This window comes from Bryocella sp. (assembly GCF_058498515.1).
The window spans coordinates 230,687-346,029 of the sequence record NZ_JBMHYI010000070.1 but is presented as its reverse complement, the minus strand read 5'-3'; the positions used below and the strand labels follow the sequence as shown (position 1 = coordinate 346,029).

90 protein-coding genes and 2 tRNA genes (2 of these 92 running past the window's edge) are annotated in these 115,343 nt (G+C 60.8%); 31 read left to right on the top strand and 61 right to left on the bottom strand.

Annotation, left to right across the window (positions count from 1 at the left end; translation table 11 throughout):
* Positions 1 to 486, top strand: the 3' portion of a protein-coding gene (locus AC5E6W_RS21630) for a sensor histidine kinase (protein ID WP_491754420.1). 2,664 nt of this gene lie to the left of the window's left edge; the window shows 486 of its 3,150 coding nt (coding positions 2,665-3,150); its start codon lies off the left edge, out of view; it ends in the stop codon at positions 484 to 486.
* Here the strand turns inward: AC5E6W_RS21630 and AC5E6W_RS21625 are convergent.
* Both AC5E6W_RS21625 and AC5E6W_RS21620 read right to left on the bottom strand, forming a co-directional pair.
* On the bottom strand, positions 477 to 974 hold the full coding sequence (locus tag AC5E6W_RS21625) for a DUF4126 family protein (protein WP_491754419.1): 498 nt from the start codon (positions 972 to 974) through the stop codon (positions 477 to 479). The two genes, AC5E6W_RS21630 and AC5E6W_RS21625, sit on opposite strands and share 10 nt — an antisense overlap.
* Before the next feature lie 86 nt (positions 975 to 1,060).
* Entirely contained in the window at positions 1,061 to 1,990 is a 930-nt protein-coding gene (locus AC5E6W_RS21620) for an NADP-dependent oxidoreductase (protein WP_491754418.1), read from the bottom strand.
* Positions 1,991 to 2,255: 265 nt separating this feature from the next.
* Between AC5E6W_RS21620 and AC5E6W_RS21615 the strand changes: the two genes are divergently transcribed.
* The 6 genes from AC5E6W_RS21615 (at position 2,256) to AC5E6W_RS21590 (ending at position 10,657) form a co-directional block, all read left to right on the top strand.
* A complete protein-coding gene (locus AC5E6W_RS21615; protein WP_491754417.1) occupies positions 2,256 to 2,723 on the top strand; it encodes a DUF4126 family protein in 468 nt (155 codons plus the stop codon).
* Positions 2,720 to 4,111, top strand: coding sequence for an FAD-containing oxidoreductase (locus AC5E6W_RS21610; protein WP_491754416.1), 1,392 nt, complete (start codon positions 2,720 to 2,722; stop codon positions 4,109 to 4,111). Before AC5E6W_RS21615 ends, AC5E6W_RS21610 begins: the two co-directional genes overlap by 4 nt.
* Before the next feature lie 288 nt (positions 4,112 to 4,399).
* Positions 4,400 to 6,505: a putative bifunctional diguanylate cyclase/phosphodiesterase gene (locus AC5E6W_RS21605; RefSeq protein WP_491754428.1), complete on the top strand. Its 2,106-nt coding sequence runs from the start codon at positions 4,400 to 4,402 to the stop codon at positions 6,503 to 6,505.
* 89 nt (positions 6,506 to 6,594) lie between these two features.
* A complete protein-coding gene (locus AC5E6W_RS21600; RefSeq protein WP_491754415.1) occupies positions 6,595 to 8,526 on the top strand; it encodes a TonB-dependent receptor plug domain-containing protein in 1,932 nt (643 codons plus the stop codon).
* A complete protein-coding gene (locus AC5E6W_RS21595; RefSeq protein ID WP_491754414.1) occupies positions 8,526 to 9,098 on the top strand; it encodes a YfiR family protein in 573 nt (190 codons plus the stop codon). Before AC5E6W_RS21600 ends, AC5E6W_RS21595 begins: the two co-directional genes overlap by 1 nt.
* Positions 9,095 to 10,657 (top strand): ATP-binding protein, encoded by a 1,563-nt coding sequence (locus AC5E6W_RS21590; protein WP_491754413.1) that lies wholly within the window; start codon positions 9,095 to 9,097, stop codon positions 10,655 to 10,657. Before AC5E6W_RS21595 ends, AC5E6W_RS21590 begins: the two co-directional genes overlap by 4 nt.
* A gap of 33 nt (positions 10,658 to 10,690) precedes the next feature.
* Here the strand turns inward: AC5E6W_RS21590 and AC5E6W_RS21585 are convergent, their stop codons facing one another.
* The 14 genes from AC5E6W_RS21585 to AC5E6W_RS21520 form a co-directional block, all read right to left on the bottom strand.
* Positions 10,691 to 11,767, bottom strand: coding sequence for a protein-glutamate methylesterase/protein-glutamine glutaminase (locus AC5E6W_RS21585; RefSeq protein ID WP_491754412.1), 1,077 nt, complete (start codon positions 11,765 to 11,767; stop codon positions 10,691 to 10,693).
* 1 nt (position 11,768) lies between these two features.
* A complete protein-coding gene (locus tag AC5E6W_RS21580; RefSeq protein ID WP_491754411.1) occupies positions 11,769 to 12,269 on the bottom strand; it encodes a chemotaxis protein CheD in 501 nt (166 codons plus the stop codon).
* Positions 12,269 to 13,108 (bottom strand): CheR family methyltransferase, encoded by an 840-nt coding sequence (locus AC5E6W_RS21575; RefSeq protein ID WP_491754410.1) that lies wholly within the window; start codon positions 13,106 to 13,108, stop codon positions 12,269 to 12,271. Before AC5E6W_RS21575 ends, AC5E6W_RS21580 begins: the two co-directional genes overlap by 1 nt.
* A gap of 11 nt (positions 13,109 to 13,119) precedes the next feature.
* Positions 13,120 to 13,623: a chemotaxis protein CheW gene (locus tag AC5E6W_RS21570; protein ID WP_491754409.1), complete on the bottom strand. Its 504-nt coding sequence runs from the start codon at positions 13,621 to 13,623 to the stop codon at positions 13,120 to 13,122.
* Between the two features lie 70 nt (positions 13,624 to 13,693).
* Positions 13,694 to 15,883, bottom strand: coding sequence for a HAMP domain-containing methyl-accepting chemotaxis protein (locus AC5E6W_RS21565; RefSeq protein WP_491754408.1), 2,190 nt, complete (start codon positions 15,881 to 15,883; stop codon positions 13,694 to 13,696).
* Between the two features lie 121 nt (positions 15,884 to 16,004).
* Positions 16,005 to 17,921 carry a methyl-accepting chemotaxis protein gene (locus AC5E6W_RS21560; protein ID WP_491754407.1) on the bottom strand — a complete coding sequence of 639 codons (1,917 nt, stop codon included), beginning with the start codon at positions 17,919 to 17,921 and terminating at the stop codon, positions 16,005 to 16,007.
* A 68-nt stretch (positions 17,922 to 17,989) separates the two neighbouring features.
* The gene (locus AC5E6W_RS21555) at positions 17,990 to 20,191 is read right to left on the bottom strand and encodes a chemotaxis protein CheA (protein ID WP_491754406.1); all 2,202 of its coding nucleotides are present in this window, start codon (positions 20,189 to 20,191) and stop codon (positions 17,990 to 17,992) included.
* Positions 20,188 to 20,484, bottom strand: coding sequence for an STAS domain-containing protein (locus AC5E6W_RS21550; protein WP_491754405.1), 297 nt, complete (start codon positions 20,482 to 20,484; stop codon positions 20,188 to 20,190). The genes AC5E6W_RS21555 and AC5E6W_RS21550 overlap by 4 nt, the downstream gene beginning before the upstream one ends.
* Before the next feature lie 149 nt (positions 20,485 to 20,633).
* The gene (locus AC5E6W_RS21545; protein ID WP_491754404.1) at positions 20,634 to 20,996 is read right to left on the bottom strand and encodes a response regulator; all 363 of its coding nucleotides are present in this window, start codon (positions 20,994 to 20,996) and stop codon (positions 20,634 to 20,636) included.
* A gap of 43 nt (positions 20,997 to 21,039) precedes the next feature.
* Positions 21,040 to 22,731 (bottom strand): hypothetical protein, encoded by a 1,692-nt coding sequence (locus AC5E6W_RS21540; protein WP_491754403.1) that lies wholly within the window; start codon positions 22,729 to 22,731, stop codon positions 21,040 to 21,042.
* Between the two features lie 475 nt (positions 22,732 to 23,206).
* Positions 23,207 to 24,754: a galactarate dehydratase gene (gene garD / locus AC5E6W_RS21535; protein WP_491754402.1), complete on the bottom strand. Its 1,548-nt coding sequence runs from the start codon at positions 24,752 to 24,754 to the stop codon at positions 23,207 to 23,209.
* Positions 24,751 to 26,103 carry an MFS transporter gene (locus AC5E6W_RS21530; RefSeq protein ID WP_491754401.1) on the bottom strand — a complete coding sequence of 451 codons (1,353 nt, stop codon included), beginning with the start codon at positions 26,101 to 26,103 and terminating at the stop codon, positions 24,751 to 24,753. Before AC5E6W_RS21530 ends, garD begins: the two co-directional genes overlap by 4 nt.
* Entirely contained in the window at positions 26,103 to 27,017 is a 915-nt protein-coding gene (kdgD, locus tag AC5E6W_RS21525) for a 5-dehydro-4-deoxyglucarate dehydratase (RefSeq protein WP_491754400.1), read from the bottom strand. The genes AC5E6W_RS21530 and kdgD overlap by 1 nt, the downstream gene beginning before the upstream one ends.
* 173 nt (positions 27,018 to 27,190) lie before the next feature.
* Positions 27,191 to 29,797: a M14 family metallopeptidase gene (locus AC5E6W_RS21520; protein WP_491754399.1), complete on the bottom strand. Its 2,607-nt coding sequence runs from the start codon at positions 29,795 to 29,797 to the stop codon at positions 27,191 to 27,193.
* A 344-nt stretch (positions 29,798 to 30,141) separates the two neighbouring features.
* Here AC5E6W_RS21520 and AC5E6W_RS21515 point away from each other — a divergent pair, with 344 nt between their 5' ends.
* The gene (locus tag AC5E6W_RS21515) at positions 30,142 to 32,445 is read left to right on the top strand and encodes a PAS domain-containing protein (protein ID WP_491754398.1); all 2,304 of its coding nucleotides are present in this window, start codon (positions 30,142 to 30,144) and stop codon (positions 32,443 to 32,445) included.
* A 184-nt stretch (positions 32,446 to 32,629) separates the two neighbouring features.
* Here the strand turns inward: AC5E6W_RS21515 and AC5E6W_RS21510 are convergent, their stop codons facing one another.
* The 9 genes from AC5E6W_RS21510 to AC5E6W_RS21470 all read right to left on the bottom strand — a co-directional run bounded on the left by AC5E6W_RS21510 (position 32,630) and on the right by AC5E6W_RS21470 (position 42,286).
* Positions 32,630 to 32,848 carry a hypothetical protein gene (locus AC5E6W_RS21510; protein ID WP_491754397.1) on the bottom strand — a complete coding sequence of 73 codons (219 nt, stop codon included), beginning with the start codon at positions 32,846 to 32,848 and terminating at the stop codon, positions 32,630 to 32,632.
* 349 nt (positions 32,849 to 33,197) lie between these two features.
* Complete coding sequence (locus AC5E6W_RS21505; RefSeq protein WP_491754396.1) at positions 33,198 to 35,537, bottom strand: patatin-like phospholipase family protein; 2,340 nt, start codon at positions 35,535 to 35,537, stop codon at positions 33,198 to 33,200.
* A 79-nt stretch (positions 35,538 to 35,616) separates the two neighbouring features.
* Positions 35,617 to 36,108, bottom strand: a complete 492-nt coding sequence (locus AC5E6W_RS21500) for a hypothetical protein (protein ID WP_491754395.1) — start codon at positions 36,106 to 36,108, stop codon at positions 35,617 to 35,619.
* Positions 36,109 to 36,121: 13 nt separating this feature from the next.
* Positions 36,122 to 37,387, bottom strand: coding sequence for a TolC family protein (locus AC5E6W_RS21495; RefSeq protein WP_491754394.1), 1,266 nt, complete (start codon positions 37,385 to 37,387; stop codon positions 36,122 to 36,124).
* A gap of 134 nt (positions 37,388 to 37,521) precedes the next feature.
* Entirely contained in the window at positions 37,522 to 39,111 is a 1,590-nt protein-coding gene (locus tag AC5E6W_RS21490; RefSeq protein WP_491754393.1) for an MFS transporter, read from the bottom strand.
* A gap of 17 nt (positions 39,112 to 39,128) precedes the next feature.
* Positions 39,129 to 40,259, bottom strand: coding sequence for an HlyD family secretion protein (locus AC5E6W_RS21485; RefSeq protein ID WP_491754392.1), 1,131 nt, complete (start codon positions 40,257 to 40,259; stop codon positions 39,129 to 39,131).
* Positions 40,252 to 41,328: a VTT domain-containing protein gene (locus tag AC5E6W_RS21480; RefSeq protein WP_491754391.1), complete on the bottom strand. Its 1,077-nt coding sequence runs from the start codon at positions 41,326 to 41,328 to the stop codon at positions 40,252 to 40,254. Before AC5E6W_RS21480 ends, AC5E6W_RS21485 begins: the two co-directional genes overlap by 8 nt.
* Positions 41,329 to 41,423: 95 nt before the next feature.
* Positions 41,424 to 41,858 (bottom strand): universal stress protein, encoded by a 435-nt coding sequence (locus AC5E6W_RS21475; RefSeq protein WP_491754390.1) that lies wholly within the window; start codon positions 41,856 to 41,858, stop codon positions 41,424 to 41,426.
* Between the two features lie 23 nt (positions 41,859 to 41,881).
* On the bottom strand, positions 41,882 to 42,286 hold the full coding sequence (locus tag AC5E6W_RS21470) for a hypothetical protein (protein ID WP_491754389.1): 405 nt from the start codon (positions 42,284 to 42,286) through the stop codon (positions 41,882 to 41,884).
* Between the two features lie 238 nt (positions 42,287 to 42,524).
* Between AC5E6W_RS21470 and AC5E6W_RS21465 the strand changes: the two genes are divergently transcribed.
* From AC5E6W_RS21465 to AC5E6W_RS21450, 4 genes are all read left to right on the top strand, one after another.
* A complete protein-coding gene (locus AC5E6W_RS21465; protein ID WP_491754388.1) occupies positions 42,525 to 44,372 on the top strand; it encodes a hypothetical protein in 1,848 nt (615 codons plus the stop codon).
* Positions 44,373 to 44,463: 91 nt separating this feature from the next.
* Positions 44,464 to 45,870: a glucose-6-phosphate dehydrogenase gene (gene zwf, locus AC5E6W_RS21460; RefSeq protein WP_491754387.1), complete on the top strand. Its 1,407-nt coding sequence runs from the start codon at positions 44,464 to 44,466 to the stop codon at positions 45,868 to 45,870.
* An 84-nt stretch (positions 45,871 to 45,954) separates the two neighbouring features.
* Positions 45,955 to 46,941, top strand: coding sequence for a phosphogluconate dehydrogenase (NAD(+)-dependent, decarboxylating) (gene gnd / locus AC5E6W_RS21455; RefSeq protein ID WP_491754386.1), 987 nt, complete (start codon positions 45,955 to 45,957; stop codon positions 46,939 to 46,941).
* 60 nt (positions 46,942 to 47,001) lie between these two features.
* Complete coding sequence (locus AC5E6W_RS21450; RefSeq protein WP_491754385.1) at positions 47,002 to 47,670, top strand: ROK family protein; 669 nt, start codon at positions 47,002 to 47,004, stop codon at positions 47,668 to 47,670.
* A 20-nt stretch (positions 47,671 to 47,690) separates the two neighbouring features.
* On the opposite strand, the gene AC5E6W_RS21445 is transcribed toward AC5E6W_RS21450, so the two are convergent.
* The 16 genes from AC5E6W_RS21445 to AC5E6W_RS21370 all read right to left on the bottom strand — a co-directional run bounded on the left by AC5E6W_RS21445 (position 47,691) and on the right by AC5E6W_RS21370 (position 75,778).
* Complete coding sequence (locus tag AC5E6W_RS21445) at positions 47,691 to 47,921, bottom strand: ArsR/SmtB family transcription factor (protein WP_491754384.1); 231 nt, start codon at positions 47,919 to 47,921, stop codon at positions 47,691 to 47,693.
* Between the two features lie 624 nt (positions 47,922 to 48,545).
* A complete protein-coding gene (locus AC5E6W_RS21440; protein ID WP_491754383.1) occupies positions 48,546 to 50,261 on the bottom strand; it encodes an NHL repeat-containing protein in 1,716 nt (571 codons plus the stop codon).
* Positions 50,262 to 50,423: 162 nt separating this feature from the next.
* Positions 50,424 to 52,091 (bottom strand): exosortase J, encoded by a 1,668-nt coding sequence (gene xrtJ, locus AC5E6W_RS21435; protein ID WP_491754382.1) that lies wholly within the window; start codon positions 52,089 to 52,091, stop codon positions 50,424 to 50,426.
* 98 nt (positions 52,092 to 52,189) lie between these two features.
* Entirely contained in the window at positions 52,190 to 53,266 is a 1,077-nt protein-coding gene (locus tag AC5E6W_RS21430; protein WP_491754381.1) for an alpha/beta hydrolase family protein, read from the bottom strand.
* Positions 53,267 to 53,440: 174 nt separating this feature from the next.
* Positions 53,441 to 54,004 carry a carbohydrate binding domain-containing protein gene (locus AC5E6W_RS21425; protein WP_491754380.1) on the bottom strand — a complete coding sequence of 188 codons (564 nt, stop codon included), beginning with the start codon at positions 54,002 to 54,004 and terminating at the stop codon, positions 53,441 to 53,443.
* 103 nt (positions 54,005 to 54,107) lie between these two features.
* A complete protein-coding gene (locus tag AC5E6W_RS21420; protein ID WP_491754379.1) occupies positions 54,108 to 55,955 on the bottom strand; it encodes a hypothetical protein in 1,848 nt (615 codons plus the stop codon).
* Positions 55,956 to 56,701: 746 nt separating this feature from the next.
* Complete coding sequence (locus AC5E6W_RS21415; protein ID WP_491754378.1) at positions 56,702 to 56,872, bottom strand: PExPT-CTERM protein; 171 nt, start codon at positions 56,870 to 56,872, stop codon at positions 56,702 to 56,704.
* Positions 56,873 to 56,924: 52 nt separating this feature from the next.
* Complete coding sequence (locus AC5E6W_RS21410) at positions 56,925 to 59,342, bottom strand: hypothetical protein (RefSeq protein WP_491754377.1); 2,418 nt, start codon at positions 59,340 to 59,342, stop codon at positions 56,925 to 56,927.
* A 416-nt stretch (positions 59,343 to 59,758) separates the two neighbouring features.
* Entirely contained in the window at positions 59,759 to 60,745 is a 987-nt protein-coding gene (locus AC5E6W_RS21405) for a hypothetical protein (RefSeq protein WP_491754376.1), read from the bottom strand.
* Positions 60,746 to 61,243: 498 nt separating this feature from the next.
* Positions 61,244 to 65,311, bottom strand: a complete 4,068-nt coding sequence (locus tag AC5E6W_RS21400) for a carboxypeptidase-like regulatory domain-containing protein (protein WP_491754375.1) — start codon at positions 65,309 to 65,311, stop codon at positions 61,244 to 61,246.
* 75 nt (positions 65,312 to 65,386) lie between these two features.
* On the bottom strand, positions 65,387 to 67,222 hold the full coding sequence (locus AC5E6W_RS21395) for a hypothetical protein (RefSeq protein ID WP_491754374.1): 1,836 nt from the start codon (positions 67,220 to 67,222) through the stop codon (positions 65,387 to 65,389).
* 140 nt (positions 67,223 to 67,362) lie between these two features.
* Entirely contained in the window at positions 67,363 to 68,145 is a 783-nt protein-coding gene (locus tag AC5E6W_RS21390; protein WP_491754373.1) for a hypothetical protein, read from the bottom strand.
* 138 nt (positions 68,146 to 68,283) lie between these two features.
* Positions 68,284 to 72,021, bottom strand: a complete 3,738-nt coding sequence (locus tag AC5E6W_RS21385; RefSeq protein ID WP_491754372.1) for a hypothetical protein — start codon at positions 72,019 to 72,021, stop codon at positions 68,284 to 68,286.
* 274 nt (positions 72,022 to 72,295) lie between these two features.
* Positions 72,296 to 74,062 (bottom strand): hypothetical protein, encoded by a 1,767-nt coding sequence (locus AC5E6W_RS21380; RefSeq protein WP_491754371.1) that lies wholly within the window; start codon positions 74,060 to 74,062, stop codon positions 72,296 to 72,298.
* Positions 74,063 to 74,067: 5 nt separating this feature from the next.
* Positions 74,068 to 74,754, bottom strand: coding sequence for an RNA polymerase sigma factor (locus tag AC5E6W_RS21375; RefSeq protein WP_491754370.1), 687 nt, complete (start codon positions 74,752 to 74,754; stop codon positions 74,068 to 74,070).
* Between the two features lie 937 nt (positions 74,755 to 75,691).
* Positions 75,692 to 75,778 (bottom strand) — tRNA-Leu (locus AC5E6W_RS21370).
* Positions 75,779 to 76,149: 371 nt separating this feature from the next.
* Here AC5E6W_RS21370 and AC5E6W_RS21365 point away from each other — a divergent pair.
* Positions 76,150 to 76,974 (top strand): hypothetical protein, encoded by an 825-nt coding sequence (locus tag AC5E6W_RS21365; RefSeq protein WP_491754369.1) that lies wholly within the window; start codon positions 76,150 to 76,152, stop codon positions 76,972 to 76,974.
* Between the two features lie 24 nt (positions 76,975 to 76,998).
* Here the strand turns inward: AC5E6W_RS21365 and pssA are convergent, their stop codons facing one another.
* From pssA to tsaB, 4 genes are all read right to left on the bottom strand, one after another.
* The gene (gene pssA / locus AC5E6W_RS21360; protein ID WP_491754368.1) at positions 76,999 to 77,823 is read right to left on the bottom strand and encodes a CDP-diacylglycerol--serine O-phosphatidyltransferase; all 825 of its coding nucleotides are present in this window, start codon (positions 77,821 to 77,823) and stop codon (positions 76,999 to 77,001) included.
* Positions 77,823 to 78,473 carry a phosphatidylserine decarboxylase family protein gene (locus AC5E6W_RS21355; protein WP_491754367.1) on the bottom strand — a complete coding sequence of 217 codons (651 nt, stop codon included), beginning with the start codon at positions 78,471 to 78,473 and terminating at the stop codon, positions 77,823 to 77,825. The genes pssA and AC5E6W_RS21355 overlap by 1 nt, the downstream gene beginning before the upstream one ends.
* Before the next feature lie 64 nt (positions 78,474 to 78,537).
* Entirely contained in the window at positions 78,538 to 79,020 is a 483-nt protein-coding gene (locus AC5E6W_RS21350) for a GNAT family N-acetyltransferase (RefSeq protein ID WP_491754366.1), read from the bottom strand.
* On the bottom strand, positions 79,017 to 79,685 hold the full coding sequence (tsaB, locus tag AC5E6W_RS21345; protein WP_491754365.1) for a tRNA (adenosine(37)-N6)-threonylcarbamoyltransferase complex dimerization subunit type 1 TsaB: 669 nt from the start codon (positions 79,683 to 79,685) through the stop codon (positions 79,017 to 79,019). The genes AC5E6W_RS21350 and tsaB overlap by 4 nt, the downstream gene beginning before the upstream one ends.
* A 139-nt stretch (positions 79,686 to 79,824) precedes the next feature.
* On the opposite strand from tsaB, the gene AC5E6W_RS21340 reads away from it, so the two are divergent.
* On the top strand, positions 79,825 to 81,408 hold the full coding sequence (locus AC5E6W_RS21340) for a hypothetical protein (RefSeq protein WP_491754364.1): 1,584 nt from the start codon (positions 79,825 to 79,827) through the stop codon (positions 81,406 to 81,408).
* 196 nt (positions 81,409 to 81,604) lie between these two features.
* On the opposite strand, the gene lon is transcribed toward AC5E6W_RS21340, so the two are convergent.
* Positions 81,605 to 84,052 carry an endopeptidase La gene (gene lon / locus AC5E6W_RS21335; RefSeq protein WP_491754363.1) on the bottom strand — a complete coding sequence of 816 codons (2,448 nt, stop codon included), beginning with the start codon at positions 84,050 to 84,052 and terminating at the stop codon, positions 81,605 to 81,607.
* 353 nt (positions 84,053 to 84,405) lie between these two features.
* Between lon and AC5E6W_RS21330 the strand changes: the two genes are divergently transcribed.
* The 4 genes from AC5E6W_RS21330 to AC5E6W_RS21315 all read left to right on the top strand — a co-directional run bounded on the left by AC5E6W_RS21330 (position 84,406) and on the right by AC5E6W_RS21315 (position 87,951).
* Positions 84,406 to 84,490, top strand: a tRNA-Leu gene (locus AC5E6W_RS21330).
* A gap of 98 nt (positions 84,491 to 84,588) precedes the next feature.
* Positions 84,589 to 84,912 carry a DUF3467 domain-containing protein gene (locus tag AC5E6W_RS21325; RefSeq protein ID WP_491754362.1) on the top strand — a complete coding sequence of 108 codons (324 nt, stop codon included), beginning with the start codon at positions 84,589 to 84,591 and terminating at the stop codon, positions 84,910 to 84,912.
* Between the two features lie 144 nt (positions 84,913 to 85,056).
* On the top strand, positions 85,057 to 86,709 hold the full coding sequence (locus tag AC5E6W_RS21320; protein WP_491754361.1) for a glycosyltransferase family 39 protein: 1,653 nt from the start codon (positions 85,057 to 85,059) through the stop codon (positions 86,707 to 86,709).
* A gap of 21 nt (positions 86,710 to 86,730) precedes the next feature.
* The gene (locus tag AC5E6W_RS21315) at positions 86,731 to 87,951 is read left to right on the top strand and encodes a WD40/YVTN/BNR-like repeat-containing protein (protein ID WP_491754360.1); all 1,221 of its coding nucleotides are present in this window, start codon (positions 86,731 to 86,733) and stop codon (positions 87,949 to 87,951) included.
* Positions 87,952 to 87,985: 34 nt separating this feature from the next.
* Here the strand turns inward: AC5E6W_RS21315 and AC5E6W_RS21310 are convergent, their stop codons facing one another.
* Positions 87,986 to 88,489, bottom strand: a complete 504-nt coding sequence (locus AC5E6W_RS21310) for a GNAT family N-acetyltransferase (RefSeq protein WP_491754359.1) — start codon at positions 88,487 to 88,489, stop codon at positions 87,986 to 87,988.
* On the opposite strand from AC5E6W_RS21310, the gene AC5E6W_RS21305 reads away from it, so the two are divergent.
* Positions 88,490 to 88,735: a hypothetical protein gene (locus tag AC5E6W_RS21305; protein WP_491754358.1), complete on the top strand. Its 246-nt coding sequence runs from the start codon at positions 88,490 to 88,492 to the stop codon at positions 88,733 to 88,735.
* Positions 88,736 to 88,747: 12 nt separating this feature from the next.
* Here the strand turns inward: AC5E6W_RS21305 and mqnE are convergent, their stop codons facing one another.
* The 9 genes from mqnE to AC5E6W_RS21260 form a co-directional block, all read right to left on the bottom strand.
* Complete coding sequence (mqnE, locus tag AC5E6W_RS21300) at positions 88,748 to 89,899, bottom strand: aminofutalosine synthase MqnE (protein ID WP_491754357.1); 1,152 nt, start codon at positions 89,897 to 89,899, stop codon at positions 88,748 to 88,750.
* A gap of 47 nt (positions 89,900 to 89,946) precedes the next feature.
* On the bottom strand, positions 89,947 to 91,995 hold the full coding sequence (locus tag AC5E6W_RS21295) for a WD40/YVTN/BNR-like repeat-containing protein (RefSeq protein WP_491754356.1): 2,049 nt from the start codon (positions 91,993 to 91,995) through the stop codon (positions 89,947 to 89,949).
* Between the two features lie 315 nt (positions 91,996 to 92,310).
* The gene (locus AC5E6W_RS21290) at positions 92,311 to 93,957 is read right to left on the bottom strand and encodes an OmpA family protein (RefSeq protein WP_491754355.1); all 1,647 of its coding nucleotides are present in this window, start codon (positions 93,955 to 93,957) and stop codon (positions 92,311 to 92,313) included.
* A gap of 253 nt (positions 93,958 to 94,210) precedes the next feature.
* On the bottom strand, positions 94,211 to 94,819 hold the full coding sequence (locus AC5E6W_RS21285) for an NADH-quinone oxidoreductase subunit B (protein ID WP_491754354.1): 609 nt from the start codon (positions 94,817 to 94,819) through the stop codon (positions 94,211 to 94,213).
* Positions 94,820 to 94,943: 124 nt separating this feature from the next.
* Positions 94,944 to 95,636 (bottom strand): hypothetical protein, encoded by a 693-nt coding sequence (locus AC5E6W_RS21280; RefSeq protein WP_491754353.1) that lies wholly within the window; start codon positions 95,634 to 95,636, stop codon positions 94,944 to 94,946.
* Between the two features lie 55 nt (positions 95,637 to 95,691).
* Positions 95,692 to 98,319: a [protein-PII] uridylyltransferase family protein gene (locus AC5E6W_RS21275; RefSeq protein WP_491754352.1), complete on the bottom strand. Its 2,628-nt coding sequence runs from the start codon at positions 98,317 to 98,319 to the stop codon at positions 95,692 to 95,694.
* 189 nt (positions 98,320 to 98,508) lie between these two features.
* Positions 98,509 to 98,847, bottom strand: coding sequence for a P-II family nitrogen regulator (locus AC5E6W_RS21270; protein WP_491754351.1), 339 nt, complete (start codon positions 98,845 to 98,847; stop codon positions 98,509 to 98,511).
* A gap of 51 nt (positions 98,848 to 98,898) precedes the next feature.
* Positions 98,899 to 100,284 (bottom strand): ammonium transporter, encoded by a 1,386-nt coding sequence (locus AC5E6W_RS21265; RefSeq protein ID WP_491754350.1) that lies wholly within the window; start codon positions 100,282 to 100,284, stop codon positions 98,899 to 98,901.
* Between the two features lie 190 nt (positions 100,285 to 100,474).
* Positions 100,475 to 101,152: a TetR/AcrR family transcriptional regulator gene (locus AC5E6W_RS21260; RefSeq protein ID WP_491754349.1), complete on the bottom strand. Its 678-nt coding sequence runs from the start codon at positions 101,150 to 101,152 to the stop codon at positions 100,475 to 100,477.
* A gap of 118 nt (positions 101,153 to 101,270) precedes the next feature.
* On the opposite strand from AC5E6W_RS21260, the gene AC5E6W_RS21255 reads away from it, so the two are divergent.
* The 6 genes from AC5E6W_RS21255 to AC5E6W_RS21230 all read left to right on the top strand — a co-directional run bounded on the left by AC5E6W_RS21255 (position 101,271) and on the right by AC5E6W_RS21230 (position 105,401).
* Positions 101,271 to 101,651: a DUF4267 domain-containing protein gene (locus AC5E6W_RS21255; RefSeq protein WP_491754348.1), complete on the top strand. Its 381-nt coding sequence runs from the start codon at positions 101,271 to 101,273 to the stop codon at positions 101,649 to 101,651.
* Between the two features lie 52 nt (positions 101,652 to 101,703).
* Entirely contained in the window at positions 101,704 to 102,111 is a 408-nt protein-coding gene (locus tag AC5E6W_RS21250; RefSeq protein WP_491754347.1) for a cupin domain-containing protein, read from the top strand.
* A gap of 207 nt (positions 102,112 to 102,318) precedes the next feature.
* Positions 102,319 to 103,194: an N-acetylneuraminate synthase family protein gene (locus AC5E6W_RS21245; protein ID WP_491754346.1), complete on the top strand. Its 876-nt coding sequence runs from the start codon at positions 102,319 to 102,321 to the stop codon at positions 103,192 to 103,194.
* Between the two features lie 266 nt (positions 103,195 to 103,460).
* A complete protein-coding gene (locus AC5E6W_RS21240) occupies positions 103,461 to 104,030 on the top strand; it encodes a KdsC family phosphatase (RefSeq protein WP_491754345.1) in 570 nt (189 codons plus the stop codon).
* 63 nt (positions 104,031 to 104,093) lie between these two features.
* Complete coding sequence (locus AC5E6W_RS21235; RefSeq protein ID WP_491754344.1) at positions 104,094 to 104,762, top strand: peroxiredoxin-like family protein; 669 nt, start codon at positions 104,094 to 104,096, stop codon at positions 104,760 to 104,762.
* 63 nt (positions 104,763 to 104,825) lie between these two features.
* A complete protein-coding gene (locus AC5E6W_RS21230; RefSeq protein ID WP_491754343.1) occupies positions 104,826 to 105,401 on the top strand; it encodes a hypothetical protein in 576 nt (191 codons plus the stop codon).
* Positions 105,402 to 105,533: 132 nt separating this feature from the next.
* On the opposite strand, the gene AC5E6W_RS21225 is transcribed toward AC5E6W_RS21230, so the two are convergent.
* Positions 105,534 to 106,388, bottom strand: a complete 855-nt coding sequence (locus tag AC5E6W_RS21225; RefSeq protein WP_491754342.1) for a hypothetical protein — start codon at positions 106,386 to 106,388, stop codon at positions 105,534 to 105,536.
* Between the two features lie 104 nt (positions 106,389 to 106,492).
* On the opposite strand from AC5E6W_RS21225, the gene AC5E6W_RS21220 reads away from it, so the two are divergent.
* Positions 106,493 to 107,554 carry an NAD(P)/FAD-dependent oxidoreductase gene (locus AC5E6W_RS21220; RefSeq protein WP_491754341.1) on the top strand — a complete coding sequence of 354 codons (1,062 nt, stop codon included), beginning with the start codon at positions 106,493 to 106,495 and terminating at the stop codon, positions 107,552 to 107,554.
* Between the two features lie 106 nt (positions 107,555 to 107,660).
* A complete protein-coding gene (locus tag AC5E6W_RS21215; protein ID WP_491754340.1) occupies positions 107,661 to 108,833 on the top strand; it encodes a citrate synthase in 1,173 nt (390 codons plus the stop codon).
* A gap of 8 nt (positions 108,834 to 108,841) precedes the next feature.
* On the opposite strand, the gene AC5E6W_RS21210 is transcribed toward AC5E6W_RS21215, so the two are convergent.
* Together AC5E6W_RS21210 and AC5E6W_RS21205 are read right to left on the bottom strand one after the other, a co-directional pair.
* A complete protein-coding gene (locus AC5E6W_RS21210) occupies positions 108,842 to 109,354 on the bottom strand; it encodes a hypothetical protein (RefSeq protein WP_491754339.1) in 513 nt (170 codons plus the stop codon).
* Between the two features lie 52 nt (positions 109,355 to 109,406).
* On the bottom strand, positions 109,407 to 110,018 hold the full coding sequence (locus AC5E6W_RS21205) for an outer membrane beta-barrel protein (RefSeq protein WP_491754338.1): 612 nt from the start codon (positions 110,016 to 110,018) through the stop codon (positions 109,407 to 109,409).
* A 174-nt stretch (positions 110,019 to 110,192) separates the two neighbouring features.
* On the opposite strand from AC5E6W_RS21205, the gene AC5E6W_RS21200 reads away from it, so the two are divergent.
* From AC5E6W_RS21200 to AC5E6W_RS21190, 3 genes are all read left to right on the top strand, one after another.
* On the top strand, positions 110,193 to 111,563 hold the full coding sequence (locus AC5E6W_RS21200) for a DUF1015 domain-containing protein (RefSeq protein ID WP_491754337.1): 1,371 nt from the start codon (positions 110,193 to 110,195) through the stop codon (positions 111,561 to 111,563).
* An 8-nt stretch (positions 111,564 to 111,571) separates the two neighbouring features.
* Entirely contained in the window at positions 111,572 to 112,756 is a 1,185-nt protein-coding gene (locus AC5E6W_RS21195) for a cysteine desulfurase family protein (RefSeq protein WP_491754336.1), read from the top strand.
* A 75-nt stretch (positions 112,757 to 112,831) separates the two neighbouring features.
* Positions 112,832 to 113,341: an SET domain-containing protein gene (locus tag AC5E6W_RS21190; protein WP_491754335.1), complete on the top strand. Its 510-nt coding sequence runs from the start codon at positions 112,832 to 112,834 to the stop codon at positions 113,339 to 113,341.
* A 360-nt stretch (positions 113,342 to 113,701) separates the two neighbouring features.
* Here AC5E6W_RS21190 and AC5E6W_RS21185 read toward each other — a convergent pair whose 3' ends face one another.
* Both AC5E6W_RS21185 and AC5E6W_RS21180 read right to left on the bottom strand, forming a co-directional pair.
* Positions 113,702 to 113,866 (bottom strand): hypothetical protein, encoded by a 165-nt coding sequence (locus AC5E6W_RS21185; protein WP_491754334.1) that lies wholly within the window; start codon positions 113,864 to 113,866, stop codon positions 113,702 to 113,704.
* 158 nt (positions 113,867 to 114,024) lie between these two features.
* A complete protein-coding gene (locus AC5E6W_RS21180; RefSeq protein ID WP_491754333.1) occupies positions 114,025 to 114,981 on the bottom strand; it encodes a DUF1684 domain-containing protein in 957 nt (318 codons plus the stop codon).
* 283 nt (positions 114,982 to 115,264) lie between these two features.
* Here AC5E6W_RS21180 and dnaX point away from each other — a divergent pair, with 283 nt between their 5' ends.
* On the top strand, positions 115,265 to 115,343 hold the beginning of the coding sequence (gene dnaX, locus AC5E6W_RS21175) for a DNA polymerase III subunit gamma/tau (RefSeq protein ID WP_491754332.1). 1,955 nt of this gene lie beyond the right edge of the window; the window shows 79 of its 2,034 coding nt (coding positions 1-79); it begins with the start codon at positions 115,265 to 115,267; the stop codon falls past the right edge of the window.

The window sequence follows — 115,343 nt, the reverse complement described above, 5'->3', positions numbered from 1 at the left end:
GAGCCCCGGACCATGCAGGCGATCGCCCAGGAGGAACTCGCCTACCTTGGCCGCGAGGCGCTCAACAACGCCTTTCGGCACGGCGGCGCGACCCGCATCGAGGTCTGGCTCTACTACAAGCCCGAGCGCTTCCGCATGATCATCTCCGACAACGGTCGGGGCATTCCCGATTCCGTCATGCGCCACGGTGCACGCGAGGGCCACTGGGGACTGACTGGCATGCGCGAACGGGCGCGCAAGATCGGTGCCAACTTCCACCTCCACACCCGGCCCGACACGGGAACGCTGGTGGATGTGAAGCTGGATGCTGCACTCGTCTATGAGTCCCACGCCCGGAGCCTGCATCGTCCGTGGCTGGCGCCGTGGATCGCGCTGTGGGGATACGTCGTGAAGCTGGCGTCGATGGGATCGTCCCACACAGATACCGCGACGCCTCGCGCCGACGAAGAAGTTCTCTCAAGCCGGAGCCGGCCGGTTCAGCGATAGCAGATCTGGCTCAGGATGGCCAAGCCGCCGAAGACGGCGACCGCATCCTCCAGAAACGCAATCGGCATATCGCCATCGAGGGCGCGGGAAAGCGTCCGCCGCAGGGCCGAACCGGCAAATGTGCCAATCGTGGCCCCGATGGCCCCGGCTGCCATTGACCACCAGGGAAGGCTGTTCGGCATGGACAGAGCCGCCCCGCAGAAGAGCCCTACGACCAGGCGTAGCGCAAACTGCAGCCGCGACCGCCGGCAGCGCGTCGAGGCGAGTTTGTCGCGCACCAGTTCGGCGACCGCCATCACCGTCAGGGTGATGGAAAGCCACCACGAACCGAAGCCCCCCAGAGTCGTCTCGGAGAGTGGCAGTGCGCTGAGATGGATGGCCCAACTAAGGATGGCTGCTGCCGTGAAGGGCCGCAATCCCGCGAGGCAGCCCTCACAAAGAGCAAGAAACAACAGGTACATCCGGCCCCCGCTATAGAAGCTCTGCATCTGCAGCGTAGAGTGCTACTGAAGCTCACGAAAGCGCTGGAGAGATCGCTTCAAACCGACACTTTCGATGGGCATCGCATGTGGCTTCAGGGCATCGTCACGACAATCTTGCCCAACCGGCGGCCATCAGCGGGAAACGTCGCGGAATAGACGTTGCTCGCTTCGCCGAAGGGGACGGACGCCTTTACAAAGGTGCTCAACCGGCCAGCATGCAGCCAGCCCGCCAGTTCGGCGAGTTGCGAGGCCACCGGACGAACCAGAAGAAACGCCTCGCGCACCCGTGCCTCCGCCGAATCGGCACTCCCTGCGACGATGCTTACGGCCCTGCCGCCGGGCTTGAGCACACCCCACGAGCGCTCCAGCGTCTCTCCTCCGACCGCATCGAAGACGACGTCCACCGGCTCGACCAACTCGTCGAACTGCTGGGACCGGTAGTCGATCAGCTGAGTAGCTCCCAGGGCCTTCACGGCAGCAAAATCCTCCCCACCCAACGTCGCGATCACGGTCGCGCCGCGGATGGCAGCAAGCTGTACGGCGAAGAGCCCGACAGCGCCGGCAGCCCCATGGATCAGCACACGCTCGCCTGCTCGGATGTTGGCTCGCTCGTAGAGTCCCTGCCAAGCGGTCAGCGCGCTGATGGGTACGCTCGCAGCCTGCGCCAGGGAGATGCCGGCCGGCACTCGAGCCAGGCTCCCCGGAACGGCCAGCGTGTACTCGGCGAGCGCTCCCTCCTGAAACCAGTCGTTCATGCCGAAGACCACGTCCCCGGGCGCGAAGCCGCGAGAACCTCCGGCAGCCGACACAACTTCGCCGGCAAACTCATGCGCAGGGATCACGTTGCTGCGGAGCTCTCCCAGCTTCGTATGGAGCGTGGGGTACCAGAGCCGCTCACTGGGAATAATCCCGGCGGCTCGCACACGGATCAGCAGTTCCCCATCCCCGGGTGTCGGCTGGTCGCGCTCCCGCTCGATGAGTTGTTCGCCACTCGCCGCATCCACAAACTCAAGTGCCTTCATTCCCATCTCCGTTTTTTAGCGCGAATCACCTTGGCTGAATCTCCGCGCTTCCTGTCCGGAGTGTAGCCGGGCGCTCGCCGCGTGAGGCCCATCCTGCGAGCTGCCTTCGCGTGGTCAATTCGAGGCGGACCCTGCACAGTCGATAACGGTTCAGCTCGAAATGAGCGGATTCCACCTGTTCTTTGTGTCCTTTCAAATCTTCACAAGAAACCCTAGCCTTCAGCCTGTAACGAGCATCCCGTCTCATACGCACTTCGGAGGAGTCATGACCATTCTTCTTGCGGCATTTCTGATCGGCATCGTCGCTGGCCTGCGGGCTATTACGGCTCCCACCATGGTGAGCTGGGCGGCACGCCTCGGCATCCTTTCACTCGGCGACACATGGCTTGGCTGGCTAGGCTATCAATGGACGCCATGGATCTTTACAGTCCTGGCATTGGCAGAGATTGTCAACGACAAGCTGCCGGCCACCCCCAGCCGCAAGGTTCCGCCCCAGTTCATCACCCGCGTCCTCACAGGTGCACTCTCGGGGTGCGCCATCGGCACAGCTCACGGGACCGGCGTTGCCGGAGCTCTGCTGGGCGCAGTCGGAGCCGTTGCAGGAACCCTGGGTGGAGCGGAGTTCCGCGGCCGGCTCGTGCAGGCCATCGGAGGAAATGATCTGCCAATCGCCCTTCTGGAGGACTGCATTGCCGTCGGCAGTGGCATTCTGATTGTGAGGTTTCTTCTATGACGCAAGGTTTCGATGACATCGTGGTGGGCTCAGGTCAGGCAGGGCCATTTCTCGCAGTGCGCCTGGCGAATGCGGGCCGCCGGGTAGCCATCGTCGAGCGCAAGTTCTTCGGTGGCACATGTGTGAACACCGGCTGCACGCCCACCAAGACCATGATCGCCAGTGCCGAGACCGCGCATCGCGTGCGCGAATCCGTGCGCTGGGGCGTGCATCACGCGGGCTCGGTCACGGTGTCGATGCCGGAGGTCCAACGCCGTACGCAGGATGTCGTGATGGCGTCTCGCAACGGCATCGAGAAGATGCTGCGCAGCACACCCAATGTCACGGTCTTTCGCGGCACGGCAACGTTCACGTCGCCCATCATGATGAACGTCACCGGAGAAGACAGCGCGCAGATCGAAGGCAAGCGCATCTTCCTCAACGTGGGCACGCGAGCCGCTGTGCCTGAACTCAAAGGCGTGCATGACGTTCCGTTTATGAACAACACCACGTTGCTCGCGATGCAGGAGCTGCCCGAGCACCTGATCGTGGTTGGCGGCGGCTATATCGGCCTGGAATTCGCGCAGATGTTCCGCCGCTTCGGCAGCAAGGTCACCGTCGTCGAGATGGGCCCGAGGCTTGCCGCACATGAGGACACTGACGTCACGGATTCACTCCTGCAACTGTTTCAGCAAGAGGACATCGGGGTTCGGCTCAACGCGAAATGTATCGCGCTGGCGCCCGGCGCCAACGGCGGCGTGCAGGTGCACGTGACCTGCGATGACGGTGACCCCGCCGTCGAAGGCTCGCACGTGCTGCTGGCCGTGGGACGGACTCCCAACACGCAGGACCTCGGCCTCAACGCGGCGGGTGTGACGCTGGACGATCGCGGCTTCACGCCCGTGAACGATCAGCTGCAGACCAACGTCCCGCACATCTACGCGCTCGGCGACTGCAATCGGCGCGGCGCGTTCACGCACACCTCCTACAACGATTTCGAAATCGTCGCCGATAACCTCATCGACGGTGCGACACGCCGTGTCACCGACCGCATCCAGGCCCATGCGCTCTACACGGATCCACCGGTAGCGCAGATCGGAATGACCGAGGCCGAGGTGAAGAAGTCTGGCCGGAACGCACTCGTCGGCCGCCGCGCGATGACGCGCGTGGGCCGCGCCGTCGAAAAGGGCGAGAGCTTCGGCTTCATGAAGATCCTCGCCGATGCCGATAGTAAGGAGATTCTCGGCGCAACCATCTTCGGCGTGGGCGGTGATGAGGCGATTCACTCCGTGCTCGACATCATGTACGCCAAGGCCCCCTACACGACGCTGCAGCATGCAGTCCACATTCACCCCACCGTAGCTGAGTTGCTGCCTACGGTCGTGGGCGATCTGAAACCTCTTACCTGAACCCGCCGCGCAGGAACGCGACGAGCCCCTGATGCCGGAGGCCTCGGCACACTGTAGTAGCAAATCCGCATCTCGTGGCCGACGCCGGTGCACCATCCCACAATTGTCGGAGAAGTGGTGAGTCCTGGTCGGCCATGACACAATCTAGGGTAAGTCTCGCCGCCAGCCGATAGAGGGATTGATCAGCGGATCTGCGCCACGGGCGACGTCTCGAAAGCGTTCGTATATGCCGCAGACCGCTCCCGAGACCCTATGCCCGAGCCACCGGAACACTCCCCCTTGGAAGAAATGCCAGGCCCGCAGTCTGTGCCAGCGGCCACGTCGCGCATTCTCATCGTGGATGATGAGCAGTTGAACCTCGACATGCTGTCGCGGCGGCTGCGGCGCTCCGGATTCAGTGTCTCCGTCGCCAGCAACGGCCATAGCGCCATCGCGGCCGTTGAGAGACAACCATTCGACCTGGTGCTGCTTGATCAGATGATGCCGGGCATGAGCGGCTCCGACGTCCTCCGTCACTGGCGCGAGCAGTACAGCCCGGAGCAACTTCCCGTCGTGATGGTCACAGCGGTGGCCGAGAGCGACAAGATCGCCTCTGCCCTCGAGGCCGGCGCCAACGACTACATCACCAAGCCCATCGATTACCAGGTCGCCCTCGCGCGAATCCGGGTGCAGCTCTCGCGTAAGAAGGCCGAGGCCGCGCTGCGGCTGAGCGAGGAGCGCTATGCCCTGGCGGCACAGGCGTCGCGTGACGGCCTCTGGGACTGGAATCTGACGACCAACTACGTCTACTACTCGCCACGCTGGCTGGAGTCCATGGGGCTGAGCGAAGACCAGGATCAGCCCAACGAGCAGCTGTGGTTCGACCACATCCTTCCTTCCGACCGCGACAAGGTCACCAGCGAGCTGGAGCTAATCCGCGGTGCAGTCAGCGCCGTTCTGCACTGCTCGTACCGCGTGCTGCACAGCGATGGGACGGTGCGCTGGATGTCCTGCCACGCCGTGGCGACTCGCGATGCAAGTGGCAACCTGGTGCGCCTGGCCGGATCACAGAGCGACGTTACCGACGAGAAGACCCGCGACGTGCTGACGGGGCTCCCGAACCGCGCACTGCTGCTGAGCTACCTGGAACTGGCCGGCATCGCCGGAAGTACCTCGCACGCCGTGCTGTTCATCGACCTGGACAAATTCAAACTGGTCAATGACAGCCTCGGACACATGGCCGGCGACGATCTGCTGCGCCAGGTTTCGGCACGCCTGCAGGACGTTGCTGCGCAGCACGCCCCCGAAGGCAGCGAGCCCATCTGCGTGCGCATGGGAGGCGACGAGTTCGCGATCCTGCTACGCTTCCACGCCGACCCCCTCTCTACCCAGCCGCTGATCGACGCGTTACAGGCGACGATGAACAAGCCCTTCCCCCTGGAGGGCCGCCTGCTGCACTGCGCGTTCAGCATCGGGATCGCTTATTTCACGCCGCAACAGGGCGGACCAGAGGACATTCTGCGCGAGGCCGACGCCGCGCTCTACGCAGCCAAGGCCAAGGGCCGGGGATGCGCCGTGGTCTTCAATCCGAGTCTCCTGGCCCTAGCCCACGACCGCTTCGAACTGGAGAACGATCTGCGTGGCGCCGTCGAACGTGGCGAGTTCGAGGTCTTCTACCAGGCCAAGGCCAACCTGAAGTCCTGCAACCTGTATGGTGTGGAAGCGCTCATCCGGTGGAGACATCCGAGCCGCGGGCTGATCCCTCCAGGTCTATTCATTCCCATTGCCGAAGAGAACGGGCTCATCGTCGAAATCGGCCAGTGGGTTCTTCGTGAGGCCTGCGCGCAGGTGCAGCAGTGGCACATCGAGTCGCCACATGTTCCTCAAATCGAGCTCTCGGTCAATCTCTCGCCGCGCGAGTTCCGTCAGCAGAATCTCGTCGCGAGCGTTGCGCAGACACTGGAAGCTACCGGCTTCCCTGCCTCCAGCCTGCACCTCGAGGTCACCGAAGGTGTGCTGTTCGAGGACATCGACGCCGCTGCAACGTTGCTACAGGAGCTCAAGAACCTCGGAGTCCGGCTCGATCTCGATGACTTCGGCTCGGGCTACGCTTCGTTCCGCTACTTGCGCAAGCTCCCATTCGACCTGATCAAGATCGACCGCGAGTTCACCATGGCGCTGGATCCTAACGAGCCTTCGACCGAGCACCTGATCCGCACCATCGTTTCCATGGGCGACACGCTGGGCATGAAGGTGCTTGCCGAAGGCGTCGAGACCGAGCCGCATCGCTCCACACTGGAGCGGCTGGGCTGCAAGCTGGGCCAGGGCTTCTTCTTCTCCCGGCCCATCGTCGCCGGGGAGATGAAGACCCTGCTGGATGGAAATGCCTCGCGGAAGCTCGAGGACGCAGCGTGATGCGGGAAGGCATTGCGCACACCATACTGCTTGTTACGTTGTGCTGCGGTTCAGCTCCTGCAATTGCACAGACCAGCAATACCGAGCAGTTGAAGACAAGCAGCCTTGAAGACCTCACGCAGATGAATATCAGTGTGAGCTCCTTTGCGCGCCACGCCGAGGATGTGGCGAAGACCCCGGGCGCCGTCTATGTCATCACCAGCGAACAGATCCAACGATCTGCCGCGACCAGCATCCCGGATCTCCTCCGCATGGTGCCCGGAGTTCAGGTGGCGCAGATCAATGCTTCCAGGTGGGCCGTAACAGCACGTGGATTCAACCATCAATACGCCAACAAGCTCCTGGTTCTGGTGGACGGCCGAACGGTCTACTCGGAAGTCCTCTCAGGCGTCAATTGGGAAGAGATCGACATCCCGTTCAGCGACATCGATCGCATTGAGGTGATACGCGGCCCCGGTGCCGCTGTCTGGGGAACCAATGCGGTCAACGGTGTCATCAACATCATTACCAAGCCGGTGCGCCACTCGCTCGCTACGGAAGCCACCGGCTACGCCTCAAACCTGATGCAACGCGCAGCCATACATTACGGCGGAGCGTTGACCGAACACTCCCAGTTCAGTCTCGATCTGGACGCCGTCAAACGTCGAGCATTGGTCGATTCCCTTGGACAGCAGCAGTACGATGGCCAGGACTCAGAACGGCTCAGCGGACGGATCGACTGGCAGCCCGTGTTGCAGGATTCCGTCCTCCTTACAGGACAGCTGTACCGTGGAAACGTCCATGCCGAGCTCATTGCTCCCCCCGCCGCCGGCGGTGGCACTCAGGACAGTGAGAACTTTAGCGGCGGCAACCTGCTGGGTCGCTGGGAGCATCAAGGAGCCCCCTCTGACACTGTGACGCAGATGTACGTTTCGAGGCAGGCACAATATGCACTGCATAACGAAGGAACCACCGATACCGCAGATCTCGACACGCAGGATCACTTTCAAGTGGGCGCTCGACACGACATCATCCTCGGAGCCGAGGTCCGCTTCACCGTGGACCGGACAGCTGGCACTCCGCTCTATACGCTAAAGAGGGAGTACAACAACTACCTGGCGGCCGTCTTCTTTCAGGACGAGATCGCGATCGTCCCCGGAAAGCTCTTCGCCACCGCGGGCGTCAAGCTGCAGCAAGGCAAGCTTTCGGGTTTCCAGGCGCAGCCGAGCGTGCGTCTCCTCTGGTCCCCCACCAGCACGCAGTCGCTCTGGCTGGCGGCCTCTCGTGCCGCCGTAGCAGTCTCTGTCGCCGATATCGGCCTGGACTACGACGCGATCGTCGACAGTAGTAACGGACTTCCCGTGATCGCGTTCTTTACTGCCAACTCGGCGATGAAACCTGAGGTCGTTGACGCCTACGAAGCGGGATACCGCATTCAGCTTCCGCACTGCCTCGCCTTAGACGTAGCCTCATATCACAATGTGGACGCACGCATCCCTGGAATCCAGTCGAGTGCGCCACAGTTCTCGACCGAATACGGGCCTTCAATCGCCATCCCTGAGACTTTCGTCAATGGCTACCGCGCGCTAACCGAGGGCCTCGAAGCCTCCCTGACATGGAAGCCAACCCGCTCACTGGACCTCACGGGCAGCTACGCCTGGATGCAGGCTCATGGGAGCCAGACCCTTCCCGGGTTTATCGCCATCCGCAATAGCTGGAACAGCCCTCGCAATAGCGGCAGCCTCTCGGCCTCCCAATCGCTCTCGCATGGTTGGCAGGTAAACAGCTTCTTGCAATATGTGCAGGCACTGTCGGATACCTCACCCACCTTTCATGGCTCCACGCCAGGACATGGAACTGGGGCTTACACCCGGCTGGATATGCATGTCACGCACCACCTCGGATCCCATCTCAATCTCGACGCAGGCGGGACGAATCTGCTCAGCGCACATCATATCGAGTTCAATGACGACAATCCGGGCCTGGACCATGGTCTCGAGGTCCCACGGTCTCTTTACCTCAAAGCAAGGATCACATTCTGATGCCCGCGCCCGGAAGACCTGCGGCGCGACGTGGCCCAAGCACAGGGCTACTCCTATGCCTTTCGGCCGTGATGACCTTTACGCACTCGCGCCCTGCGCTCGCTCAGACTTCCGCCGATGAGGCCGCCATCCGCGCGGCCATGCTGCTGAACATTGCGCGCTTCACCGACTGGCCGTCCTGGAAGATGGATGCCGAACACACGCAGTTCCTCATCTGCATCCTGGGAGCGGACCCGATCGACCGCTACGTCGATAAGATCCTCGATCACCAAGCAATCGACGAGAAGCCCATCGCCGTCCGGCACCTGAAGGCGGCTGACAGCGTGGAAGCCTGCCACGTCCTGTACACCAGCGTCGCAAACCGCAAGCTGCTATCCGCGGCACACGCCGAGGCGGTACGTGGCGCGGTGCTCACCGTTTCGGAACTTAGCAACAACATCGCACCCGATCAGATCATTGGCCTGCCCATCGGAGGCGACCACGTTCGGATCGAGGTCAACCTTACGCTTGCGCAACGCAGCAGCCTGCGCATTAGCTCGCGCGTCCTGCGCCTCGCCTCGGTGACCCAATGAAGGGCTTCTTCCTCGCTCTCTCCATCCGCACAAAACTCATCGTGCTGCTGGTAGGCATCGCCTTGGCAACACTCATCATCTCCGGTACGGTCCTCTGGACCTATCAGTTGGTGCACTATCGAAACCTGCTTGTCGAGCAGGAGAACGCGACCGCACAGCTAATCTCCGACGATGTGGCCACCGCCCTGCTCTTCAACGATAGCGGTGTGGCGAAGGAAGCACTGTTCCAGGTGCGCGAGGACCGCAACGTCGAGCAAGCTTGCCTCTTCGACCCCGTCGGTCGCATCTTCGCACGCTTCGCTGCTACGGCACAGACCCAGCCCTGCCCGAAACTCGGCGGAAAGCCCGTGAGTTATGCATCGAGGCACATGTTCATACGGAGGACCATTGTCATTAAGGGTGAACCGGTTGGCTCGCTAGTGTTGCAGATCAGTCTCGAAGAGATGTATCACTCGTTGGCTCGGTTTGCGGAGACGATGGTCATCACCGCGCTCATCGCACTCAGCATCGCCGGGCTGCTCGCGTCCAAGCTGCAGCGCGTTATCTCCCAGCCCATTCTGCACCTGACCCACGTGGCCACCAAGGTATCCGAACAGGGCAACTATCTGCTTCGCGCCCATCGCTTTTCGAACGACGAGACCGGTGTGCTCATCGACCAGTTCAACGCGATGATGGAGCGCATCCACGAGCGCGATGCGCAACTACAACGCGCACAGGATGGCCTGGAAGACAAGGTCCGCTCACGTACTCAGGCACTCGAGCACGAGATCGCGGAACGCAAAATTATCGAGCGTGATCTGGAAACGGCCCGCATCTCGGCAGAGAACGCCAGCCGCGCCAAGAGTGCCTTCCTCGCGAACATGAGCCACGAGCTGCGCACGCCACTCAACGCCGTCATCGGCTACAGCGAAATCCTGCATGAGGACGCCGTAGCGAACGCCGATGCACTCATGGCCGCCGACCTCGAAAAGATCCTGACCTCGGCGCGCCACCTGCTCACACTCATCAGCGACATCCTCGATCTATCTAGGATCGAGGCCGGCAAACTGGCGCTGACCCCAACGCTGCTCTCGGCACACTACCTCTTGCGCGAGGTGCAGCCTACTGCGGAGGTCCTGGCGAAGCAGAACCACAACACACTCATCCTGGAAAACAGGATCGGCGAGGCGCTGGTCGAGGTCGACCCGCTGCGCACACGTCAGTGCCTGCTCAACCTCATTAGCAACGCTTGTAAGTTCACGGAAGCGGGTCGCGTGACCCTGCGCACGAGTCTGGAGTCCTGCGAAGGGCGCAACTTTGTTGTCTGGACGGTGGCAGACACCGGCATTGGCATTCCCCCCGAGCATCTCGACCGGCTATTCAAGACCTTCAGCCAAGTCGACGATTCCAGCACGCGTCGCTTTGGCGGCAGCGGTCTCGGACTTGCGATCAGTCAGCAACTATGCCAGGCGATGGGAGGCTTCATCTCGGTAGAGAGCGTGCTGGGCAGCGGTTCCAGCTTCTCAATCCACATGCCGCTCGCGGTAGCCGAGTCCGAGAGCATGACCGACGCGGCGTAGGGTAACGGCGTTGGAGAGATTGCAACGTAAGACCTACGCCCGGAACGGCAGCAGCGCCGGCGGGATCAATCCAAGCGAAAGCACCTTGTCGACGCCGCCCATACGCAGCGCTTCCTTGGGCATGCCGTACACCACGGAACTCGCCTCATCCTGCGCGATGTTATAGGCTCCTGCCTGTTTCATCTCCAGCATGCCACGCGCACCATCGTCGCCCATACCAGTAAGGATCACGCCGACAGCGTTGCGGCCTGCATAGCGCGCAGCAGAGCGGAAGAGCACATCCACCGACGGGCGATGACGACAGACCAGCGGGCCATCCTTGATCTCGACATAGTAGCGTGCGCCGCTGCGACGCAACAGGATGTGGTGATTCCCCGGAGCGATGAGCGCACGCCCAGGAAGCACGGTGTCGTTCGGCTCTGCCTCTTTTACCTCGATCGCGCAAAGACCGTTCAACCGCTGCGCAAAGCTCTTGGTGAACAACTCCGGCATATGCTGCACGATGACGATGCCCGGAGCGTTCTCCGGCAGCGGCTCCAGCAGTTCGCGCAAAGCTTCTGTCCCCCCGGTCGAGGCTCCGACAACGATGACCTTTTCTGTGGTCTCGGCCATGGCGTTCTGCGATGGCGCCAGGATCACATCGGCAGTAAGTTTTGGTTCCACAACACGGGCTGCGGAGCGTGCACGAGGTCGGGCCTGGGCAGCAGCCTTCACCACCTGGCAAATCTGGATGCGGGACTCTTCTAGGTACTGGCGAGTACCAATCCTCGGCTTGGTGATGATATCCACCGCACCGGCACTCATCGCGTCCAGCGTGCTTTGCGCGCCGTCGGCGGCTAGAGAGGAACAGATGACCACGGGGATCGGCCGTTGCGCCATGATCTTGCGCAGGAAGGTCAGCCCATCCATCCGCGGCATCTCAATGTCCAGCGTAATGACGTCCGGGACCTCTTCAGCAATGCGCTCGGACGCGACAAACGGATCCGACGCCGTGCCGATGACCTTGATCTCCGGGTCGCTCTCAAGCAGGCTCGTTAACACCTGGCGTACCACCGCCGAATCGTCGACGATGAGGACACGAACCTTGCGGCCTTTATCTCCCATTTGCATATTACTGTCCTCTTCGCGAGCTATTGTGAAGCGGAGCCAGACGCCGCAGAAAGACCTCACCCGTATCGGTCACAAAGTAGATACACACCCCCACAGGGCCGCCGATCTGATGCACTGCCAGCCGGACACCTTCTTCAGAGAGGACCTTCAGAACCATCTGCGCGTTCATGCTTCCCACCGTCACCCGGCTCTCGTCGAAGTTCAGCACATCGCAGCATCCGAACAGCTTGACCTCGATCTCTTCGCGACGCGCCCCGAGCCCCTCGATCCGACGGATCATCTCGCAGAGAGAATGATCGACATAACGCCTCGGTCCTCCGGCTTGGTTCTCACGATACGCATGCTTCGTTGGCAGCATCGGATGACACATCGCCCCAAGTCCCAGCCGCTCCACGCGGAAAGTCACGCCCGCACAGGATCCCAGCACAGTTTTGAGAATGGCCGGACCACGTACCAGCTTGGCCTCTCCGGGTTGCAGCGTAAATTCCGGGGCCGTCGTCATCAGAGCTTTCGATAGATAGTGGACGCCACCGGGGTGACGGGAAGGTCCATCTGGCCCAACGTCTCCGAGTGCCCAATGAACAGATAGCCGCCAGGCACAAGCTCATGCAGCAGTTTCCGCACGATGCTTTCCTGCATGGCTCGATCGAAATAGATAAGAGCGTTCCGGCAGAAAATGACCTGCGGCTTTTCATTCAGCCTGTATGCATCGTCCATGAAATTCAGGCGTTGGAACTCCACCTTCGCGCGAAGCTCGGGCACGATGCGTACCTGATCGCTGCTCCGGTCGCGGCTCCGCATCAGGTATTTTCGCTTCATGCCTGTAGGCACGGGCTCGACGACTTGAGACGTGTAGACCGCAAGGGTAGCTCGCTGCAGCACCTCGGTAGAGATGTCCGTCGCGAGGACGCGAAACGAGAAGCTCTCGTGCTGGGATGCATACTCGCTCAGCACCATCGCCATCGTGTAGGGTTCTTCGCCACTCGAGCAAGCTGCGCTCCAGATCAGGAACGGCGCGCTGTTACCGCCGAATTCGGGAAGCACCCGCTGCATCAGGAAGTCGAAGTGATTCGACTCCCGGAAGAAGTCCGTCTTGTTCGTTGTGATGACATCGATCAGCGAAACGAGCTCGTCCCTGGAACCGGGTGCGAAGAGAAAATCGCAGTACTCCCCGTAGGTCGAATGCCCTAGTGCACGAAGGCGGCGTCTGAGGCGAACCTCTACCATCGTGTGTTTCTCGGGCGCCAACTGAATCCCACATTGCTCGCGGACCAGCGCACGCACACGATCGAAGTCGCGACGCGAGAGGTGATCCTCGCGCACCTCATCGAGGGTCTCCATACAGACCCCCTTCAGGCCGCAGCTTCCGTCATGCTGCTCTCAGCGCCGAACCCACGCAACTCTTCTGCGGTGAATACCCGGTCCACATCCAGGATCATGATGAAGTTGCTCTCGCGCTTTCCCATGCCAAGGATGAAGTCCACACGAACCTGCATGCCGATGCGAGGCGCTGGCTGAATCTGCGTGGTGTCGAGGTCGATGACCTCTTCTACAGAGTCCGCCAATGCTCCGATGATCGTCGACTCGCCATCGAGCACGACCTCGACGACGACGATGCACGTGTTGCGTGTGTTCACGGTCTTCGTCATCTCGAGGCACTGCCGCAAGTCAACGACGGGCACCACGCTGCCGCGCAGGTTGATGACGCCGGCCATCAACTCCGGTGTTCGCGGGATTGGGGTGATCGTCGTCAGGTCGAGCACCTCGCGAACCTTGGCTACATCGATCGCAAAAATTTCGCTGCCAAGCCGGAAGGTCAGGTACTGGCGCGTATCGGTCAACTCAGCCACACTCATGTCGATTCCTTTCTTATCTGTGCAGGCAGCGGAGCCCATCGGGCCCCGCGTCTTCGCCTGCTGTGCGTTCCTAGTAGCGCTCGAACTCTCCGTCCACACTGTCCGGACGATCATTCATGCGCAGCGCGTACCCATTGCTCGAGCCGTTGACGGCGGCTTGGCCCACAGGACGCCGCTGCACGGGAGCAGGCATCTTCGTAACCGGGCGCGCAGGAGTGCGAACGGGGGCGGCAAGCTCCGCGCCGGTGCGGAAGAACGAGAGCGCTCCGACGAGATTCTCTGCCTGGCTGGTGAGCTCCTCGGTCGTCGACGCCATCTCCTCCGCTGCTGACGCATTGTGCTGAATGACCTGCTCGAGCTGCTGCAGGGCCTTGTTGATCTGCTCGGCTCCAGTGTCCTGCTCACGGCTGGCGGCAGAGATCTCCTGCACCAGCTCTGCGGTCCGCTGGATGTCAGGCACGAGGCGTGTGAGCATTTCGCCCGACTTCTCGCTGACCTTCAGCGTGTCGGTGGAGAGCTGATTGATCTCTCCAGCTGCCTTCTGGCTGCGTTCGGCGAGCTTGCGTACCTCCGCCGCAACCACAGCGAAGCCCTTGCCATGTTCTCCGGCGCGGGCTGCTTCGATCGCAGCATTGAGCGCCAGCAGATTCGTCTGCCGGGCGATCTCTTCGATGATGGAGATCTTGTTCGCGATCTCCTTGATCGCGGTTACGGCCTCCGAGACGCTCTTTCCGCTCTCCTGCGCATCCTTGGCGCTCTTGTTCGCTATCTTGTCCGTCTGTAGCGCGTTGTCGGCGTTCTGCTTGATGTTGGAGACCATCTCCTCCATCGACGAGGACGCCTCTTCGGCAGCTGCGGCCTGCGAGCTTGCGCCCTTGGAGACCTGCGCCGATGCCGTTGCGATCGCTTGGCTGGCGCCCGATACCTCGCTCGCAATCGAACGCACCTCGGACACGGTCTTCGTCAATCCCGCGACCATCGCCTTCAGCGCTTGCATCAGCTTGTCCTGCGGCGAACGTTCACGCAGCTGCACCGCCAGATTGCCGGCAGCGACTTCCTCTGCAGCAGCGGTAATCTCGTTCATCGCCACGATGAGCGTATTCAGATTGTTCTTGATGGCGTTGAAGTCGCCGTTGTAGTTGTCTGTGATCGTGGGCGGAATATCGCCCTTGCTGATCAGGTCCACATACTTCGCGGACACATTCAACGGGCCGATGACGGCGTCGAGCGTCTCGTTGACGCCCTGCACAATCTTGCGGTACTCGCCATGATGCTTGTCTGCATCCGCGCGCGTCGCCAATTTACCCTGCGTCGCGGCTTCCGCCAACACGACGGTGTCGCGAGCCATGGCCTGCACAGCGCTGACCGTTCGTCCATAGCTCTTGGCGAGTACATCGCGGTCGGACTTCAGCTCCAACTGCGTGCTGAGATCGCCCACCGCAACCTTCTCCAACCCGTCGGACACGCTTCGAATATAGGTGATCAGGTCCCGGAAGGAGTCGGCAAGAGAGCCTACTTCATCGCCTCCGTGATACTCGACGGTTTGATTGACGTCGCCCAATGAGATCTGCTTCGCCGTCTCAGCAAGCTGTGCCATCGGCTTCGAGATGCTGCGGGAGATGAAATATCCCAACGCAAGGCCACCCAGCACGCCACCCGCTACCAGGATGAGCATGAACATGCGGCTGCTCACGTAGGTATCATCCGCGGCCGTTGCGGCCGCCTTTGCCATGGACTCTTTTTGGTCGATCAGTTGGCCGATTGCCTGCTCAAGATTATTCGTCTTCACCCGGCCAGCGCCCGTGGCAAGTTCCACCGAGGCTCGCTTCCGGTCGAACGGTTCTTTCATGCCCAGGTCGGCGGTCTGGTTGGCAAAATCCCGACGCTCGCGCCACGCCTGGTCGACCTGAGCCAGTAGTTTCTTGCCTGCCTCGGTGTGAAGCAGCGGAGCCACCTTGGCGATGTCTTCGTTCACCTTCACGATATCGTTCTGGACCTGGGCGTAATACTTGTTGCGCCCTTCCCTGTCGCTGGCCAGGAGAAGGTTTTTCTCGTCCCGTGCACCGTGGACTACATCGATGTCGATCTGCTTGATGGCATCGATTCCCAAAGTATCCTTCACATACGAGTCGGACTCGGTCTGGGCAAGCTGGCCCATACTGCGAATTCCGACGACGCCTACGATGGCGGTGATGGCTCCCACGATAACGAAGGCCGTTATCAGCTTGACGCCGATCTTCAGATCAAAAAACCATTTCATTTCGTTTGTCCCTTCAAGCTTGATTCAGATCTTCTGCGGTCCACTGCACCAGTGAGCTTTCGCCCTGAGACGCTCATAGACTGTTGTTGGCCAGGTGCGCGGGCTGCCCTCGCCGCCCACGTTAGTAACGTTCGAACTCTCCCTCGAGCCGATCGCTTCGGTCCTTCAAGCTCAGTTTGAAACCATTGCGCGACGCGTTGGGGGCAACTGGCCTGCTGGAGCGCGGTTCTGCTGAAACCGCAGCCTTGACCGTCGTCTGTACAGCATTACGAGCCGGTGCAGCCTGCTCCCCTCCGGTGCGGAAGAAGGCCAACGCGCCGACGAGGTTCTCTGCCTGACCGGTAAGCTCTTCGGTGGTGGAAGCCATCTCTTCTGCAGCCGACGCGTTGTGCTGAATCACCTGTTCGAGCTGCTGCAGGGCCTTGTTGATCTGTTCGGCTCCGGTGTCCTGCTCGCGGCTGGCGGCTGAGATCTCCTGCACCAGCTCCGCGGTGCGCTGGATATCGGGAACCAGTTTGCCGAGCATCTCGCCGGATGTTTCGCTGACTCTCAGCGTCGTGGTCGAGAGCTGGTTGATCTCCCCGGCCGCCTTCTGGCTGCGCTCGGCCAGCTTGCGCACCTCCGCCGCAACCACCGCGAAGCCCTTGCCGTGTTCGCCTGCGCGGGCCGCTTCGATCGCAGCGTTGAGGGCCAGCAGGTTGGTCTGCCGGGCGATCTCCTCGATGATGGAGATCTTGCTGGCAATCTCCTTGATCGCCGCGACGGCCTCCAGAACGCTCTTTCCGCTCTCTTGTGCGTCCTTGGCGCTCTTCTTCGCGATCTTGTCGGTCTGCAGCGCGTTGTCAGCGTTCTGCTTGATGTTGGAGACGATCTCCTCCATCGATGCAGAAGCCTCTTCGGCTGCAGCTGCCTGGGAGCTTGCGCCCTTCGACACCTGCACCGAGGCCGTTGAGATGGCCTGACTCGCACTGGAGACCTCACCGGCAATGGTACGAACCTCGGAGACAGTGTTCGTGAGCCCCGAGACCATCGCCTTGAGAGCCTGCATCAACTTGTCCTGTGGCGAGCGCAGTTCCAGCGTCACCGTAAGATCGCCACCGGCAATCAGTTCGGCTGCGGACGTAATATGCAGCATGACGTTGATGAGTCGGTTCAGATTGGTGGCCAACACGTCGCGGTCGGATTTGACTTGCTGCTGCGTGCTGAGATCCCCAACCGCCACCTTTTCCAGCCCGTCCGATACGCTTCGAATGTAGGTAATGAGATCGCGGAAGGAGTCGGCCAGGGAACCCACCTCATCGCCCCCGTGATACTCGATGGTCTGATTCACATCGCCAAGCGAAATCTGCTTCGCCGTCTCCGCGAGTTGGGCCATGGGTTTCGAGATGCTGCGGGAGATGAAGTATCCCAGTCCGAGGCCGCCCAAAACTCCCCCCGCAACCACGAAGAGCATGAAGGCTCGGCTGTCGCGGTACAGTTGGTCGCCCGCTTCCGCCGTCTGGCGCGCAACCTCTTCCTTCGCAGCCACCAGTTCGGTCAGCGCGTTCTCGGCCGCGTCCGCCTTGGCCCGGCCTTCTCCGTCAGACAGCTCCAGGGCAGCGCGCTTGCTCTGCGGACTTGCGTTCATGGCCAGTTCAACCGTCTTCCGAGCTACGTCCTGGTACTCCTTGCGATCCGTGTCGAACTTCGCCAACCGAACTTGGTTCGCGGGCGCTGTGATCGTAGAAGCTGCCTTGGCCAAATCGGCCGTGATCTTGGTGACGTCCCCTTCCACGCGGTCGCGGTACTTCTCGCGGTCCGCAGCCGTGTTGGCCAGCAACACATTCTTGACCGCCCTGTCCATGTGGAGCAGATCCACGTTGGCCTGCTTGAGGTAGTTGGTTCCCAGAGTCTGCTTGGCATACAACCCGGCCGCCATATCGGCAAGCTGGCTCATGCTGCGGATTCCCATGACCCCGACGATGGCGGTGATAGCCCCCACAACGATGAAGGCAGCGATCAGCTTCGTGGCGATCTTCAAATCGAAAAACCATTTCATTCTGTTTACCCCTACACCTTTGCTTCAAATCTTCTGTGGTTCGCTCCGCCAATAAACTTTCGTCCAGGTCACGCGCGGATTGTGGCTGCACTGTCTGGCGCGACCGTTTGTGATATCGGAACAATCTTCGGCGCGTTGGTCTCGGAGTTTCTGCTCTCTGCGGAGGCGCGCACCGTGGTGTTGCCCATTACGGGAGAGCGAGCGAGGAGACGCGCAGACGGTGCGACACCGCGGATGCATTCTTGCACCAGGCGATGCGGATCGAGGATGAGCGCAACTCCACCGTTGCCAAGCACCGTTGCTCCCGAGAGCTCGTTGACGTTGCGATAAAGGCGGCCCAGCGATTTCACCATCGTCTGGCAGTCGCCCAGCACGCGGTCGACGACCAGGCCGTAACGGCCAGCGTCCGTCGCGACCAGCATCACCTGCTCGAACTCTGGCAGATCGGCTTCGATGCCGAAGTAATCGCGCAAGCGAATGTATGCCACGACTTCGCCGCGTACCTTGATCAGGTGCTTCCCCTCGGCGTTGTCGATCTCACTGCGGCTGATCTCGATGCACTCCAGCGCTTGGGCCAATGGAAGCACGAAGTACTGCTCGCCCACACTCACCAGCAGACCGTCGATGATAGCCAGCGTGAGTGGGATCCGCAGCGTGATCGAGGTTCCCTTCCCCGCGTGGCTGACGACCTCGATGCTGCCGCGAAGATGCTCGATGTTGCGGCGCACCACATCCATTCCGACACCGCGACCTGAGAGGTCCGTCACCTCGCTCGCGGTCGAAAAGCCCGGCTCGAAGATCAGTCCGAAGACCTCAGCCTCGGTCAGCGCAGCATCTGCCGCGATGATGCCCTTCTCCACGGCGCGCTGCCGCACCCGTGCCGAGTCAATGCCTCGTCCATCGTCGGAGACTGTAATGAGGACATTGGCGCCCGAGTAACGAGCATGAAGGCGAAGGCTGCACTCCACTGGCTTGCCGGTTGCGGCCCGTTGCTCCGTTGTCTCCAGACCATGATCCATGCTGTTGCGGATCAGGTGCATCAGCGGGTCGCCAAGCTGATCGAGTACGGTCTTGTCCAGTTCGGTCTCGCAGCCCTCCATGCTCAGGCGCACGTTCTTACCAAGATCACGAGCCAGGTCATAGACCAACCTCCGGAAGCGCTCGAAGGTATCTCGTATGGGCATCATGCGAGCGCTCATCGAGCTCTCACGCAATGCAGCGCTCAGCCGCTCAATCTCCTCGGCAACGGCGCTGATATCGCCATCGTCATAGCGCGATGCGATCTCGCTAAGTCGCGCCTGCACAGTAACGAGTTCTCCGACAAGATTGACCATCTGATCCAGCTTGCCTGTAGCCACGCGGATAGCAGATGCATTCTCAACCATGTCCTGGGGCCTGCGAGGTCCACGTCCACTGCGCGGATCCTGCGTGGTCTCCGTTACTTGTGGGGCAATCACGGTAGTGTCGGCGACATTCTCAGGCGCCGGTTGGGATACTGCAGCCGAAGGCGCGGGCTGCACGTCTTCCGTTTCAGGCTCAATGGACAACTCGCACGTGTCCTCGACAAAGAGGAAAACCTCGCGAATCTGCAGCAGGTCCGCATCGGTATGCAGCGATATCTTCCAACGCATGTAGCAGCGTTCAGGGTCGATCTCCGCAAGGGACGGCAGCGCATCAAGGTCCACCACGGCCCGCAGCGATCCCATGCGGCCAAGCTCACGCACCAGCAGTGCTGGATCGGCCCCGTAGCGCATGGTATCCAGCCCCGGAGCAAACTCGATTCGCCAGCGTCGCGGCCCGCTCATCGCAGGCATCGCAGCTCGCGCCTCGTCAAGCGTGCTGGAAGGGCTCGAGCTTTGAGGGGACGTCGTGGTGGCGGCCACGAGCTTTCGCACTCGGCCCACCAGCGCCATACGCGGCTCCTGCTCTCCCGCGTCGTCGTTGAGCACAAGGTCGCGCATCACATCCGAGGCTTCCAGAGTGATTTCAATCAATTCCCGACTCAAAACGAGCCTTCCACCGCGCACAGCATCGAAGGCATTCTCAAGATCGTGAGTGAAAGCCGAGAGGATGGTAAAGCCAAACATCGCTCCGGAACCCTTGACGGTGTGCAGCATCCGAAAGATGGAGCTAACCTGCTCTGGATCGGCTTCCCCCTCCCCGAGGCTTAGCAGCAGAGATTCAAGCTGCCGCAGTAGGTCAAGCGCCTCCTCGCGAAACGCCACGCGAAACTGATCGCCCGTCTGGGCCTCACACGGAGTCGTGCTCATGCTGCGGGCTCCTGTGTGGACTCTACGTTCGACGGAAGCGACAAGCCAATATCTACGAGCCCGTCGAGGACGCCATGATCCTGAGGCTGCAGGATCTGACACGTCACCTTGCGAACTTGCGCTTCATGCGCTGCGGCCCAAAGGAGTTGCAGGATGGAGACGTGCAGTTCCGAGACCTCGGAGAGGTCGATGGTCAGCGCTGTGGCTGGCGGAGAGAGAAGTTCCAGCAACATCGCCTTAAGCTCTGCTGCATCGGAAAGATCGGCTTGGTTGGAGAAGCGCACCTGAGACACGCCTGCTTCGCAACGCGATTCGAGGGACATGACCGTACCCATAACGAACACTGTGATCTGCAGGCCCCTGCCCACAGATGCCAACTGCAACGCCTATCGACATCAGTACCGGAAACGTTCTGGCCTGACCACGATTGGGGCGCAAGGATTCAACGAACGAGCTTTTGCACCACAGATACAAGTTGCTCCGGGTTGAAAGGCTTCACAATCCACCCAGTCGCGCCGGCGTTGCGTCCTGCCGCCTTCTTCTCCGCCTGCGACTCCGTGGTAAGCATGAGGATAGGGATGAAACCGTAACCCGGCTGCTTGCGCATCGCCGCAATCATCTGAATACCATCCATGCGAGGCATGTTGAGATCGGTGATGACCAGATCGAACTTCGCAGCCGAGCTGCGTTGCAACCCGTCCTGCCCATCGTTGGCCTGCACCACGTCGTAGCCGGCCTTCTTCAAAGTGAAGCTGATCATCTCGCGAACGCTCGATGAGTCATCCACTGCTAGAATTCGTTTCATTGTCAGATCCTTTCTGCGAACGCCTGCAGCGCCCCAAGTGAATTTAGAAAAGCTCGATATCTCCAACAGACGCCATCGGAGACGAAGGGGGAATGACCTCGCCGAACAACACACTGCGCAGCACCTGCCGCTCAATCTCACTGGTGTAAGCGCTTCCGAACTGCTGCTCGATGGCGCGCCGCTCCGTCTCCGGTAGTTGCAAGGGATCCGGGTTTCCGCCCTGTTCGAGCGCCCGCTCGATCGATCCAACCGCGGCCTTAATACCCGTAACCACACCGCGCAGGCCCGCCAGGCTCTCATCCACCTGGGTCATACGGGCGTGCATGCGCTTCACCATCTCCTGGCCTTCGCGCTGGCAACGCACTCCGAGCGCGGAGATACTCCGCAGCGATCCCAGGGTGCTCTGAGTCTCCTCCTGGATCGCCGCGATCGCTGTTCGCGTGCTGCTGGAGGCAAAGCGCGCCTGCTCGCCGCGCGAGCTCGCTGCGGCCAGCATCTCCTCCATCGAGTCAACCGACTGCGTCGTCAATCCACGCCAATCGGCCGCAAGCCTGCTGATGCTGTTCGTAATCTGCAGCACCGACGCAGCCTGCGTGCCCACGTTGTGCGCCGCCACCATGGAGTTCAGATTGAGAAGCTGCAGGTGATCGCTGGTCGATTGCGATTGCTCAAGATGTTTGCGCACCATCACCATCATCGTCTCGAACTCACCGAACTCCTGTTCGTTGACGCGGTCGTACTGATGAAACTCGCTCTCGAACTGCGCCACCCATTGCCCCTGCTGCTCGAGCGAAATCTCCAGGCAGACGATCTGCTTCATGATCGCCAGTAATTCCTCGTCGCCTAGACGAAGGATCGACGCAGCACACTGTTCGATCTCGCCAATCCATCCCTCTGTCGTGCGGCAGACATTCTGTGCCTGCTCCAACTGCACACGTAGTGCGGCCATCGTCTGCGACGCCTTGAGAGACGAAGTGATATCTCCCCGCAAGGCTCGCAACGCCGCCCCCACATGTTCCGTCTGCTGCCGCGTCAGGTCCTGCATCTGCACTGCTCCTGTGACGCGCCCGATGTTTGATGACACTTCCTTAACGCAACCTTCGAAGGAAACGGGGAGTTGCTCGAAGTCCTGCAGAGCACGATCCGCTCGTTGCAGCGCATCCTCGCGCCCGCTCTCGATCAAGGCCAGGTTGCGGCGAGCCTGCGAGCGCGATTCCTCGATGCCAATCCGCCGCGCAGGCGTGCGACCCTGCCGCGTCTGGATTAACTCCTGCAGCACATCCACGCTCTTGGAGATAGTGTCCGAAGCCTGTTCGAGCTCGCCGGACATATACGTAAATCCCTCACCATCGTGTCCCAGTCTCGCGATCTCGATACGCAGCATCACGGCGATGATGCTTGCCATACGCGACGTCGCCTGCTGAGCCCGCGATGGCTTCTCCAACTCCTCCAACAGATCCTGCTCGCGCGATAGCAGTTCCGCCACTCCGCCTGCGGCCTCGAGCCTCAGATGCAGGACAGCCTCGCAGTCGCCGTAGATCCGCCGCATGAACGGCAGCACATCCTGAGCACCGCTCGATTGGGTCGCTGTTACGAGTTCACGTGTGGTCGTCATCAGCAGGTCGCAATCATGGGCAAGATCCTGGAAGTGCTGCGACAATACGGCGATGGATCGCTCGCTGTCGCGTAGCACCTGATCGAGATGGGTCTGCGCAGTCGCAACGCATGTCTGCATCGCATCCACGCTGTGTCGACTCCGCAGGAACCCCACTTACCCTCCAGCTCTTTCCACGGCGCACGCGCTACTGCTGCGAACCAGAACAACCTCAACGCATGAACAGAGGCCGGCGCAACATGGGACAACATCGCGGTGCCCTAAGAAACAACGGTCGATGGTGAAGCAGAACAACACCGCGAACGCAGCGGAGCGTACTGCACACCCGCGTCTCTATCGGCGATCTCGATTATGGATTCAGCGAAGAACAGGCAATCCCACTCGACTCGCCCGCGCAGGAGCATCGCAGTTCCTAGAATGGGCCACCTATTGAGCGTGGCCCACGCTGCGCAGCGCCACCTACGCCGCCTACGAGATACGAATCGGATGGTGATGAGCAGCCAGATACAGGTATGGATGGCGCGATCAAATTCCCATCGCGTCCCAAAACAGCACTTTGACCAAGATAAGTGACCTAAGTCACTGGACGAAGGAGTTATGTCACGGGACCAGGACTGAAGAGAGCGTATTCATTGTGGAGACCCCAATGATCCGCCCATGTCTCCCGCTCGCCACTGGCCACCTTCAGAATCAAGCGGAAGATCTCCCACCCGATATCCTCAATCGTGGCGTCACCGGTCGCGATCCGGCCTGCATCCACATCGATGAGGTCATGCCACCGCTGCGCAAGCGAGGTTCGCGTCGCCACCTTGATCACTGGCGCCATCGCAAGACCATACGGTGTGCCGCGGCCCGTGGTGAAGACGTGAATGTTCATCCCTGCCGCAAGCTGCAGGGTGCCGCAGATGAAGTCACTCGCCGGAGTCGCCGCAAAGACGAGGCCCTTCGTCGTCACTCGCTCGCCGGGAGCGGCCACTGCAACTAACGCGCTCGTGCCCGCCTTCGCAACCGACCCCATCGCCTTCTCTACGATGTTTGCGAGGCCGCCCATCTTGTTGCCCGGTGAAGGGTTCGCGCTACGGTCCGCATCCCCGCGCGCCAGGTATTCGTCATACCATCGCATTTCGCGAACAAGGTCCTGCGCTACTTGCTCGTTTGCCGCACGTGCCGTCAGCAGATGCACGGCGTCGCGAACTTCAGTGACTTCGGAAAACATCACCGTGGCGCCAGCGCGCACAAGCAGGTCCGAGGCAAATCCGACTGCAGGATTAGCCGTTACTCCCGAGAAGGCATCGCTGCCGCCGCACTGCATGCCAACGATGAGGTCCGACGCCGGGCAGGTCACACGCCGCCGCTGGTTCAGCACCACCAGTCGCCGCTCGGCAAGTTCCATCAGCGCGGCGATCATGTCCTCGAACCCCATGTGCTGTTCGTCCTGAAGACGAACAACGTAAGGGGCTTCGTTGAGGATCGGCAACGTACTGGGAGGCAGCATCTGTGCGGGCTGCATCTTCTCGCATCCCAGACTGGCGACCATAGGAGCGCCGCCAAGGTTGGGGTTCAGGCTGAGATTGCGAAGTGTTCGCACGGGGATCTCGGCCCCCGGCGCATTCATTGCGATGCCGCACCCATAGTTGTGGGTGATTGCGATCACGTCGACGACATTGGGATACTTCGGCAGTAACTCCGCCTTAATGCGGCGTACAGCATAGTCAACCGTTGCAGCAACGCACTGCACCGTCGTACTGATGCCAAGGATGTTGCGCGTGCCTACCGTGCCATCGGAATTGCGATAACCCTCGAAGGTGTATCCCTCCAGCGCTGGCAACGGTTCGGGTGTTTCGGTGGCCAGGGGCAGATCGTTCAGCGCAGGCGCAGCCGGAGCGATGAGATCATCCTCCATCACCCATCCTCCCTGCGGTATCGCACGCCCCGCAATTCCGATCACGACGCCGTAGCGAACAATCGCATCACCTTCCGCGATTGCGGACAGCGCGACCTTATGTGCTTCGGGCACATCATCGACAAGCACCAAGCCTGACGGAAACCGAGTCCCCACAGACAGACCACCCGGATTCACAATGATCGCCACGTTGTCGTTCGGATGAACGCGGACATATCTCGGTTCGCTGGAGTCATTCATCGCTGTTGGCCTCCGACCGCTGGAGCCAGGTCAACGCGCTTGATCTCACCTACGATGACGAGGTAGCTAAAGATGGCCACCAGTGCAGTCACACCGATGAAAACCAGAGCTCCACTATAAGATCCTGTAGAACTCTTGATCAGGCCGATGATGATCGGCGTGCTGATGCTGGAAAGGTTGCCGAAGAAATTGAAGACGCCACCGTTCATCCCGATCATGTTACGCGGCGAAACATCCGCGATTACCGTCCATCCCAACGCTCCAACGCCCTTGCCAAAAAACGCGAGGGACATCAACGCCATCACCACCACCTGCGAGTTGGTATAGTTGCAACCAATCATCGTAATCGAAAGCATCATACCCAGGATGATCGGAAGCTTGCGGGCGTAGCTCAACGAGTGTCCTCTTTTCAGCAGGCCATCTGAGACGATGCCGCCAAGCACGCCGCCGCCAGAGCCGCAGAGCGCGGGCAGCGCTGCAAGGACGCCGACCTTCACGATGGAAAGATGTCGCGCCTCGGCAAGGTAGCTCGGGAACCACGTGAGGAAGAACGTGGTAAGTGTGTTGATGCAGAACTGGCCTATGTAAATACCCACTAGCATGCGTTGGCTCAAGAGCTGCCGCACAATGTTCCAGGTCAACCCCCCGGTGAAACTGTTCCCCGCCGAGCGGCTTGTGTTGACAAGCCCTCCGCCCAGCTCGATGTGACTGATCTCTGCCTCGGAGATACGTGGATGCTCCTTCACGTCGTAGACGAGCTTCTTCCATGCCAGCGCGAGCACTAGACCGAAGCAGCCGATGAACCAGAAGCAGCTTCTCCAACCGTAATGAAACGTGAGCCAACCAAACAGCGGAGCGAAAGCAACGAGGGCAAAGTACTGCGACGCGTTGAAGATGGATGAGGCGCGGCCACGTTCTGCAGCAGGAAACCATGCGGCCACGATGCGACCGTTGCCGGGAAACACGGGAGATTGCGCGAGCCCCGAGAGCAGCCGGATCGCAAAGATCGCGGTGAAGACCCACGCCAGAGGTAGCGATCCCGCGAGCGCGAGGAGGAACGCGCAGACGGACCAGCACACGATGCTGATGCCATACACAGCCTTCGAACCATAGCGGTCGAGCAGACCGCCCGACGGAAGCTGGCCCAGCACATAGGCCCAACCAAATCCTGACAGCAGCCAGCCGAAGCGAAGCGGACTGATTGCCAGTGCCTTCTGCATCGCGACGCCAGCCACCGAGAGCGCCGCGCGATCGCCATAGCTGAAGCAGCTTGCGATAAAGAGCATCGCCACGATGCCGTAGCGCACACGAGTCATGCTGTCTGTGGAGACTGCACGCACAGCGCTCATCAGCTCTTGTCACCGATCAACGCCTGCAGAGAAGCAAACTCTTCGGCACCCAGGTCAACCAACGGAGAACGCACCGGGCCTGCGGAGCGGCCCACCGCCTTCATTCCTGCCTTTACGATCGATACCGCATATCCCTTCCGTCGGTTCCGAATCGCGATGTAAGGCAGCACGAACTCCTTCAACATCCTGTACACCGTCTCGCGGTCCCGTTGCCGCACCGCTGCATAGAACGTGTTCGCAAAGTTCGGGATGAAGTTGAAGATGGCCGACGAGTATGTCGTCACCCCCATCTCGAGATACGGCAGAGCGAAGGTCTCGGCAGTCGGGAGGCCACCGACATATACCAACCGCTCACCCATGCGTGCAAAGACCCTAGTCATCATCTCGATGTCGCCAACACCATCCTTGAAGCCGATCAGGTTCGGGCAGCGGCGACAAATTTGTTCCAGGCTGTCCTCATTCAGGATGAAGTTATCGCGGTTGTAGACGATCACTCCGAGCTTCGTTGCCGCACAAACCGCCTCAACATGAGCGATCATGCCGGACTGCTCGCTATTCACCAAATATGGCGGCAGCAACAGCAGCGCATCCGCGCCCGCGGCCTCGGCTGCCTGCGCGAACTCAATCGCCATCGCCGTTCCATAGCCGCAACCCGCAAGCATCGGAACACGGCCGGCGTTCTCCTCCACCGCCGCGCGCACCACGCGGGAGTATTCGCCGAGCGTGAGCGAGAAGAACTCGCCCGTGCCACCAGCGGCGAACAGGCCCACCGGATTGTGCTCGAGAAGCCAGCCGATGTGTTGCCGATAAGCTGTCTCGTCGAAGGCGTTCGTCGCAGTGAAGTGCGTCACCGGAAAGGACAGCAGGCCGCCGCCGATCACCCCGGCGAGCTCTGCTGGAAGCATCCGTGCCATGAGATCTCCTGTGCGCCGGAACTCCCTATGCCGGCGCGAAAAACACTATAGCCCAGCGAGTGGGGTGCTGTGCAGCTGCGTCATCCATGTCCTCCAAAAAGACAACGGGCGAAGCGCTAAAAGGCCGTTGTTACGGACCTTGAATGCTTCGCCCGTCATGGTCTTTCCGCCTGCTAGTTCTCGAGACTGTTGAACAGCAGCTTGAACGTTCCGTAGGTTTGCGCACGATGCTGTGTGCGGAAGCCTACGAGGACCACCTTGCCCTTGCCCATCTCGGCGGAGATCATGGCTGGTTTGCCCGTGATGTTGCCTTCTCCGACGAGCCAGCCGCTTTGCAGGATGTCACGCTTTCCGTAAGTAGCGATGACGGAATACTTCTCGCTGCCGTTGCCGCCGGGCATGTCAAAGACAGGATCGCCCTGGAGGTAGAGAGCATACGCTTCCGTGGGCATGCCGTAAGCAAGCGGATTGGTGTTATCGACTTCGATCTGGAGCGTGGAGCCTGGGCACCAGAACTGCTTGGTGGTGAGGCTGGCAACAGCATTGCGAGCCCGGACACCCAGCTTGTCGATGGCGAAGTTGCTGGCCTGGCCGAGGGTAACGACGGTGCCACCCTTCTGGACGAAGTCCTTCAGCGCCTTGACCCCATCCTCACCGAAACCGGAACGGTACTCGGGGGGCATGGCTTCGCGGCCTTCGCCCTCACCACCGCCCCCACCACGACCGCCTCGGCCGGCAGCGCCAGCAGGTGCGGGCTCTCCGGTGAGAGTGGCAGTGGCGTCGTCGGGGAAGATGATGACGTCGAACTTGGCGTTGAGGTCGCCCTTCTTCAGCTCCGGATCGAAGATGTTGACGGAGTCGTAGCCAAAGTGCTCGAGGAGCCAGCGGGTCCAGCCTTCGTCAACGTTGCCGCCGCCGTAGCGCTGGTAGAGCCCAACGTGGAGACGCTTGAGGGCGTGGGTTCCGCTCGTTGGCACCGAAGTGACAGGGTTAAAGTCAACGCCTGTCTCCTTGGCTACACTCTTCAAGTCGGCTTCGGCTCCGCCGGTGACGAGGAAGTCGCCTTTGCTGAGGCCAGGAGTGTCCGCGTCGATCCGGCTGACCTTGATGCCCTTCTGCTGCAGCTGGTTGACGGCGAGAAAGGCTGCGTCGAGCTTGACGCTCAGTGTGTAGCCAGGCTTGCCGGCCGGGATCTTGCCGGCAGGCGTGGGGGCTTCGGTAATGAACTTCGCGTCGACTTTGAGCGGGCCGGCGATGTGGTCGACGCGGACCCCCATGAACTCGTTGAGGGCATCGGTGGAGAGATCATACGGACGGATGGGATCGCCGTTCTTATCCCGCGTCCAGTCGTTGTCAGGGAAGAAATTGCGATCCAGGAGGTTGCGGATGAGACCCATCTTGGGCTGTGCCAGCGGGATGATGAAGGTGCCGGCCTCATAGTAGTGGCCATCGGGGGTGGAGAAGGGCTTGTCTGTCTTTTCGATATCAATGCCCTGCACCAGCAACTTCTGGATGAGGAAGTTGACGGTGATGGGATCGAGTTGGTTCGCGGGGATGACGTACTCGTTCAGAGGAGCATCGGCGCCACGCTTGGTTTGGTTGATGGCCTTCTGGTAGGCGTTGTAGAGGACGGTCTCGCGGTTGCGCGCGGCGATGTCCATGGCGGCCCAGGCGGCCGTCTTCTGCATGTTGACGATGTCGCGCAGGTGCCACCAACCACCGGGCCATGGATCGGGGAAGATCGTCTCTTCTTCATACTTGGGCAGGTTGCGCGCACCGCCCTGAAGCTGCTCGGGCAGGACATAGAGCGGGGTGGCGAGCTTGGCTGAGGCGGACTCTGTGAGCATCCCGTCGATGTTGTGGAACGGCGTGATCCAGTGAAATCCGAAGTGGCCCCAGCCGGAATAGATGGCGTTGTTGATGGCGCCGGTGTAGCCGTTCTCGGTTTCCTTGTAGGCCATCTGCGCGCCGTACCAGGCGATCTCGCGCCACATCAGTGGGTCGCCGTAGGGGCGGCTCGGTTCCGCGTACGGCGGTAGAGAGATGCGCGGGCCATAGCTGCCCATGTGGTGGTGGTCGACGTAGACCTCGGGACGCCAGTCGGTAAACAGCAGGCTGGCCATGTACTGGGACTCACGCATGGAAGTCAGCAGCGCGTCGCGGTTGTCGTCGTGCCCGATGTACTTGGCATACAGCGACGGGTAGTTCGAGCCTTCATACGGTGTGCCGAGAGTCTTGTTGTACCAGTCGGTGACCATGAGCTCGCCGTCGGGGTTGAAGCAGGGCACCTCGATGAGCACGACGTTGTCGAGGATGCGCTTGGCGTCCTCGTCGGTACGGGTGAGCATGTCATAGGCAAGCTCGGGGGCCATCTGCGTGCCGCCGATCTCGGTCGCGTGCATCGACATGGACTGCACGATGACAACTTTGCCCGTGGCGATGATCTTCTTGATCTCGGCTTCTGGCGTCGACTGCGGATGGACCAGAGTGAGGTTGTTCTTCTGGATGTTCTTGATGTCGGCGAGATTCTTTGCCGAGGTGATGATGACCATCAGGAAGGGATTGCCGTTCTCGGTCGGCCCCATGTTGATGACCTTCATCTTGCCTCCGCTCTCCTTCTCGAGCACGGAGTAGTAGTCCACAATCTTGTCCCAACGCGCCATCTTGCGGTCCGCGCCAAGCTGGAAGCCAAAGAACTTTTCAGGGGATGTGACCGACTGTGCAAAGGACAAAGTCGTCGTCGTCGCGAAAGCGGCGAGCAGGGCACAAGAGCGGAGCAAGCGCATAACTTTCCTTACCTCCAGGGGTACGGCGTCGTAGGAGCCCAAATTGGATTGCGAATGTGCTTACGAGTGTAGCGCGATTCCTTCGGCCCCCGACGGAGTTCCTCAAGCTGGCCACGACACTGGGGCAACATCCCGCAGGGCGGAAATAGGTCCGAGCGGTCGGCGCGCGCCTCGTTCACCGGCACGGGAGTACTCGAGCCCGCAATGAGCCCGGTAGCGCTCGACCAGCGTGTTCGACTAACCTGTTGCAGTCGTTCCGTTCCTCCATGCCCAGCGAATCGTCAGAACCCCTGAAAACCGAAGGCCCCCGGAAAGACCTGATTCAGGGAACGACCCAGATGGCCGGACTCGTCCGGGCCCACGATTGGGGCGCTACTCCTATTGGTCGCATCGAAGATTGGCCAGAGAGCCTTCTCTCCTCGGTCAATCTGATGCTGGCCTGCGCCTTCCCTGCGCTCGTCTTCTGGGGCAAAGAGCTGGTCCAGCTCTACAACGATCCCTTCATCCCTCTGCTGGCGGAGCGTCATCCCTCAGGCCTGGGACAGACCGCGGCCGAGTGCTGGTCCGACGCGTGGCAGATCGTTGGTCCGAACCTCAAGCGGGTGATGGACGACCGGGAGACGGTGTACTACGAAAACGCCGTCGTTCCCGTCCTTCGCGACGGCAGGATGCAGGACATCCGCTGGACCTACAGCTACAGTCCGATCTTCGGCAGGGGCGGGGATGTTCTCGGCGTCCTCGTCATCTGCCAGGACATCACCGCACAGGAGAATGCCTTCGGGGATCTTCGTCAAAGCGAAGCACAGGCATTGCGCGTGCTGCAAAGCATTGGTGACGCTGTCATGGTGACCGATGCTGCGACGCGCGTGAATCGTATGAATCGAGTGGCGGAGCGGCTGACGGGATGGACCGAGGCGGAGGCCCAAGGACACCTGCTCACGGAAGTCTTCCGCATCGTGAACGAAACGACCCAGCTCCCTGTAGAGAGTCCGGCAGAGAAGGTGAAGAAGACCGGATCGGTCGTTGGCCTCGCCAACCACACCGTCCTTATCTCCAGGGACGGAAGGCGCACCGCAATCGACGATAGCGGAGCCCCCATCCTCGACGACAGCGGAGAGTTGCGCGGAATCGTCCTCGTCTTCCGCGATATCGAAGAGCGGCGAGCGGCGGAACGCGAACGGGACCGCATGACCGCGCGCCTGAGCCAGGTTCTGGAGGCCACAACCGATGCGATCGTGGGCATCGATCGCAATTGGGTCATGACCTACCTCAACCCCAAAGCGGTGGAGATCTACGCCGCCAACCGGGAGATCCTTGGCCTGACCGTGTGGGAAGCTTTCCCGGACGCGGTGTACGAGGGATCACCGTACGTCGAACATTTCAGCCGGGCGATGAAGGAGAAAATTCAGGGCGCGTTCGAGTCCTACTACCCTGAGCCTCTCAACCTATGGCTGCGGGTGGATGTTTACCCCACGCCGGAGGGCATCGTAACGTTCTCGCGAGACGTCACGGAAGAGATTGCCGCACGGGAGGCGCTCAAGCAGAAGTCAGAGGAAGCGGAACGTCAGCGCACTGAAATTGAGACGGTTTACCGGACCGCTCCCATCGGCCTGGCGTTGTTCGATACCACGGACTTCCGCTACCTGCGCCTCAACAATCGCCAGGCGGAGTTCTTTGGACTGAAACCCGAGGCGATTGTCGGCCGCACCCTGACCGAAATGGCTCCCATCGGTGGCCTCAAGGAGCTCTTCGAGCAGGTGCTCGCGGGAGAGCCGGTCGTCAACTTCCCGCTGGAAGGTGAGCTGGTCACCCGCCCCGGAGAACACCGCTACTGGACCGTGAGCTACTTCCCGGTCATCGGCGCCGACGGCACGGTCCAGGCCATTACGGCAGCCTCGCTGGAGGTCACGCAGCAAAAGAGGGCGGAGCAGGCGCTGATTCAAAGCGAGAAGCTCGCGGTCGTAGGCCGACTGGCGGCCTCCATCGCACATGAGATCAACAACCCGCTGGAATCGGTGACCAACCTGCTCTATCTCGCCGCAAATACCGAAGATCCCGCGCAGGCGAGGTCCTTTGTCCTGGCAGCTGAGAACGAGCTTCGCCGTGTCTCGGTCATCGCCAATCAGACGCTCCGATTCCACAAGCAGTCGAGCAGCCCCCAGGAGATCGCTGGAGAACAACTCCTCGACAGTGTGCTGTCCATGTTTCAGAGTCGCATCGTCAACGCCGGCATAGGCGTGGAGAAGCGCATCCGTACGAATCAACCCGTGCGCTGCTTCGAAGGGGAGATCCGCCAGGTGCTCAGCAACCTGGTGAGCAATGCGATTGATGCAATGCAGACGCAGAACAACCGCCGTCTCCTGGTGCGCAGTCGAGCGGGTCACGACTGGCAGACGGGAAGGCCAGGGCTGGTGATCACCGTCGCAGATACCGGCAGCGGTATCCCACCAACCGCTCGAAACCGCATCTTTGAACCGTTCTTCACGACAAAGGGCATCAGCGGCACAGGTCTGGGCCTCTGGGTGAGCCATGAAATCGTTGAACGGCACGCCGGAACGCTTCACCTGCGCAGCAGTCAGAGGCAAGGTCACAGCGGAACCGTGTTCGCGATCTTTCTGCCCTTCACAGCCGTCAATCGTTGAACACCGGCCAAGAGCCATTTCGTCACGACTCCGCTCCTCCAGTACGCTGCACGGGAATAAGGAGTATCCTCCGTCAGTAGTAGTGGCAATTCTCCGCTCGCTTCAGCGCTCCCTCGCGTTGCTCCTGACGAGCCCCTTCCTCTCGGCAATGAACTGGAGTTCGTGTGGGCGAGAACGGCAAGCCTCACGTGAGGAAACGCTCCTCCCTGCCCACTCGCACAAACGTCGTGTGCGTCATGCCGCGGAGCGTGTCTGACGCCACGGGCGATTCCGGCGAAGGTTCGACCGACCCACTCCCGGACTCTGCTCCATCGCTCACCGCGCCTGCGCGTACCAGAGCTCGCGCGACAGTAATCGAGTTCCCCGGCAGCGCCTCCGCACCGACCACCAAAAGCCGGCCCATGTGAAGCCACCGTCGATGTGGTTGCGCAAGATCTACGCACCGCGGCGGCCATCGCACGCATGCTCCTTGTCGAGCATCTTCCGGACTCCCCATCGCACATCAAGTCCCTGGCTAACTCCATTCAGATCGTGAGAACGCAATGAGCCTCAATTCCATGAATTGGCCGCGGCTTCTCCCTCGCCTCTTGTGGCGAAGGCAGTGCCCACTCTGCACCTCCGTGGACTTCCAGGAGGCGGAGTTGGAACCTATGGATACCGTCCTCCGGCTATTCCTGCTCACTCCCGTCCGATGTTCCAATTGCTGGCGTCGTTACTACTGGTTCGCCACGAAGCCCAAGTGAGCTCATCCATCAGAACAAACGTCCCAGGGTGAAGAAGACCTTGCGGCGTCCTGCATCGCCCGCCGAGCCAGCCAGCGTGAGCACTCCGAGCGGCGTGGACGCGACCACTCCACCAACAAAGTCCTGACGAAGGATCGCCCGCTGCTCAGGCGACCATATCTCCCCCGCCTCGTAGGCTCCGGTCAGGTACACCCCTTGTCCCAGTCCCGAAGGCAACGCCGCAATCTTCCGCAGGTATCCCGCGCGGGCGAGGTAATCATCTGTGCCTCGATACTCATCGATGGACGACGCCGACAACCGCAGCGGGCCGCCCAGCGTGAAGCGGAAAGGGTCCGCGACACGCTGTCGGAAGTAGCTGTCTCCCTCCGCACGGAAGCCGATCAGGTTCTTCTGTCCCAGGAGCATCGTCCTCGAGGTGCTCATCTGCAACAGCGGAGCGTTTGCGCTGGATGCGGTATGAAACAGGCTCCCCACCGAAGCATCGAAACGAAGACCATGCGGTGACACCGCCCCCGTGACCGCGCTGTCATAGGAGAAGTGCACGACTCCAGTCTGCGCCGTGCCGGACAGGTCGCGGCTTCCATCGCTTCCGGATACGAGCCTCCAACGCGTCACCTGAGCTCTCCACTCTGCAGTCACCTGCAGCTGCCGGCTGAAGGTCCGGCCGAAGTCCAACCCACCGCCCGCCTGTTGCTCGAAGCGTTCGGAGATGCGACGCTGATCCGCCCACAGATATACGGGCTGTCTCGTGATCGTCAGGTGCGGCTGGACGAAGAGACCGTTCGACGCGACCGGCCTGTAGTACTCCACGGCGCCATGGGTAAGAAAACCGAAGCGAACATCGGCACGCAGCTCCGAGCCATAGCCTCCCAGGTCCTGGTCTACCAGCCGCATATCAAGGTTGTTCCTCGTAACGTTGGAGGTCACCGCCGTGAGGTCGCCTCCGATCATCAGGAACGGCGGCCCATTCCGGCTCTCTCCAAGGTGAACAATCACTCCCGTGTCTGGGGCCTCCTGCTCCCCGTGAGTAAGCCCATTGTTGGGCTCCGGCTGGAAAGTCTCAAAGGACGCTTCGCGGTTGCCTGCGCCTTCCACGCGATGGAGATCGGTGTTGATCGCACTGGCATCGATCGGCCTTCCCTCCAGCGAAGCAAGGCTCTTCTCAACACCCTTGCGCGCCGACTCAGAACCACCCTCCACCCGAAGGTTCCGCAGTTTCCCAGGCTGCGGAGCTATGCGCGCTTGGCGATCCCGCAAGTACGCGAGCCAGCCATCCTCCGAGAGGCGATACGGCAGCACTTGTTCCTTCTGGCTCTCCGCCGCCTTATAGCCCTCAGCGATCAGTTGCTTGGCCTTGTCATAATCCGTGGTCGTAAACGTATCGGTCGCCGCCGTGATCAGGATGTCCGCGTGACTGATCCCAGCTCGCTCCGTCTTGGCGCTGCCTGCAGTAAACGCGCGAGAGAACACGCCGAAGATCGAGTTCATGTCCGCTTCGGTAAGACCGGCGCTCTTCAGATGGACGGCGATGATCACATCCGCGCGAAGATCGTTTCGCGCAACCGTTGTCGGAAGATTGTCAGTGAACGCTCCGTCCACAAGATAATGCCCTTGATAGCGTACGGGGGAAAAGACGCCGGGGATCGAGATCGAAGCCCGTATGGCATCCGGCATCGGACCTCCGCGAAAGACCAGAGGCTCCAGCGTGTTCAGATCCGTAGCCACGCAACGAAACGGAATAGGCATGCGGTCGAAATCGCCTTCGACCGAGTTGTACGCGTTGAACTCCTTGCGAAGGAGATCATTGAGGCCACCATCCGATAGCAGAGCGTTACGAAAGCTCACGCCATTGCGAAGCCCCAGGGTGATCGCCTGCGGAAGATCACGCCGATCCTGCCGCCGGCGATAGCCAATCTCGTCATAAGGCGTCTGCAGCGTGAAGATGCCTTCGAAGAGATCACTCGTCGCGAGAGTCTGCAGCCTCTGCGGCGTAACGCCCGAAGCGTAAAGCCCTCCGAGCAGCGCTCCCATGCTCGTCCCCGCAACGCGGTCGACGGGTATGTGGTGCTCTTCAAACCACAGCAACACTCCGATGTGAGCGAGCCCGAGCGCGCCTCCGCCCTCGAGAACCAGGCCGACCGACTTGCGATCCGCGGGAACGATTGCTGGCAGCGACGTGGACGGGCGGCTATCTGCTTCGGTCGCCGCCTGCCCCGTCACCTCCGTTGGAGTAGCGCTGACCTGCGGCTGTTGACCGTGCAATGCCGGAGCCACGAGCCCCAGCATGAACTGCGCGATGATCCCCGCGACAATCGCCTGATGAATCTTCTTTCGGTCCTGCAAACTCATGATTCATCCCTCGATCGTCTTGTTCCATCACAACAGCTCTTGCGTCACATGCTGCGAGGAACGCGCGAGCAACGTCTATCTAGCCGTGATACTGCTTTCCCGACTTCTTCCCCACACCAGTAATCAGACCGCTCCGGATGCTCGCAGCCAGTTCGCGCCGGCACGCGATGCTGAAATCCAAAAGCGGATCGGTACCGGCCTGCAGCATCGCAGCGCGGATGTGGTCGACGTCGAGGTTTGGATCGCCGAAGCGTTTCGCAATCTGTCGGACCAGGTCCTCCGCCGCATGAAGCACCGGCGCAGAGGCCAGCAGCCGTATGCGGCTGACGATCGCATAAAGTGCAACCAGATCATCCAGCGTCTCGAGAGATTGCGCCACCGACGTCGCATAGAGTTTTGCCGCCGCGGAGATGAACTCCGCATATAGCGACTCGCGCTGGCTGAGCTGATGATTGAAGAATTCTCGCTGCAGCAACGAGCGCTGCATCAGATAGCTGTTCATCAGTGGCGTGAGTGCGCCAACCGTCGACCCACCCATCGCTGCAAGCGCACTCACAATGGCGGCATTCATGTCTCCTCCGAATTCATCGAGGCGACTCGCCCAGGATTCGCAGCACATCGGCTTCGGCCAGCGAGCGCCCCAACGTTGCCTGCAGCAGCGAGGCCTGCGCCTCATGCATCTTCGCGATGGCATCGTCGCGCCCTGAGGCCAGCAGTGCATCCTGACGAAACTGTTCGGTCGAGACCCGCGCTAGTTCTTGTCTCGTGTCAAGCGCCTCCTGTGCTACAGATACCAGCCCTTGCAGTTCGTCGAGCTTGTTATAGGCTGACTCAATCTCGACGCTAACTTCCTCTTTCACCTTCTCGAGATTGACCTCCGCCTCACGAACCCGCACGCGCGACTCCTGCAGCTCCGCGTGCCGCTTACCTCCATCGAAGAGGTCGTACGTGAGCGAGAAGCCGAAGGTCCCAAAGTTGTGAACTAGAAACGGCACGCCACTCTGATAGCTGTATCGCGCAAGTCCGGTGACATCGGGGATATAGCTATCGCGGGCCGCACCGTTGCCGGCTTGCGCCTTGAGCAGCGCTTGTTGCGCCGCCTTCACGCGTGGGCTTTCGGAGAGTACTCGCCGCACGGCATCCTCGCGTGGCGGCAGCTGCATTCGCTGGCTAGCCCCTGCCTTGTCCAGCACAAGATGCGTGCCCAGCGGAAGCCCCGCAAGATCATTCAGCTGCAGCGTGAGATCGCGAATCTGAATCTGCTGCGTCAGCAACGATTGTTTCGCGCTCAGCAGTGCAGCATGACTTTCGAGCCGCGCTGCATCGAGTGCTCTTCCCTGAGCGATGTTCTGCAGCGCCTCTTCAGCTCGGGTCTTGTTGGCCTGTACGGCGAACGTGGCAGCATCGCTCTCTTCCGTTGCGATGAGAATCGAAAGATAGAGCTGACGCACCTTGAGCGCGATCTGGTTCTCGGCCTCTCCTTCCTCGATCTGTGCAGAGTGAACGTCAGCTTCGGCCGCACGATTCGCATTCCGAATCTTCAACAGCTGCGTGAATGGCTGCGTAAGGCCTGTACCACTCGTGTAGGACGTATCGCCGCCCTGTCCGATGAAGAGCGCCCGCGACGGAATCAGCCCTGTGGCAGACGAGCTCCCGAACGCGCCCGCAGGAATCTGCACACCCGCCAGGTCCGTCACGTGCGCGACCATCGACTCATTGCGAATCTTCGGAAAGTAGTTTGCCCGCGCCTCATCCTTCTTGTCCTGGTTCTCCATCACACTCAGGCGCGCGAGCTGCAGATTGCGATTCTGGCGCAACGCCAGGTCGATGGCCTCGGACAGTGAGATCATTCGTGGCGCTTCCTGGGAGAGCAGGCGATTCGGCTGAAGAGCCGCCGCAAACAACATCGCGCTGATCACGCTCCAACCCAGCCATGTACTAGCGCTTCGCGCATGCCGCATAGTTCTGTCCTTCCATTGCAAGGTCATGAGGGTCTCTTCTCCTCATTGATAAGTTGCCGATACTGTGTGGGCACGCGCAGCATGCAGGCGATCAACACCATAGCGACGGTTGCGCCCACAGCCACAAGCCGGAAGCTATCGCTGATGGCAAGCGTGAGGGCCTGCTGCCGCACCTGCAACCCCAACAGCTCCGCTCCGCGCGCAGACGCGGTCAAAGCGTCAGCATGCTGCTCCATGCCCGCACGAAGAAGCCCAAGACGCATCAAGGCCAAAGGGTTTCCTGCATTGATGTTGTCGACCAGCATGTTGGAGTGAAACTGCTCGCGTGCGGGGATGAAATGCAGCATGAGAGCGGTACCCGCCTCGCCTCCCAGTAGCCGCAGCGTTTGGAAAAGTCCCGAAAACGTCAGCGCATTGATGGGAGCTTCAATCGCACCGCTGTTGATCACCTGCAAAATGATGGCTCCGACGAGTCCGTTGAACGCAAAGGCCAGGCCGAACGAGATCACCAGTTGGGAGTGCACAAAGTTGTCTCCCGACCAGACGGACGTCACGCCTGCATTCATCGCGCACCCGAGCCCCACAACCAGGAAACCGGTAGCCAGAATGATCCGCGCATCAACGTAGTGCAGCAACCACATGGCCAGCAGGCCAAAGCCAACCTGCGGCAATGCAACCCACAGCATCGCGGCTCCTGTCTGGTCCGGCCGATAGCTCTGCACCGATCCCAGATAGTTTGGAACCACCACGACCGCTGCCAGCATGATGAAGCGAAACAGAATCAGGACGGCGCCGAGCAGAAGGATGTTACGCTCTCGCAGGTAACCGAGATTCACGAGCGGGTTGGGCATCATGAGGCGGCGTACCACCGTCGCAATCAGCAACAAGCTGGCGGAGGCAATCAATCCGACGATGAGCCCTGATCCCAGCCAGTCGAGACGTTGCCCCTGATCGAGTGCAACATAGAGCGCTGCGAAGCCAAAGCTTGCGTAAAGAAAGCCCCGCCAGCTGGGTGGTTCCTGCCCTGGCTTCGGTTTGGGCAACGGTTGTCGCGGGATGCCGAAGAGAACCAGGAAGAACATCGCCGGCGTTAGGATCACGCTGTTCCAGAAGATCCAGCGCCACGAGAGATGCACGATGTACCAGGCTTCAAGGGACGTCGCCACATAGGTTGTGAAGACAATATCCGTGGCGTACGCCGCGATGGCGACGAGGACATACTTGATGGGGATGTTGCGCAGGATGAACGACAACGTCAGCGGATAGAAGGTGCCCCCAGTCAGGCCCGCGAGTACAAGCAGCGTGAAGAGCATCGTCGTATTCGTGCAGAACGGAAGCGCGGCGCTGATGATGGAAAACGCGACCGCGCAGGAGAGAAGCACGCGCCTGGCGCCCAGGAGACCACCGAGGTACACCGAGAATGGGCCAATGAACATCATGCCCGCGTTAAACGCCGTTCCGGTCCACGAAGCCTGATCCACGCTGAGACCAAGCCCCGGTCGAAGATCCGCGAGCCCCACGGACAGGAGCCTTCCCGCAAAGGAAGCGATCATCGCCCCGAGCAGGACTCCGAAGATCCCCAAAATCGGATAGACCGGATAGGTCTTCGCCAATGTAGCTTCGTCCCCCACTAACGCCCCTTGCGCTCTGAAGTGTGGACCGTGACAAAAACGGAAAGACCAGGGATGAGCCTGTCTTCCGGCCTATCACCGGGATCAAGCTCGATCTTCACCGGAACGCGCTGCACCACCTTGGTGTAGTTGCCCGTTGCGTTATCCGGAGGAAGCAACGCGAACTGCGATCCACTCGCCGGCGCGAGGCTAGAGACGTGGCCGTGAAATATATGGCCTGGGATGCTGTCGACCTGGATGTCGGCAGGATCTCCCACGCGAATCCTAGCGAGCTGCGTCTCCTTGAAGTTGGCCTGCACCCACGGATCGCTATCGACGACGTCGATGACCTGCATACCCGCCGGCACCAGCTGCCCAATGCGAACGTGCCGCTCACCCACGGCGCCATCGGTGGGAGCAGTGATCTTCGTATAGCCGAAGTTGACGGTCGCTACAGTGATGGCCGCCTTCCGAGCCTCGACTTGTGCGCGGTAGACACTGTCCTTTGTGTCCATCGCGGCGCGCTGGCGTTGTTCTGCGACAAGCGCAGCGCGGGCCTGTGCCAGTGCCGCCTGCGCTCGCGCAACGTCAGCCTGCCGCGCGGACAGCATCCCTGCGAAGCGCGTGGAATCAGCGACCGCGGCATCATACTGTTGCCGCGTCGTTGCTTTCACGGCAAGCAGCGCCTCCTGGCGCTTGCGGTCGGTTGCGGCGCGCTCGTCATCCCCAGCCGAAGAGGCAACTCCAGCCTCACCGGCATCGACTGCAGCCTGGGCCTGCTGCACCGCGGTCGTTGTAGCGACGATCTTCTCATCCTCAATGTGCTTGGCGTCCTGATTCGTGCGCCACTCCGCTTCCGCACCAGCCAGCGCGGCCTCAGCTTCCGTGCGCGCAGCGTTGTAGTCAGCGTCTTCTAGTTCGATGAGTGTCTGCCCGGCCTTCACGCGTTGATAGTCGGAGACGTCGACGCGCTTCACGGTCCCGGAGACGCGAGTGCTCAACGGCGTTACATCGGCGCGGAGAGTGGCATCGTCTGTCTTCTGATCGGCGCTGTCACCCACCCACTTATTCCACTGCCCTGTGATCGTAAGCAACAGCACCAGGGCTGCTGCCAGGATGCCCACAGGGATAAGGATCGTCTTCTTAGGCATGCTCATGATGCTCCTTGGAGGTTTGAGGCCCTGACGTTAGAGCTGCATCCGTTTGAAGTGCAAGCCCGGGGGCGTCAACTCCTCGCGATGCAGGAGGCTCCAGAATCTGCAACCCTAACCTGCGGATGATTTCGTCTTCGGTCGCAAGCTGCATCGTCACTGGAAACCCCTCCTCGACCCATCGAGCAAGGCCGCCCTCTAGCACCCACACTTCCGTGAGCCCCTTGCGCTTGAGCGCCATCGCCACCCTCGCACTGCGAAACTGACCGGAGGAAGCGCAATAAAGGACGATGGGGATTCCTGCAGGGACCACTACGCGCGCAGGGCTTCGCAACCGCGCAGGATCGATCCTCAACGCGGTCTCAATCCCGGCAGCCGAGACAAGCCCGTCCTGGAAGTGCAGCAGGTCGAGCACAATAACGGCGTTGCCATGCTCAAGCCGCGAATGGAGAAGGGCAGGCGAGATACGCTTCATCTTCAGCGTCCGCACCATCCTGAGGATCGCGAGTCCACGCCACACGATGTAGGCCACCAGCGGGATGACAATGAGCGCGAGCACGATGCTCCCAGAGGCATCGAGGAACGCGAGGATCCTGTCGACCTGATGGGAGAAGAGATAGCCGCATAACACGTAGCCCGCACTCCACAGCAAAGAGCCAACGCTGTCATAGGCCAGAAAGCTTGCGCGGCTCGCGCCTTCGAGTCCCGCAAGAGGCGGCGTGATTCCATCGAGTCCGGGCACAAACTTGGCCACGAGAAGTGAGCGCAGGCCCCATCGCTGAAACACCACATGCGCGCGCTCCGACGAGCGCCTCGGATCGTCCGCCAGATGCGTAAAGACCCTTAGAATCCGACGTCCCCAGCGTCTTCCCGCCTCGAACCACACCAGGTCGCCACCCAGACAACCAGCCACGGACACCGCGAGGATCGCGACTACGTTCAACTGCCCCTGACGAGCGAACGCGCCTGCGGCGATGAGGAAGAAGAGCGCCGGCACGGGAAGGCACAACTGGCGCGCGAAGACACTGATCGCGATCAGCGGATAGCTCAGTGTCATTCCATGAGGCATGTTTGCTTCACCTGTTCCGCGTCAGACTTTCCGTACTAAATGTTGGTGGTCTGGAGATTTTCCGATCCCCGTAACACTGCGTTCACAACTGGACCCTAGTGAATCCCCAGCATGTCGCAGGACAAGTCCTGGGCCAGCGAATACACCGTGCTCCAAAGCGACGACATGCGCAGCGATCTGCGGTGCAGTCCGATCACCAGGAGGTCGATGCCCTGCTGCTCCACAACACTGACCACCGTCCCGAGCATGTCGCCTTCGAGAAGGAACGGCGTGACGATCACTCCCCGCGCGCTTCCCTCTTCTGCCGCTCGCTGCATCAGCACTTCGTAGTGCCGGTCATGCTCGTCCTGAAGTTGGCGTATCGCGGACGGATCTGCCGCCGCCGCAAAAGCCGTGTACGCCGGGAGCGACTCCTTCACCGTGATCGTCGAAAGGCCCAGGCCGAGACGCGCGGCGAGTTCGATGCCTGCGCGAAGAGCACGCGCGGACTGCGGAGAATCATCAAGAGCTACTGCCACGTGCTGAAACATGTCTCGCCTCTCCGCCTGCGTTGCTACTGCGGTTCACAACCTGCGCGCTCCCGATAATCTTTCGCCGCCCGGGTCACTGCGTTCTTGATCTCGCTCTCTCCGAATGGTTCGGAGACCACGTCATATCCCCCAAGATCCAGCACGGCAGTCCAGAGCCGAAAGGTAGGGTGGCGGGTATAGACGAGAATCGACGGCTGCGGACTCAGCAGACTCAGTTCTCCCCACAACGGCCACCATTCGAGCTCCGACATGGCTTCGGGCAGCAGCAGGACCTCAAAGACCTGCCCCTCTCTCCGCAGCTCTTCAATCTCCTCCGCCGTCCCAACGCACACGAGTCCGCTATCCAGTGGGGCGAGCTTCTCCCGCAACAACTCACGGTTGCCAGGTGAAGTAATCGCCAACATCTTCGCAACTGCCGAGTTCCCCATGTTCGAACCCTCGCGCGGCTCTCATCAAAAGAGTGCCACCCTTTGCGGCCATGACTCAGTGAGGAACGGTTAGCTCACTGTGAGCGATCGGGGCAGCCCCTGTCACGGCCAGAACGAACGGGTACTCCACCCCTCCTTGGAGCCGTGCCGAATTGGCGTAAGAGAGTTACATTGATCTGTACGGAGACATCTCCCGCAGCAGTGCAACCCAGCGGTCCACAGAGACTCGGAAGAGGCCATGCCAGAAAACCTGATGGAACCCGGAGCATCGTCGCAGGCATGGAAGACTGACGCTGCTCCTCCGTCGGAGCAGGAGATCAGGACTGAGCTGGAGCGGGTGCTGGCGAGCTCCATCTTCTCCCAGTCCGATCGCCTCGCGCGATTCCTCCGCTTCACCGTCGAGCATGCGCTCGCGGGCAAGGGAGACTCCCTCAAGGAGTACGTGATCGGGGTCTCCGTCTACGATCGCAAGCCGCCGTACCATCCCAGCCAGGACTCCATCGTTCGCACCGAAGCCCGCCGTCTGCGCACCAAGCTGAAGGAGTATTACGAAGCCGAGGGTAGCAACAGCAGCGTCTTCATCTACTACCGCCTAGGAAACTACGCTCCCATCTTCCGTCGCGCCAGCCCCCAGCTGGAAGTCAGCGAGGAGCCTCCGCTGCCCGCGTCCAGCAACCTGCTCGCATCCGGCAACGGTGTCCGTCTCGCCGTGCTGCCGTTCGTGGATATCTCGCACCGTCCGCTTTCCACGCAATGCGCGCAGGGGCTTACGGATGATCTGATCCACGCGTTCAACCACACTGAGGGCGTAAAGATTGCCTCGCCCGCTGCCGTCGAGCAAGCGATGTCGCATCCCTGGGATCTGCGCGGCCTGATGTCGACAGCGGGCGTCACCTGCGCCATTGAAGGCTCCGTGCGCATCGACGACGAGTTCCTGCGCGTCACCATCCGCGTCGTGAACGAAGATGGCTTTCAGGCCGGCTCGCATCGATTCGAAACCTTCGCTGATCCGACCGTCATCGCAGAGGTTCAGGAACAGATCGTCAGCGCGTTCATCTCCCGCGCCCGCCCCTTGCAGTCGCGTATACGCAAACATCAGGCCGACGTCGGTGCTCTCGCATGGGCCATCTATCCGCTGGTCATCCAGGCAGAGACGATGCTCAACGAGGGCTCAGCAGCGGACATCCAGCCCGCAATGCTGCGGTTCCAGGAATCGCTCGAGATCGCACCCTTCGCCCGCTCCTACTGCGGCATCGCGCAGTGTCATCTCGACCTGGCGCTGCGTGGAGCAACGCCATCCTCCGAGGTAGTCGGACGAGCCATCGCCGCAGCGGAGAAGGCGATTCAGCTCGACGCAGAGATGTTTGGCTGCTACAGCACCCTGGCGACCGCCCATGCCCTGGCATGGGACTGGGAGGCAGCCGAGAGGCAATTCGCGAAGTCGCTGGCGCTCGGGGTGCATGGACCGTCGTCCCGGCAGTACGCGCTCTATCTCGCCGTTCGAGGCCGCTTTGAAGAGGGTGCGGAGCATCTTGCCATTGCGAATCGCATCGACCCCTTCTCCTACCGGCAAAAGGTAGCGTCCGCAAAGTTCCTTCACCTCGCTGGCCGCTTTGAGGAACTTCTCTCCAGCCCGACGACTCGCGGCCGCTATGGAGCCGTTCCTCTCGAATCTAAGATCATGAAGGGACTTTCGCTTGCGCATCTCGGCTTGAATAGGCAGGCGCAGGCCCTGGTCGACGAGATTCAAGCCGAGAACCAGCCTCACAGCCTGTTGTTCACAGCGCTTGCAGAGATCCTCGCGCTCTCCGGCGACCTCGAGCGCGCCACGAAGATTGCCACGACCTACGGGCTCTTCGGTCCGGCCACGCGGGTCAGCTCCTGTCGCCTCGCCCTACTGGCGTTGGCGTTGGGCGATGAGGCTGGCTGCTGCGATCTGCTGGAGAAAGGCATCGCGGAGCACGAAGCCGAGATGATCTGGCTGCAGGTCGATCCACGCTTCCATCCGATCCGACCATCCTCAACGTTCCAGCAACTCGTCGAGGGCGTATCCCCCGCTCATGACTTCGCCACCCGAAACAATTAAGCACCACCTCACCGTTAGCTAACCGTTGCTGACCTTCCCTCCTCCAACGCCGCCTGTCACGCTCAGCCGTCTACCATTCCCCGGAGGCAATGTGAGTGAACTTCAATCCGACGCGCTGGTCATCTTCGGTGCAACCGGCGATCTAGCCTACAAGAAGATCTTCCCTGCCCTGCAAGCAATGGTGAAACGCGGCACACTCTCCCATCCCGTAATCGGCGTGGCAAAGTCCGGCTGGAACCACGAGCAGTTTCTGCAACGAGCCGAGGCCAGTCTCACCGAGCACGGCGGACTCGATCCCAACGCATGGGCAACTCTACGTCCCCTGCTCCGTTACGTGGATGGCGACTACTCCGACGCGGGCACCTTCACCCAACTCAAGGCTGAGCTTGGCTCCGCACAGCACCCCGCTCACTACCTTGCGATTCCGCCGCTGCTCTTCGGCACCGTGGTGGAGCACCTTGGCGCGGCTGGCCTCACCAACGGAAGCCGTGTGATCGTCGAGAAGCCATTCGGGCACGACCTCGAGTCCGCTCGCATCCTCAACACCCAACTGCTGCAGCGCTTTCCAGAATCCTCGATCTTCCGCATCGATCACTATCTCGCCAAGCGGCCCGTACTCAACATGTTGGTGTTCCGATTCACCAACAGCTTCATGGAACCATTGTGGAATCGCAATCACATCGAGAGTGTGCAAATCACCATGGCCGAAGACTTCGGCGTGCAGGGGCGAGGCTCCTTCTACGACAAGACCGGCACCGTGCGTGACGTCATCCAGAACCACCTCTTCCAGGTCCTCTGCAACCTTGCCATGGAGAAGCCAGGCGGCAAGGACAGCGAGTTCTTTCGTGATGAGAAGGTCAAGGTCCTCAAGGCAATCCCCGAGCTCCAGTCCAGCGACATCGTCCGTGGGCAATTCGATGGCTATCTGCAGGAACCTGGAGTAGCCGCTGGATCTGAGACGGAGACCTTTGCGGCAGTCCGCCTGCAGATCGACTCCGACCGCTGGCAAGGTGTTCCCTTCTTCATTCGCGCCGGCAAGAATCTGCCCATCACATGCACCGAGGTCGTTGTGCGACTGCGCAAGCCGGCTCAGTGGAATGGCGTTGAAGCTCCGCAAAACACCATCCGCTTCCGCGTCAGTCCTGAGGTGACGATCGCCATGTCCGTCGCGGCAGGCTCCCTCAGCGACGAGAACGTTCGCATCCCCGTAGAGATGATGGCCAGTCGCCATCCCGCTCCTGAGGAGATGGAAGCCTACGAACGCGCGTTGACCGACGCACAACACGGCAATGCCGCATTGTTCGCGAGACAGGACGCCGTCGAGGAAGCGTGGCGCATCGTCCAGAATGTCCTCACCCCTGCAACCCCGCCCATCTCTTACGCACCCCACACCTGGGGCCCGGATGCGATGCGCACGACCATCGCACCCGATGGCGGATGGGCCGACCCACAACCCGAACTGGAAGAAATCCATTGGTCTCGCACAGGTTCCGCATAACGGGCTCACGATTGAAATGACACGGAGAGCCTCAAAAGCTCTTCATGCATCCAACGCAAGAACGACATCTACCGGGAGTGCTTCATGGAAATCGGAATGATTGGACTGGGACGCATGGGGGCCGATATGGTTCGCCGGCTCACAAAGGGCGGACACACCTGCGTGGTCTACGACGTCAGCAAGGCCGCCATCGAAGCCCTCGGCAAAGAGGGCGCCACGATGGCGTTCACCCTGGAAGACTTCGTTGCGAAGCTTCCCACGCCAAAGGTCGTTTGGCTCATGATTCCAGCCGGCTTCGTCTCCGGCATGCTGGAGAAGCTGCTTCCCCTGTTGAAGGCCGGCGATGTGATCGTCGATGGCGGCAACTCGTATTACATCGATGACCTCAAGCATGCAGCTCGCGCTCGAGAGTCCGGCGTGCTCTGGATCGATGTCGGAACGAGTGGTGGCGTTCACGGCCTCGAGCGCGGCTACTGCCTGATGATTGGCGGCGACGACGACATCGTGAAGCATCTCGAGCCCGTCTTCGCCACGTTGTCTCCCGGTGCCGGTGAAACCGCCACCGGTTCCACAGCTCCGCTCGGATATCTCCACTGCGGTCCCGTGGGTGCAGGGCACTTCGTCAAGATGGTCCACAACGGCATTGAGTATGGGCTGATGGCAGCTTACGCGGAAGGCCTGAATGTCATTCGCCACGCCAACGTCGGCAAGGCAAAGTCCGAGACCGACGCCGAGACTGCACCGCTCCAGAATCCGGAGTACTACCAGTACGATCTATCAGTGCCTGAAATCGCGCAGGTGTGGCGTCGCGGCAGCGTGATTTCCTCATGGCTACTCGACCTCACCGCCGAAGCTCTCACGGAGTCGCCCGACCTGGACGGCTTCGATGGTCACGTATCCGACTCCGGCGAGGGCCGCTGGACATTGATCGCCGCCATCGACGAAGGTGTACCCGTCGACGTTCTCAGCTCCGCCGTGTTCGCCCGCTTCTACTCGCGAGCCAACGGAACCTACGCCAACAAGCTGCTCTCCGCGATGCGCTATCAGTTTGGTGGGCACAAGGAAAAGTAGCCATGGCGGATGCCATGGTCCGGGGCACAATAGAGCAAGCCTCGTTTCAAGGATTAGCGAATGAATGTCCTCGTCGTAGACATCGGCGGAAGCCACATCAAGTTCCGCACGCACAAACAGCGCGTGCCCGTCCGCTTCGATTCCGGCCCGAAGATGACCCCCGCCAGCATGATGGCCGCGCTGCTGAAAGCGACCGAGGAGTGGGACTATGACCGCGTCAGCCTCGGCTACCCTGGCGCGGTCATCCACAACAAGATCTTGCACGAACCGTATAACCTCGCACCCGGCTGGGTGAACTTCAACTTCGAGAAGGCCTTCTCTGGTCGCAAGGTTCGCATCCTCAACGATGCCGCAATGCAGGCACTCGGAAGTTATCGCAACGGTCGCATGCTCTTCCTCGGCCTCGGCACCGGGCTTGGCTCGGCCATGGTTGTCGAAGGAGCAGTGCAGCCGATGGAACTGGCGCACCTCCCATGGAAAAAGGGTCGTACGTACGAGGACTATCTCGGGGCTGCAGGATTGAACCGACTTGGCCGCAAGAAATGGCTAAAGCATGTCCTGGAGGTCACGCAGACATTGCGCACGGCCCTGGAGAGCGACTACGTCGTGCTCGGCGGCGGCAACGCAGCTCTGGTTGATCCTCTTCCCGACGGCGTCTCACTCGGCGCCAACGAGAATGCCTTCAAGGGTGGTTTCACACTCTGGCGTAGCGGCTACAAATTCCAATAGCCCGCCCATGGCGGTTGCCGTTACTTCGCGGCCATCCCAGTCAGGTACTTGAGGTATGCGGCAAACGTCTCCGGCACAACCCGGTACAAGACGTTCAGCCCTTCCTTGCGAGATGTGATAAGCCCCAACTCGGTCAGGATCTTGAGGTGGTGGGAGAGCGTGCCTGGAGAGATCGTATGCTTCGCGCACATCTCGCCGCAGAACAACTCACCGCTCTGGGCAATCTGCGAGTAAATTGCGAACCGATGCACATCGAAATGCTCGCACAGGAAGCACGCGAAGTGGAGATGCCGTCATGTGGATAGTTCGTCTTGCTCTCGATCGCCCTTACACGTTCATTGTAACGTCGATCCTCATCCTCATTCTTGGCTCCGCATCCATTGCCACCACGCCGACAGACATCTGCTCAACATCGCACTCGGTGGCGGCTGGCAATAACTCCTTTCGAGCGCATCGCAATTCAGCAGATTCAACCCTGACCCCCGTTGAGTCCAATGCGAATGCCACAGATCAACACACCACGCTCAAGGGATCTTGAAGGAGATGGACTGAATGTGCGTAAAGGGGTGATCGGAACGGACCTCGATAGCATTGCGACCAGGTGGAACAGGCACGCTGCCCCATGGACAGGTCAAGGAAGTTGGGGTCGGAGCAACCGACCGTCCAAGCAGCCAGAGCAAACTCCTGAAGGATGATCTTGTTGAGCGTCTGGATGCGTAGAAGAGTTCCGAACCGGAAACTCTGCGACGACACGCCCATCGTTAGGGCCAGGACGTTGCGCGTAAAGGCCGCCGCATGGACATTTTTATCGCCACGATCCACATGGACATGCCCTCTGAGTTGTCCACTGACTTCGATCACACGTGTACGTGGCGTTACGGCAATCCAGGGAGTCCAACGGAGGGGGTCTTCGTTGGAGTAGCGAGCCCAAGAAAGTTCGTCACCGTATTCGAGGCAAAGTTCGATACCCAGACATTCCCGCTCGCATCGATCGCGATTCCATAGGGCTCGTTCAGTCCTGCGTCCGAACCATACCCTTTCGCCGGGGCGGCGACCGTTCCTACCTTCGGGGTCGATGCTCCCAAAATCTCTGCGATCGAATTACTGTCGTTATTGGTTACCCAAACATTTCCGGCACCATCGACGGCGATTCCATTGGGATGATTCACGCTCTCTGCGGTGTATCCGCTCGATACGAGCGTACCGGAAGTTGTTACCTGGCTCACACTGTTGCCAAAGTAATTAGCCACCCATAAATTATTAAACTGATCAACTGCGATGCCAGATGCAGCCTCGCAGCATGAGACCGTACGCAAGACTGATCCCGATGCCGAGATCTCGGTGATTGTGCTCGAACCTTGATTTGCGTACCAGGCGTTGTGGTTTCCATCGATGGCGACGGCTGCTGGAAATGACATCGAGCCTGAGCCATATCCAGCGCTCCCCGAGACAGCCACACCGTTCTCGTTCAGCAACGAAGCTGACGAATTCCCATCGTTTGCTACCCATATGTAGCCATTGCTGTCCACTGCCAGGGCGTCTGGAAAATCGACTCCTCCCTGGGAGTAGCCGCTCGCGCCAGAAAGAAATTGCCCCGACGAGCTGAGCTCCGTGACGCTGCCCTTTCCTCCATTCACCGGATATGAGCTGGCCTCGTTGCTGACCCACACATTATCGTTGGCGTCCACAGCTAAACCATAGCTCTCAGACAGCCCGCCACCTGTATATCCTGCCGCCGGGGAAAGAGGAGCCCCCGTCGGGGCGAGTTTTGTCACAGCGTCATAATAGTCCGCTGCCCAAATGCTCCCAGTCGAATCAAGTGCGATGGCCGCTGGACCGTTTAGCCCACCGCCAGAATAACTAACCGCCATCGTCCAATCCGGCGGCGCGTCCTTTAGAACTGGCTGGAAGGGCGAGGACGCCGGTGCAAGGGCAAAGATTGGTGCCACATTCTTCTCTGGATCGCGGACGATATTAAGCATGGCATCGAGCGTATTCGACGGCACGATCCCGGCAGCAGAAGCCGCCCCTGCAAACAGTGAGTCGCAAATCGCACCGCCCACCGAACTCACGCAGTTAGACAGTATTCCCGCCAGGCTATTGAGCTTAGCTACAGGCACAACTGCCCCGGCCGGAGCATTCCTACCAGGAGCGGTGCCTGTAGACAGATCAATCAGGTTCGCGACATTCGCAAACGCATTTGCGAGGCCGCGAGAATTCGCGGGACTTGTTCCAATCTGCGCCCCCGGCCCCACGAACCCCGCCAGCGCATAAGACGCCGCCACAGTGGACACCTCGTTAATTGTGACGGATGTAGAGGACGTGATGCTGTTGCACGGTCCCAGCACTGACAACAGGACCATCTGTGCGCCGCCAGCTTCTGTGCTCTGTCCAACAGTTCCACCGGTGGCAGTCACATAAATTTCGCTGTCAGCGGCGGGACACATGTGCGTTGACCCAATTGAGAAAGTGCCGTCCGCTGCCGAGCTCGTCGGAGTATCTAACAACGAAGTTGCCCCGGCGCCGTAGCCTGTCGTTCCGGCCGCATACATCTGGACCGTAGCGTTCGCGATGGGGTGCTGGCCACTCATGAGCCTTCCGGAAAATGAGACACCGTTCTGTGGCGGAAGCATGATGGATTGCGTCCCCGAGCCGCAGCCCGTGAGGATGCAGGCGACGCCGCCTAACCATAGTATCGAGCCAAGATGTGCCCACGGCCCAGACTTTCTATTTTTCACCGAACTCATATCTCCCTACTGGAAGTCTCTGCTAAGTTCGAGAAAATCTACATGGCTCATGAAATCCAGGAGATCGGTCGATAACTCCTTCTGAGCAACCGAAGCATCGGGCCCTTCATGAGGCCGTTCGATGCGGACTAACATTGGAACGGCCCGCCTTTTCACTCCGCCGAGCGACCCCAGATCAGGAGGCGCAAAGGACATCCAGGCTCCGGCCGTCGTACGAGATTGCTCCGTGCAGCCAAAAGGCGTGCATCCCGCGGTCGCGAGAATCATGTCATTGCTGCCATTGCGATACGTAGCGGTATCAAAGGCTATCGTCCTCCCTAGTGTCGAAATTTTCTCGGGAGAGCGCGACTGCGGATCGAGGCCGAAGCCGAGCATGCACTCTTGAGCATTGTGAAAGAAGGGGGCGATCCATACCGCGAGCACAACTTCGCGCCCTGTCTTCCGAGAGACATACGCACCGTCCTCGAGGACGGTGGTGTCTCCACTCTCTTCAGTCCACGTCCGGCGCAATTCGTAGTCGCCAAAACTCGAAGGTAATCGGTGGCCGGCGACAAACTCGGGCGAAGGATGCGGCTGGGCCGCCATCTGAACCCCATACAGTGCGATAGAGGCCAGAATAAGAGAGACGAAAGCAAATGCTCGTCCGCCAATCGGACTCGGCTCGCTCTGCTCGTTCACATGCTGTAGGACAGGCTCAGTTTTTGACTTGCTGTCTCGCCCTTCCATCCGGAGCACAAATCTTAGGAACACGGTAGTAGCGACCAAGAAGAGGCACGAGCCAATGGCGTAGTCGGCTTGCTTCGCTATGCTTTGCAGCCAGGAGTGCCCGATCGCGACACGATAGTACAGCACAAGCGTACACAGTCTCAGCAAGTTGAAGAGGTGCCCAAGTAGCACCGCTCCCGCTGTGACCGTAGCCCAACGCACGAAAGAGAAACGCTTCCAGTATCCGATAATCAGTGCGATGTAACCCAGCGTGACCGCCCCGCGCATGCCGTCACACCCTGGTGCGATGAAGAGTCCGAAGTCTGGTGAGAACATTAATTGCAATTGTGTATTACTTGGAACGAAGTGGATTGCGGTCGCAAACCGGCGGGCTATGTGAGCCGCCGCCCGCTGCAGTGGCATATCAATAAGCGTGGCTGCGGTCGAAGGCAGCGGGTTAACGAGCAGTAGGAGGGCCAAGGGAAATAGAGCTTTTCGCCAAACTCGAAAGCCGGCAAACAACAGGACGACGCCAGAGCCGTAAGAGAAGCACAGCAGTCCACCGGGGATAAGCGAGAGGCCAAGCATTGATCCTATATGGAGCCTCGCAACCATATTGACCTGCAATTCAGCGAATGCCACTGATAGAAGCAGAGGCACAAATCCCCACCACGTTCCGCACAGTTGCCAACCTTCCTGCCTCCATACGCGCAGCGTCAGGATCACACTGATCGGGGGAAGAAACATCCCCATTGAGCGCAGCGGGTCGCCCATCCACAAATCCCAGAGTTGCGGAAGGAGAGGATAGAGCAGGATCAACCCGCACGCACTTGTTAGCGCAATTATGAGCCAGGTCCTATTTTGCGGGGCGATTTCGGCCAGCTGCCGCGAGACAGGATCATCCGACCTATCTGGGGAGATAGAACACTCTTGCCCGGGGCGATAGGCGGGGAGGCGAAGCAGGGACATGAAACTCCTTTACCACGAAAGTTTGTCAGACACAAAGGAGTGCAGCGTTGAAACCATACGGCGAATTCCTTGAACCTTAGTCGCAGTGGGGTATATTTTCAGCGCGTGTCACTCTCAGCCTTTACCTGAGGAGCCGTGGTCGAAAGCAATTTCTCTTTCAGCCACCAATCCTGTTTCGTCCATGCTTCAATCTCGGCGTCCATGTCCTTGTACTGGACGGAGCTTGATGCCGGAGCGCTTGAAGCGATTTGCTTCTGGGCGGATTTCGGGGTGGAATGATCTCCGATGACTTGCTCGACGCGCAGCCGTCCAGGGGCGAATTGCGGCAGATAAGCTATCGGGTCGAGCTTGGCGACTTTGGCAAGGAAGTCCGGCGTAAGGTATCGCGCGCGTTCCCCTTCCGGAATGATTGGCGATTCCTTCAACCAGTCCGGCCAGTCGCCCCAGGGATTGATCGCATCGACAAATGCAATCCTCGAGTCCGTGGCTGCCGCCAGGATCCCGATAGACCCTCCCGATCCCTCTCCCAACATACCCACTTTGGTTGTGTCCAGATCCCCCCTCATCGCGAGGTAGTTGAGTACCATCTGAACATCGTGCGTGGAAACACCGAGAGACTCTTGCAGTTCGCTGACAAACCACTCTTTCATTGGCCGCGTGTGGTATCGCTGCCCATTTACTGCGGAGACGAACCCAACCGCTGCGACCCCTCCCTTCGTAACAAACTCGCCCCACGCCTTCTGCGTGAAATGGTCTGTATCAGACGGGAAACTATATAGATAGATGATTACTGGGGGCTTCACAACGCCATGAGGCATCAATACATACAGATCGATGGGATCGTTCGACCGCCACTGTACGCGGACGAGCTCATTGGAATAGCCGGGAAAGTCAGACTTCCCCAGAACCATGACCTTAATGAGCGACTTATTCAGCCCCGCCTTCTCCGCATTGAGCTCTGTCCAATTTTCCTGTCGTGCTGTCTCCGTGGAGCTCGTTGGGGCGGCGGCTCCTGCTTCTTGAACGAGATTGCGTGCCTGTGCTAGGCACGCATTCGTAGAGATCATGGAAACGATACAGACACAAAGAACAAAACGCTTCATATAAGCTCCAGCAATCAAACGAAGGTCGACGAATTTCAAGTCTTGTGCCCCCTGCAAAAGTAGGGGAGCCATGCGTTTTCGCATAGCTCCCCAAGCAAGGGGCATCATCAATGGGAGCCTAGACCGATTTCACCGTCTGCCATCAATCTTGCATCCCCATTGTTATCGTGGAGTGAACCGAACCACGATCGATCGTCCGAGCGTAATTCGATCATCCTCCGTCTCGCTGCTCTGCCATGCTCCTGACTACAGGATGCGAGGCAGGTCGAGGCGCACGCTCACATTGCTCAGGAGCGCGAACGAGTTATCCTGACGGCCAAGGAAGTTCAACTTCGTATCGAAACGGAATGCGCGAACGGTCACCGTGTAGACGTTCGAACCCGCGTTCACGTTGACGATGTCCTCAATCGTCCTCTCGCCGAAGAGAACCTTCAGCTCGTTGACGCCGCCCGCTCCACCGTCATAGGTGAAGGTCACTTTGTACACGAGGCCTGGGATCGTCTGGATCGTTTGGGAAAGCTCGTTCTGGTCTGTCGCATCGCCCGTGATGCAGGCTGCGCCGGCGCAGCCGTTGTAGGCGTAGTAGTTTGTTCCGTCGAAGAGCGGTGTCCAGAAGAAGTTGGTAAAGCCCTGGTTGGAGGTCCAGCCATCGAGGCTTCCGCCGTCCGCTGAAAAGTCGCCGTTCTGGACAAGATTCCTATCCCAAGCGGGGACTACCGATTGCGTCTGCGCATGCATTGCCTGCGGCGCCTGAAGGCCCACGACAGCAAGGCACATTGTTGCTACACCTGTGCGAAACCAAGCGTTCATCGTATCTCTCCTTAGTACAGAAGTGGCTCTGTTGAATGTCTAATGAGGGGACCCCGCTTCCTCAGCGGGGCCCCTACTCAGGCCCTGGTTCTGGCGTATGCGCTTACTGACGCTGGTTGATCTGGCCAGCCTGGGTATGCGTTCCGCAGTAGGTGTTGTCGGAGCTGACCGTGAGGATCGCTCCGCCTACATCGCCGCCGGCCTCAACCATGGTGCAGTTAGGGGCCGCGCCGCCGGTGGTCCCACCGAAGGCATTCGCTCCGTTGGAAGGATCACCGGTCGGGTTCACCGTCGGGTCCCAGCTGCGGAACGTCACACCCGGAGGCGCGAAGTGCGAGTGCAACACCTGCAGCAGGGGAATGCCTGTCGTGCCGTTGTTGCTGAAGGGAACGAAGTCCGGGTGGTTGGTGGTGGAGATGAAGTTCTGCGCCGTGAAGGCGAGCTTGTTCGCAGCAATGTAGTTGTTCGAGGTGGTGGTGGAGGTAGTCACCAGTCGCAGCAGCGACCAGATCGGGTAGTTGCCGTTCTGCAGGTCGGTGAACTGCACGCAGGCCAGGTAGGTGTTACCCGCCGTCGGAAGGGTGTTCGAAATGGTCGAGTACGGCACCGTGGTCGAGCCCACCGTGCAGGCCGACGATCCCGCCGGACGGTTATACAGCGGATCGAATCCATCCACCGTCAGGTACTTGGCGTTCGCAGCGGCAGGCGCGTAGTTCGCCGTGCTCCAGAAGGCGTATTGGATAGCGTCTTGTACCGAGTTCAGCTCCGTGATCGACTGGCCGGTGCCGATGACACGCTTGCGGTTGGCCGAAGCGTTGTCATTGGTGGCGATGATCATCTGGTAGCCACCAAGCGTGGCGTTGAAGCCTGCAGGAGCACCGGGAGTCGTGGTGCTGCAGTTCTGCTGGCCGGTGGGCTGGTTGGTGCCGACATCCTGCGAGGTGTTGAGGTTGCCCGCTCCACCCAGGTTGGTGGTGTCTGGAACCGAGTACTCCATGGTGTTATACGTCCCGGAGAGCGGCTCGCGGATGAGGGGGGTTGCATTCGCACCCGTGCCGGCAGTCGCAGCGGAGATATCGCCGGTATAGCCGTAGCTTCCGTCGAGGAACTTCGCCAGAGTCTGACGGGTGATGTTCGCCGGAGTGCTTCCACCGAACGCCAGCGATCCGAAGCCGTTCGTCGTGTTGGTGGTGTTCACCGCCACGACCACGGGGACAGCGCCAAGCGGGATCACCGTGTAGGAACCGTCGGTGGGAAGGTTGAAGTCCAGCACGTGGAAGGAGCTGGGGCTCGTGCCGAACGCGCTGAAGATCGCGTCCCCGTTGCTATAGCCAAGACCCAGATACTGCGATCCGCTCACCGAGGAACCGCAGGAGGTCAGGCCGCGCTCCATGGTGAACTTGGCGTCCTCGGGACGGATATCCGTCGCCGCAGCCGTCAACGCCACACCATTCAGTTTGTTCCAGACTCCCGAAGGCAGCGTCGACTGCTCGCTGCCCGGGAAGAGCAGGCCGCTGGTGGTGCCCGTCGGCGTGGCGCCGCTCACTGAGCCCAGCTTACCGCCGTTGAAGTAGAGACGGTTTCCGATCACCGAATCCGTCTGCACCATGGCATAGATCTTCGTGTTACCGTTGACGGTCGTGCAGCTTGTGCCCGCAGGAGTCCACGCGACCCAGGCGTTGCCGCTCTCGGAACGGGTGATCGGGCTTCCGCCCGTGGGGGTGAAGGTGTCGGTCACATTCAGCGGGGTCGTTCCCGTGCCGGTGCCCTGGGTCCAGACGCACGTGGCGCCGAGACCAGCAGGTGTGGCCGAGATACCTGAGCCGGCCGCCAGGCCGAGCTGAAGGAACTGCGCGGAAGATCCAGCCACAACCACTTCGAGGACTTGTGCGTGAAGGCCGACCGTAAAGCCAACCAGGCCTACGGCGATTCCGAAGAACTTGCTCGTCATTCGCATTGAGTGCTCCATCTGCTCGAGTTGACCGCGTGGCATACAGGACAGGTGAGGAAGGGCCCTTAGAAGAAGGGTGTATGCCCCGTGGGACGAATAGATCCGATACCTGTTGCGCTCTGCAGCGCTGCTCTACTGGCCCTTGTGCGTATAAAACGATCCAGGGGGTGTAAGTCCCAACCACCCGGAAGCGCGATTCATCAAGGAATCACCGTCTCGTCACAGACCGCTGCCCGCAGAGCGAAAATTGCAATTCGTTCTCATTGGTGACTCTCACATTACTGATTCGGAGTAACTTACGAGGAAACATTTCGACACACGCACTGACCGCAAGTGATTGACTTCACGATAGCTACCGCAGAGCTCGAGCGCGGTCGCGTCCGGGGGGCCGGCAAGGCATAGTGATGCCGTATATTCACGATCGTGTGACACTGCCGGGGAAAATTTCCGGGGCTCTGTAACTCGTCATCATTGGATCGTTACAAACCCATAACTCATTCTTTAGCAATCCACACATTTTCCTCAGCTCGTTCCTGACCCGTCGTCCATTGCCTTCCTCGGCAGGTCGTTCTTGAAGCAACGTCTCCGGCTCGTTCGCCCGAACCAATCGCGAGAGATGTTCTTCGAGATTGAGGACCTTCGGAGAGCTGGGAAATATGGAGAGAGCGACAACAAATGCAATCGTGACACACGCGCGGCGCTCCTTTGGAGGAGCGCCGCCCGCATACCAATGGTTCGTAGTTGCCTTACGACTTGAACCGGTTCCTGAAGTGAGCTGCAGCGACGCCTGCGATGCCGATGAGCCCCAGGAAGACCGTAGGATCTTCCGGAGAGTTTTCGCAGCCGACGGTAAGCGCATGCAGGGGCGCGGCAGAGGCAAGGGCCAAAAGAGCCAGGACAAGTGCATATTTCTTCATGTTCGCTTCTCCTTGTTTGAAGGTTCGGTTTAGAGGACTGGAGAACGCTGCTCTACGGTCTTGCGCCCAGTTTGCCGTTCGCGAGGGAAAGAGACAGAGGCGTCTGCAGCGGAGCGGCGATGCCGATAAACTCCGTCAACTCGCTGCCCTGATCAGCTCCGGTTCCGGCGACAGTTTTGACAGCCGCGCCCGCGACCCAGAGGTTCCCGGCGCCATCCACGCCCAGGCTCATAAAACCGTCGCCGGCATTAAATGTGCTGGTCAGGTCCGAGCCGTCCAAGTTATAGCCGCCACCCAGAGCCTTTACACTGCCGGTGCGGCCGCCCGAGTTGACGGAAGGGTCAGAGGCCTGGTATCCGCTCGCTGGGGACAACATCGCTGTGCTGCTCGCGGTGGCATAACCGGTGGCGTTGGTGCGGTTGAACGCCAGGAGAGAATTCTCGTATGTACCCCATGCATTCCCTTGCCCGTCGACGATAACCGCGCTGTTTGGCACAGTGAACGGCGCGGACGCCGATTCAAGCACGGCCCCCCAGGTACCATTCGTAATGTCATCCGCGCCGGCTTGCGTCAGATCCGGAACCATCGCCATGCAACTGGGGCTGCCATCGCTCGGAAACCAGGCGTTGTTTTGGCCGTCGATAGCCATCCCCCAACCGACCGGGAAGGGCTCGTTGTTGTTGGCGCAATAAGTGGAGGAGGCGAGATACTGCATGGACGAGATGTAGCCATAGGTGCCGTAGTCGGTGGACGTGGGTCCCACGATGTTGCCGGAAGCAGGGTCAAGTTGCAGCAGCCCCACGGATTGGCTGGTGCCGGTATACGTGGTGCTCGTGGAGGTCCAGAGACGCCCGTTCTGGTCAAAGGCAATCGGGCCAGGGCAGGTGCTGTTGTCCGAATAGGTGAGATACCCGTCCGGCGAGCCCGTGTTCAGCACGCTACCGGTGCCGCTGTCGAACTCCAGGATGCTGCCGCCAAACGTATTCCCAGAACAACCTACGTTACTGGCTCCGCCGGGATTGGACGAGAGCCAAACGTTGCCTCCCCCATCGACCGCCAGACCCCAGGGTGCCGGAGTCAGCAGATTACCGTCCGAAAGGCCGCTCAGAAGGGTCGAGAAGGTGGAGGACCCACTCAGCTGGACCTGCGACAGGCTGCCGTGGTCTCCGACACCGTGATTGCCGTCCTCCGGCGAGTTACCAATCCAGGCGTTGCCATCCAGGTCGATGGCGATGCTCTGAGGATTGAAGACACCCGTCCTATATCCGCCGAGGGCCGTGTTCGAGGTGCCGGAGGGCGTGAGAGGCGCGCCCAGCGAGTTGAACACAGCCAGTGATCCGCCCGTCGTGCTCATCGTGGGCACCCACACGTTCCCATTCTGATCGATGGCCAAGCCGGTGGCCTCCGGCTGCTTCGTACCCTGCCCGCCGCCGAGGCCTCCACCCTGGAAGATCAGCGCGAGCGAAAGATCGGTGGTCGTACCCGCAGTGGAGGCGGTCAGCGTGGGCTGGAAGAAGTTATTCGCCGTGACCAGGCTATAGATTCCCGAGCCGCTCTGTACGTCCACGCCGCAAGGAGTCACCGTCTTGTCTCCGGGACAATGCGCGATGTTCAGCACCGCCTGCAGGGTGTTCTGTGGGGTCACCGTCGTCCCGCTGGCAAGGCTCACCACCGGAGACACGGTCGTAATCGTCGTAGCGGTAAAGAGCTGGTTGCACTGCGTGCTGAGGCTGCTGATCGAGCTCTGCGTATTCACGCAGGCGGCCAGAGCATTCGCCATCGCGTTGATGCGGCCCTGCGGCACAATGCTGGTCTTGTAATAAGGAGTGGTGTTGGTCCCCGTTGCGGTGACGCAGGGAGCACTGGTGCAATACGCCGGAGTGACCGCAAGTGCCTGCCCACTCGGGATGTCGACAAGATTGGACACCGTGGCGAACGCGTGGGCCAGGCTGGTCGGATCGTTGCCTCCAACGTGGGTCGCATCCGTCATGAACTGAGCCAGGGCAAACGCCGAGGCGACCGTCGTGACCTCATTGATGTCGACGAAGGCCGGCGTGCCCGCCTTCACCGCATTGCACTCTCCCAGCGCAGCCATCAGGACGAGGTTGCTGTTGAGATTGCTCGTCGGGTTGCCGCCGAGGCCCGGATTTCCACCCGACCCCACGATGTACAGTTGCTGACCCGCGGAACAGGTGTCAGTCGAAAGGGTAAAGTTGCCCGAACTATCGGTGGTCGTGCTCCCCACCACAGTGCTCGCTGCACCGTAGCCGCTCGTCGAGGCGGCATACATCGTGATGGTTGCGCCGGTCACCGGAGGGTTGCCACCCTTCACGCGGCCCGTGATCATCTCCTTGGTGCCGCCAGGAGAGCCGGACGAAGAACCGATCGTGGTCCCCGTCGAGGTAAGTTGCGCTGGGTTGACTCCGCAGCCAGACAACAGCAACGCCCCGGCGCTTGCGAACAATAGCATCCCGGGAAGCAGTCTGCCGGTGCGCAGCCCTCTCCTCAGGCCTGTCACTGGAAGTAAAAGAATATGACTCACTGGTTTTGCCTCCAACTACCGTGTTTTTGCGTCGTGTTCGCTAGCGGGATGTCACTCCCGTCGATGGAACTGCGCCGCGGTAAGTACTTACTCGATTGATCTTGAGTAGGATTTGCGCATGCGAGATATGAGGCATTGCGGATAAAACGCAAACGCCCAATAGATAACGCGCGAGACAGTCATTTCCCAACCGGTCTCACGAAATATTTTGGCGCAGTTGGCGGCGAACGGACCGGAGTGGTAGGAATCTCCTCGAAGAATAACTACGAATCCCTCGAATCGCCCCTCGGGTCAATTAATGCTCCATGAATTATTTGCAGCAAACACGCCGGTACGAGACGAACTTAGTTGGATTGCAACAAATAGATCCCCCAAGCCTGGTTGGGAGAGCCAGTGAGGTCTTCCCCGATGACAAAGATGGCATTCTTGCCGCCCAACGGGCCAGCAATGGCGACCGCCGAAAAGTGATACGGAGTAAAGGTCTTGCCTCCGAAGCCAGACCCGACATAGACGATCACATTGGGAAAGAGACCGTTGGTCGAAGCGTCCTGCGCTCCAAGATCGATGGCGAAGTCGCAATTTCCAAACCCTCCGTTCGACTGCACAGAGGCTGCGGACGGATTATTCCCCGGATAGTCGCCGCCATAGAGCATGGTGGACGTGCTGGCGGCAACGGACGCACACGCCGATGGCTGGCTGGAGAATCCGAACGACGCCGGCAAAGAAGACCAATTCGTGGTGGAACCTGAAGAGCCGCTGCCGTAAATGAAGCCCAGGTACCTGGTGGACGTGGCGCAGACTGACGTAACCGGTCCAGATGCGGCGCACGCCAGAGCGTGAGGGTCGACCGCGCCCGACGGCTTCTGTAACCCAATGGCGCCGGTCCCGGCGCCGAGTGTGTTCTGATACCCCCCGCCCGCGGAACTCCCATTGTCCTCCACCAGCAGCCCCGAAGGCCCAATGCCCGCCATAGCTTGAGGACTGCTCGTACTAGGAGCTCCGTTGCCCAGATCAGTGACGGTGGGGAAAGCAGGAATTGCGATGGTGTTGCCATAAGGCGTCTGCGAGCATGCTCCCGTCTGGCTCGTCGGAGCTGTCGCCGGTATGCCGCCGCCCACGGAGGGCAGGAGAAACTGCTTGATATTCGCAAGTGTTACGGTACTTCCGCCGCCGCTCACGTCCACGCTCCCATAGGCAGTCTCCAGCTTCGGGTTCCATGTGTTTAGGGCGGGTGCGGTCCCAGTAGTTATCAGAGGCGTTGGCAGCGTGACAAAGAGAAAGGTCTCCGCGGTGCTCATCGAGGGGCACGTGACCGCGGGAACGAGCGGCACGAACGCCTCCCCCTGTAGCTGCAATAATCCCCCCGCCTGATCAGGCAACTCCACCGCCCAGCCACTAGGGGTCTTATAGGATGTAGGAGGCATGCAGACGATGATCCCACCGCAGGCATAGGTAAGGTCCAACTCCTCCAGCCCTCGGGCCAACCCAGGGGATAAGAGTTTTCCCGCGTACAAGACCTTTGATCCCGACTGCCCAGTTGAGACGGAATATGTCTGCTGCGCAAAGGTATGCGCCGCATCGTCGATCGAGTAGGTCGAAGGTAAACCCACAGACCCGCTGAAGACGCTGGGCGCCATGTACATCTGCGGTCCGGCAGGTGATGTGGCCTGGGCCGGGGTTGTGATTGAACTGCTGCAGCCCCCTAGCAAAGCCATAGACGACACGGCAGCGAAGGCCGCCCACGCGTATCGCCCGCATTTGCCCCCAACCAACCGCTGCCCGTCTCGCTTTCCAAACAAGGATACCTTCCTGGAATTCATCACCATCTCCTAATAGCTCAACTTCAAGGCAAACTGCACAATGCGGGGATCGTGCGCATCCACCGGATGAAGGAAGGAGTTGCCCGCCAGGCAACTTGAGGCGCCAGCCGAGTAGGCCGTCGTGATATCCCCGTAGCAGTTGATGACGTTATTGCCCGTGTTCCCTGGATGACTCGGGTCATAGATGCGAAACTGAGTGTGATTGAAGACGTTGAACGCTTCGGTTCGAAACTCAATATCGCCCCTCTCATGAAACAGCTTCCAGTTCTTGAGCAACGCGAGGTTGAAGTTGATGCGCGAAGGATTGCTCATTAGGTTGCGGCCTGCGTTGCCGAAAGTAAGTCCGCGCGGTGCGACGAAGGCGCCGGGATTGCCAAGCAGAGGACCAATGGTGGTGCCACTTGCCGACGAGGAAACCGAAGGCCTGATGCCGCGGGGACTCGATATCACATCCGGATAGGACCCCACACCAAGCCCGTCCCCAACCCCCGCGTTATCCGCGGCGCCCGTTCCAGCTCCAGAGCCGCCGTTGATCACGCTAAATGGCGATCCAGTCTGGAAGGTGGTAATTCCGGAAAGCTGCCAATCATCCAACCAGATGTGACGCGTTCCATTCCCGGGAGCCGTTCTCCTTCCCGAGGACGAACTCGCACCCGCTTCATCGCCGCCAAACAGATTGGAAAAACCGTCTAGCCAGCGGATCAACGGAAGAGAATAGATGTAGTTGATATTAAGAAGGTGCCGCTGATCGAAATCGGAGCTCCCGTGGTTTGACCTTATATCGAGGGAGTTCGTGAAGTTGGCGCTGGAGCGGTCGGAAGAATCATCGATGGAATGGCTGTACGTATAAGCCAGGCCTACCGTCAGCGGCCCAGTCGTCTCACGCAGCGTACCTTGTAACGACTGATAGCTGGAGTTCGCAATGTTCTCCACAGAGATAATATTGCTGAACCCAGGATACGGCCTGAGAGCATCGGCGCTCACACCCAGGCCCACTCCAGCCACGCTAAAGCCTGCATTGCCCGTGCATGCCACGACCAGATTCTCCCATCCCGGAGAGGTGGGACCAATCCCAGGACCGGATATCTTAGTCCCTGGAGCGTTTGTCCCCGCAGATGGGAAGAAGGTGTTATTGCTCGCCCCACTGTTACACACGTCATAGGTAATCGGTTGACCCGCGGTAAATGGATTCAACCCGGAAGCAAGCGGTTGAAGCTGATTCAGGTCGCGCACCGCGGTCAGGTGTGTCCCCTTGGTTCCGACATAGGCCAACTGCGCGATCAGTCTTTCGGCAATCTGACGTTGCAGGCTCAAGCTCCACTGCTGCGTATAGGAGTAGGTCGCCTTCGTAGGGATGGAGGTAACATTCAGTGGAAACGTTGGGACGCCAGTCAAACTACTGTTGGGACACTGTAGCGCCCCGCCCTGGCAAGAGTATCCAATGGTGTTGTAGCTATTGATATTGGACTGTGTTTCGCTCAGAACCGAAGGAGCGCTTCCAATGAGCGAACCGACGTTCGCCTCGTAACCTGTCCCATGCTCCCAGAACAGTCCATAGCCTCCGTGAATTGCGGTCTTTCCATCTCCAAACGGGTCCCACGAAAGACCGAAGCGCGGACCAGGATGAAAGACACTGCTCGACATGCAGCTCTTGGGCACAGGATTTACGCCACACTGCACCAGACCATTCGTGATGACCGGATCCAAATTCGCCGGATTCAGGTAGACCGGCCCACCCGTCGTCTTGCGGACAAGATACCCCGTGTTCCCATCCACGTACACGGAACCGCCGAGAGACTTGTCGTAAGCTTCAGGTCTCCAGTTCCACGCACTTCCCTCTGCGTTGTACCAAGTGCCGAACAGACTGGCCCGCAATCCGACGTTCAGCGTCAAGCGTTTGCTGATGCGGAAGTCATCCTGAAGATAAATATCCGCCGCCTTGAAACGGTTGTAGTACTTCTTCTGTCCACTGTCCTGCGTATAACTCTTGATTGCTGTCTGTGCGAATCCAGAGCCGACCGACGACAAGGCCACCGACGAAGGTGGGATATTCGGTCCTGCAAGGAAATCCGCGAACGCATTTCCTGAGGAATACCGTGACTGCTGGTTGCTGAAGGTCAAGAGCCCCTGGAGGTCGCCGGAGTTGGCGCCTGTCACTGCACTCAATTCGTTCTGTTGAGCATAGGTCGCTTCAAACCCGGCCTGAATCGTGTGCTTTCCCCACGTCTTGGCCAGGTCGTCCCTGACGGAATATGTTGGATTATCCTGGCTCCACGGCGCATAGCCCGTATCGACCGAAAATCCATGACCTCCATAGGCTCCATTCGTCCCCTGGAAGACCAAGCCCGGCATCCGGTTGCCATTGTAGCCATTGTTGAATATGTAACCGATCGGGCACTGCTCTACTTGTTGACCGAATCCTGTCACCGAACTGCAGGCGCTATCGAGGATCGAGGGGCGATTCAGCGAGCTCACTCCGGGACCAGGCTGCGGCGCAAGCGTAATGTGCTGCACCGCATAGCTGACCGCGATACGATTCAGAAATGCATGTGGGAGCGTCTGAGCAAGGCTTGCAACCAAGTCGAGCCCTGGACCTACAAAACGATTTTCCACGGTAGGGAAACTATTTTGAACAATGCCCCACTGGGGTGTAAGCGTCGTAGTGTCCCAGGCATCGTGGATGTAACGGAAGGCCAGTTGTTCGTCGGGAGTGAGAACCTGGTCGATCCGAAACAGCTCTTCCCGCCAATAAGTAGGTGGCGACACGGCAGCGATATAGCACTTCGGCAGAGCCGTTGGATTGGTGGAGTCGCAGCCAACCGTTGAGTTAGGTTCGGGAATGATGTTGGTATTGAGCAGCGCCTTGCTCACATAGCCAATAGAGACTTCGTTGCCAGCGGTGTAAACTGAACTCCCTGGTAGCCGGGAACGAGGGCAATCCGGGTAAGCACTGGGGGTGAAGCTGGTAGGATGGCTACCGGGCTCTACGGTGGGACAGACATCAGAAAAGTCTCCCATACCCGTAAAGTTTCCAAAGCCGGTGTTTTGAATATCTTCACCACGTTCAGCCGACGTTGGCACCGCCTGGTTGTAGTCCACCGGCGTCTTTTCCAACCTTATCTCTTCAGAAAAGAAGAAGAATGTCTTGTTCTTCTTTGTGTTGTAGACACCGGGAATGTAAAGAGGCCCACCGATTGTTCCGCCGTAGTCCTGCCTGCGATAGAGTGGCTGGCGGCCCGGCGCGTCGAAGTAATTTCTGGCATTGAACATTTCATTGCGGATGAATCCATACAGATTGCCGTGAAACTGCGGCCCGCCGGACTTAGTCGTCACCAGGACGCTTCCTGAGGCGCTCTTGCCGTACAGCGCGCTGTAGTCTCCCGTGATGACCTTGATCTCCTGGATCGCGTCGATGCTCGGATACACCATCAACGGCTGGCCTTGGCCTCGGCTGGTGTTGATGCTGGTGTTCAGGACATCACTGCCATCGATCTCGAAGGTGTTATATTCCACGCGTCCACCGTTGACGCTGAACTTTGCGCTACCTGCAACGCCAACTTTCGCTTCATCCTGCCCGGACTGGTTACTGACTCCCGGCGCCATCGTGATCAGCTGTGAGAAATTACGGCCGTTGAGCCCGTAGCCGGCCACCTCTTCATTCGATAGTGTGGTGGCCAGGGATGCGGTATCCAGATCGATTTGGTTTGGTGTCTCCGCTTCAACGGTCACGTTGCTACTGGCTGACGCAATCGTCATCTGAATATCGAGAACGAATGCCTGCCCCACCGCGAGCTGAATGACCTTGCTCCCGCTGCTGAAACCCTCTTTGGATACGCTTATCTCATATCTTCCAGGCGGAAGATAAGGCGCCGAATACGATCCCTGACTGTCGGTTTTGGTCTCTCGTTCAAAATTTCTGTCCTGGTTAACGATCTGGACGGCCGCATTCGGTATCGCTGCCTGCTGCGGATCCGTGACCCTTCCGGAAATCTGACCGCTCTGCGCAAGGCTTGGTGTACCTCCGAACGCAGCTAGACCCACCATTATCATCAGCAATCGCGTGATTGACCGAAGCATCAACTTACTCCCATCGGTGTCGCGTAAATTCGCTCTTGAACTGGAAACACTGTCGACTTGGCAACGGCTCTCACGTTATTGAGGAAGGTAATACCGGAACGACGTAAACCACATATTGTCGATGGCCTTTGGAGAAAATCCGAGACCATTCAGGCCGATACCTTGCCAGGTGTGCCGCTCACCGTAGGAATATTGAATGCCCTGCTGCAGGGTTCCATGAGGTCCCCTGTAGAAACGGAACCAATAGCCTAATGTCCCCTCCTGGATGTTGCGATTGTCAGCGGAGCAGTTCGTCGCAGTGCCTGGAACGTTTCCTCCTCCATTTGGCGAGCTGACAGGGAGAACCTCCGTGTAGCAACCGCTTACAACATTGTTCGGTGCTCCATAACCAACCAGAACCGGCTGCCCAAAGGTTGGGCCCTGAGTCGTCACGTAAAGACCATTGGGATAGAACGCACGCTTGACATATTCGCCACCGTAATAGCCGTAGAGATCGAGGCGCGGCGTGGCATGCCACTCGAGGCTCCCCATGGCCGAGCCCCCGGCAAGAAGTTCGAGCGACCCATCGGGACGAGCCGTTGCATCCGGCAGTGTTGTAGTGCTGTATCGACCGATCCCATCACCCACGAGAACGTGTGCTCCCACATCAAACTTCTTCGCGAATAGCGGGAGGCGGGCGTTCGCGCCGATGCCTCCGCCAGCCGTCTTCGAAGTAAACGCACCTAGGGCGGACGCGCCGCTGAGCAACTGCGCGTTCGGAAAAACACGATCGCGGAAGAACCGTCCTACGCCAAACACTTCGTAGTGTCCAAAGCCCGGTTCGATTGCGATCTTGGCAATCAGATCCGGTGCATAGTTGAAGCTGTAATTTGCCGCCGAATTATAGAGCCCACCGCCGGCGCCGGCTTGTTGGTACACAATCGTCGGCAGGTTATGGCCGCCGATATTCAGCGTCTGTGGCTCTTCGAGAGCAGCTCCTATCCAAAGTTTCGATCCAATGCTCTTGGCTACACGGAAGCCATACTGCCGCTCCCACGTAAACCCAACGTTGTATTGGGCATCAATTGTAAGAGGAATAGCCTCTGAGTTATTGGCGAGCCCATGCCGGTACTCCGTGGCAAGAGACCACATCTGCCCACCAGTAAGTGTCCATCCGCTATTCAATGCAGCCTGTGCCCACACTTGGCGTTGCCGAAGGCTATAGCTGTTGCTCTGATTGTCATTCGAGGTCGTACCAGCAGAAAGAAAATCCGCTTCGTAATAGCCGCGCAACGTTGACTTCGATAACTTCCCTTCCGCAAGCAGAGAAATTCGCGACTGGCGCCCGCTGGCATTGAACTCGGAGAGCACGCCTGCGGTCTGGCCTGCAAATGGAATGCTGGAGAACGGAGTGTTGACATCTCCACCGACGCCCCGCTGGCGATCGACCGTCTCCGCAGCAAGGAATCCGCCGGGCGTCAGGTCGACCCCCTTGAAGTGAAGCACATCGGGATGTTCGATCGCCTTTTGCTCCGCCTGAACCTTTTCCACGATCGATGCCGAGGTCGTCTTGAGGTCTGCCACTGTAGTCTGCAGACTCGTCACCTGTTCCTGATTCGCTCCCGCAGCCTGGCGCGCGTTCTCCAATTGCTGCTTGGCCTCGGCAGCCTCGGCCTTCGCAGCGGACGCAACCTTGTTGGCCTCTTGCAATTGATCCTTCAGATCCTGTACCTGATGCTGGAGAGCATCGAACTTCTCATTGATCTGATCCAGCATCTGGAACTTTTCGTTCAGCTGTTCCAGCAGGATCTCTTCTTGCGTCTTCGACTTGGCTTCGGTCCGCTTCGACTCTGTCTGATTGGAGGGATTCTGCGCCTGCGCCCCTAACAAACTAAGAGCCATCAACGAAACAACACACATCTTCTTGCCCATGATTGCCTGATCTCCCTTCAATTTCGTCTCTCGGTCGGGTAACTTTGGTTCCGACGTCGGCTTACGCCGTTCGCGGCTTCTGTTCCGCTTCATCATTTGCGAGTATTCGTGGCACACATCACTGAGGGTGGACGACATCACTAGATCGTGATCGTGATGCTGGTGAATTTGGTCGAGTCCGTGACAGACGTTGCTGTGACTGTGACAGTGTTCCCTGCAGGCACACTCGCCGGGGCAGTGTAGGTGACGGCCGCCCCTGTCAAAGTTTTGGTGGCGCTGAGCGAACCGCAATTGCTGGACTGGCACGCGAGTGACCAGTTAATACTGCCGCCGCCCACCGTGTAGTCATTGCTCAATGCGCCGGTCAGTGAAATCATTCCGCCCGTGGGGAGGCTGAACGGTGGCGGCGTCGAAGCCACGATAGCGACAGCGATTGGCAAACCTGCCACATTCACGGTTAGGGTTGAGAATCGCGAATGATCGGTCGAGGCGCTCGCATAGAGCGTGACTGTTCCCCCTTGGGGTGGGGCAGTCGGCGCGGTATAAAACGTGACAATGCCATTTGCGTTTTGCGCATAAGGGGGCACAGGCGCACTCGCGGTATGGATGGGAGTGAAGTAGCCGCATGAGGTGTCCACGGTCTGGCCGGGAGGCAGCGGGGTTCCAGGCGGCAACGCACTTCCACAGATTACCGACCAGTCGGCGCCCAAAAGATCCTTATCGTCGGTGAGTGTGACATCGAGGTAGGTTCCGCCACCTACCGTAAGAGATTTGATCGTGGGTTGTGCGCCACCATTGAGATCCGTCACAGTAATTGCGCCGACATTCGGCTTAACCGAACTGGTGCCACAGCCAGCGAGCGTGAGCATCGCCAACGCTGCAAGGCCGCACGTCACGACCATGTGCATCTGAAATACCCGCACGCAATGTGCTGCCTCACCGCTCTTCCCGGCAACGACGACACGTCTCCCCACGGTTCTCAACTTGCTATTGCGTCTCATTGGCTCCCACGTCGTTTTCATGAATTCATTCCTTAGAAAGTCATCGCCGCGGCGAATCGGTTATGGCTTAGCTCCCAGCTTGCCGTTCTTTACGCCGACAGATAGCGGCGTCACCACCGGAGCGGCGAGCCCTACATACTCTGTAACTGTGTTATTACCCAGCAGAACCCAGACGTTTCCCGAGGGATCGACAGCCACAGAGGATGCGCCATTCGCGAAGTCGGGGTTCAGATAGTTGACGGCGACCAAGTGGGTGGTTGTGTCCAACAAACTCAGGTTCGGAGAGACACTGTTACCACTGTTTCCAGGACCCCCGGCATTTGCAACCCAGAGCCGATCCGAACCATCGAAAGCTAGTCCCTGTGCGCCCCCGATAATCGACTGACTTCCCCCGGCGACCGGATAGTCCGTTGGCTGAGGATTAGGAGCCCCGGTGTAGCCGGCGGGGATTTCGAGCACCGCGATTCCCCCACCGTCTGAGCCCCAAACATCTCCTGAATTGTCAATCGCTAGTTGTGGGACGCCGCCAACACCGCCCTGTACCTCGATCGTCAGGGAACCGTTAGCAGCATTCAGCTTTGTGTAGCTGATTCCAAAGCTTCCGGTTGCTTGGCGGTTATGAAGCCAAACATTGTCTGAGCTGTCTATCGCGATTACCGATGGGTCTGCAATGCCGCTCGTATATCCCGTCGAGGGCGATTGGGGAATGCCGCGATTGTTGAATTTGGACACAGATCCTGGAGTGCCGCCGCTCGTCGCCCAGACATTGCCAGAACCATCAATCGCCATGTCGGCGCCAGTACTAGCCAGACCGCCACCCGCATACGGGCTTCCGAGATAGGCGTCTCCCAGGCTGTCGAGCTTTGTCAGCGTTCCGTTCCCGTTGACCGTCCAGATATACCCGCTCGGATCGACAGCGACTGCCGCAGGCGCATAGACCCCTCCCGCAGTGAAGCCACCAGGATTGGTTCCCGAGGTATTTGGCGAATACGCCGCGCCCAGGTTGCTCCACGCGCTCACGCTATTGATGTTCTTGTTCGCGATCCACACATTACCCGAGGCATCGACAGCAAGTGCCGAGGAACCGGATGCGGAAGCCCCCGATCCTCCAACTCCACCACCCGACGTGTAGTTCAGGGAAAGCGACCATTCGTTTGGAGCACTGCTCAAGATGGGCTGGAATGGAAGAGAGGAAAGTGTCGCCAATCCAAAAACAGGCCCCGGAAGAGCATTCACAATGGAGGGAGATGGCGGTCGCAGCAGATCGATAATGGCCTGCAGCGTGTCCGTGGGAGCAAAATATGGATCGCTCCCATTCAATGGATTGGTGTCGGTAAACAGATTTCCGCACACGCTGCCGTCGCCTGCTGTTCCTCCCGTTGTCACGGCGCATGCATCGAGCGCATCCGCAAGCGTGTTGATCTGAACATAGGGGACGGTCGCATTTCCCGCCACCGAAAAGTACTTGGCTCGCCCTGTCGTTACATCGATGAGGTTAGTCACAGAAGCGAACGCATTGGCCAACCCAACGGTTGCATTCGCGCTGCTCGAGCCGATGGCGAGATAGCTCTTCTTCCCTGTCTGAATGTTGTCGGCTGAGAACGTCTGAAGCGCCGCGGCCGAAGCCACCGTGGTCACTTCGTTGATCACCACTTGGGTCGAACTGATGTTGCTGCATGGTCCCAGAGCAGTCATCAGCGCCAGGTTCGGGTTGGAAACACCAGATCCAACCCCTCCCCCGGTCGCGACGAGATAGAGCTGGCTGTTGGGCTGCGGGCAGGCGTATCCAGCAGGAATTGTGAAGCTACCATCCGTGCCCGATTGAATCGATGTCGCCGCGTTAGGAGATGAAATCGGAATGGATGCCGAAGCATAACCGCTGGTGCCGGCGGCATAAAGATAGACAGCAGCCCCTGCAACCGCCTGCGTGCCCGCTAGAACCAATCCGTGAATTGCCGGACCTGTAGCCGCCGAAGTAATGGCGATCGTTGAAACTGCCGCGGCTGGAGAGGTCGCTCCATTCAGACGGTCGGTTGCCGCCGACGCGGTCATGACGACTCCGCCGTCAGGGATCACGTCTGGAGCCGTGTATTGGATGGGGAGACCGTTCGGCCACCCCTGAACACTCGTAGCTGTCACCGCAGGAACCGCAGGAATGTACGGGCTACCGGGATCGCCCGGGCCAGGCGGAACAGCAGGAATGGCCGCCTGTGCGGGTCGTGTCGTGAAGAAACCACATCCGCTTCCGCAAACGGTCCAGTCCACGCCTGCATTCGTTGAATCGTTTGTCACTGCCGCATTGAGCCCAACTGTCGTGCCTATCTCAAGCTGGGACGGAGCATAGGGAACGAAAGCAATGGAGTGCACCGTCGATTGAAGCACGGTCACCGGCGAGGAAAGGACGAAGAGCGACGTAGGATTGGCCGCAGACGCTGCTCGGATCTCGACTGGCACCCCCGGAAGAACTGGCGGAGCAAAGTAGGTTGCGGGCGCACCATCAGCGGTCTTGTAAGGTTGCACGTATCCGCACGCGCCTGGCGTCGTGTTACTGCATTGCACGGTCCACACCACACCACCTTGAGTCGTATCGTTCGCCACGGTAGCGATCACGGTGCCGCCACCACCCGTAGGAATGCTGCTCGGCGGCTGCTGGGTGAATGTGATCGCTGGCGGCGCAGTGATCGTAATCGACGCCGTGCCGGGGTTCGCACCGAGAGAAGGATTGTGATTGTAGGCGTCAGAGGTCGCGACGATCGTCACCGGATTACTGGGCGGAATGGTGGACGGCGCAGTATAGATCGTGCTGGCAGCACTGGCAGTGTGCTGAGTGCTCAAGGTGCCGCACGCGCCTGCAGCGCTGCTACCGCAGCTCATCGTCCAATCCACGCCCGCGTTCGTCGAATCACCGGTCACTGTCGCTCTGAGAGTCGCGGCAGCTCCCTCCGCAAGAGATGAGGGCGAGGTGGTGATCTTGACCGTGATCACTGGAGACGCTGTTACGGTCGCAACCGAGCTTGCGCTCACCGCTGTGGCGCTCACAGACGTTGCGGTGATCGTGACCGTATTGCCCGCAGGAACGGTAGTGGGAGCAGTGTAGGTCGTAGCCGTGCCGCTACCCGTCTTCGTCAAACTAAAGCTTCCGCAGCCTGGCGGTCCGCAACTCCATGTCACACCGGCGCCCTTCACATCGTTGACAACAAGCGCTGTCAAGCTCACCGTTCCCGAAAGCCCGATATAGAAACTAGCGGGAGACACAGACACAGTAATCGGCAGGATTGCTATGCTCACCAGTGCTGACTTCGTCGGATCCGCTAACGATGTCGCTGTAATTGCGACGGAACCGCCAGCCGGAACCGTGCTGGGAGCGGTGTAGGTCGTCGACACACCGCTCAGTGTCTTCGTCGTGGAGAAAGTTCCGCAGGAACCGGCTCCGCAGGTCGCGCTCCAAGTCACTCCCTGCGTGGTGATGTCATTGGTGACGACGGCGCTCAAACTTGCCGTCGCGCCCACCGCCAGGGAAACAGGACTGGTGCCCATAACCACCGCAACAGGAGGATTCGCAATCGCAATCGTCGCGCTGGATGCTTGCGATGGATCGCTGGTCACCCGAGCCGTGATTGTGATGGTATTGTCCGCGGGAATCGCGCCCGGCGCCGTATACGTTGCTGGTACTCCATTTGCGGTGTGCGCCGGCAACAGGCTTCCGCACCCTGTTGTCACATATCCAATTTGGGCGTTGCCGCCACAGGTCAGGGTCCAGTCCACCCCAAGATGCGCGCTGTCATTCAACGGAACCATGCTGACAGTCGCAGTGCCCAATAGGGGTAACTGTCCGGGCGTGGCTCCGTTTGGATACGTTACGGTGATGGGGCCAGCCTTTGTAATAAGGCCACTGCTGCAACCCGACAGAGCGGCCAGGCACCATAAGGACAAAGAAGCCACGATCATCTGCAGCCACGCCAAATTGCGGCACATGGCCACTACTACGCTATGTGGAACATCTACCGGGGCCACTGTGGCTGCGCGGGCAGACAAGGGTCGATTCGAGCAAACCAGCATGGTCCTTTTCCTTCTACTTCCCTTGGCCTACGTTCGTTGAACTCTGCGGGACGACCTGTGTCTGATGTGCCCGCCTATACAGCGACCTGATGACTCCATGCAGTTCTCCCACGGTCACATCTGCAGGGCGTCCGTTGCTTCCACTGCCCAGCACTAATTCCTTCGCGAGCGCCAGATTCTGCTCGGCCAAGGCGGACAACGGTAACTCGGCCTCACCGGAAGGCAGAACTGGCTCTGCAACTCCATCCGGGATATGAACCCCAGAAAGCAATTCCTCTTCCGTCTGCAGAGACGACAACAGCCTGTATTTGTGCGTGAACAAGAGATCAGCGAGCGTGGCGGAGGCGATCAGCGATGGACCATCGCGCTTGCCGAAGCGTTCCTGAAGGTCGATGATGGACTTGCTCTCGAGGCTGACGACGAAGGCACAGTTGACTAACTGCTCCGACAGCTCTCCAAGGGGAGCGATGCTGCGGCCATGCGAAAGATAATAGGTTTCAAGAGGCGTCGTCTGGGTCTGGATTTCGACCACCTTCGGACCCGACGTCTCCCCGGGTTGCGAGGTGCTCTTCTTCATCTCCTCGATGCTTGAGATCGAAGTTCCAACATAAGGAAGGATCCGCAACTGCTTTTCGAGCTCTCGTTTTTGTTCCTCGCTGTCCGTGATCCCCAGAACCTCTACACGATCGCCGCGGCGAACGATCTCAATCTGTTCCCCCGCGTCCGCATGCAGACGGTTCAGCGTTAGCCTCGCACTGAGCTCCGCTTCGTCCAGTTGCCCCTCCGCAGGAACCGGGGGTCTGAGCTGAACAAGTGTTGCTTCCTGCCGCGTCGGCTCGAGCGAAATCACGTTCTTCTCAGGCAGAAACAGACTGCTGTCTACCGACGTCCACGGCAAGACCGCATAGTCTAACTCCGCTACCTCGACTGTTTCCCGGTCGCGAAAGAATACGGTACGTCGTACCGGATGAAAATCGGTATCCCGCACGGCTAATGACTGACTCGCCACCATCCCGTTGGGGGTAGAGGTAGTGAGTACGAGCAGGTTTCCTGCTCGCTGAATCTGGTCCTCGCGCACTCGCTGCTGGTCATGCCAATCCTGGTAACTCGCTGCAGAGAGGGGTGCATCCCAGTTGACATTCACCATAGCAAGCCGCTGTCGCAGTTGATCCTCTGCGAGAATCACGGGGCGCTGCTTCGCTCTCCGCTCCCCCCGCGCGTCCCGATAGATCGTGCGTTTCAACGTTTGGTTTGAGGTCGTAATGCTCACGGTTTGGCGAATGACGCCTGTCTCTGCTTTACGTGTGCCATCGTTATCCCATCTTTCTGCGCGCACCAACAACTGGTTGGAAGTCATGCTGGGCTTGGGATGCTGCAGCCACATAAAGACGCAGGTCACCGATGCGACCGCGAGGACGAACCCAGTAGCCAGTAGCGGATCCATCGGGGACAATTCCCATCTAGTGACGTTTTTGTTTTGCTGGGGCCGAATCGCTTCTATGTCGGGGCGGCCCGGAGCCAACTGATCCAATTTGGCCGCCAGCCGGGCACGCTGCTCTCTCTCTTGCTGCATGTCGACCACGGCATAGTGGGCGCAGCGATCAGCCACCTGAGAGAACGCGTTTTCGAAATGGCTATATCTGGCGACGCATCGGTGGCATTCCGCCAGATGGCGTTCTGCCTGGGCCTGCTTTCGATGCGGCAGCCCCCCCATGACCAGGAGAGTGAGGTCGTCGTCGGACAGATGGCCGACAAAGAAATTGAGCAATGCTGAAATCAAGGAACCTACAAACCTCCGGCTAGACGTTGCAAGCCACGCTTCACGAGATGGATGGCACGCTGTTCACTTACCTTGAGCACTTCGCCGATCTCCCGATAACGCAGACCCTCGGCCCGCAATAAAATGCTGTTGTATTGCTGTGCAGTCAGCTGCGACATGGCTGCCTCCAGTCGTCTCGACTGTTCCTTCTGCAAATAAGCGCTTTCCGGATTCGCGTCGGGGTCGGAGGGCTCTTTCTCTGCATGATGTTCCGATTCAGGTTCCTCGAGTTTTCGACGACTCGCTCGATGGACGTCCATTGCGAGATTGTGCGCAACCTGGAAGATCCACGCGCGCAGATTGTCCTCTGGTCCGCCTCGCTTGAGGTGCTGAGCCAAACGGAGAAAAGACTCTTGGATAACATCCTCCGCTTCATCCTTTGAGATCCCATTGCCTCGTAAATATCGATACAACTGCGGATTGAGATCGTCGTAGTGTTTCAGGGTCTGCCGTTGCCATTCCGATTCCTCCTGCCTCTCCTTACCCGTCAATAAAGGCGACTCTGAAACCCCATCGCGCGCTGGGCTGTCCTGACCGCGACCGTCACGCCCCCCCCATTCCAGTGTCTTGAGCCCTATCACAGGCACCACCTCGTTCTCCTCCATCCGCCGACGGACCACCCAATTGCTCTTCAAGGCGATGTCACCACTCATCCTCGTTCTTTGTTTTTGAATCTTTGAGGGAGCGTGATCAATATTCCGTACGGCCGGGAGTCTCTCAGAGTGGCTCGATCATTACGACTCAACGACGAATGCCAGATGATTTCGCAGTAAATCTGACGGTGGTTCAGAACTGGCATGACCTATCTCATCGGTGCCGCCCACAGGGGCCACCGCAGTTACAGACGCAACGAGACCATAGCCTCGCTAAGACATTGCAAGACTTACACGGATAACTTGATCTGACGCCCGATCCTTATTCCGAGGAAATCTCGCCGCGCATCCTGCAAAATTCCCACCGAACGACTGACGTCTCGCCGCTGTCCTGTCGTGAAGTTGGCCCCGGACGCCCTCTCACGCACTGTGACGTGGCATAAGGTTCAACACCTCCTGCGTATCAAACGCTGGAGGTGCTGATTTCCCAACTAGCGGGAGAAAATAATTTTCTTGGGATTGGTATATCGGGCAGGAAAGGATTATCTAGCGACAGACTCGCGACAGGCCTGCATGGGGGGTCACTTGATGTATACGCTCGCAGCTCCGTTGCATTATGAATGCGGAGTAAATTACAAAGATCGGCCGTTGGCTCACTCGGAAGCTGCGCTTGTGTCCCAGCCGTTTCTCTCATCGCGTCCGGGCCTGTGGAAGCATTCACGCACGCTGGACTGCATGAGAGGCTTCCGGCCACGGCAGAAACACCGCGACCATGGACGGCTTGCTGAGCCGTTCGAGCCAACTCGATCCTTCAGCAGCTCTATGAGGCAGAACTACATTCGCAACTGGGCAGGCCCCGTAACGAGGATGTGAGAAATCAAATTGTGGATGGAAATGCTCTCGGAATGGCCGGCCGAATCACACTTACGAAAGATCTCCGTCGGCATCTCGCGAAGTTCGGCCGGTGCAGAAATTCATCACATTTGTGGAAACTGGATGGTGGCCGAGGTCGGACTCGAACCGACATGAGGTTGCCCTCGGCAGATTTTGAGTCTGCTGTGGCTGCCAATTTCACCACTCGGCCATACACGAAATTGTACCTCAGCGGAACGGACAGTACGGCCGAGTTCGCCGGAGCCGGGGTGCAGGTCCGCTCCGGGGCAAGTCGCGCCCTACGCGGCAAATATCCCATCGCTGGTCGATAGTCTCCACTCCATGGCTTCGGGCGAGCCCGCTTGGGCATGGCGCCCGTCGTTCTGCCGCTCTGCCTGCGTCGCACTATGAGATCCTGAGGTGGCGAACCGGCAGGAGGCGTCAATGCTCTCGTGGAATGACGTCAGATTCTACGGTCTTCTCTATGTGAATGATGCGAGAGAGACTCATGCGAATCTTCGAGCATCGCAGCAGAAAGCCCTCGAAACCTATCTCCGCTGTGCGATGCTCTGCGATCGATCCATGCGCCATCATGGATACAAATTCTCGCTGATCACAAATCGGGCGAGCCAGTTGCAGAAGATGGCCTATCGCGTTGGTGGCTCCAGCATCACGATTCTGGAGCGTCCCTTCACTCTAGGTGTTCCGGCAGATGCTCCGTTTTATTCCGCTCACTTCAAGCTCGATCTCATGGCCACCTTTGGTAGCGGAGGCCTGGGCGAAGCGATCGCTCTGGTCGATATCGACACGGTGCTTCTCCAACCCTTTCAGTGCGCACCTCCGAACGATGGACTCATCGGCTACGACATCTCTGACCAGGTGTTTCCGGCATATGGATCTGAGGTTATTCGCAACGACATGGAGCTCGTCGCCGGCAGGCCGCTCTCCGCTCCGCGCTGGTGGGGTGGCGAGTTCATCGCCGGCCCTGCAGTCTCCTTCCAGAAACTGAGCGACACAATCGGAGGCCTCTGGCCAACGTATCTTGAGCATAGAAGCCACCTTCACCACGCCGGCGACGAGATGCTCACTTCGACCGCACTGGAAGTCCTGAAATCCACCGGCTTGCAAGCGACCGACGCCACCAACACAAACGTCTGTCGCTGGTGGAGTTCCAGAACCCGGCACCGGCAGATTCCCTTGCCCGTGGCTATGGAAACCTGCTTGCTACATCTCCCCGCAGACAAGGCCTTTCTGCAGTCGCAGGCGGAACGGGAGTTCAATCCCGCCAGCTTTCTGCAGACGTACTTCGGCTATGCGAAGAAAAAGAACTTCACTCGGGGCATGTTCGCGCTGGCCGCCAAGGCCATTGGACGAGATGACGGTCGGTTGCTCCCACGCTTGCGCTAGAGACGCACGAACCCGCTGGAACCGTCATGCGGCTGCAGAACTGGAGCGCTTTCCGGCGGAGTACGCGATGCGCGCGACGACGCCGGAGACAACATAGACCATCGACATCCCAAACAGCACCCAGCGGTGCCACTCAAACAGGATGGCGCCGAGACACACGAAGAAGACCAGGGTACGGCCGGGCTGGCGCGTGCTCAGGTCAAGCTCCTTACCGCTCCAGAAGCGCCAGCTGCTGACCATAAGGAAGCCTGCTGTTGCCACCAGCGAAAGCCACAACAGGCACGCCCATAGATCGTGCACGGGAGAACCCTCGAAGAGATGAATCACGGAGGCCAGCGCGCCCGCGCCCGCCGGAATGGGCATGCCGACGAAGTACTTGCGATCCGGCCGCCCCGGATTCCGCGGTACGGGGTTCACGCTGATGTTGAACCGCGCCAGGCGGCAGGCGCCGCAGATCAGGAATACGAAGCAGATCACGGCGCCGAAGTGCGTCACGCGCTCCTGGATAAGCGGATAGCCCGAAGGCACAAGCATCCGCACACCCCACAGGTACGCCAGCAGCGCCGGCGCCACGCCAAAACTCACCACATCGGCAAGCGAGTCCAGTTCCTTCCCGAAGGCGCTCGCCGTGTTCGTCATGCGCGCAATGCGCCCATCGAGACCATCGCTAAGGACAGCCAGCACAATCGCGACCGCAGCGCGGTCGAACGATTCGTTATCCCCGAGCGCAGCGCCGCGGATTGCCTCGAGCATCGCGTAGAAGCCCATTGCCATATTGCCGGCGGTGAAGAGCGACGGCAGGACGTACATGCCGCGGCGGGCGGGCAGACGCTCGATAGGACTTTCCATTATGCGTTTCCACCACTCGCAGCGGACGCTTCGTCACGACGCAGAACCGCAAGGACTGAGCTTCCACCCTTGACGCGATCGCCCGCCTGCACGCGAAGATCCGCATCCGCAGGCATCAGCACATCTACGCGCGAGCCAAACTTGATGAGTCCCATCCGCTGGCCCCGTTCCACACGCTGGCCGGGCTGCAGGTTGCACACGATCCGCCGCGCCAGAAGTCCGGCGATCTGCTTGAAGGCCACGGTGTAGCCACCCGCATCGATGGTGACCATCGTCTGCTCATTCAGCACGGCAGACTCCGGCTTCATGGCGTTGAGGTACAGGCCGTCGCGATGCTCCACCGAGGTCACAGTGCCCCCCACCGGGACGCGATTCACGTGCACGTCGAAGACGCTGAGGAAGATGGTGATGCGAACCCGGTTGCCCTCGGTGGTCTCGATCCACTCCGCTTCCTCGACCTTACCGTCCCCCGGAGACACGATAAGGCCTGGGTCCGTGGGGACCGCGCGCGAAGGGTCGCGGAAGAACCAGAGAAAGAACAGCGCCAGCAGCACAGGAATCGCGGTCAGCCACACGAACTGCGTTGAAAACCAGACAATGACCGCAACCACCAGCAGTGCTGCGCCGTACAGGATCCCGTCTCGAACCATAGGCGGGATTATACCGTTTGCCGTGTGTGATTTGGCTCTGATCGACAGCGGGCCACGGTCCAGCTCAGAGCTCCTGTGACATCAGAACTGCATCCTCGGCTGGCTCGCGGTAATACCCCAACCGGCGTCCCTGCTCGCGAAAGCCCAGGGCAAGGTACAGCGCAATCGCAGCAGCATTTGACGCCCGCACCTCAAGCTCCATCGCTTGAGCGCCCTGTGATCGCGCCCACCCAATTCCTGCCAGGCAAAGCTCCCTCGCGACACCCTTCCGCCGATGATGCGGTGACACCCCAAGGCTTTCGATCTCGGCCAATCCCGCGATGAGTTGCAAAACAAGAAAGCCTGCAAGGCTGCCATCGATCTCCGCAACGAGAACCGTCCGCCGCAATCCACCACTCGCGACCGCGACCTCCTCCAATGCCTCGCGCCAGGAGACCTCGCTCCAGTGCGGTGCGTTCTCGATAGAGCGCTCCAGCTTCATCAATGCGACAAGATCGCCAGTGCCTGCCGCGCGGATCAGCATGCCTGAGACATCTAAGACACTCATGGCTTCGCGCAAGCCGGTCCGCTTCCCTGCTTCGCATACAGCTCACTCTCGCGCCGCACATAATTGGCATCGGCCTCAGCAAGGTCCACGCCTCCATCCTGCAACGCGACAAACAACAGAGGCACAGCGTCGACCACGCTCAGACGATGCAGCACCGGCTGAAGCTCCCGCAACAACTCGAGCACAAGCTCCTCAGCGACCACCACCAGAGAACCCGCCGCCGCTTCCAGCATGACCTCGACCGTGCTCATCCTCTCGCTGCCGGCTCCATCGCGCAGCTCAAGCGAATACAAATCGCGTCGCCCCGCCCCAAGCACCGCATAGCCCTCACTCACGGACGTGGCCTTCGCCAGCACCTCGAGTCGCGAGACCATCGCCAGCGGTAAGCCCGCAGCCTCGCACAGACCCTTGGCCGCAGCCAGCCCCGTGCGCACGCCCGTAAACGATCCCGGCCCCGCGACCACACCAACCCCATCTAGCTGCCCAAGGGACCAACCCGCCGCCGCCAGCAGCAAACGCACCTCCCCGATGATCTCGGCCGAAGCAGACCGCGACGGAAGAGCCTTCACCGCCAGGACATGCGCCCCCTCGCTAAGCGCCAGCCCCGCACCCTCACCGCAGGTGTCGATCGACAGCATGCGCAGCCCATTGTGTCTCTCTTCCATATCCTCCAGCATAGCTCTGCTGGACGCCGATATAGGGGCCAGACAAGACGCTGCAGCTCGAAGCCCCGTTTCGCTGCAACCACCTTATAGCCACGGGACTTCCACCTTCGCGCCATCGGAGCCCCTGACGTCCAGTGATATGCTTCGCTTCGTACGCGAGGAACCTCCACTGACGACGACGGCGCATGCTGCCCCAACGAAGCGACGCCCCATCACCGTCTTCGGCGCCGTTATCCTCGCCTTCGGTGCAGTCGCGTTGTTCGCTCGCCTGCGCTCCCCGCTGCCTCTCGCCGCATACGATGACGACGCTTTCTATTACTTCCAGATAGCCCGCAATATCGCCACCGGCCACGGTTCCACCTTCGACGGCATCCACCTGACCAACGGCTACCACCCGCTCTGGATGCTGCTATGCGTCGTCGCCGCGTGGATCGCGAAGGGCAAAGCCTTCTTCGTTCTGCTGCAGTGCATTGCCTTCCTCAGCCTCGCCACAAGTTACTTTGCCGCGCGTTCCCTGTTTCGACTCGTCCGTGCGGAGGGTGCGCTGGCAGACGTTGCCGCCGCTGCGGTCGCGCTGTCGTGCCTGGTTCTCATCCACGGCGGCATGGAGATCACGCTGACTCTTCCGCTGGCGCTGGTCCTTTGCCTCTTCCGCATGCGGCCTGCCTTCGATTGGAATCCCCAGAACGCTGCAGGCTATGGTGGCATTGCCGCGCTTGTCGTACTCAGCCGTCTGGATTCCTTCCTCTGGGTCGCTCTGCTTCTCTGCGCGGAAATCCTTCTGGCCCGGCGCAACTCCTCCCGATTACGTTCTGTGCTGCTCGGCGCTCTCATCGGCGCGCTTCCACTCGCGCTCTATGCCCTAGGCAACCATCACTGGTTCCATGTGTGGATGCCCGTGTCCGCCACAGCCAAGCAGCTGCGCCCGCACCACGGATTCACGCTGACAGGTCTGCGCGGATCGCTCTATCTCCTGCAGGAAGCGTACGGGCTCCTGCTGGTCTATCCCGCCCTGCTGCTCATGCTGTGTGCCGTCATCGCAATGGTCATCCCCCGACAGGCTTCGATCCGCCCAGACCTGCGAGCGCTCGCTATCACTCTGCTGCTCTTCCCTGTCGTGCAGCTTGCCACGCTTTGCTTCCTCAGCGACTGGCAGATCTGGTCCTGGTATCTCTATTCCTTTGCGCTCGCAACTGTCGGCGCGTTGCTCTATCTGCTGGCTGCGTTCCCGGAAAAAGGTCTATTCGCCAACAAAGAGTTCTCCCTCTTAGCGGGCGTCGTTGTTCTTCTGTTGGGAATCCTCTACTCCACCGCTGAGGCCACCCAACATCAGGTTCCTCACTGGACGATCTTCGCCAATGACTTGGCAGACTTTGCCCGCACTCATCCCGGCGTCTACGCCATGGGCGACTGCGCAGGCACCACCGGTTACCTCCTGCAACAGCCCCTCATCCAGACCGAAGGCCTTGTCATGGATGACAGCTTCCTCGATAACATCCGTCGACAAGACGACCTTCGTCCGGTGCTCCAACGCTACGACGTGCATTACTACGTCACCTTCCAGGCCATCGCTGAAAATGGCTGCTATCGCGTACAGGAGCCCTTCATGGCAGGCCCTGAATCGCCCCGCATGCGCACCACGCTCTGCCAGGAGCCAGTGGCAAGTTACCCCGTCGGCCCAGCAGTGTTGCGGATCTTTGACCTCCAACCGACGGCTCAGTAGGCGCGGAGGCTCGCTAGAGCCGAGCTTCGCTGCACGTCTCCACGATCCTCTCATCAAGTCGCACGAACGGCAGGTCACGGCTTCAGCCGTTGAGGCCACGTCTACAACCCTCTTGGGACTCTCCTTAAGCAACAAAGGGCACGCATCGCTGCGTGCCCTTCGCCGTTCTATCTTGCAATCAAGCTACTCTGCCTACTTACTCCGCGGCCGCGAGAACCTCTTCCCGCACCTCTTCGTCCAGCACGGCATCCAGCGGCGTCTGCGGCAGCGCTACTCGCAGCACATCCTCGAACACCGTAGCGTAGTGGATCGTGACATCCCCGATCTGCTCCGCGGTCAGATCCTCCTCCACGTTCGACTTCACGTCGATCGGAAGGATCACATCGCGAACCCCGGCACGCTTGGCCGCAAGGAACTTCTCCTTGATGCCGCCAACCGGCAGGACATTACCGCTCAGCGTAATCTCACCCGTCATCGCGAGCAGCGGGCGGACTGGTTTGTCCGTCAGCAGGCTCACCAAAGCGGTAGCCATCGTGACACCGGCGCTAGGGCCGTCCTTCGGAATCGCACCGGCCGGCACATGGATGTGCAGATCGAGGTCCTTCAGCACGTCCTCATCGAGCCCGATCTTTGTTGCATTGGAGCGAACCCACGTCAACGCAGCCTGGATGCTCTCCTTCATCACATCGCCCAGCTGGCCGGTGATCGTGAAGCCGCCCTTGCCCTTCATCTTGTTGGCTTCGATGAACAGCACATCGCCGCCCGCAGGAGTCCATGCAAGTCCCACAGCCACGCCCGGACGCTTGGTGCGCTCGGCGATCTCCGTATCCACGCGTACCTTAATGCCGCCCAGGAACTCGTGCACCACTTCAGGCGTGATCACCAGCTTCTCCCCCGGCTTCAGCACACCCTCGGCAACCTTGCGAGCCGTCTTACGGCACACCGTACCGATGAGCTGCTCCAGCCGGCGAACACCCGCTTCCCGCGTGTAGTGCCGCGCAATCAGCGCCACCGACTCCGTAGGAATCTCAATCGACTCCTCCGTGATCCCGTTCTCCTTAATCTGGCGCGGAATCAGATACCGCTCCGCGATATTGATCTTCTCCTCCTCGGTATAACCCGTGAGTTCGATGATCTCCATGCGGTCCAGCAGTGGTCCGGGAATCGTGTCCAGCTGGTTGGCTGTGCAGATAAACAGCACCTTGCTCAAATCGAACGGCTGATCCAGGTAGTTATCGCGGAACGTATTGTTCTGCTCCGGATCCAGCGTCTCCAGCAGGGCCGACGCCGGGTCTCCGCGGAAGTCGCGGCCCAGCTTGTCGATTTCGTCCAGCATGAATACCGGATCCTTCACCTCAACCCTCTTCAGGTGCTGGATGATCTGTCCCGGCAGCGCTCCAATGTACGTGCGCCGATGCCCGCGGATCTCCGCCTCGTCATGCATGCCACCCAGCGAGATGCGTGAGAACTTGCGCCCCAGCGCCTTCGCAATCGACCGCCCCAGCGAGGTCTTACCCACGCCCGGAGGTCCGACAAAGCACAGGATCGGTCCCTTCATATCCGGCTTCAGGCGACGCACGCTCAAGTAGTCGAGGATGCGCTCCTTCACCTTCTTCAGGCCATAGTGATCCTCGTCGAGGATCCCCTTCGCCTTCGCAATATCGACCTCACCCGCCGAGGTCTTCGCCCACGGCAGCACCGCCAGCCACTCGACGTAGTTGCGCGTCAGCGAGTAGTCCGCTGCCGCCGGATTCATACGGCCCAGCCGGTTCAGCTCCTTCAGCGCTTCCTTCTTTACCTCGTCGGGCATGCCTGCGGCTTCAATCTTGTCCTTCAGCTCCTGGACGTCCTTCTGGGTCTCGTCAACCTCTCCAAGCTCCTTCTGGATCGCCTTCATCTGCTCGCGCAGATAGAAATCCCGCTGCGATTGCTGGACCGAATCCTGCACCTCGCTCTGGATCTTGTTGCGCAGCTGCTGAACCTCAAGCTCCTTGGCCAGGTGGCTGTTGATCGCCTCCAGGCGCCCCTTCACATCGCCCATCTCCAGCAACGCCTGCTTGTCCAGGGTCGAGAGAAACGGCAGGCTGCTGGCCACAAAGTCCGCCAGCCGCGAGGGCTCCTCGATGTTCAACGCAATCGTCTGCAGGTCGTCCGACAGCGTCGAGCTCGACGACACTATCTCCTGGAACTGAGCCAGCACGTTCCGTTGCAGCGCCTCAAATTCTGGCGTCTTCTCGGGCTGAATCTCCTCCAGCACCTCCGACTCCGCCGTTAGGAACGGGTCCGACTGCGTGAACTGCCCAAGCCTGACACGCTCCGTGCCCTCGGTAAACACAAAGAGGCTCTGGTTCGGCATCTTCACGACCTTGTGCACGGTCGCGCGGGTGCCGACCAGGTGCAGGTCTTCGCCCTCTGGCGAATCCTGGCGCGCATCCTTCTGCGCCACCACCAGGATGGTCTTGTCCTCACCCAACGACTGGATGAGCTGGATGGAGCTCTCGCGCCCCACGGTCAAAGGCAACACGGCGTGCGGGAATAACACCGTATCCCGCACTGGAAGAACGGGATACGAGCGACCCTGGCCATCCGATCCGGACTTCTTCGGAGCTCCGGGCTGAATCACACTTACGAAATCACTTGGCATCTTGAGTCAACCTCTATCAACTTTCTTGAATAGGATGCACTAGACCCGGTCCAGGTCGCAACCAGCTTCTCTGGCTCCTACACTCCGGCAGCGCGTCGAGGTTCCGCTCGATGCGGCCAACCACGCCTCAGATCACACAGATAGGACGTTATCGGCTCCCGATGCGTCCCGAGCAATTCTTTTTCTTTTCGCAGACCATCGCAACTCATAATGGATTCGACCGCCCAACCAGTTCGCGGTTCAAGCCTGAACCAGCCCTTCCACCACTGAATCAACCCGCGCCGGCTCTGCAACTTGGCAGCCCGCGTTGCCATGCGGAAGCGGAGCCGTTAAGCTTAGGAGGGTTTCCCCGTGCGGGGGTGGTGAAATGGCAGACACGCAGGTCTTAGAAGCCTGTGCCCGAAAGGCGTGAGGGTTCAAGTCCCTTCTCCCGCACCAAATTCAGCCGCATCTCGAGCACTCGGCAAGACCGCCGCCCCACAGCGGCCGTTCGCCGCGTCTCGCATCCCGAATCTCGTATCTGTACTTGGAGCCCCATGAGCCAGACCCTTCCCCAGCCCGACCAGACCCGCGTCACCCTAGCCAAGACCCCCGACTTCCGCGACTCCTACGCCAACTCAGTGCAGGTGCGCCTCTCTGTGTGGGACTTCCAGCTGGTCTTCGGAACCCTCGAGCAGACCGCCGCCGACGAAGTTCAGATCTCGAACTTCCAGGGCATCTACCTCAGCCCCCAGCAGGCCAAGGCGCTCCACAGCGTCCTCAGCCACAATCTCGCGCAGTACGAGCAGACCTTCGGCCCCATCTCGCTCGAGAACCCCCGCCCCGGCGAACCTCGCTTCAACGGCGGCCCCGTCCACTAGCCCGCGCTTCCTCGGCGGCTGCGCGTTGCTGCCGCGAACATACGGCTGCGATCCCTCCACCGAGGATCGCAGCCGTATTCTTTAACCATCATCCGAATCGGAACGAATCAAACGAATCAAACGAATCCACGCCGAGACCCGCACGTGCCCGTAGCGCCCCGCCCCAACCTCTCGTTACGCCACGACCGCGCCGGCTGGAACGGCCCCGCGCGCCGTCTCGCAGCACTGCCCACGCCGGCGCTCTTCCTCCTCGCCTACGCAGCCGTCGCACTCGCGCACCTCACTCTGTTGCGCCTTCCCTACTTCTGGGACGAAGGCGGCTACTACATCCCCGCCGCGCTGGACTTCTACCACCATGGCGCGCTCATCCCCACCTTCACCAACGCCCATCCTCCCCTGCCCAACGTCGTACTCGGCACGTTATGGCACGTCACCGGCCTCAGCATCCTTGCGACGCGCCTCTGCGCCTGCGCCTTCGCTGCCGCCGGCCTAGTCGCGACCTTCCGCCTCGCGCAGCGCCTCCTCAGCCCTGCAGCAGCCTGCGCCGTCACGCTGCTCACCGCGGTCTATCCCATCTGGTTCGCGCAAAGCTCCATGGCCCACGCCGACATCTTTGCCGCCGCCTTAACCCTCTGGGCCCTCGCGATCTACATCCCCGCCCGCACCCAAAACCTCATAGCTCGAAACCTCGTCGCTCGAAGCTCAACAGAGCCCCTCGGCCTTACAGTCGCCGCACTCTTCGCCCTGGCCGCCCTGGCCAAAGAGACAGCCATCGTGATCCCCGCAGCGCTCGCCGCCTACGAGCTCACGCTCCTGCTCCGCGACCGCCGCAACCGCACCCAGTCCCTCGGCTGGAGCGCCGCCCTCAGCTTCCCGCTCCTGCCCCTGCTCTCCTGGTACGCCTTCCACCACGCCCGCACCGGCTTCACCTTCGGCAATCCCGAGTACCTCCGCTACAACGCGACCGCCAACTTCACCCTCCGCCACGTGCTCTACGCCATGTGGCAGCGCTTCCTGCACCTCACCTGGCAGCGCAACCTCTGGCTGCCCATCGTGCTCGCAGCCGCATGCTTCCTCCTGCCGCAGCGCCCTCACGACGAAGCCCCTGACCTCCCTCACACCGCGTGGCACATCATCGCGGTCCTGCTCGTCGCGCAATGGCTCGCCTTCTCCGTGCTCGGCGGAGCTCTCCTCACACGCTACCTCCTGCCCGCGTTCCCACTGGTCCTCATCGCCTGCGTCAGCATCTGGCAATCCCGCACCGCGCGCTGGCCCTGGCTCGCCGCCGCAACCGCGGCAGCCTTCATCGCCGGCTGGTGGCTCAGCCCACCCTTCGCCTTCGCACCCGAGGACAACCTCACCTACCGCGACATGGTCGTCGTCCACCAGGAAGCCATCGACTACGTCGCGACCCACCTTCCCGGAGCCACCGTCCTCACCGCCTGGCCCGTCACCACCGACATGAACAAGCCCGAGCTCGGCTACGTGACCACGCCGCTCAAGGTCGTCGCTGTCGAAGACTTCACGTTACCCACGATGCTGCAGACCGCGCAGGACCCCGGCCGCTTCGACGCCGCGATCATCTTCTCGCGCCACTACGCTCCACCCGCGCTGCAGCAGTACTGGGCGACGCATCCCAACAGCCGCCGCGGCCGCGAGTTCGCCGAAGGAGCCGACCTCAAGCCCCGCGAAGTCGCCGCCCTCCTCGGTGGGACCGTCCTCTGGCAGGACGACCGCAATGGCGAGTGGGCCGCCGTCCTCCACTTCCCGCGCAGCTACGAGGCCCGCCTCCGGTAGCAGAACAGCTACACTCCCACCATGCGCCCCGAGCTTCTCCTCGCATCGCTCCTGACTCTCGTCGCGCCCGCGGCCCAGGCCCAGTGGCAGATCCTCGACGCACACACCACCGCCGACCTCCGTGGCATCGACAACGTAGGCCACGGCATCGTCTGGGCCTCAGGCACGCAAGGCACCGTCCTCCGCAGCCTCGACGACGGCAAGTCCTGGATCACCTGCACCACACCACCCAACGCCGCCAAGCTGGACTTCCGCGGCATCCAGGCCTTCGACGCTAATACCGCAATCATCATGTCCAGCGGCAAAGGCGACCTCTCCCGCCTCTACAAAACCACCGACGGCTGCGCCACGTGGAAGCTGTTGTTCACGAATCCTGACAAGGACGGTTTCTTCGACAGCGTCACGCGAGAGTCTTCCACGGATCAAACGTCTGCGGACATGCTGATCGTCGGCGACCCTGTGCAGCACGCGTTCACCCTTTTTACTCTGAGAGTTCCGCTCCCCGGGAACGCTGCTCCAACGCTCGTTCCCTTTCCTGCGCCCGCATGTCCGCATCCCCCGCGATTGCAGCTAGCCCCTACAACCGATACGTGCCTGAGTAGGGTGCCACAGTACCGAAGCCCAATCCCCCGCGACGGAGAGAGCCTGTTCGCCGCAAGCAATTCATCGCTCGCGACCGACCCCAAGGCGTGGTATCCGAACATCGCGTTTATTACCGGTGGACCGCATGGCGCGCGATTTCTGCAATACCGGGGCACATCGTGTGGCGGAATGGGATGCGAAGAATGGATCGTCGCGGACCTTCCCCTCGCTTCAGGCGACTCGGGCGGAGCCTTCAGCATCGGCATTACCGGCGAGCCGCTGTTTCGCGGAGTCATCGTCGGGGGAGACTATAAGAAGCCCGATACGTCGACTGGAACCGCCGCCTTCACCGAGGAGAGCGGCAAGAACGCCCTCGAAGAAAACGTCGGTCGAGTGTGGCTAGCTTCCTCTACCCCACCCCACGGCTACCGCAGCGCCGTAGCCTACGACGCCTCCACAAAAACCTGGATCACCGTAGGACCCAACGGCACCGACATCTCCACCGACGATGGCCGCAACTGGCAAGCGCTCCTGCCGTCACTCGGCGAAGCCGCAGATACAGCCCAGCACTGGAACGCCCTGTCCCTGCCCTTCGTCGTAGGCCCCCACGGCCGCATCGGCAAGCTCCGCGAAGACGCTCTCCGTCGACCAACGCACTAACCGCTAAGGTCTATTCAGCTACTCTGCTGTTCTGCTATTCAGCTGTTCTGCTCAGTCCCTTCCGATAAATCCAAGCATCCAGCCCCCGCGAGTAGAAGTTCTTCGCCTCGCCCACGCGCGCGAACCCGATGCTCTCGTAGAACCGAATCGCACCCGCGTTGCCGGCAAACACATGCAACACCATCGCAGCGCATCCCGCCTCGCGAGCGTCCTGCTCCAGTCGCTCCATCATCAGCCGCGCAACACCACGCCGCCGCTCCTGCGGCGTCACATCCAGCGTGACCACATAGCCCAACAACTCCCTGCGAACACGCTCCACCTGCAGCACGGCGAAGCCACTCATCCTCGCACCACGCTCCGCGATGACGACACGCGCAAACTCATCTTCCACGGCCTGCTGCATCATCGCGCGAGAGAAACGAAACGGCTCCTCGAAGCACACCACATCGAGCGCATACATCGCGTCGAGGTCCTCCTGCCGGAAGCCTCGCAATGTGATCCCAGGCGCAGCGCTCATAGTCTCGGATACGATAGACATATGTCGAATCTCAGCACGCTCCGACGCCCCCACCATGCCGTCCTGCGTGCGCTTATCGAAATCGCGTTCATCATCTTCCTGTTCTATTCGAACCTGCTGATGGGCGAGTACACCCGCAGCGCGGGCAAAGGCAAGACGCTCATCGCCGCCTTGGAAGACGTCGTAACAACCCATAACTTTGAGATCGCGCTGATATCCGCAGTCATCGGCTATCTGGTCTTTGAGTATCTTCGCTCGCGTTCATAACTCAATGCGGAGCTAAACCGCCACTGTGAAGGTCGTCTCGCTGCGCGTCACCTGGCGATACAGCGTGTCGCGCTCGAATGGCACACGCCCAGCCTCGGTGATGAGGCGCTCGAGATCGCGGCGTCGCAGTCCCTGCGGCGTGCTCGCGCCCGCATCATGGTAGATCTTCTCTTCCACCACCGTGCCATCGATGTCGTCCGCGCCAAACCGCAGCGCGATCTGCGCCATCTTCGGCGTCACCATCTGCCAGTAGCTCTTGATGTGCGCAAAGTTATCCAGCAACAACCGCCCCACCGCAATCTGCCGGATATCCAGCATGCCCGTCGACTTCGGCAGATGCTGCAACGCCGTATGGTCCGGATGGAAGCTCAGCGGGATGAACGTCTGGAACCCACCGGTCTCATCCTGGATCGCACGCAGCTTCAGCATGTGGTCCACGCGGTCTTCTTCGTTCTCGATGTGCCCATACAGCATCGTCGCATTGGAGCGCAGCCCAGCCTTGTGTACCAGCCGCGCCGTCTCCAGCCACTCCGAGCCATCGATCTTGTGATCGCAGATAATGTGCCGCACGCGGTCCGCAAAAATCTCCGCGCCACCGCCGGGGCACGAGTCCACACCCGCCACCTTCATCCGCTCGATGATGTCTGCAATGGTCGTCTTCGCAATCTTCGCGAAGAACGCAATCTCCACCATCGTGAACGCCTTCAGGTGCACCTGCGGGTAGCGCACCTTCAGCCCCGCAACCAGGTCCATGAAGTACTCGAACGGAAGGTCGGGATGCAGGCCGCCAACGATGTGGAACTCTGTCACGGCCTCGGTAAGACCCTGACCCGCCGTCTCCCACGCCTCTTCCAGCGCCATCGTGTACGTGTCGGCCTCACCCTTCTTGCGCCCGAAGGCGCACAGGCGGCAACTCGCCACACAAACATTCGTGGGGTTGATATGGCGGTTGACGTTGAAGTACGTCACGTCCCCATGCAGGCGCTCGCGCACCAGGTTCGCCATCCATCCCAGCGCGAGGATATCGCCTGTGCGATAGAGAGCCAGCCCATCCTCATAGCTGAGGCGTTGCCCCGCTTGCACCTTCTCCGCAATGGGTTCAAGCGCCTTGTCGTCGGTCTGGAAAGAGTGCCTTGGCTTCGAGGAGATCGCAGCGAGTGCCATGCCCCTATTTTAGACCTCCTCGAAGCTCCACACTCTCCAGAACCTCGCTAGCGGCCAGTGCCTGCTGCGGGGGTTACCGCTTCGGCAAACTTGGACTCAATCATCTTCGGCTGCACCACCACGCCGTCGTACAGTGACGCCCCCACCAGATGATCGCCCACAGGCCGCACAAAACGCAGCGGCCAACCTGTATCCCAGAAGCTGACATGGTAGTTCGGCAGCCCCGCAGAGAACACGAACGGAGAGTTTGCCGCCGTCACCAGCACGCGATGCCCTGCGTCGTCCGCATAGATGTTGTCCACCTGCGTCACGAAAAGATTCGGGATCGTCCTCCACGTGCCGCCGAAGTCGGTGGAGTAATAGACCCCCTCGCGCCCGCCGACCCACAGGTTGCCCTTCTCGTCGATCGCAATCGCGGCCACCATGGTCAGCTCCGCCGGCAAGGCGATGGCGTCCCACGTAGCGCTGTCATCCATCGAAAGCGCCATGCGCTTCAGGCTCGCCGCCAGCACCATCTTCTGGTGCACCGCGACAAAGCGCGAGTCCGGCATCGTCAAGGACGCAACCGGCCTCCATTCGCGACCCATCGCATCGCCCACCATTACGCCATCGCTGGTCCCCGCATAGACGGAGTGGTCCGTAGCCACCAACGAGTACACCGCGCTCTCCACGCGACGAGGAGCAGCCGCGCGTGCGGTTGGCCGAGCCACAGGACGTCGCGCCGCCGGCTTCTTGCCGCCGCGTTTAGCCTGCGCCACCGGTGCAGGTTTCTTGACCACCGGAGGGTCTGCCGCCGGAGAGTCGTTAGCCGGCGAACCCACGCCTACATCCGTCCAGGAATCATCCGCCAGCCGGTAGATGCCATGCGCCGTGCCCGCCAGCATCGAGCCGTCGCCTGCAGCCGCCAGGCTGAAGATATCGCGCCCAGCCAGTCCGTCGGACTCCTGCTGCCAAGTCACGCCGCCATCGGTGCTCTTGAACACCCCACCGTCGCTCTTGTCATTCACCAAGCCGATGTACACGGTCGACCCCGACAGGTTCGGCGCGATCGCAACCACCTGCCGGTTACTGAAGCCCTTGTTCGACGCCGAAAAACTCACACCACCATCGACGCTCGAGAGCACCCCGCCACGATCGGTTGCAATCAGCACATGGTTCGATTCCGTTGGGTCAACCCACACGTCGTTGACGATGATGTCGGCGCCCGTCATGCGGTCCCAGTGCTGCCCGCCGTCGATCGTCCGATACAGCCCCTCGGTCGTCCCCGCAAACACCGTGTCGCGATTGTTCGGGTCCTGCCCAAGCTTGCGCGTGCGGCGCGCCGTCGAGGGAATTCCCTGCACTTTCGTGAAGCGCTTGCCCAGCTCGCGCGAGTTGGGCTCCGCTCCGCTCACGCTCTTGTAGATTCCCGAACAGGCGCTCGCATACACCACCTGCGGGTCCTTCGGGTCGACGATGATCGAGAAGACATCCGAGTCGTCGATGATGCCTTCCTTGATGTTGACCCAGTGCGCTCCGCCGTCGGTCGTCTTCCATGGCAGGTGCCATGTCCCGGCGTAGATCACGTTCGGGTCGTTCGGGTCGACCGCCACCGATTCGACCTCATGTAGCTCGGTTGAACCTTCAGGACTGATCAGCGTCCAGTGTTTGCCGCCATCCGCCGAGCGATAGACGCCCTTCAGCGTGCCCGCAACCAGATCTTCAGGGCTTGAAGGCGCCCGGCCCAGCGAACGCACCGACTGGCCACTCAGCTGCGCCTGCTCATACCAGGTGCGACCCGCATCTTCGCTGATGAACAGTCCACCGTCCGGCGTGTCCTTGGAGTAGGCCGCAACCAGTAGCCGCCTCCCCTCACGAGCATCAACCAGAATCTCGTCGATCACCAGGTCATCGCGCTTGGCAATGTGCGCGATCCGCTCCCAGGTGCTGCCGCCGTTGTCGGAGCGATAGATCCACCCGCTATCCGTGCCCATAAACAGCCGCTTCGGATTGCTCGGATCCGAGGCCAAACTGCGCGCGTCGCCGCCATAGGGTCCAAGCGGAAACCACGACGCCGCATGCGCCGCACCCGCGACAAACGTACCCAAGAAACACACTGCTGCGCCCAACCGGCGCCAACCCGTCCCTGCCATCTGTCCCGTTTTGCTGAACCTCTCCGATACAAGGTTACCTTGATCGATGCCGCTCGTATTGCGGCTGGGGTTCAGTCGTCCCTTTCTCGCTTGGTTCAACCGCCTGCGGCCGCATGGCCTGCGGTACATCCTGCTGCTGAGAGAACGTAGCCTTCCTCCGTTTGGATGCAGGGAAACGGGTTTGCATGAGAGCAAACTTCCGGAAACCTGCTTCCTCTCTCCCACAAATAGCAACAGCCGGCGGGAGTCCCGCCGGCTGTTGCCTTTGTCCGTAGAAGACTACTTCTTGTGGTGGTGCTTCCTCATCGGTGGCGCCGTGCGAGGAATCGCCTTGACCGCAGTCTCGTCGACCGGGGTCAGACCCGTGGTGTCGAAGGTAGCGCCAGTCGGGATCAGGGTCGTCGCCGAGCTCTTGGTGCCGGCAGTGCCGGTGTACACCGAGATGCGCGATGCGTCGATTCCCTTATCCGTGACCAGGTATTCCTTCTCGTTCACGGCACGTTCGGCAGCCTTGTGGTCAGCCATCTTCTCGTCTGGAGCAGAGCTGCCGACGATAGCCAGCTTGGAGCTCGAGTCCTGCTGAGCGGCCAGCGCGATGTCATCGAGGCAGGCCTTCGCCTCGTTGTCTACGCGGGTGGGACGCTTCATGTCACGATCGAACGAGATCGAGCAGAGGCTCTTGGTGCTAGGAGCCTGCGGAGCCGGCGGAGCCTGGACCATGACCGAGGTCTGGGCCGAGGCCGTCTGAGCCTTGTCGTCCACAACGTTGCAGGTCACCGTGATGGTGCCAGGCGCAACGCCTGTGGTCGCCAGGGTCGCCGTCGACGTGCTGCCGTTGATGGAGCCGGCAGTCGCCGAGTAGCTATAGGTCAGAGGACGATTCTGCGGGCTCATGCCGCTCGCAGTGATGGTCGAGGGATCACCCGGCATCACGGTCGAGGGGTTGGCCGAGCAGCTCACGGTCGGCGGCTGGAAGGCCGTCACAGTGAAGCTCGTCGAGCAGTCCGCCATCTGGCCGGGCTTGTTGCCCTCAGAGACGTGACCCGTCACCTTGTAGGTGCCGGCGGACAGAGCCTTGGTGTCGATGCTGGCTACGTTCGAAGTGCTCGAAACCGGACCCGCATCGCCCGCCCAGCTATAGGTCGGGGTCTTCTTCGGGTCGAGCATCGACGCCGTGCCGGTCACCGTCACCACGTCGCCGGGGTAGATGGTGCCCGTCGGAGCCGTAACCGAGCAGGCATACTGCACGGGCGGCGGCGGGATGATGTGGCCGAAGTGCACCAGCAACCCGGTCGAGAGCTCAGCCGCGCCGACATTCGCACGTCCGCCCAGCCAGGGAGTTCCGGTCACAGGGATCGAAGCGGTCGGGCCAAAGTCCTCGTGGAAGTAGCGGTAGTCAGCCTGGAACAGGCGCAGACCGAAGCGGTGGTTGAAGAACGGCAGGTCATAGTCCATACCGCCGCCCACAACCAGGGTCGGGCCCCAGCGATAAGGCTCGTGCTCGAAGGTCGCGGGATTGTCGCTGTTCGGGCCAGCCACATAAGCGGCGCCAGCCAGCGCATGCGCGAAAAGCGTGAAATTCTGCATGGGAGCGCGGAAGATCGGGCCGGCCTGGTAGCCGTAAACCGAATCGTTCTGGCCATTCGGGTGGGCCGCACCCGAAATCTCAGCACCCACATACTTGTTGAAGTAGTAAGCGCCGCTCAGGTAAGCTCCCTCGTCCACCGACGAGTAATTGATGTTGGCAGGCTTAACCGAGCCGTGCGCACCGTAATACGAGTAGCCCGCAAAAATATCGATCCGCGAAGGATTGGGACCGGTTGCTGCGGACGGCGCGGTCTGCGCGCTCAGGCTAGCAGCCCCCAAGCTGACCGCACATACGGCCAGCGCTTGCCAGCCGATACTGCGAAGATGGCGTTGAGACATTCGACAATCCTCCACTGAGTGAAACGTGTTCCTGTAAATTGTTCTGCGGGTTCCCCTTACGTCGGTCCCGCTATTCGATCGGTTGATTTCCACAAAAGTGTACAGCAGTTGATTCAAGTATGCGGAACAAAATTGCAGTCGTACGCAACAATCTTGATCCATCCAACGCTGCTCTGCATGGACGTAAAACCATGAGCGCAGCGAACTTCGTTGTGACCGGAACAAGCCTTCCCAGACCCGCCCGGAGCCCCTGTCAAGTAAGGTTCAGCGTCTGGCGGATTGTTCCCCGGCTCGCCTGAATCTTTTCCTGTAGAAGCGTAATCGCGTACAGCAGTTGCTCGGGACGTGGCGGGCATCCGGGAACATAGACATCCACCGGAATTACCTGGTTCACGCCCTGCAGCAATGCGTAGTTATTGAAAACTCCGCCCGACGTAGCGCAAGCGCCCATCGAGATCACCCACTTCGGCTCCGGCATCTGCTCATACAGCCTGCGGATCACCGGCGCCATCTTCTGCGACACCCGTCCGGCGACGATCATCAGGTCGCTCTGCCGGGGGCTGGGGCGGAAAACCTCCGCGCCGAAGCGCGCGATGTCATAGCGGGACCCACCCATAGACATCATCTCGATCGCACAGCACGCCAGGCCAAACGTCATCGGCCAGATCGAGTTCTTACGGACCCAGTTGATCGCCGCATCCACGGAGGCGAGAACCACGCCCTCGGGCTGGTCGGAGCCCCAGTTAACCTCCTGCACCTTCTCGCGGTTCATCCCGAAGCTCTCGAGATTGCCGAAAAGGTACCGGTCCTTGAGCGGCGAAGGCCGTCCGTTCGTTGTCGTCTGTTCGAAATCGGTGCTCATGCCATCAAGTATACGGAGCGATGTGGCCATCTCCGTATGCAAATCCTCCGGAACGGGCGTTTGCTTTCCGCGCAAACGCTCTTCCTACATCAACCGCGTATGTTTCATCCGATGCACGCTGATTTCAGTCGGTTGGTCGGGATGCACACGGAATTTTTATCGTAGCCAACCCTTTTGCCGCCGAGAACCCCTTTGGAACCTCCAACGTTAACCTCAGACGCAGTGAAACCAGCTCCCCCAGCTTCGTCGGCGCCCTTCCCTGGGCCACCTCATGCGGCGTCGATTCCAGGTGCGACGCCACCGCCGCGGCCATGCGCCACTGGTCCGCCGTCCCCGGAACCAGCGTCGCATCGAGGATGCGCACCTCTCCCTCCGGCTGATCGATCGTCAGCCGTCCCAGCTCGCTCATTGCGCCGGCATCGTTCTTCATCAGCCTCGGATACAGCTCCAGCATCCTTCGATAGGCCGCATCGGATCCCGCATAGCGGAAATGCCGCGGGTTCCACGCAATCGCATCCTGCGCCCGAAATGCAAAGTCCGTCGAAATCAGCAACGGATTCGGCGAGAGATATGGTGGCGTCGCCAGTTCCGCCCAGTCGTGATCTCCCCACGACCCAGCCGACGGTACGACCCGCACGATCCATCCCGGGGCCAGCGCCTGTACCACCAGCTTCAGCCCTCCGCCCGGCCCCAGCGCAAAGACTTGCTCGAAGCTGTGCCCCTCGGTGACCTGAGTCTCGATCCTCACCTGCGAGCAATCGGCGCTGACCTTGGCGGGTGGCGGCGTACCGCACCAGGCAGGCGGTACCGATCCCATCGACAACATCATGCCCACTACAAGCCCGGCCCTCGTCTTCAGAAACGTCATCCCGCTACGTCGTCCCTTCCGCATTCACCGCAATCGCAGCTACCAGTGCCTCGCGCAGGGCCTGCTTCGCCTCGTCCGACAGCGGAGCTCCACTGCGCGTGAGGTAGAAGACGTCAATCGCCATCTCGCCCTCGGTGTCGATCAGCGCGACCTCCACGTTATACCCAAGATCGCTCAGCGTCTGGCTGATCGCCCGCAGAAGCCCCGGGACATCCTGCGCGATCACCTGCATCAATGTGCTCTGCGACGGCATGGCATCGTGGAACTCGACAGCCGTCACCACGGGTACGCGCGGAGCCCTGCGGCGGCCTCGCCCCCGCGCCCGCAGCATCGTCTCCCGCGCCACGGGATCGTCGATCAACTTCCGCAGGCTGTCGACAAAGCGCTCCCGCTCGGCAGGATTCAACGCCAGCGTCCGAAAGCTGTCCGTGAACCGGAAGCTGTCCACGACCACGCCCGCAGCATTCGCAAACGCATCCGCCGTCACCACGTTCATGCCCCACGCCGCCAGCGCCGCCGCAATGCCCGCGAACAACCTCGGTCGGTCGCGCGTCACCAGCGTGACCTCGCTGATCGGGTCGCCGTGATGGAACTCCAGCGGCAGCGGCTCCTTATCAAAATGCTGCGTCAGCGCGAAATGCCGGATGATCTCCCCCGGCGTACGCGTCTGCAGGTAGCGCTCGGGAAAGCCCTCCAGGTACGCCACAACCGCTGGCCGGTTCAGGCTCGCCATGCCCAGCACCGCTGCCACGCGGTCCTCGCTGGTCTTCCAGACCGCTCCCCCCGCCGTGTGCACGCGAACCTCATCCACCGTACGATCCAGCTGATTCGCCGCCCGCATCTCCAGCCGCCACAGGTTCTCGGCCTTCCATGGCGTAATCGCATCCGGATGCACCGCCGAGATATCCGCATAGGTGAACAGCGTCAGCATCCGCAGCAACTCATGCGTCTGCACCTTCGCCGCGAAGATCCGCACCGTCTCGGCGTCGAAGATATCGCGGCGCAGCGCCGCCGACATCTCCAGATGCACCTCGATCAGTCGCCGCACCAGCCCACCGTCATGGCTGTCCAGCTCCAGCCGCTGCAGCACGCCATCGGTCATGCGCGCGCTCTCCAGCGCATGGTTGTCACCCGCGCGGCCTTTGCCCGTGTCATGCATCAGCGCCGCGAGATACAGCAGCGCCGGTGCATGCAGCTCGCGCAGCATCTGCCGGAACTTCACCCGCCAGTCCGGAGCTCCCGGCCCCGGATCGTCCGCCAGCCCATGCAGCGTATCGATCAGCACAAATGTGTGCTCATCCACCGTGTAGCGGTGATACGCATCGCGGATCACTAGCGCGTCGATGCCGTGGAACTCCGGCAGGATCAGCTCCAGCAGGCCCAGCGCATGCATCGCGCGCAACGCCTCGCCCGCATACCGCCCCACCAGGATCGCCCCCAGCCGCTTCCACAGGTCCGCGCCCTCTTCCAGCTCCATCGAGAGCATCGGAATCGCATCGCTGATGCGCTCCTCGCTCTCCCAGTTCAGCCGCATTCCGCTCGCAGCGACCGCCCCGAACGCCGCCAGCACCATAGGAGGACTCTCTGCCGGATCGCCGCTGGCCGTGGGCTTGTCGAGCTCGATCTGCCCCTTGCCCACCTTGAAGCCTTCGCCACCCTTGGGCTTGATCTTCTTCGTCGGCTTCTCATCCAGCCGTAGCCCCGAAGCCTCGATCTCCCGCTCCAGCCGCCGTTGAATCAGCCGCGCATGACGAAAGTACGCCCGCATCCAGTACGCCGTGTCCACCGAGTGCGGCCGCCCCAGCCCGACGCCCACCTCCGCAGCCGCATCCTGCGCCCGCCAGTCCAGCGTGTTGTCGTCGCGATGATGCCGGTAGTGCAGAAAACACCGCACCGCCGCCAGGAAAGTCACGCCCTCCGTCAGCTCATCGTTCTCGGCGCCGTTCCAGCCCGAGCCCGCACGCAGCTTCGCCAGCCAGTGGCACACATTCGCATCGCGCAGGCCACCCAGGCAGTCCTTGATGTTCGGTTCCAGGTGAAACAGCGTGTTGCCGAACTTCGCATGCCGCTCCCGCGTCAGCCGCATCAGTTCCGCGCCGATCGTCTTCGCTTCCTTCGCCCATCGCCGCGCGTCGGTACGCTGCTCCAGCTTCTCGATCATCGCCGGATCGCCGCCCAGCGCACGCAGGTCCAGCAACGACAGCGTGAACTCCGGGTTGGTCGCCTCGAACTTCTCGCAATCGCCCGGCTGCCGAGTCGCCAGCGCAGCCTCCAGCCCGCAGTCCCACAGTCCTTGCGACACCCGCCGAATGGGGTCTTTGGCCCGCGTCAGCTGGCCCTTCTCCACGCAGATCAGCAGATCGATGTCCGAGCAGGGATACAGATTGCTGCGGCCATAGCCGCCCGTCGCGAACAGCGCAATTCCTTTGGCTAACTGCGGGTCGGCCTCAACTTCCTTGGCCCACAACCGCAGCACAATCTCATCCACCAGCACCGTGCGTTCGCGAGTGCACGCCAGCCCATCGCCGCCCGCCTCAAAGCTGCGCCGGATCTCGCCCATGCGCCTGTCGTACTCTGCGCGCAGGCCCTCCGCAGCAGGTTCCCGCGGGTCGCGACCCCGGTTGGCTTCCACGTCCGTCGCCGTGCCTCCTCGTCGCTTGAAATGCTGCTAGCCCTGATGCGCCTGAGTCTCACCGGAGCACCCCCAGCCTTCGGAGGCGCTGCGGTCTTCGGTGTAGTAGCCGCCTTTGGAGTAGCAGCGGGCTTCAGCCCGCGGTCCCCTCTTGCCAACAGATGTGGCCTTTAGGCCCGGCCACTCCACCTACAGCGCGATTTCGCCGCGCTCGTCATTCCGAATCCGGATCGCCTCATCGATCTTCGAGACAAAGATCTTGCCATCCCCAATGCGCCCCGTCCGAGCCGCATTGATGATCGTGTCTACGACCTTATCCTTCATCTCGTCCGAAACCACCAGCTCGAACTTCACCTTGGGCAGCAGATCCACCGCGTACTCCCGCCCGCGGTAGAACTCCGTGTGACCCTTCTGTCGGCCGTGGCCGCGAGCCTCGAAGATCGTCATGCCTGCCACGCCGGCCTCGACCAGCGCGTCCTTCACCGCTTCCATCTTCGAGGGCTGAACTATCGCCTCAATCTTCGTCATCGCACTCTCGCTTCTCTCTGGGCCCTTCGCCCTGATCCCTTGGCCCTGTCTCTAAGCCGCGTCGAAGTCGTACCCTTCCTCGCCATGCTGAGTCAGGTCAAGACCTTCGCGCTCTTCGTCTTCGCTCACGCGCAGCCCGATCAGCTTATCAACAACGAAGAGGATAACGAGTGTACCCACAATCGAGATGCCCCACGCCAGTGCCACACCGATCAACTGGTTCACCACCTGGCCATGATTCCCCTCGAAGAAACCCGTAGCCTTGCCCGCGCCAAAGATCGGGTTAATCCCCGACTGCGCGAACAGCCCCGTCAGGATCGCTCCCAGCGTCCCACCTGCACCGTGGACACCAAACGCGTCCAGCGAGTCGTCGTATCCAAAGATGTTCTTCACCTTCACGACCATGAAGAAGCAGAACACTCCCGCCGCCAGTCCGATCCAGATCGCTCCCATCGGCGTCACGAAACCCGAAGCCGGGGTAATCGCCACCAGGCCAGCCACCGAGCCCGAGACTCCACCCAGCGCAGAAGGCTTGCCGTTGCGAACCCACTCCGCCGCCAGCCAGCCGATAGCCGCCGCCGCCGCGCCCATGTGCGTCGCAACGAACGCCGAGGTCGCCAGCGATCCCGCCGCCAGTGCCGAACCCGCGTTGAACCCAAACCAGCCAACCCACAGCAGGCACGCGCCGATAAAGCTCAGCACCACCGAGTGCGGCGGCATCGGCTTCTGCGGATACCCCAGCCGCTTGCCCAGGTACAGCGCCGTCACCAGCGCGCTCACGCCCGAAGTCACATGCACCACCGTGCCGCCCGCAAAGTCCAGGCAAGGCACCTTGCCGCCCAACGAAGCATTCAGGAACCCGCCAAAGCCCCACACCATGTGCGCCATCGGCGAGTACACGATGATCGACCACAGCACCAGGAACACCAGCATCGCCGAGAACTTCATCCGCTCCGCAAACGCGCCCGTAATCAGCGCCGGCGTGATGATGGCGAACATCATCTGGTAGACCATGAACGTCTGCCCGGGGATCGTCGGCGCATAGTCGTGGATCGGAGTCAGCGGCACGCCATGCAGGAAGACATACTGGAAGCCTCCGATGAACGCATTCCCCTCGCCAAAGGCCAGCGAGTAGCTCATCAGCGCCCACAGGATCGTGATCACGGCCATCATCGCGAAGGTCTGCATCATCGTTGCGAGGATGTTCTTCTTCCGCACCAGGCCGCCATAGAACAGCGCCAGGCCCGGGCCGCTCATCATCAGCACCAGCGCCGCGGAGACCAGCATCCACGCGTTATCGCCATTCGAAATCGCGCTGGCAGGGTCGATCGTCAGATGCGACGACGGGGCCTGTCCCAGCGCCGTTCCGGTAACAGCCAGTGCCGCAAGGCCCAGCGCCGCGCGCGCCGTACAGCCCGTCATCAACCTTTTCCCCATCCTGCCCATCGTTCCAATCCCCTTCGCGATTCCAGTCAACAAACAGCGGCAACAAACTAAGGACAACAAGGAAAGTCACGTCGGCGGTTGCGCCCCGTGGGCACACGCTCATTTTGTATAGACCTCTCCCGAAACCGCCACACGGCCCGGTTCGATCCTCTCGATGTCAACCAGTTGCGTTTACTGTACATCAACACTTCGCCCCGCCCCAACCGCCACGCGGAGACGTGTACGGCACTTCAGCCGCGCTACGTGAAGAGCTCCCCAGTAACTTCACGCTCTCTCGCTGACGGCTCCGCGGAAATCGTCGCGTCCTCGTCAGCTCTGCGACGCCGTGCAGGCTCGCCCAGAACAACTCCGCCGACACGTCAGCTCTTGTGCCGTCCCCCGGAAACATCTCCAGTAGCTGTGCAAAGGCGAATCGCAGCTCCGCCGGCGTGCCCGCATCATCGAACGGCACACTCAGGCCGAGCGAGAACATCGCCTCGTACAGCGCCGGGGAAGACGCCGCAAACTCCAGGTAGGCCATCGCAACGGATTCAACCGCACTTCCGCTCCTCACCCGCTTCCGGGCTTTCTCCAGGGCCACACCCAGCTCCTGAAAGCCCTCGATCGCCACCGCCGCGACAATGCCTTCACGGCTGCCGAAGTGCGAATACAGGACGGGTTGGCTATACGAAATCTCGTCGGACAGCCGCCGCACCGTAACGCTCGGCCAGCCTTCCAACTCCGCAATCCGCCGTGCCGCCTCGAGAATCTGCGCCCGCCGGGCCTCCCGGTCCCGCAGCTTTCGCTCCGCGATCCGGTTTCTTGCCGTTGGACTCCCTGCCCCCGCCTCGTCCTCCACCACCGCCTGCCTGCGTGCCATTCCCATCACCTTCGATAGAAAGTATAGCGCTGCTATTTTTTGCGGCCGAAACTGAATCCCACACGTCCGAGCGACATCAATACTAGCGTTGCTATATTTTCTATCACTGGAGAACATCATGCCGAACGCCGTCCCCCTCATTCTCGCCGCCCTCATCGCCGCCGGAGTCCTCTTCATCGGCTCCTCCTACCTCATCGCCCCGCAGACCATCTCACGCTCCTTCGGCCTCAAGCCGCCCGCGCAGGACGCCGATACTCTCGCCTGGCTGCGCCTCAAGGGCATCCGCGACGTCGCCTCCGGCCTCGTCGTGCTCACCCTCATGCTGACCTCGGACAAGCGCAACCTGGGCCTCGTCTTTCTCGCCTTCGCCATCATCCCCTTCGGAGATATGTCGATCGTCCTTGGCTCCGGCGGCTCGAAGTCGGCCGCCTTTACCATCCACGGCCTCACCTGCGCTGTCATGCTGCTAGTCGGCATCCTCCTCCTTCACTCCGCTTGAGAGTAAAAAGGTCTCGCGACAGCCTCGTCTCCCCCGCGATACCCTCATCCGCATGGCCGAAGAACTCCAACACACCCGCTGGTCCGACGTCCCCGTCGAGACCCTGAATCCCCTGCTTCAGCGCCAGTTCGTCACCGGCTCCCAGGGCATGCTCTCCCGCCTCGAGCTCAAGAAAGGCTGCCTCGTTCCGCGCCACTCCCACCCCAACGAGCAGATCTCCTGGATCGAGACAGGAGCGCTCAAGTTCCTGCTCGGCGACGAGTCCAATCCCGCCGAGCACATCGTCCGCGCTGGCGACATCCTCGTCATCCCCGGCAACCTTCCCCACTCCGCCGAAGCCCTCGAAGACACCATCGACTACGACATCTTCGCCCCACCCCGGCAGGACTGGATCAACAAGGACGACAGCTACCTGCGCCAGGCCGCCGACAGGTCCGAATTTCGGCTAGATCCGTCGTAACGCATTGTCTGACAACCGCATCTAAGCCGCTAGACGTGTACCAAGACCTTCCACATTATTCCGGTCCAGACAGGTAAGCGACGTCTTAGGATTGCTGTAACAATGGAGGCACGTCGACCGGCCTGGCGGCCCTGTGCCGTCGCAACTACCCCGCCAATAACCCGGCCCCGGCCTGCCGTACCCGCCGAGGACCCCCTGGAGCGCTTTATGAGCACAATCAAGATCGGCAACCGGCTGCTTGGTGACAACCAGCCCTGCTACATCATCGCCGAGATCGGAATCAACCATAACGGCGACATCGACCTCGCCAAGCGCCTCATCTCCGTGGCCGTAGCCGCCGGCTGCGACGCGGTGAAGTTCCAGAAGCGGACCGTCGACGTGGTCTACACCGCAGCCGAACTCGCCACCCCGCGCCCGAACCCTTTCGGCACGACCAACGGCGACCTCAAGCGCGGCCTCGAGTTCCACGAAGAAGACTTTGCCGAGATCGATTCCTTCTGTAAGCAGCTCAAAATCGACTGGTTCGTCTCCCCCTGGGACGAGGCCTCCGTCGACTTCATCCAGATGTTCAATCCCCCGGTCTACAAGGTCGCCTCGGCCTCGCTCACCGATGACAACCTGCTCCGCCACATCCGCAAGACCGGCAAGCCCATCATCGCGTCGACCGGCATGAGCACCTACGAAGAGATCGACCACGCCGTCAGCGTCCTCGGCAAGGAAGATCTCGTCCTCATGCACACCACCTCGACCTACCCGGCCAAGTACGAGCAGCTCAACCTGCGCGCCATCCCCACCATGGCCGAACGCTACGGCATCCCCGTCGGCTACTCCGGGCATGAGACCGGCATTCCCACCTCGGTAGCCGCCGCCGTCCTCGGTGCCTGCTGTGTGGAGCGCCATATCACCATGGACCGCGCCATGTGGGGCTCGGACCAGGCCGCCTCGCTCGAACCCAACGGCATCAGCCGCCTCGTACGCGACATCCGCCTCTGCGAGCAGTCCATGGGCGACGGCATCAAGCGCGTCTACGAGGAAGAGATTCCCGTCATGAAGAAGCTCCGCCGCGTCGGCGCCCACGTCTAGGCGGCGGACGAAGACGAACTCGAAACCCGCAGCTCCGAACTCGAAACTCGATCGGAATATCTTTGAACAAACGCCCGGCCCAAAAGCCGGGCGTTTGCGTTAAGAATCCACCGCCCGAAACGGTCCAATCATCCTCGGCGAGACGTCCACGCCCAAGCTATCCGGCAGGAAGGCTTGGCGCGGAACATAGCCGCAGGAGGCACAGTCGTTGACACGTTCGAGGCACGGCCTTTCGCAGACTCCAGCACGTACACTCTTCCCAGACCATGGCTCCCACCCCGACACAGACCCGCGCCGCCCGCCGTCTTCGCGAACACCTACAGACCCTTCAGGCCGTCGCCTTCGACGTCGATGGCGTCCTCACCGACGGCACCCTCATGTGGTCACCCTCCGGCGAAGAATACAAGACCTTCTGCTTCGCCGACATCATGGGCATCAGCCTCCTCCGGCGCATCGGCCTCAAGCTCGCCCTCATCAGCGGCGAGGACACGCCCCACATCGACCGCTACGCCCAAAAGATGCACATCCCCTTCATCGTCAAGGGCACCCGCGACAAGGCCGCCGCCGTCCGCCAGCTCGGCGTCCAGTTCCACATCCCGCTGGAGAACATCTGCTTCTTCGGCGACGACATCAACGACCTCTTCGCGATGGAGGTCTGCGGCCTCTGCGCCTGCCCGTCAACCGCCGCAACCCAGGTGCTCGAGTACGTCAGCGACCGCGGCTTCACCTCCACCAAGCCCGGTGGCAACGGCGCCGTGCGGGAACTCTCCGACGCCATCCTCGCCGCCCGCCAGCTCGACGCCCGCGACGTCTTCCAGATGCGCGCTCCCGAGTAAGCCATTCGTTGCGTGACACCCCACACACGCCCTCCCCGCACGCGGCGATACACTAACATCTCGATGCCGTCTTCCCAACCAGCCCCGTCCCTGCAGGAGCGTCTCGACGAGATCACCGCGAACACCCGCGGCCTCGTGCAGCCGGAGCGTCTCGCCATCGCCGATCAGGCGGTAGCCGAGCTCTTTGCCTCAGGCATCGAGGATCGCGTCCTAGCGCCGGGTACCAAAGCACCGCCCTTCGCCTTGAAGGACACCCGCGAGCGGACCGTAAGCAGCGACGATCTGCTGGCCCTCGGCCCGCTGGTGATCAAGTTCTTCCGTGGCCGCTGGTGCCCCTACTGCATGACCGAACTGGAGACCTGGGAGCAGCTCTATCCTGTTCTGCGTGCACGCAATACCCTGCTGGTCGCCATCTCGCCCCAGGTGCCTCGCCAGAATTCCTTCACCACCGAGCGCCACAACCTCACCTTCCCCCTGCTCAGCGACCCCGGCGCAGCCATCGCCACCGCCTACGGCGTCGCCTACACCGTTCCCGTGGAAATGCAGCGCCACTACCGCTCCATCCTGGTCAACGTCCCCTTCCTCAATGGCGACGAGAGCTGGAAGCTCCCCGTGCCAGCCACGCTGGTCATCGCCCGCTCCGGCGAGGTCATCTTCTCCGAGTCCCACGCCGATCATCGCGTCCGTCCCGACCCGCAGACCGTGCTCGACGCCCTGGATCGCGCCCTGTAACAGCCCATTGAAGCCTCAAGATGGGCGACTCCGTCGATCCTGTCCCCGTCTATTCTGATAACGATGAGTGACCTCAACCTCGGGCCGCCAGAACAGCCCAGCAGCGCCAAGTACTTCGTCTATGCCGGGATTGCCATCGCCGCGATCGTGGCTGCGGTCGTGTGGTTCAACCCGCACCATGTCTCTGAGCTCTCCGTCGAGCACACCGACCTCTTCGCTCCCCACACGGTCAGCAAGACTCCCCGCGGTTCTGCCGGAGCGATGCATGTGATCGGCGAGACCGAGACGGCTGAGGACAACCTCTACGTCGTCGCCACGGTGCGCTTCAAAGACACACTCCGCATTCCACTCGACCCCATGGGCGCCAGCGCCACGATGATCACCAACGACAACCAGAGCGCCGATGGAAACCTCATCGCCCTACGCGACCTCCCGCGGCTCACGGAGATCTTCCCCAACCTCGGACAGCTCACGCAGCATCCTCTCTCACTCGAGCGTCTGGAGCCCGGCGAAACCCGCGAAGGCACGATGGTGCTGCTCTTCCCCGGCCTCACCGAAAAGGACTGGAAGACGAAGAAGTCCGCAACCCTCACCATCCGCCTGGCCAAGCAGAATCCACAGACCGTCCCCCTGCCCTAGCTTCTTTTACCAACACAGACAGAAGAGCCGCGCAACCAGCGCGGCTCTTCTGTTCTGCTCTTATGCTCTTCCACTATTCAGCTGTTCTGTTCTGCTGTTCTGCTGTTCTGCTGTTCTGCTCTTCTGCTGCCCCTAAGGAACCTGGATCGGCGTAGGTGAACCCTTCGGCGTGCTCAGGTAGCCCGAAACCTCGTTCTTGCTCACGTTGTTCACGACGATCTCATACAGTGCCGGCGACTTGCCGGAGTAGAACTGGATGGGCTCGTCGAGGTTCTTATCCTTCTTCTCGATCTCATGATCGTCCGAGCCCACCGCCAGGGTGAACTTCGAGCGCTTGGGGTCGACCTTCTTCAGCGCAACCTTGATCGTGCCGACATTCGCCGCCGGCTGTCCCTTGTGGAGCGTGAACTCGTAGTAGTTGCGTTCGCCGCGGCGGCGCAGCTCCTGGAGCTCATCGTGGTTGGTCGCGATCAGGCCGCTCATCATGCCCATATCGCCCCGCACGCTGGTCAGCTGCGTCTTGGTCGCAGCCAGATCGGCCTGAGTGCTCGCCACGTCAGTCTTCACGCCACCGACGTCGGTCTTCACGCTGGCGACATCCGTCTGCACCGCGCCCACCTGCTGGGCGGTGGCAGCTTCCTGCTGCTTGAGAGCCGCAGTCTCAGCGGCTGTGCGGTTCGCCGTCCTCTGCGCCGCAACCAACTCTGTGGAGCGCTCCTCCAACTGCTTCTGCGTCAGGCCAACGCTCTGACCGAGGGCCTCACCCTGCGCCTTCAGGCGCTCATTGGTGTCCTCGATCTTGTCCGCCAGCGCAGTGTTCTGCTGGTTCGCCGCGGCCAGGTTCTTCTCAGCCTGCGTCAGGTGGTTCTGCAGTCCGAGTGCCCAGGCCAGCGAGCCCAGGGCAGCGATCAGTGCAGCCACAGCCACCCCAACAAGCCATGCAGGCGCCTTCGGTTGCACAACATACTCGTGATCGGTTTCGCTCATGCGCTCTCCTTGTTTGCCAGCTGAAGTCAGGTCGTGCGATGTTCGCGAACCTGACCCGGCATGAGGGTATGGACGCGTCTCGCGAGGATTAGGATGCTAGTGAGATGGAAACAGAAAGTGCAGTTCGCTTCGACGTAATCGTAATTGGTGCGGGGCTCATTGGTCTCTCGGTAGCATTAGAGTTGCAAACACGCGGAGCCCAAGTTCTTGTCCTCGAACGGGATCGGGCCTTCGAGAAAGCCAGCGCCGCAGCCGCAGGCATGCTGGCCGTAGTTGACGTCCACAATCCCCCTCCGCTTCATCCCCTCTCCCGCTACAGCCAGTCTCTTTACCCCGACTTCCTGGAGCGCCTGCTCGCGCTCTCTGGACAGGAAGTCCCCTTCCAGACCTCGACCACGGTGCACTACCTCGATGAAGGCGGCGTGGAGCGCCTGAGCGAGGGTTCCGTCGATCCGGGCGAGCTCGGCGCGGCGCTGAAAGCAGCCGTACGCGCAGCGAACGTCACCGTGCGCGAGAACACCGAGTTCGTCGATCTCGCAGATGGGCCGCATGGCAAAGAAGCAGTGCTGCGATCCGGCGAGCGCATCGCCGCGAAGAGCTTCGTCTTCGCCACCGGTCCGTGGGGCATCCCGGAGCCTCTACGCTCGCGAGAAAACCTCATCGCATCTGACGCTATCAAGCCGCTCAAAGGCCAGATGCTGCGTGTCGGTCTTCCTCCCGCACTCGCAGGTCTCACCGAGGTCCATCGCCGCGGCGCCTGCTACGCCGTGCCTCGCACCCATGGCCCACAAGCCGGCTCCGCCATCATCGGAACGACCGCGGAAGACGCTGGCTTCGACGACAGCGTGGATCCAGCAACCATCGCCAAAATGCGCGCCGACGTTGCGACCCTCGTACCGGACTTCGCCGACGAGCAGGCAGCTCCCGAGATCGAATCCTGGGCGGGCATTCGGCCCATGACTCCCGATGGACTTCCGATCCTCGCCGCGTCCTCCCTGCCCGATGTCTTCTTCGCGCTCGGCCATGGGCGCAACGGAATCCAGCTGGCACCGGCAACGGCCATGGTGCTGGCCGATCTCGTCCAGCACAAGCAGCCCGCGCTCGACATTACAGCCTTCTCTCCGTTGCGTTTTCATGCAATTCCAGAGGTTGCAGTTCACTCTTAGGAAGCGGCCCGCACAGCCCCGCCGATATTCGCTCAACTGTCGTGACAACCGCGCAAACCCCAGCCGATAATCCAAGCTGCTGCGGATCACCGCACGGAGTATGCATATGGCTGGTACGACAGGGGCTCCGAAGGGCCTCCAGGACGTGGTCGCGAACGAGTCTTCGATCTGCTTCATCGACGGCGGGCGTGGCATCCTCTCCTATCGCGGCATCGACATTCATGAACTCGCGGAAAAGTCCTCCTTTGAGGAGATCACGTACCTGCTGTGGAACGGCGCCCTGCCCACCGCTGCAGAGCTGAACGACTTCACCCACCAGCTCGCCGCCGCGCGCCACATCCCTGACGACGTCATCACCTTCCTCGAGAGCGTGCCCAAGACCGCCTCGCCCATGGAGGTGCTGCGCACCACCGTCTCGCTGCTTGGCATCTACGATCCCGACGAGAAGTCGAACCTGCACACCGCGAACATCCGCAAGAGCTTCCGCCTCACCGCAAAGATCGCGATGATCGTGGCGATGTTCGATCGCATCCGCAAGGGCAAGGCACTCATCAAGCCGGACACCTCGCTCTCGCACGCCGGCAACTTCCTCTGGATGCTCAACGGCGAGAAGCCCTCCGAGACCGCAACCAAGGCCCTCGATGTCGCACTCATCCTGCACGCCGATCACGAGCTGAACGCCAGCACCTTCGCGGCTCGTGTCATTGCCGCCACGCTCAGCGACATGCACTCGGCCATCACCGGCGCCATCGGCGCCCTCAAGGGACCGCTGCACGGCGGCGCCAACGAGGCCGTGATGCACTTGCTCTATGAGATCGACAAGGCCGGCGAAGATCCTGTCGAGCACGTCCGCAAGATGCTCGCCGAAAAGCAGAAGATCTCCGGCTTCGGCCATCGCGTCTACACCACCGAAGACCCGCGCGCCACGCACCTCCGCAAGATGAGCGAGGATCTCGGCCGCGACGCGAACCCCAAGTGGTACGAGATGTCCCGCGCCATCGAGCTCTTCGTCAAGGAAGAGAAGAAGCTCAACGCCAACGTCGACTTCTACTCCGCCTCGACCTACACCACGCTCGGCATCGATATCGACCTCTTCACGCCCATCTTCGCGATCAGCCGCATCTCCGGCTGGTGCGCACACGTCATCGAGCAGCACGACGACAACCGCCTCATCCGTCCACGCGCCGACTACACCGGCCCCGCGTGGCCCGCGCCCTACACCCCCATCGAACACCGCACCAGTACGGCACACACGCTCGAGACCAAGCCCAGCGCCTGATGCTACGGTCAGTCGCCGTAGTAGTGCAGCCGTACTCTAGCTACCCAGTTCTGGAAGACGGAGTCCAGATCATCGAGCCCTTGCGCGGAAGTGAGGCTCGTGGGCATCTGATGGACGAAGAACTCCGTCGACCCGACATCAAAGACCCCGCCAGAGATCCCGGGCTCTTTGAAGATCATCATCGGGACGCGGCTTGCGAAAAGGATTCCTGCCTCAAGCTGGTTCCACGCCGTGGGGAAGCAGCTTGAGGACGTGACGACCTTTTCTCTGGGGCTTCCGCGGCGAGCCGTACCGCGACTACACCTAAACTGTTCAAAGCCAAGGACAATACCACCGGAGCAATGGCGCACCATCCGTAGTACCTCTTTGAGGGGCACGTCGTTGGGATAGTCGCTACGGCCTAGCGCACGCCATTCGAGCTTGTAGCGATCGACCAGCGTCTGAATGATCTCTGCACTCTTCGTCTGTTCGGGGCTGAGATTATCAGGGCTCGGAGCTGAAACAAATACGGGAATGCGCATCCGGCTAGGGCTCATAGGTTCCCGATAATACGCCACTCCAATTCATCCGATCTCAAAAACGCAGATACACCCCAAGCACAGGCTCCGCCGTCTTCGTGAACGCTCCCGTCGAGCTGAACGCCGTCGCCAGCTGCGGAGCCTTGTACACGTTGCCGCGATACTGCCCGCGAATCCCGATGTGTGGCAGAACCGCATAGTCGAGGCCCGCACCATAGACGAACACCGCCTGTGTCGTCGATCCGGTTCCACTCTGCGATCCAGACGGCGAGTTGAACATGAGCCCGCCACCCGCCAGCACAAATGGCCGCATGTTGAGAAGATGCGCCGAGACGAGATAGTCCGCGGTCACCTCATGCGCATTCGCCGGCACATACTGCGTCACCGTCTGATTGCCGCAGACGAGACCGCACACCGACGCACTCTTCGTGTACGTCTGGTCGTTGTGGTTGAACGAGTACGACAGCTCATAGCCCACAAGCGGGTTAGAAATGTGCCGCAGCTCCACCAGCACACCGGCCGCATTCGACGGGCTTTGCTGCGTCCCATTGCCGCTGGTCGATCCGCCAAACGAACCGTACAGGCTGGCAGCAATATCGGTCTGGGCATGCGCCACAATCGCGGCGCAGAGTAGTGTGAGAACGGCGAGGGCTCGGTGGGGGGACATAGCTCTCCTCTTTTGCCGATTAGACACTGCAGCGCTGCAAAGGTTGTGTGCCGTGCGCGGGCAAGGTATCCCGGTCTACAACGTCTTCCAGCGCCAAAACTCCAGGTCCTGGCGCACCCGCCTCCGGGCCAGTCATAGGCACCACCGACGCAAGCGGTCTTCTACAATCAAGGTATGGCAAGGCTCTTCCCGTTTCGCGCGCTTCGTTACGACTCCAACCGTATTCCGCACATGGCTGACGTGGTCACTCAGCCCTATGACAAGATCTCGCCCGAGATGCAGGACCGCTACTACGCGGCCAGCCCCTACAACCTCATCCGCGTCATCCTGGGCAAGAAGCTCGAGGGCGATACCGAGGGTGGCGAGAACGTCTACACGCGCGCCGCCGCCACGCTGAAGCAGTGGCGCAGCGAAGGCATCCTGAAGCAGGAAGACGAGCCCGCGCTCTACGGCTATGCGCAGACGTACGAGGTCCCTGGCCGCCCCGGAGAGGTTCGCGAGCGCCGCGGCTTCATCGCCCTCGCTCAGCTGCATGACTACGACGCCAAGGTCGTCTATCGCCACGAGCAGACCTTTCCTAAGCACAAGTCCGATCGCCTCGCACTCTTCAAGGCCACGCGCGCTTACTGCGAGCAGATCTACATGCTCTATTCCGACCCCACCTTCACCGCGGAAAGAGCGATCTTCGACGACAGCAATGGCCACGTACGCAAGGCCGACCTCGAGATCAAGGATGAGTATGGCGTTCATCACCGCGTGTGGAAACTCACCGACCCGGCGCTGATCCAGCGTGTGCTCGCCGCCATGCAGGACAAGGAACTCATCATCGCGGACGGCCATCATCGCTATGAGACATCCGTCGGCTACATGCACGAGCGCGCCAGAGAGCTTGGAATCGACGAGAACGCCGAGCCCAAGACCGACAAGGGCCTGCCCGCTCCCGCCTTCCCCGAGCAGGCGATGATGATGACCTTCGTCAACATGGCTGCTCCCGGCATCACGATCCTCCCCACGCACCGCGTCGTCTTCGGTCTCAAGGGATTCCATCCCGACCACTTCTTCGCGCAGGCGCATGAGTACTTCACGGTGACGCCGATCCAGAACGCCGCGTCCAAAGGCCCAAGCGAAGAAGCCACCCTGCTCAACAAGCTGCGCACCGCCGACGGCGTCGCCTTTATCGCCGTGACCAGGCAAGGCGCCGCGCTGCTGAAGCCGAAGACCGACACTGTGGCTCCGCTGCTCGATGGGCTGTCACCCCGCCAGCAGCAGCTCGACGTCGCGCAGCTCCACAAGGTCGTGCTGGAGAAGCTCCTCGGCCTCGACGAGACCGCGGTCCGTGCAGGCGACAACGTCCGCTACCTGCGCGAAGCCAGCGAGGCCATCGAGCAGGTGCGCAGCGGCAAAGCCGACGTCGCGTTCCTCATCAAGCCCGTCTCCCTCGCGCAGATGCGCGACATCTCCCTCAACCTCGAAGTGATGCCGCAGAAGTCCACCGACTTCTATCCCAAGCTGCTCTCCGGCCTCGCCATGTACACCCTCGACTAGGAACCACCATGCAGCGCATCGACCTCGACGCGAACGCGACCACACCTCTGCTCCCCGAGGTGTTCGAGGCGATGCGCCCGTACTTCCTGGAGTCGCACGGCAACCCCAGCAGCGCGCATGCGGCAGGCCAGCGCACGCGCGCGGCGGTGGATCGTGCCCGCCAGCAGGTCGCCAAGCTGCTGCACTGCGCGGCCAAAGAGATCATCTTCACCTCAGGGGGCACCGAGTCGGACAACCTCGCCCTACGCGGCGTGCTCGACTCCTACCTCGACCGCCGTCTCGACGCGCACCTCGTTACCACGCAGATCGAGCACCACGCTGTGCTCTATGCCGCCGAAGCCTTGCATCGCCGCCGCATTGGACTCACCTGCGTTGCTCCCACGCAGGATGGCGTCATCGATCCCGCGGCCTTCGAGGCAGCGCTCACACCCAAGACCGTCATGGTCTCCATCATGCTCGCCAACAACGAGACCGGAGCGATCCAGCCCGTCGGGAAACTCGCCCGCCTCGCCAAGCAGTACAACCCCGCGATCATCCTCCACACCGACGCAGTGCAGGCTGCAGGCAAGCTCCCGCTCGACCTGGCCGGCGAGTTCAAGAACGTCGACCTGCTCTCGCTCTCCGGCCACAAGATATACGCGCCGCAAGGCACCGGCGTCCTCTTCGTGCGCGAGGGCCTGTACGTCGCTCCGCTCTTCCACGGTGGACCACACGAGCGTCAGCGCCGCGCCGGCACAGAGAATGTCGCGGGCATCGTCGGGCTCGGCAAGGCCGCGGAGCTCGCCCTCGACTGGATCAGTGACGCATCTCGCCTCGCCCATCTCACCTCTCTCCGAGACCGTCTCGAGCAGGGCTTGCTCGCCGCAATCCCCGGCGCCGTGGTCAACGCCAGCGAAGCTCCACGCGTGCCGAACACGACCAACCTGCGCTTCCCTGGCATCGATGCGGAGTCGTTGCTCATCGCTCTCGATCTGGCCGGCATCAACGCCAGCTTCGGTGCGGCCTGCCAGTCAGGCGCCACCGAGCCCTCGCACGTCCTGCTGGCCATGGGCCTCAGCGACGCGGAAGCGCGTAGCAGCCTGCGCTTCTCGCTCTCGCGCCACACCACGCCCGACGAGATCGACCGCGCGCTGCAGATCATCCCGGCCGCCGTGCATCGCCAGCGCAGTCTCTCACCCGCACTCACCCGCTAACGCGAAGCGCTACCAGCCGCAGGCGCTGGCACGAAGTGCTAACGCGAAGCGCTGCTCCCCGCTATACTGTCCCCCATGCCGCGCACTTCCGCCACCGCTCCACGAATCCCCGCCCCACGACTTCCTGCTCCGCGCCTTATCGTCCGTTCCTCGAAAATCCATGCCGCCGGCTGCTACACGCTGGATCCGATCAAGAAGGGCAGCCTCGTGCTCGAGTACAACGGGCCGCGCATCTCCAAGCGGCTCGCCGACGAACGCTATGCCGAGCGCGTCGTGACCTACCTCTTCGGCGTCGCGGGCACGAACGAAGTCATCGACGGCTTCGGCACGGCCATGTTCGTCAACCACTCCTGCGACCCCAACTGCGAGACCGACGAGCTGAAGGGGCGCATCTTCATCCGCGCCATTCGCGACATCGAGCCCGGCGAGGAGCTGTTGTACGAGTACAACCTCTACGACTCCGAAGATGATGACGCCAACTGCTACTGCGGCGCTCCCCAGTGCCGCGGAACCATGTTCTCCGACTGGGAGTTGCAGCGCCGAGCTCGCGCGGCAAAGAGAAAAGCAGCCGCGAAGAAACGTTAAGCAGCTTCTGCGCAAGATCCCCGTTGTCAGGGCGGGACTTCAGTCCCGCCATAAGCGTAGTCATAGCAACATGGCTTTAGCCGCTGAGGGACGACTCAGATCTTGATCTGACTTTCTTGAGAAGCTCTATTCAGTCGCAAAAACGCGAGATCTCAGTGGCAAGAACGGTAGGTCTCAGCGGCGAGAACATTAGGCCCCAGCGGCACGAACGGCAGGTCACGGCTTCAGCCGTGACACAAAGCGCCCGAAATAGGGCGGCTTTAGCCGCTGAGGGACTCACGCCAACGTCCCATAATCCAAAACACGCGAGCCCGGCAATAAGCCGGGCTCACTTTCTTTCGTCAGTCGATCTACTTCGCTCTAGTAGTGACGGTAGTAGTGCGAGTGATGGTAGTAGTGGTGCCGATAGTAGTGATGATGATGGTAGCGAGGGCCAACGCGCACCACCACCTGGGCGTCCGCCGGCTTGGCGAACGGCACAAGCAGCATAAGCCCAGTAACAACACCCAAGAGAATCTTCGTCATAGTGTATCTCCCTGGCTCGCGATTGGCGCAGCCAAATCGTTTCGCTGACCATGGGACGGCAATCCTCTCCTACGCGTTGTCGCAGCAGGAACGGACATTTTCGCACTCCCGAAGGTTGCCCCGGCGCGCCGAATTATCGTCCTGGATTCCCGCTCGACTTACTCCTCGCGAAAGCGCTTCTCTCCCGCGCGAATCTCCACCTGCAGCTTGTTCTGCTCCGGAGGCAGCGGGCACGTCGCGAAATTCGTGTACGCGCACGGAGGATTCTGCAGCTGGTTGAAGTCCAGCGTCACCTCACCCGGCTTATCCAGCCCTTGCGACGGCAGCGCCGTATATAGGAAGCGCGAAGCTCCGTATGTTGTCGTCCTGCTGGTCAGGTCTCGGAGGATAAAGAACAGCTTCTTCCCTTGGCCGACAGATTCGACCACCGGCTCCAGCCGCAGCGTCTTGCCGTTGAGCACAAACTCCGCCGCGCCGGGTATCTTCTCGTGCAACGTCGTTCCAATCACCGTCGCAATCGCCACATCATGCTCTGGCTGATACGGAATCCACTTCGCCTGCACCCTGAATGATGGGTCGGGCGCGTACCAGTTCAAGCCGCGGAAGTTCACCCGCTCGGGAGCATTCGCGTCCTTGATGCGCAGGCCGAGCTGCTCGCCCCGCGGGATGACGATCACCGTGTACGTACCGAACTGCAGCTTCGCATTCAGCGATAGCGGTCCTGCCACAGGCGGCTTGCCATCGATCACAAATGCCGCCGGAAAGCCTCCCTTCGGAGCCTGCAGGGTCAACGACGCATCCGGAGCCTTTCCCCTCTCTTCGAGGAACGCAAGGTGCTCAGGCGCCCCCTTCGGCAGGTGCACCGAGTTATCCGCCGCCGAACCCACGGTGTTCCCTCCCACCGCCAGCCACTCCAGCCCCACGAGCGATAGCCAGCCCTCCGGGGCCTGCAAGCCCCTCGCGCGATCTGCACGCCACTGCTCCTGGCTCGCCACATACGTCGCCTTGTCGTCCGCTCCAGCAGCCGCCAGCGCGGAGCTCGCGATCGCAAACGCCCCTGCCAGCGCCACCCCGCGCATTCCCCACTTCATACGCACTACCTTCTTCGAGACCATCGTTTTCGCTCCCTCTCGTTTTCCTGCATGTTCCAAAAACAAAACGGCCCGCCTCAAGTTATGCCTGAAGCGGGCCGTTCTCAGAAACCTGGCTATCCTAAAGCCCTAACATCGCGCAGGTCGTCGAGAAGCTGTGCCGCACTTCGCACACTCCAGACAACAAAACAAAATGGCGCGGATCGTCATGCGGCCAGTATATCGAGATCCCGCCCCGAGGCAAGGCCCCTCCAGCGCGCCGCGACCACAATCCCCACACCCCCTGGCGCTAGAATGAACCTTGCCGATGGCTGGATATCAGGTTCTCGCTCGTAAATATCGCCCGCTCCGCTTCTCCGACGTCGTCGGTCAGGATCACGTCACGC

Coding starts and splice junctions, on each gene's coding strand:
- AC5E6W_RS21605 (WP_491754428.1), top strand. CDS start 4,400: ATGCCAGGCCCGCAGTCTGTGCCAGCGGCCACGTCGCGCATTCTCATC.
- AC5E6W_RS21545 (WP_491754404.1), bottom strand. CDS start 20,996: ATGAAACGAATTCTAGCAGTGGATGACTCATCGAGCGTTCGCGAGATG.
- AC5E6W_RS21290 (WP_491754355.1), bottom strand. CDS start 93,957: ATGTCTCAACGCCATCTTCGCAGTATCGGCTGGCAAGCGCTGGCCGTA.
- AC5E6W_RS21505 (WP_491754396.1), bottom strand. CDS start 35,537: ATGAGTTTGCAGGACCGAAAGAAGATTCATCAGGCGATTGTCGCGGGG.
- AC5E6W_RS21570 (WP_491754409.1), bottom strand. CDS start 13,623: ATGAGTGTGGCTGAGTTGACCGATACGCGCCAGTACCTGACCTTCCGG.
- AC5E6W_RS21430 (WP_491754381.1), bottom strand. CDS start 53,266: ATGGCTCCCCTACTTTTGCAGGGGGCACAAGACTTGAAATTCGTCGAC.
- xrtJ (WP_491754382.1), bottom strand. CDS start 52,091: ATGTCCCTGCTTCGCCTCCCCGCCTATCGCCCCGGGCAAGAGTGTTCT.
- AC5E6W_RS21580 (WP_491754411.1), bottom strand. CDS start 12,269: ATGACGACGGCCCCGGAATTTACGCTGCAACCCGGAGAGGCCAAGCTG.
- AC5E6W_RS21315 (WP_491754360.1), top strand. CDS start 86,731: ATGCGCCCCGAGCTTCTCCTCGCATCGCTCCTGACTCTCGTCGCGCCC.
- AC5E6W_RS21190 (WP_491754335.1), top strand. CDS start 112,832: ATGCCGCGCACTTCCGCCACCGCTCCACGAATCCCCGCCCCACGACTT.
- AC5E6W_RS21470 (WP_491754389.1), bottom strand. CDS start 42,286: ATGGGGAACTCGGCAGTTGCGAAGATGTTGGCGATTACTTCACCTGGC.
- AC5E6W_RS21575 (WP_491754410.1), bottom strand. CDS start 13,108: ATGGAGACCCTCGATGAGGTGCGCGAGGATCACCTCTCGCGTCGCGAC.
- AC5E6W_RS21260 (WP_491754349.1), bottom strand. CDS start 101,152: ATGGCACGCAGGCAGGCGGTGGTGGAGGACGAGGCGGGGGCAGGGAGT.
- AC5E6W_RS21220 (WP_491754341.1), top strand. CDS start 106,493: ATGGAAACAGAAAGTGCAGTTCGCTTCGACGTAATCGTAATTGGTGCG.
- AC5E6W_RS21440 (WP_491754383.1), bottom strand. CDS start 50,261: ATGAGTGGCCAGCACCCCATCGCGAACGCTACGGTCCAGATGTATGCG.
- AC5E6W_RS21450 (WP_491754385.1), top strand. CDS start 47,002: ATGAATGTCCTCGTCGTAGACATCGGCGGAAGCCACATCAAGTTCCGC.
- AC5E6W_RS21510 (WP_491754397.1), bottom strand. CDS start 32,848: ATGGGCCGGCTTTTGGTGGTCGGTGCGGAGGCGCTGCCGGGGAACTCG.
- AC5E6W_RS21305 (WP_491754358.1), top strand. CDS start 88,490: ATGTCGAATCTCAGCACGCTCCGACGCCCCCACCATGCCGTCCTGCGT.
- AC5E6W_RS21365 (WP_491754369.1), top strand. CDS start 76,150: ATGCGCCATCATGGATACAAATTCTCGCTGATCACAAATCGGGCGAGC.
- pssA (WP_491754368.1), bottom strand. CDS start 77,823: ATGGAAAGTCCTATCGAGCGTCTGCCCGCCCGCCGCGGCATGTACGTC.
- AC5E6W_RS21565 (WP_491754408.1), bottom strand. CDS start 15,883: ATGAAATGGTTTTTTGATCTGAAGATCGGCGTCAAGCTGATAACGGCC.
- AC5E6W_RS21375 (WP_491754370.1), bottom strand. CDS start 74,754: ATGAGTGGTGACATCGCCTTGAAGAGCAATTGGGTGGTCCGTCGGCGG.
- AC5E6W_RS21180 (WP_491754333.1), bottom strand. CDS start 114,981: ATGGTCTCGAAGAAGGTAGTGCGTATGAAGTGGGGAATGCGCGGGGTG.
- AC5E6W_RS21350 (WP_491754366.1), bottom strand. CDS start 79,020: ATGAGTGTCTTAGATGTCTCAGGCATGCTGATCCGCGCGGCAGGCACT.
- AC5E6W_RS21210 (WP_491754339.1), bottom strand. CDS start 109,354: ATGCGCATTCCCGTATTTGTTTCAGCTCCGAGCCCTGATAATCTCAGC.
- AC5E6W_RS21285 (WP_491754354.1), bottom strand. CDS start 94,819: ATGAGCACCGATTTCGAACAGACGACAACGAACGGACGGCCTTCGCCG.
- AC5E6W_RS21200 (WP_491754337.1), top strand. CDS start 110,193: ATGGCAAGGCTCTTCCCGTTTCGCGCGCTTCGTTACGACTCCAACCGT.
- AC5E6W_RS21500 (WP_491754395.1), bottom strand. CDS start 36,108: ATGAATGCCGCCATTGTGAGTGCGCTTGCAGCGATGGGTGGGTCGACG.
- AC5E6W_RS21225 (WP_491754342.1), bottom strand. CDS start 106,388: ATGAGCGAAACCGATCACGAGTATGTTGTGCAACCGAAGGCGCCTGCA.
- AC5E6W_RS21420 (WP_491754379.1), bottom strand. CDS start 55,955: ATGACGAGCAAGTTCTTCGGAATCGCCGTAGGCCTGGTTGGCTTTACG.
- AC5E6W_RS21185 (WP_491754334.1), bottom strand. CDS start 113,866: ATGACGAAGATTCTCTTGGGTGTTGTTACTGGGCTTATGCTGCTTGTG.
- AC5E6W_RS21410 (WP_491754377.1), bottom strand. CDS start 59,342: ATGCTATTGTTCGCAAGCGCCGGGGCGTTGCTGTTGTCTGGCTGCGGA.
- tsaB (WP_491754365.1), bottom strand. CDS start 79,685: ATGGAAGAGAGACACAATGGGCTGCGCATGCTGTCGATCGACACCTGC.
- AC5E6W_RS21480 (WP_491754391.1), bottom strand. CDS start 41,328: ATGCCTCATGGAATGACACTGAGCTATCCGCTGATCGCGATCAGTGTC.
- AC5E6W_RS21625 (WP_491754419.1), bottom strand. CDS start 974: ATGCAGAGCTTCTATAGCGGGGGCCGGATGTACCTGTTGTTTCTTGCT.
- AC5E6W_RS21425 (WP_491754380.1), bottom strand. CDS start 54,004: ATGAACGCTTGGTTTCGCACAGGTGTAGCAACAATGTGCCTTGCTGTC.
- AC5E6W_RS21610 (WP_491754416.1), top strand. CDS start 2,720: ATGACGCAAGGTTTCGATGACATCGTGGTGGGCTCAGGTCAGGCAGGG.
- AC5E6W_RS21485 (WP_491754392.1), bottom strand. CDS start 40,259: ATGCCTAAGAAGACGATCCTTATCCCTGTGGGCATCCTGGCAGCAGCC.
- AC5E6W_RS21395 (WP_491754374.1), bottom strand. CDS start 67,222: ATGGGCAAGAAGATGTGTGTTGTTTCGTTGATGGCTCTTAGTTTGTTA.
- gnd (WP_491754386.1), top strand. CDS start 45,955: ATGGAAATCGGAATGATTGGACTGGGACGCATGGGGGCCGATATGGTT.
- AC5E6W_RS21195 (WP_491754336.1), top strand. CDS start 111,572: ATGCAGCGCATCGACCTCGACGCGAACGCGACCACACCTCTGCTCCCC.
- AC5E6W_RS21595 (WP_491754414.1), top strand. CDS start 8,526: ATGCCCGCGCCCGGAAGACCTGCGGCGCGACGTGGCCCAAGCACAGGG.
- AC5E6W_RS21400 (WP_491754375.1), bottom strand. CDS start 65,311: ATGCTTCGGTCAATCACGCGATTGCTGATGATAATGGTGGGTCTAGCT.
- AC5E6W_RS21280 (WP_491754353.1), bottom strand. CDS start 95,636: ATGGGATCGGTACCGCCTGCCTGGTGCGGTACGCCGCCACCCGCCAAG.
- AC5E6W_RS21255 (WP_491754348.1), top strand. CDS start 101,271: ATGCCGAACGCCGTCCCCCTCATTCTCGCCGCCCTCATCGCCGCCGGA.
- AC5E6W_RS21495 (WP_491754394.1), bottom strand. CDS start 37,387: ATGATCTCACTGTCCGAGGCCATCGACCTGGCGTTGCGCCAGAATCGC.
- AC5E6W_RS21560 (WP_491754407.1), bottom strand. CDS start 17,921: ATGAAATGGTTTTTCGATTTGAAGATCGCCACGAAGCTGATCGCTGCC.
- AC5E6W_RS21265 (WP_491754350.1), bottom strand. CDS start 100,284: ATGGGGAAAAGGTTGATGACGGGCTGTACGGCGCGCGCGGCGCTGGGC.
- AC5E6W_RS21270 (WP_491754351.1), bottom strand. CDS start 98,847: ATGACGAAGATTGAGGCGATAGTTCAGCCCTCGAAGATGGAAGCGGTG.
- kdgD (WP_491754400.1), bottom strand. CDS start 27,017: ATGGCACGGATGCTTCCAGCAGAGCTCGCCGGGGTGATCGGCGGCGGC.
- AC5E6W_RS21585 (WP_491754412.1), bottom strand. CDS start 11,767: ATGCAAATGGGAGATAAAGGCCGCAAGGTTCGTGTCCTCATCGTCGAC.
- AC5E6W_RS21620 (WP_491754418.1), bottom strand. CDS start 1,990: ATGAAGGCACTTGAGTTTGTGGATGCGGCGAGTGGCGAACAACTCATC.
- AC5E6W_RS21235 (WP_491754344.1), top strand. CDS start 104,094: ATGCCGTCTTCCCAACCAGCCCCGTCCCTGCAGGAGCGTCTCGACGAG.
- lon (WP_491754363.1), bottom strand. CDS start 84,052: ATGCCAAGTGATTTCGTAAGTGTGATTCAGCCCGGAGCTCCGAAGAAG.
- AC5E6W_RS21325 (WP_491754362.1), top strand. CDS start 84,589: ATGAGCCAGACCCTTCCCCAGCCCGACCAGACCCGCGTCACCCTAGCC.
- AC5E6W_RS21465 (WP_491754388.1), top strand. CDS start 42,525: ATGCCAGAAAACCTGATGGAACCCGGAGCATCGTCGCAGGCATGGAAG.
- AC5E6W_RS21385 (WP_491754372.1), bottom strand. CDS start 72,021: ATGGTTCCGTTGAATGACAGCGCGCATCTTGGGGTGGACTGGACCCTG.
- AC5E6W_RS21555 (WP_491754406.1), bottom strand. CDS start 20,191: ATGAGCACGACTCCGTGTGAGGCCCAGACGGGCGATCAGTTTCGCGTG.
- AC5E6W_RS21615 (WP_491754417.1), top strand. CDS start 2,256: ATGACCATTCTTCTTGCGGCATTTCTGATCGGCATCGTCGCTGGCCTG.
- mqnE (WP_491754357.1), bottom strand. CDS start 89,899: ATGGCACTCGCTGCGATCTCCTCGAAGCCAAGGCACTCTTTCCAGACC.
- AC5E6W_RS21205 (WP_491754338.1), bottom strand. CDS start 110,018: ATGTCCCCCCACCGAGCCCTCGCCGTTCTCACACTACTCTGCGCCGCG.
- AC5E6W_RS21515 (WP_491754398.1), top strand. CDS start 30,142: ATGGCCGGACTCGTCCGGGCCCACGATTGGGGCGCTACTCCTATTGGT.
- AC5E6W_RS21415 (WP_491754378.1), bottom strand. CDS start 56,872: ATGAAGAAATATGCACTTGTCCTGGCTCTTTTGGCCCTTGCCTCTGCC.
- AC5E6W_RS21310 (WP_491754359.1), bottom strand. CDS start 88,489: ATGTCTATCGTATCCGAGACTATGAGCGCTGCGCCTGGGATCACATTG.
- AC5E6W_RS21355 (WP_491754367.1), bottom strand. CDS start 78,473: ATGGTTCGAGACGGGATCCTGTACGGCGCAGCACTGCTGGTGGTTGCG.
- AC5E6W_RS21340 (WP_491754364.1), top strand. CDS start 79,825: ATGCTTCGCTTCGTACGCGAGGAACCTCCACTGACGACGACGGCGCAT.
- AC5E6W_RS21230 (WP_491754343.1), top strand. CDS start 104,826: ATGAGTGACCTCAACCTCGGGCCGCCAGAACAGCCCAGCAGCGCCAAG.
- AC5E6W_RS21590 (WP_491754413.1), top strand. CDS start 9,095: ATGAAGGGCTTCTTCCTCGCTCTCTCCATCCGCACAAAACTCATCGTG.
- garD (WP_491754402.1), bottom strand. CDS start 24,754: ATGAATGACTCCAGCGAACCGAGATATGTCCGCGTTCATCCGAACGAC.
- AC5E6W_RS21530 (WP_491754401.1), bottom strand. CDS start 26,103: ATGAGCGCTGTGCGTGCAGTCTCCACAGACAGCATGACTCGTGTGCGC.
- AC5E6W_RS21215 (WP_491754340.1), top strand. CDS start 107,661: ATGGCTGGTACGACAGGGGCTCCGAAGGGCCTCCAGGACGTGGTCGCG.
- AC5E6W_RS21540 (WP_491754403.1), bottom strand. CDS start 22,731: ATGCAGACATGCGTTGCGACTGCGCAGACCCATCTCGATCAGGTGCTA.
- AC5E6W_RS21475 (WP_491754390.1), bottom strand. CDS start 41,858: ATGTTTCAGCACGTGGCAGTAGCTCTTGATGATTCTCCGCAGTCCGCG.
- AC5E6W_RS21240 (WP_491754345.1), top strand. CDS start 103,461: ATGGCTCCCACCCCGACACAGACCCGCGCCGCCCGCCGTCTTCGCGAA.
- AC5E6W_RS21250 (WP_491754347.1), top strand. CDS start 101,704: ATGGCCGAAGAACTCCAACACACCCGCTGGTCCGACGTCCCCGTCGAG.
- AC5E6W_RS21245 (WP_491754346.1), top strand. CDS start 102,319: ATGAGCACAATCAAGATCGGCAACCGGCTGCTTGGTGACAACCAGCCC.